Origin of the sequence: Gordonia terrae, assembly GCF_001698225.1 — a bacterium.
In the GTDB taxonomy this organism is placed as follows: Bacteria; Actinomycetota; Actinomycetes; order Mycobacteriales; family Mycobacteriaceae; genus Gordonia; species Gordonia terrae.
On the sequence record NZ_CP016594.1, the window covers coordinates 632843 to 747567 of the forward strand.

General features: G+C 68.1%; 107 protein-coding genes, 1 tRNA gene and 1 riboswitch (2 of these 109 running past the window's edge). Of the genes, 57 read left to right on the forward strand and 51 right to left on the reverse strand.

Annotated elements, in window-relative coordinates; translation table 11 throughout:
* The 3 genes from BCM27_RS02935 to acs all read right to left on the reverse strand — a co-directional run.
* Positions 1-683 carry the 5' portion of an alpha/beta fold hydrolase gene (locus tag BCM27_RS02935; protein ID WP_004022096.1) on the reverse strand. 382 nt of this gene lie to the left of the window's left edge, so the window shows 683 of its 1065 coding nt (coding positions 1-683); its start codon is at positions 681-683; the stop codon falls past the left edge of the window.
* 3 nt (positions 684-686) lie between these two features.
* Positions 687-1193 (reverse strand): phage holin family protein, encoded by a 507-nt coding sequence (locus BCM27_RS02940; RefSeq protein WP_004022097.1) that lies wholly within the window; start codon positions 1191-1193, stop codon positions 687-689.
* A 178-nt stretch (positions 1194-1371) separates the two neighbouring features.
* Complete coding sequence (gene acs, locus BCM27_RS02945) at positions 1372-3312, reverse strand: acetate--CoA ligase (protein ID WP_004022098.1); 1941 nt, start codon at positions 3310-3312, stop codon at positions 1372-1374.
* A 401-nt stretch (positions 3313-3713) separates the two neighbouring features.
* Here acs and BCM27_RS02950 point away from each other — a divergent pair, with 401 nt between their 5' ends.
* From BCM27_RS02950 to BCM27_RS02990, 9 genes are all read left to right on the forward strand, one after another.
* Complete coding sequence (locus BCM27_RS02950; protein WP_004022099.1) at positions 3714-4469, forward strand: hypothetical protein; 756 nt, start codon at positions 3714-3716, stop codon at positions 4467-4469.
* A 953-nt stretch (positions 4470-5422) separates the two neighbouring features.
* Positions 5423-6484, forward strand: a complete 1062-nt coding sequence (gene ssd / locus BCM27_RS02955; RefSeq protein WP_004022100.1) for a septum site-determining protein Ssd — start codon at positions 5423-5425, stop codon at positions 6482-6484.
* Complete coding sequence (locus BCM27_RS02960) at positions 6481-7689, forward strand: TadA family conjugal transfer-associated ATPase (protein ID WP_004022101.1); 1209 nt, start codon at positions 6481-6483, stop codon at positions 7687-7689. The genes ssd and BCM27_RS02960 overlap by 4 nt, the downstream gene beginning before the upstream one ends.
* Positions 7689-8528 carry a type II secretion system F family protein gene (locus BCM27_RS02965; protein ID WP_004022102.1) on the forward strand — a complete coding sequence of 280 codons (840 nt, stop codon included), beginning with the start codon at positions 7689-7691 and terminating at the stop codon, positions 8526-8528. Before BCM27_RS02960 ends, BCM27_RS02965 begins: the two co-directional genes overlap by 1 nt.
* A gap of 11 nt (positions 8529-8539) precedes the next feature.
* The gene (locus tag BCM27_RS02970) at positions 8540-9148 is read left to right on the forward strand and encodes a type II secretion system F family protein (protein WP_033204595.1); all 609 of its coding nucleotides are present in this window, start codon (positions 8540-8542) and stop codon (positions 9146-9148) included.
* 33 nt (positions 9149-9181) lie between these two features.
* Positions 9182-9556 carry a VOC family protein gene (locus tag BCM27_RS02975; protein WP_004022104.1) on the forward strand — a complete coding sequence of 125 codons (375 nt, stop codon included), beginning with the start codon at positions 9182-9184 and terminating at the stop codon, positions 9554-9556.
* A gap of 147 nt (positions 9557-9703) precedes the next feature.
* The gene (locus tag BCM27_RS26025) at positions 9704-9955 is read left to right on the forward strand and encodes a DUF4244 domain-containing protein (RefSeq protein ID WP_033204594.1); all 252 of its coding nucleotides are present in this window, start codon (positions 9704-9706) and stop codon (positions 9953-9955) included.
* 47 nt (positions 9956-10002) lie between these two features.
* Entirely contained in the window at positions 10003-10347 is a 345-nt protein-coding gene (locus BCM27_RS02985; protein WP_172622080.1) for a TadE family type IV pilus minor pilin, read from the forward strand.
* On the forward strand, positions 10344-10715 hold the full coding sequence (locus BCM27_RS02990; RefSeq protein WP_004022107.1) for an Rv3654c family TadE-like protein: 372 nt from the start codon (positions 10344-10346) through the stop codon (positions 10713-10715). Before BCM27_RS02985 ends, BCM27_RS02990 begins: the two co-directional genes overlap by 4 nt.
* Positions 10716-10732: 17 nt before the next feature.
* On the opposite strand, the gene BCM27_RS02995 is transcribed toward BCM27_RS02990, so the two are convergent.
* Complete coding sequence (locus tag BCM27_RS02995) at positions 10733-11284, reverse strand: hypothetical protein (RefSeq protein ID WP_004022108.1); 552 nt, start codon at positions 11282-11284, stop codon at positions 10733-10735.
* Positions 11277-13604, reverse strand: coding sequence for a DEAD/DEAH box helicase (locus tag BCM27_RS03000; protein WP_004022109.1), 2328 nt, complete (start codon positions 13602-13604; stop codon positions 11277-11279). Before BCM27_RS03000 ends, BCM27_RS02995 begins: the two co-directional genes overlap by 8 nt.
* 338 nt (positions 13605-13942) lie before the next feature.
* Here BCM27_RS03000 and BCM27_RS03005 point away from each other — a divergent pair, with 338 nt between their 5' ends.
* The 3 genes from BCM27_RS03005 to topA all read left to right on the forward strand — a co-directional run bounded on the left by BCM27_RS03005 (position 13943) and on the right by topA (position 18204).
* On the forward strand, positions 13943-14146 hold the full coding sequence (locus BCM27_RS03005) for a cold-shock protein (RefSeq protein WP_004022110.1): 204 nt from the start codon (positions 13943-13945) through the stop codon (positions 14144-14146).
* 204 nt (positions 14147-14350) lie between these two features.
* The gene (locus BCM27_RS03010; protein WP_004022111.1) at positions 14351-14935 is read left to right on the forward strand and encodes a hypothetical protein; all 585 of its coding nucleotides are present in this window, start codon (positions 14351-14353) and stop codon (positions 14933-14935) included.
* Positions 14936-15120: 185 nt separating this feature from the next.
* A complete protein-coding gene (topA, locus tag BCM27_RS03015) occupies positions 15121-18204 on the forward strand; it encodes a type I DNA topoisomerase (protein WP_004022112.1) in 3084 nt (1027 codons plus the stop codon).
* Positions 18205-18219: 15 nt separating this feature from the next.
* Here topA and BCM27_RS03020 read toward each other — a convergent pair whose 3' ends face one another.
* On the reverse strand, positions 18220-19680 hold the full coding sequence (locus tag BCM27_RS03020; RefSeq protein ID WP_004022113.1) for an adenylate/guanylate cyclase domain-containing protein: 1461 nt from the start codon (positions 19678-19680) through the stop codon (positions 18220-18222).
* A gap of 172 nt (positions 19681-19852) precedes the next feature.
* On the opposite strand from BCM27_RS03020, the gene BCM27_RS03025 reads away from it, so the two are divergent.
* The 4 genes from BCM27_RS03025 to BCM27_RS03040 all read left to right on the forward strand — a co-directional run bounded on the left by BCM27_RS03025 (position 19853) and on the right by BCM27_RS03040 (position 22390).
* Positions 19853-21139 (forward strand): DNA polymerase III subunit delta', encoded by a 1287-nt coding sequence (locus BCM27_RS03025; RefSeq protein ID WP_004022114.1) that lies wholly within the window; start codon positions 19853-19855, stop codon positions 21137-21139.
* Positions 21140-21179: 40 nt separating this feature from the next.
* Positions 21180-21590, forward strand: coding sequence for an ArsR/SmtB family transcription factor (locus tag BCM27_RS03030; RefSeq protein ID WP_004022115.1), 411 nt, complete (start codon positions 21180-21182; stop codon positions 21588-21590).
* The gene (locus tag BCM27_RS03035; RefSeq protein WP_004022116.1) at positions 21587-22111 is read left to right on the forward strand and encodes an SRPBCC family protein; all 525 of its coding nucleotides are present in this window, start codon (positions 21587-21589) and stop codon (positions 22109-22111) included. The genes BCM27_RS03030 and BCM27_RS03035 overlap by 4 nt, the downstream gene beginning before the upstream one ends.
* A 99-nt stretch (positions 22112-22210) precedes the next feature.
* Positions 22211-22390, forward strand: coding sequence for a hypothetical protein (locus BCM27_RS03040; protein ID WP_033204590.1), 180 nt, complete (start codon positions 22211-22213; stop codon positions 22388-22390).
* 94 nt (positions 22391-22484) lie between these two features.
* On the opposite strand, the gene BCM27_RS03045 is transcribed toward BCM27_RS03040, so the two are convergent.
* Entirely contained in the window at positions 22485-23327 is an 843-nt protein-coding gene (locus BCM27_RS03045) for an alpha/beta fold hydrolase (protein WP_004022118.1), read from the reverse strand.
* Between the two features lie 152 nt (positions 23328-23479).
* Here BCM27_RS03045 and BCM27_RS03050 point away from each other — a divergent pair, with 152 nt between their 5' ends.
* Both BCM27_RS03050 and BCM27_RS03055 read left to right on the forward strand, forming a co-directional pair.
* Positions 23480-24040 (forward strand): TetR/AcrR family transcriptional regulator, encoded by a 561-nt coding sequence (locus tag BCM27_RS03050; protein WP_004022119.1) that lies wholly within the window; start codon positions 23480-23482, stop codon positions 24038-24040.
* Positions 24041-24185: 145 nt separating this feature from the next.
* On the forward strand, positions 24186-24914 hold the full coding sequence (locus BCM27_RS03055; protein WP_004022120.1) for a phytanoyl-CoA dioxygenase family protein: 729 nt from the start codon (positions 24186-24188) through the stop codon (positions 24912-24914).
* 14 nt (positions 24915-24928) lie between these two features.
* Here BCM27_RS03055 and BCM27_RS03060 read toward each other — a convergent pair whose 3' ends face one another.
* From BCM27_RS03060 to BCM27_RS03075, 4 genes are all read right to left on the reverse strand, one after another.
* Entirely contained in the window at positions 24929-26098 is a 1170-nt protein-coding gene (locus BCM27_RS03060) for a superantigen-like protein SSL4 (RefSeq protein ID WP_004022121.1), read from the reverse strand.
* 155 nt (positions 26099-26253) lie between these two features.
* A tRNA-Thr gene (locus BCM27_RS03065) sits at positions 26254-26329 on the reverse strand.
* Between the two features lie 101 nt (positions 26330-26430).
* The gene (locus BCM27_RS03070) at positions 26431-27282 is read right to left on the reverse strand and encodes an esterase/lipase family protein (protein WP_004022122.1); all 852 of its coding nucleotides are present in this window, start codon (positions 27280-27282) and stop codon (positions 26431-26433) included.
* 47 nt (positions 27283-27329) lie between these two features.
* Positions 27330-27911, reverse strand: a complete 582-nt coding sequence (locus BCM27_RS03075) for a hypothetical protein (protein ID WP_033204505.1) — start codon at positions 27909-27911, stop codon at positions 27330-27332.
* Positions 27912-28131: 220 nt separating this feature from the next.
* Here BCM27_RS03075 and BCM27_RS03080 point away from each other — a divergent pair, with 220 nt between their 5' ends.
* From BCM27_RS03080 to BCM27_RS03090, 5 genes are all read left to right on the forward strand, one after another.
* A complete protein-coding gene (locus BCM27_RS03080) occupies positions 28132-29010 on the forward strand; it encodes a DUF8176 domain-containing protein (RefSeq protein ID WP_239450650.1) in 879 nt (292 codons plus the stop codon).
* 44 nt (positions 29011-29054) lie between these two features.
* Positions 29055-30260, forward strand: coding sequence for a hypothetical protein (locus BCM27_RS25315; protein WP_373278294.1), 1206 nt, complete (start codon positions 29055-29057; stop codon positions 30258-30260).
* Positions 30261-30906: 646 nt separating this feature from the next.
* The gene (locus BCM27_RS25320) at positions 30907-31392 is read left to right on the forward strand and encodes a hypothetical protein (protein WP_004022128.1); all 486 of its coding nucleotides are present in this window, start codon (positions 30907-30909) and stop codon (positions 31390-31392) included.
* Between the two features lie 6 nt (positions 31393-31398).
* Positions 31399-32106 (forward strand): hypothetical protein, encoded by a 708-nt coding sequence (locus BCM27_RS03085; RefSeq protein ID WP_004022129.1) that lies wholly within the window; start codon positions 31399-31401, stop codon positions 32104-32106.
* A 50-nt stretch (positions 32107-32156) separates the two neighbouring features.
* Positions 32157-32828 (forward strand): VOC family protein, encoded by a 672-nt coding sequence (locus tag BCM27_RS03090; protein WP_033204500.1) that lies wholly within the window; start codon positions 32157-32159, stop codon positions 32826-32828.
* A gap of 15 nt (positions 32829-32843) precedes the next feature.
* Here the strand turns inward: BCM27_RS03090 and BCM27_RS03095 are convergent, their stop codons facing one another.
* A complete protein-coding gene (locus BCM27_RS03095) occupies positions 32844-34040 on the reverse strand; it encodes an NAD(P)-dependent malic enzyme (protein WP_033204498.1) in 1197 nt (398 codons plus the stop codon).
* A gap of 268 nt (positions 34041-34308) precedes the next feature.
* Between BCM27_RS03095 and BCM27_RS03100 the strand changes: the two genes are divergently transcribed.
* The 4 genes from BCM27_RS03100 to BCM27_RS03115 all read left to right on the forward strand — a co-directional run bounded on the left by BCM27_RS03100 (position 34309) and on the right by BCM27_RS03115 (position 39690).
* Positions 34309-34974 (forward strand): GntR family transcriptional regulator, encoded by a 666-nt coding sequence (locus tag BCM27_RS03100; protein ID WP_033204496.1) that lies wholly within the window; start codon positions 34309-34311, stop codon positions 34972-34974.
* Entirely contained in the window at positions 34971-36233 is a 1263-nt protein-coding gene (locus BCM27_RS03105) for an MFS transporter (RefSeq protein ID WP_004022133.1), read from the forward strand. Before BCM27_RS03100 ends, BCM27_RS03105 begins: the two co-directional genes overlap by 4 nt.
* A gap of 117 nt (positions 36234-36350) precedes the next feature.
* On the forward strand, positions 36351-38429 hold the full coding sequence (locus BCM27_RS03110) for a DUF6541 family protein (RefSeq protein ID WP_004022134.1): 2079 nt from the start codon (positions 36351-36353) through the stop codon (positions 38427-38429).
* A 424-nt stretch (positions 38430-38853) separates the two neighbouring features.
* Positions 38854-39690, forward strand: a complete 837-nt coding sequence (locus tag BCM27_RS03115) for an MBL fold metallo-hydrolase (RefSeq protein ID WP_004022135.1) — start codon at positions 38854-38856, stop codon at positions 39688-39690.
* A 19-nt stretch (positions 39691-39709) separates the two neighbouring features.
* Here the strand turns inward: BCM27_RS03115 and galE are convergent, their stop codons facing one another.
* Positions 39710-40729: a UDP-glucose 4-epimerase GalE gene (galE, locus tag BCM27_RS03120; RefSeq protein ID WP_004022136.1), complete on the reverse strand. Its 1020-nt coding sequence runs from the start codon at positions 40727-40729 to the stop codon at positions 39710-39712.
* Positions 40730-40777: 48 nt separating this feature from the next.
* A complete protein-coding gene (gene rfbB / locus BCM27_RS03125) occupies positions 40778-41782 on the reverse strand; it encodes a dTDP-glucose 4,6-dehydratase (protein ID WP_068884358.1) in 1005 nt (334 codons plus the stop codon).
* A gap of 132 nt (positions 41783-41914) precedes the next feature.
* Here rfbB and rfbA point away from each other — a divergent pair, with 132 nt between their 5' ends.
* Both rfbA and BCM27_RS03135 read left to right on the forward strand, forming a co-directional pair.
* The gene (gene rfbA, locus BCM27_RS03130) at positions 41915-42790 is read left to right on the forward strand and encodes a glucose-1-phosphate thymidylyltransferase RfbA (protein ID WP_039866409.1); all 876 of its coding nucleotides are present in this window, start codon (positions 41915-41917) and stop codon (positions 42788-42790) included.
* 15 nt (positions 42791-42805) lie between these two features.
* Positions 42806-43423: a dTDP-4-dehydrorhamnose 3,5-epimerase family protein gene (locus BCM27_RS03135; RefSeq protein ID WP_004023614.1), complete on the forward strand. Its 618-nt coding sequence runs from the start codon at positions 42806-42808 to the stop codon at positions 43421-43423.
* Between the two features lie 59 nt (positions 43424-43482).
* On the opposite strand, the gene BCM27_RS03140 is transcribed toward BCM27_RS03135, so the two are convergent.
* From BCM27_RS03140 to BCM27_RS03150, 3 genes are all read right to left on the reverse strand, one after another.
* Positions 43483-44277: an ABC transporter permease gene (locus BCM27_RS03140; protein ID WP_004023613.1), complete on the reverse strand. Its 795-nt coding sequence runs from the start codon at positions 44275-44277 to the stop codon at positions 43483-43485.
* Between the two features lie 9 nt (positions 44278-44286).
* On the reverse strand, positions 44287-45222 hold the full coding sequence (locus BCM27_RS03145; RefSeq protein WP_004023612.1) for an ABC transporter ATP-binding protein: 936 nt from the start codon (positions 45220-45222) through the stop codon (positions 44287-44289).
* A gap of 235 nt (positions 45223-45457) precedes the next feature.
* Positions 45458-46000 (reverse strand): EXLDI protein, encoded by a 543-nt coding sequence (locus BCM27_RS03150; protein WP_004023611.1) that lies wholly within the window; start codon positions 45998-46000, stop codon positions 45458-45460.
* A 125-nt stretch (positions 46001-46125) separates the two neighbouring features.
* On the opposite strand from BCM27_RS03150, the gene BCM27_RS03155 reads away from it, so the two are divergent.
* Positions 46126-46857 carry a hypothetical protein gene (locus BCM27_RS03155; protein ID WP_033206648.1) on the forward strand — a complete coding sequence of 244 codons (732 nt, stop codon included), beginning with the start codon at positions 46126-46128 and terminating at the stop codon, positions 46855-46857.
* On the opposite strand, the gene BCM27_RS03160 is transcribed toward BCM27_RS03155, so the two are convergent.
* Both BCM27_RS03160 and BCM27_RS03165 read right to left on the reverse strand, forming a co-directional pair.
* Positions 46854-47207 (reverse strand): DUF2304 domain-containing protein, encoded by a 354-nt coding sequence (locus BCM27_RS03160; RefSeq protein ID WP_004023609.1) that lies wholly within the window; start codon positions 47205-47207, stop codon positions 46854-46856. The genes BCM27_RS03155 and BCM27_RS03160 overlap by 4 nt on opposite strands.
* Before the next feature lie 7 nt (positions 47208-47214).
* The gene (locus BCM27_RS03165) at positions 47215-47916 is read right to left on the reverse strand and encodes a glycosyltransferase family 2 protein (protein ID WP_004023608.1); all 702 of its coding nucleotides are present in this window, start codon (positions 47914-47916) and stop codon (positions 47215-47217) included.
* 91 nt (positions 47917-48007) lie between these two features.
* Between BCM27_RS03165 and BCM27_RS03170 the strand changes: the two genes are divergently transcribed.
* Positions 48008-48862, forward strand: coding sequence for a glycosyltransferase family 2 protein (locus tag BCM27_RS03170; RefSeq protein WP_004023607.1), 855 nt, complete (start codon positions 48008-48010; stop codon positions 48860-48862).
* A 374-nt stretch (positions 48863-49236) separates the two neighbouring features.
* The gene (locus BCM27_RS03175) at positions 49237-50454 is read left to right on the forward strand and encodes an IS110 family RNA-guided transposase (protein WP_068884355.1); all 1218 of its coding nucleotides are present in this window, start codon (positions 49237-49239) and stop codon (positions 50452-50454) included.
* A 151-nt stretch (positions 50455-50605) separates the two neighbouring features.
* Here BCM27_RS03175 and BCM27_RS03180 read toward each other — a convergent pair whose 3' ends face one another.
* Entirely contained in the window at positions 50606-51883 is a 1278-nt protein-coding gene (locus tag BCM27_RS03180) for a lipopolysaccharide biosynthesis protein (protein WP_004019706.1), read from the reverse strand.
* A gap of 7 nt (positions 51884-51890) precedes the next feature.
* Positions 51891-53258, reverse strand: coding sequence for a M1 family metallopeptidase (locus BCM27_RS03185; protein WP_004019707.1), 1368 nt, complete (start codon positions 53256-53258; stop codon positions 51891-51893).
* A gap of 220 nt (positions 53259-53478) precedes the next feature.
* Between BCM27_RS03185 and BCM27_RS03195 the strand changes: the two genes are divergently transcribed.
* A complete protein-coding gene (locus BCM27_RS03195) occupies positions 53479-53904 on the forward strand; it encodes a DoxX family protein (protein WP_004019708.1) in 426 nt (141 codons plus the stop codon).
* A gap of 4 nt (positions 53905-53908) precedes the next feature.
* Here BCM27_RS03195 and BCM27_RS03200 read toward each other — a convergent pair whose 3' ends face one another.
* Entirely contained in the window at positions 53909-54481 is a 573-nt protein-coding gene (locus BCM27_RS03200) for a hypothetical protein (protein WP_033206190.1), read from the reverse strand.
* Positions 54482-54613: 132 nt separating this feature from the next.
* Between BCM27_RS03200 and BCM27_RS03205 the strand changes: the two genes are divergently transcribed.
* Positions 54614-55111 (forward strand): DUF5709 domain-containing protein, encoded by a 498-nt coding sequence (locus tag BCM27_RS03205; RefSeq protein ID WP_004019710.1) that lies wholly within the window; start codon positions 54614-54616, stop codon positions 55109-55111.
* Positions 55112-55149: 38 nt separating this feature from the next.
* On the opposite strand, the gene BCM27_RS03210 is transcribed toward BCM27_RS03205, so the two are convergent.
* The 3 genes from BCM27_RS03210 to BCM27_RS03220 are packed head-to-tail and all read right to left on the reverse strand — an operon-like array spanning position 55150 to position 57876.
* Positions 55150-56121: an alpha/beta hydrolase gene (locus tag BCM27_RS03210; RefSeq protein ID WP_051987040.1), complete on the reverse strand. Its 972-nt coding sequence runs from the start codon at positions 56119-56121 to the stop codon at positions 55150-55152.
* Positions 56118-56528, reverse strand: a complete 411-nt coding sequence (locus BCM27_RS03215; RefSeq protein ID WP_004019712.1) for an ester cyclase — start codon at positions 56526-56528, stop codon at positions 56118-56120. The genes BCM27_RS03210 and BCM27_RS03215 overlap by 4 nt, the downstream gene beginning before the upstream one ends.
* A 1-nt stretch (position 56529) precedes the next feature.
* Positions 56530-57876: a glycosyltransferase gene (locus BCM27_RS03220; RefSeq protein WP_004019713.1), complete on the reverse strand. Its 1347-nt coding sequence runs from the start codon at positions 57874-57876 to the stop codon at positions 56530-56532.
* A 194-nt stretch (positions 57877-58070) separates the two neighbouring features.
* On the opposite strand from BCM27_RS03220, the gene BCM27_RS03225 reads away from it, so the two are divergent.
* Entirely contained in the window at positions 58071-58694 is a 624-nt protein-coding gene (locus BCM27_RS03225; protein ID WP_004019714.1) for a TetR/AcrR family transcriptional regulator, read from the forward strand.
* 143 nt (positions 58695-58837) lie between these two features.
* On the opposite strand, the gene BCM27_RS03230 is transcribed toward BCM27_RS03225, so the two are convergent.
* Both BCM27_RS03230 and BCM27_RS03235 read right to left on the reverse strand, forming a co-directional pair.
* Complete coding sequence (locus tag BCM27_RS03230; RefSeq protein WP_004019715.1) at positions 58838-59185, reverse strand: cupin domain-containing protein; 348 nt, start codon at positions 59183-59185, stop codon at positions 58838-58840.
* 123 nt (positions 59186-59308) lie between these two features.
* Positions 59309-60061: a Clp protease N-terminal domain-containing protein gene (locus tag BCM27_RS03235; protein WP_004019716.1), complete on the reverse strand. Its 753-nt coding sequence runs from the start codon at positions 60059-60061 to the stop codon at positions 59309-59311.
* 169 nt (positions 60062-60230) lie between these two features.
* On the opposite strand from BCM27_RS03235, the gene egtB reads away from it, so the two are divergent.
* Together egtB and egtD are read left to right on the forward strand one after the other, a co-directional pair.
* Positions 60231-61553, forward strand: coding sequence for an ergothioneine biosynthesis protein EgtB (gene egtB, locus BCM27_RS03240; protein ID WP_004019717.1), 1323 nt, complete (start codon positions 60231-60233; stop codon positions 61551-61553).
* Positions 61550-62530: an L-histidine N(alpha)-methyltransferase gene (gene egtD, locus BCM27_RS03245; protein ID WP_004019718.1), complete on the forward strand. Its 981-nt coding sequence runs from the start codon at positions 61550-61552 to the stop codon at positions 62528-62530. The genes egtB and egtD overlap by 4 nt, the downstream gene beginning before the upstream one ends.
* Here the strand turns inward: egtD and BCM27_RS03250 are convergent.
* Positions 62511-63572: an LLM class flavin-dependent oxidoreductase gene (locus tag BCM27_RS03250; protein ID WP_004019719.1), complete on the reverse strand. Its 1062-nt coding sequence runs from the start codon at positions 63570-63572 to the stop codon at positions 62511-62513. The genes egtD and BCM27_RS03250 overlap by 20 nt on opposite strands.
* 191 nt (positions 63573-63763) lie before the next feature.
* Here BCM27_RS03250 and BCM27_RS03255 point away from each other — a divergent pair, with 191 nt between their 5' ends.
* The 5 genes from BCM27_RS03255 to BCM27_RS03275 are packed head-to-tail and all read left to right on the forward strand — an operon-like array spanning position 63764 to position 69975.
* Positions 63764-64153 (forward strand): SHOCT domain-containing protein, encoded by a 390-nt coding sequence (locus BCM27_RS03255; RefSeq protein ID WP_004019720.1) that lies wholly within the window; start codon positions 63764-63766, stop codon positions 64151-64153.
* A 15-nt stretch (positions 64154-64168) separates the two neighbouring features.
* The gene (locus tag BCM27_RS03260; RefSeq protein WP_004019721.1) at positions 64169-65152 is read left to right on the forward strand and encodes an ABC transporter permease; all 984 of its coding nucleotides are present in this window, start codon (positions 64169-64171) and stop codon (positions 65150-65152) included.
* Position 65153: 1 nt separating this feature from the next.
* The gene (locus BCM27_RS03265; RefSeq protein ID WP_033206185.1) at positions 65154-66179 is read left to right on the forward strand and encodes an ABC transporter permease; all 1026 of its coding nucleotides are present in this window, start codon (positions 65154-65156) and stop codon (positions 66177-66179) included.
* Complete coding sequence (locus BCM27_RS03270; RefSeq protein ID WP_004019723.1) at positions 66176-68326, forward strand: dipeptide ABC transporter ATP-binding protein; 2151 nt, start codon at positions 66176-66178, stop codon at positions 68324-68326. The genes BCM27_RS03265 and BCM27_RS03270 overlap by 4 nt, the downstream gene beginning before the upstream one ends.
* Positions 68323-69975, forward strand: coding sequence for an ABC transporter family substrate-binding protein (locus BCM27_RS03275; protein WP_004019724.1), 1653 nt, complete (start codon positions 68323-68325; stop codon positions 69973-69975). Before BCM27_RS03270 ends, BCM27_RS03275 begins: the two co-directional genes overlap by 4 nt.
* 21 nt (positions 69976-69996) lie before the next feature.
* Here the strand turns inward: BCM27_RS03275 and thiD are convergent, their stop codons facing one another.
* The gene (gene thiD / locus BCM27_RS03280) at positions 69997-70914 is read right to left on the reverse strand and encodes a bifunctional hydroxymethylpyrimidine kinase/phosphomethylpyrimidine kinase (protein ID WP_004019725.1); all 918 of its coding nucleotides are present in this window, start codon (positions 70912-70914) and stop codon (positions 69997-69999) included.
* A 77-nt stretch (positions 70915-70991) separates the two neighbouring features.
* Positions 70992-71106: riboswitch (TPP riboswitch) on the reverse strand.
* Positions 71107-71315: 209 nt separating this feature from the next.
* Between thiD and BCM27_RS03285 the strand changes: the two genes are divergently transcribed.
* On the forward strand, positions 71316-71663 hold the full coding sequence (locus tag BCM27_RS03285; RefSeq protein ID WP_004019726.1) for a GNAT family N-acetyltransferase: 348 nt from the start codon (positions 71316-71318) through the stop codon (positions 71661-71663).
* Between the two features lie 13 nt (positions 71664-71676).
* Here BCM27_RS03285 and BCM27_RS03290 read toward each other — a convergent pair whose 3' ends face one another.
* Entirely contained in the window at positions 71677-73335 is a 1659-nt protein-coding gene (locus BCM27_RS03290) for a (2,3-dihydroxybenzoyl)adenylate synthase (protein WP_004019727.1), read from the reverse strand.
* Between the two features lie 156 nt (positions 73336-73491).
* On the opposite strand from BCM27_RS03290, the gene BCM27_RS03295 reads away from it, so the two are divergent.
* From BCM27_RS03295 to BCM27_RS03320, 6 genes are all read left to right on the forward strand, one after another.
* Positions 73492-74832 (forward strand): salicylate synthase, encoded by a 1341-nt coding sequence (locus tag BCM27_RS03295; RefSeq protein ID WP_004019728.1) that lies wholly within the window; start codon positions 73492-73494, stop codon positions 74830-74832.
* Positions 74833-74877: 45 nt separating this feature from the next.
* The gene (locus tag BCM27_RS03300; protein ID WP_004019729.1) at positions 74878-75126 is read left to right on the forward strand and encodes an acyl carrier protein; all 249 of its coding nucleotides are present in this window, start codon (positions 74878-74880) and stop codon (positions 75124-75126) included.
* Between the two features lie 14 nt (positions 75127-75140).
* Positions 75141-76322, forward strand: coding sequence for an acyl-CoA dehydrogenase family protein (locus BCM27_RS03305; RefSeq protein WP_004019730.1), 1182 nt, complete (start codon positions 75141-75143; stop codon positions 76320-76322).
* A gap of 40 nt (positions 76323-76362) precedes the next feature.
* Positions 76363-77670, forward strand: a complete 1308-nt coding sequence (locus BCM27_RS03310) for a wax ester/triacylglycerol synthase domain-containing protein (protein WP_004019731.1) — start codon at positions 76363-76365, stop codon at positions 77668-77670.
* Between the two features lie 107 nt (positions 77671-77777).
* On the forward strand, positions 77778-78626 hold the full coding sequence (locus BCM27_RS03315) for an MTB12 C-terminal domain-containing protein (protein WP_004019732.1): 849 nt from the start codon (positions 77778-77780) through the stop codon (positions 78624-78626).
* A 64-nt stretch (positions 78627-78690) separates the two neighbouring features.
* Complete coding sequence (locus tag BCM27_RS03320) at positions 78691-79665, forward strand: ABC transporter substrate-binding protein (RefSeq protein ID WP_004019733.1); 975 nt, start codon at positions 78691-78693, stop codon at positions 79663-79665.
* A gap of 314 nt (positions 79666-79979) precedes the next feature.
* Here the strand turns inward: BCM27_RS03320 and BCM27_RS03325 are convergent, their stop codons facing one another.
* From BCM27_RS03325 to BCM27_RS03355, 7 genes are read right to left on the reverse strand one after another with little or no spacing between them, the layout of a single operon-like run.
* On the reverse strand, positions 79980-81299 hold the full coding sequence (locus tag BCM27_RS03325) for a lysine N(6)-hydroxylase/L-ornithine N(5)-oxygenase family protein (protein WP_033206180.1): 1320 nt from the start codon (positions 81297-81299) through the stop codon (positions 79980-79982).
* The gene (locus tag BCM27_RS03330) at positions 81296-82840 is read right to left on the reverse strand and encodes a pyridoxal phosphate-dependent decarboxylase family protein (RefSeq protein WP_004019735.1); all 1545 of its coding nucleotides are present in this window, start codon (positions 82838-82840) and stop codon (positions 81296-81298) included. Before BCM27_RS03330 ends, BCM27_RS03325 begins: the two co-directional genes overlap by 4 nt.
* A 50-nt stretch (positions 82841-82890) precedes the next feature.
* Positions 82891-84393: a condensation domain-containing protein gene (locus BCM27_RS03335; RefSeq protein WP_004019736.1), complete on the reverse strand. Its 1503-nt coding sequence runs from the start codon at positions 84391-84393 to the stop codon at positions 82891-82893.
* Positions 84381-86726, reverse strand: a complete 2346-nt coding sequence (locus BCM27_RS03340; protein WP_004019738.1) for a penicillin acylase family protein — start codon at positions 86724-86726, stop codon at positions 84381-84383. The genes BCM27_RS03335 and BCM27_RS03340 overlap by 13 nt, the downstream gene beginning before the upstream one ends.
* Positions 86726-88540, reverse strand: coding sequence for an IucA/IucC family protein (locus tag BCM27_RS03345; RefSeq protein WP_004019739.1), 1815 nt, complete (start codon positions 88538-88540; stop codon positions 86726-86728). The genes BCM27_RS03340 and BCM27_RS03345 overlap by 1 nt, the downstream gene beginning before the upstream one ends.
* Positions 88541-88544: 4 nt before the next feature.
* The gene (locus tag BCM27_RS03350) at positions 88545-89153 is read right to left on the reverse strand and encodes a GNAT family N-acetyltransferase (protein ID WP_004019740.1); all 609 of its coding nucleotides are present in this window, start codon (positions 89151-89153) and stop codon (positions 88545-88547) included.
* A gap of 58 nt (positions 89154-89211) precedes the next feature.
* Positions 89212-92898: a non-ribosomal peptide synthetase gene (locus tag BCM27_RS03355; protein WP_068884361.1), complete on the reverse strand. Its 3687-nt coding sequence runs from the start codon at positions 92896-92898 to the stop codon at positions 89212-89214.
* 376 nt (positions 92899-93274) lie between these two features.
* On the opposite strand from BCM27_RS03355, the gene mbtM reads away from it, so the two are divergent.
* Together mbtM and BCM27_RS03365 are read left to right on the forward strand one after the other, a co-directional pair.
* Positions 93275-94924: a long-chain-fatty acid--ACP ligase MbtM gene (mbtM, locus tag BCM27_RS03360; protein ID WP_004022807.1), complete on the forward strand. Its 1650-nt coding sequence runs from the start codon at positions 93275-93277 to the stop codon at positions 94922-94924.
* A 104-nt stretch (positions 94925-95028) separates the two neighbouring features.
* On the forward strand, positions 95029-95775 hold the full coding sequence (locus tag BCM27_RS03365) for a siderophore-interacting protein (protein WP_004022808.1): 747 nt from the start codon (positions 95029-95031) through the stop codon (positions 95773-95775).
* Between the two features lie 207 nt (positions 95776-95982).
* On the opposite strand, the gene BCM27_RS03370 is transcribed toward BCM27_RS03365, so the two are convergent.
* Genes BCM27_RS03370 through BCM27_RS03385 form a run of 4 tightly spaced genes read right to left on the reverse strand, consistent with a single transcriptional unit; the run spans position 95983 to position 99267 of the window.
* Positions 95983-96771 (reverse strand): exodeoxyribonuclease III, encoded by a 789-nt coding sequence (locus tag BCM27_RS03370; RefSeq protein ID WP_004022809.1) that lies wholly within the window; start codon positions 96769-96771, stop codon positions 95983-95985.
* A complete protein-coding gene (locus tag BCM27_RS03375; RefSeq protein ID WP_033206172.1) occupies positions 96768-97778 on the reverse strand; it encodes an N-acetylglutamate synthase, CG3035 family in 1011 nt (336 codons plus the stop codon). Before BCM27_RS03375 ends, BCM27_RS03370 begins: the two co-directional genes overlap by 4 nt.
* A 14-nt stretch (positions 97779-97792) precedes the next feature.
* Positions 97793-98395 carry a peptide deformylase gene (locus BCM27_RS03380; protein WP_004022811.1) on the reverse strand — a complete coding sequence of 201 codons (603 nt, stop codon included), beginning with the start codon at positions 98393-98395 and terminating at the stop codon, positions 97793-97795.
* A 20-nt stretch (positions 98396-98415) separates the two neighbouring features.
* The gene (locus tag BCM27_RS03385; protein WP_004022812.1) at positions 98416-99267 is read right to left on the reverse strand and encodes an esterase/lipase family protein; all 852 of its coding nucleotides are present in this window, start codon (positions 99265-99267) and stop codon (positions 98416-98418) included.
* 260 nt (positions 99268-99527) lie between these two features.
* Between BCM27_RS03385 and BCM27_RS03390 the strand changes: the two genes are divergently transcribed.
* The 4 genes from BCM27_RS03390 to BCM27_RS03405 all read left to right on the forward strand — a co-directional run bounded on the left by BCM27_RS03390 (position 99528) and on the right by BCM27_RS03405 (position 102392).
* The gene (locus BCM27_RS03390; protein ID WP_004022813.1) at positions 99528-99899 is read left to right on the forward strand and encodes a DUF3263 domain-containing protein; all 372 of its coding nucleotides are present in this window, start codon (positions 99528-99530) and stop codon (positions 99897-99899) included.
* Positions 99900-99946: 47 nt separating this feature from the next.
* Positions 99947-100432, forward strand: a complete 486-nt coding sequence (locus BCM27_RS03395) for a LytR C-terminal domain-containing protein (protein WP_004022814.1) — start codon at positions 99947-99949, stop codon at positions 100430-100432.
* Positions 100433-100551: 119 nt separating this feature from the next.
* Positions 100552-101232 carry a superoxide dismutase family protein gene (locus BCM27_RS03400; protein ID WP_004022815.1) on the forward strand — a complete coding sequence of 227 codons (681 nt, stop codon included), beginning with the start codon at positions 100552-100554 and terminating at the stop codon, positions 101230-101232.
* A 32-nt stretch (positions 101233-101264) separates the two neighbouring features.
* Entirely contained in the window at positions 101265-102392 is a 1128-nt protein-coding gene (locus tag BCM27_RS03405) for a glutamate--cysteine ligase (RefSeq protein ID WP_004022816.1), read from the forward strand.
* Positions 102393-102426: 34 nt separating this feature from the next.
* Here BCM27_RS03405 and BCM27_RS03410 read toward each other — a convergent pair whose 3' ends face one another.
* A complete protein-coding gene (locus BCM27_RS03410; RefSeq protein ID WP_004022817.1) occupies positions 102427-102816 on the reverse strand; it encodes a DUF1304 domain-containing protein in 390 nt (129 codons plus the stop codon).
* 97 nt (positions 102817-102913) lie between these two features.
* Here BCM27_RS03410 and BCM27_RS03415 point away from each other — a divergent pair, with 97 nt between their 5' ends.
* Complete coding sequence (locus tag BCM27_RS03415; protein ID WP_004022818.1) at positions 102914-103528, forward strand: TetR/AcrR family transcriptional regulator; 615 nt, start codon at positions 102914-102916, stop codon at positions 103526-103528.
* On the opposite strand, the gene mnhG is transcribed toward BCM27_RS03415, so the two are convergent.
* Genes mnhG through BCM27_RS03445 form a run of 6 tightly spaced genes read right to left on the reverse strand, consistent with a single transcriptional unit; the run spans position 103511 to position 110336 of the window.
* A complete protein-coding gene (gene mnhG / locus BCM27_RS03420) occupies positions 103511-103843 on the reverse strand; it encodes a monovalent cation/H(+) antiporter subunit G (protein WP_004022819.1) in 333 nt (110 codons plus the stop codon). The genes BCM27_RS03415 and mnhG overlap by 18 nt on opposite strands.
* Entirely contained in the window at positions 103840-104103 is a 264-nt protein-coding gene (locus BCM27_RS03425) for a monovalent cation/H+ antiporter complex subunit F (protein ID WP_004022820.1), read from the reverse strand. Before BCM27_RS03425 ends, mnhG begins: the two co-directional genes overlap by 4 nt.
* On the reverse strand, positions 104100-104963 hold the full coding sequence (locus BCM27_RS03430) for a Na+/H+ antiporter subunit E (RefSeq protein ID WP_004022821.1): 864 nt from the start codon (positions 104961-104963) through the stop codon (positions 104100-104102). The genes BCM27_RS03425 and BCM27_RS03430 overlap by 4 nt, the downstream gene beginning before the upstream one ends.
* The gene (locus BCM27_RS03435) at positions 104960-106576 is read right to left on the reverse strand and encodes a Na+/H+ antiporter subunit D (RefSeq protein WP_004022822.1); all 1617 of its coding nucleotides are present in this window, start codon (positions 106574-106576) and stop codon (positions 104960-104962) included. The genes BCM27_RS03430 and BCM27_RS03435 overlap by 4 nt, the downstream gene beginning before the upstream one ends.
* Positions 106573-107367 (reverse strand): Na(+)/H(+) antiporter subunit C, encoded by a 795-nt coding sequence (locus BCM27_RS03440; protein ID WP_004022823.1) that lies wholly within the window; start codon positions 107365-107367, stop codon positions 106573-106575. The genes BCM27_RS03435 and BCM27_RS03440 overlap by 4 nt, the downstream gene beginning before the upstream one ends.
* On the reverse strand, positions 107364-110336 hold the full coding sequence (locus BCM27_RS03445) for a Na+/H+ antiporter subunit A (protein ID WP_004022824.1): 2973 nt from the start codon (positions 110334-110336) through the stop codon (positions 107364-107366). The genes BCM27_RS03440 and BCM27_RS03445 overlap by 4 nt, the downstream gene beginning before the upstream one ends.
* A 73-nt stretch (positions 110337-110409) precedes the next feature.
* On the opposite strand from BCM27_RS03445, the gene BCM27_RS03450 reads away from it, so the two are divergent.
* On the forward strand, positions 110410-110838 hold the full coding sequence (locus BCM27_RS03450; RefSeq protein ID WP_004022825.1) for a hypothetical protein: 429 nt from the start codon (positions 110410-110412) through the stop codon (positions 110836-110838).
* A 20-nt stretch (positions 110839-110858) separates the two neighbouring features.
* Here the strand turns inward: BCM27_RS03450 and BCM27_RS03455 are convergent, their stop codons facing one another.
* The 3 genes from BCM27_RS03455 to BCM27_RS03465 form a co-directional block, all read right to left on the reverse strand.
* The gene (locus tag BCM27_RS03455) at positions 110859-111692 is read right to left on the reverse strand and encodes a universal stress protein (RefSeq protein WP_004022826.1); all 834 of its coding nucleotides are present in this window, start codon (positions 111690-111692) and stop codon (positions 110859-110861) included.
* Positions 111689-113365: an MDR family MFS transporter gene (locus tag BCM27_RS03460; protein WP_004022827.1), complete on the reverse strand. Its 1677-nt coding sequence runs from the start codon at positions 113363-113365 to the stop codon at positions 111689-111691. Before BCM27_RS03460 ends, BCM27_RS03455 begins: the two co-directional genes overlap by 4 nt.
* Before the next feature lie 193 nt (positions 113366-113558).
* Positions 113559-114725: the 3' portion of an AAA family ATPase gene (locus BCM27_RS03465; protein WP_004022828.1), read on the reverse strand. The gene runs 1128 nt beyond the window's last position; only the last 1167 of its 2295 coding nucleotides appear in the window; its start codon lies off the right edge, out of view — the gene reads right to left on this strand; its stop codon occupies positions 113559-113561.

The following is a 114725-nucleotide window of genomic DNA, read 5'->3' on the forward strand; positions in this document are numbered from 1 at the left end:
CGGTACTCCAGGCTGCAGTGCGCGACGTTGGGGATCAGCATGGCCGAACGATTGAGCTCGACGGTGTGCCCGTAGTCGGGCTCGGCCCGCCAGGGAGCCGACGACCGTTCCGCGAAGTAGTCGGCGACGAAGGCGGCGTCGTCGCGGGTGACCTGACGTTCGCCGAGACGCGGGATCTGATTGCGCAGGAACAGCGGCAGGAACCGGGACCGCTGGGCCTTGTCGCGCAGTACTCGTCGGCGCAGGGCGCGCGGATGGGGGGACGCGATGACGACGATCCGGTCGACGACCCGTGGGTGGAGGGTCGCGGTCGCCCAACAGACCAGTCCGCCGTCGGAATGCCCGATGAGGGTGGCGCGCGAGTGCCCGAGTGCGCGGACGAGGCCGTTGGTGTCGCCGGCCAGGGTCCAGCCGTCGTAGCCGCGCGGCGGCTTGTCGGTGTCGCCGTAGCCGCGCAGGTCGACGGCGACGGCGCGGAATCCGGCGTCGGTGAGTGCGGTCAGTTGATGCCGCCAACTCCACCAGAACTCGCCGAAGCCGTGCAGTAACAACACCAGTGGACGGTCGCCTGCCGGGACGCCCGCGGGCTGGACGGCGTGGAACCGGACTCCGTTGGCGCGGACGTCGAAGTGCTCCCAGTCGCCCGGGAGACGAACGCTCGAGGGGTCGGGCTCCTCGCTCACGGATCAGCCTTCGCGGGCGGGCGGGATTCTCGGGTGGGTGGTCTCGTGTGTCGCATGACGGTTCGGCAGGACGGTCGGCAGTTCGTTGACCGACTCGATCGTCTTCTTGGGGCCGCGCACGCGTTTGAAGAACAGATACCCGACGAACGCGGCGACCACGGTCACCAGGACCAGGATGAGGAACACGATCAGGAAGGCCAGCCAGCGCCAGACCCATTCGTCGAGCAACTCGGCCAGGAAGAAAAAGAAGAAGAAGCTGGAGTACAACGCCATCACGCCGGCGACGATCAGCAGCCCGGTGCCGGTGCCGGCTTTCTTCGCCTCGGTGACGAGCTCTGCCTTGGCGAGCGCGACCTCGGATCGGAACAGGGTGGAGACACTGGTGGTCGCGTCCTTGACCAGGCTTCCGATGGTCGGCTCGCCGTTGTGGCCGGCGTTCGCGTCGGAGAGCGGGATCGACGGGACGGAGTCCCGGCCAGCGTCGGGCAGGCCGTGCTCGTTGGGGCTCACAGAATCCTCCGTTGTTCGGCAGATGCGCCTTATGTTGCCATGCGAGTGCCGCTGAGGTGGCGCCCCACCCTCGGGTGCGTCGGTGAGTTCCCCGGACGTGCGATGCGCCACCGGCGGGAGTCCGCCGGCGGCGCATCGACACAGTAGTGCTCGCGGGGGAGCGGTCGTCCGGGCCCGATCAGGCCTTCTTCGCGCGGATCGCCTCGAACACCGACGGGTCGACGAGCGTCGAGGTGTCGCCCAGTTCGCGACCTTCGGCGACGTCCTTGAGCAGGCGGCGCATGATCTTGCCCGACCGTGTCTTGGGCAGTTCGGGCACGACGTTGATCTCGCGGGGCTTGGCGATCGGTGAGATCTCCACCGACACCTGCTGGCGCAGTTCGGCGATCAGCTGATCACCGGTGTTCTCCACACCCTCGCGCAGGATGACGAAGGCGACGATGCCCTGGCCGGTGGTCTCGTCGGCGGCGCCGATGACCGCGGCTTCGGCGACACCGGAATGGCCGACGAGGGCGGACTCGACCTCGGCGGTCGAGATGCGGTGGCCGGAGACATTCATGACGTCGTCGACACGTCCGAGGACCCAGAGGGCGTGGTCCTCGTCGTAGCGGGCGCCGTCACCGGCGAAGTACCAGCCCTGCTCGGCGAAGCGGGACCAGTAGGTTTCGCGGAATCGCTCGTCGTCGCCCCAGATGCCGCGCAGCATCGACGGCCACGGCTGGTCGAGCACGAGGTAGCCCTGCTCGCCCGCACCGACGGGGTTGCCCTGGTCGTCGACGATGTTGGCGCTGATGCCGGGCAGGGGCTTCATCGCCGATCCCGGCTTGGTCGCGGTGACGCCGGGCAGCGGCGAGATCATGATGGCGCCGGTCTCGGTCTGCCACCAGGTGTCGACGATGGGCGCGGAGTTTCCGCCGATGACCTCGCGGTACCACTTCCAGGCCTCGGGGTTGATCGGTTCGCCGACGCTGCCGAGCAGCCGGATGGTGGACAGGTCGTGGGCGTCGGGGATCTCGCGGCCCCACTTCATGAAGGTGCGGATCAGCGTCGGCGCGATGTAGTAGATGGTGACGCCGTACTTCTCGATGATCTCGAAGTGGCGGTGCTCGTTGGGGGAGTTGGGGGTTCCCTCGTAGACGACTTCGGTCGCGCCGTTGGAGAGCGGGCCGTACACGAGGTAGGAGTGGCCGGTCACCCAGCCGATGTCGGCACCGCACCAGAAGACGTCGCGGCCTTCTTTGTGGTCGAACACGTAGTGGAACGAGTAGCTGACCTGGGTGAGGTAGCCGCCCGAGGAGTGGACGATCCCCTTGGGCTTGCCGGTGGTCCCCGAGGTGTAGAGCAGGAACAGCGGGTGCTCGGCGTCGAACGCCTCGGCCTCGTGGGTGTCGGACTGCTCGTCGACGGTGTCTTCCCACCACACGTCGCGTCCTTCGACCCAGTTGAGGTCGGGGTCGTGGTTGGTGCGACGCACGACCAGGACCTTCTCGACCGACTTCGCGGCGTCGGCGCCGGTGCCGAGCGCCTCGTCGACCTGGGTCTTCAGCGGTGCCGGCTGGCCACGGCGGTACTGGCCGTCGGTGGTGATGACGAGTTTGGCCTCGGCGTCGTCGACGCGTGAGCGCAGTGCGCCGGAGGAGAAGCCGGCGAAGACCACGGAGTGGGTGAGGCCGAGGCGGGCGCAGGCGAGCATCGAGATCAGGGCCTCGGGGACCATCGGCATGTAGATGGCGACGCGGTCGCCGGCGACCAGTCCGATGGAGGCGAAGTAGTTGGCCGCCTTGCTGACCTCGGCGAGCAGCTGGCTGTAGGTGAGATCACGGGTGTCGCCGGGTTCGCCGACCCAGTGGATGGCGACCCGGTCGCCCTTTCCTGCGGCGACGTGGCGGTCCACGCAGTTGACGGCCACGTTCAGCTTGCCGCCGACGAACCACTTGGCGAAGGGTGCGTCGGACCAGTCGAGGGTGGTGGTGAAATCGGTGGCCCACTCCAGCCGCCGGGCCTGCTCGGCCCAGAACTCGAGGCGATCGGCATCGGCATGGTCGTACATCTCGGCGGTGCCGTTGGCCTGGGCGGCGAACTCGTCGGAGGGTGGGAATGCCTGGACGGTGGAGGACATCGGTGACAAGGGCCTTTCGCTGTCGACGGCGGTCACTCAACAGTAAGGTGACCCGACGTCAGTACGGGGAAACAGTGTGAGCGTAGTCACGTAGGAGTCGAGCCAGGAACCGCCCCGTATGCGAACGCGACCGATACGCGATGAACGGCAGGTGAGCGACGACGAACGGTCGTACGCCCATCCGGGTGCGGTACGACGACCCACGCCGACGTTTCAATCAGAGTTCTGACATATCCCGCAAACAATTGACTACACGGATTTCCTGAAACGACGACTAACAATGGATCGTCGGAGTTTCCAATTCGCCGAAAGGTGTAACTCTCGATGCGGGGGGTGGCCATCCGATCGTCCAACCCGGGGCGTCCTGGCCGGGGTGTCGACGACGCAACTATCGTCGGTTCGTGACCACCGACCCGCTGCTGCCCCTGCTGGAACTCCCCGGCGTCGCCGACGCTGCCGACCGCGCGCGCGATGCCCTGTCTGCGGTCCACCGGCACCCCGCCAACCTGCGAGGATGGGACAAGACGGCCACCGAGGCCTCGTGGCGCGCGGGTCGGTCCTCGGCCGCGATCGACGGCGGAAGCGTCGAACTCCGGCGCGACGGCGACTTCGACGATCCGATCCTGGCGGGCGCGATGCGGGTGTCGCAGGCGCTCGACGGCGACTCCCTCGTCACGCTGACCGCCGTGATCCGGCGGGCGCCTGCGCAGGCTCTGGCGCGGCTGCACACCCTGGCCGCGGCGGACCTCGTCGGGGACCCCGAGGAGCTGGGACGGCCACGGAGTGGGACGGATGCGGGTGAACGTCTCAACCTGTTGGGGCAGTTGACAACCGGTGCTACGTCGGTCCCGGCGCCGGTGCTCGTCGCGGTGGTCCACGGCGAGCTGCTCGCCGTGGATGCCTTCCCGACCGCCAATGGCGTCGTCGCCCGAGCCGCGTCCCGCCTCGTCAGTGCTGCGACCGGTCTGGACCCGCACTGTCTCGGCGTGCCGGAGGTGACCTGGTTCAAACGGGTCGGCGAGTACCGCACCTTGGCGGCGAACTTCGGGGCGGGTACCGAATCGGGCCTGCGGGATTGGATCGTCTTCTGCTGCGAGGCCCTGGAAGCCGGTGCGGCGGAGGCGAAATCGATCGCCGACGCGGCGCGGGCGGGCTAGCGTCCCGGGGTCGGCGCCGGCCCCGGACAGCACTGCGGGCGGCCGCCGGCGTCGTAAACGACGCGGTTGCCGCCCGCGTAGCACGGACCCAAGTTACCAAGCGTGCTTGGTGGGCTGTGGTTACCGCCTCGGCGATTGACCACGAGTCGGGATTGCGGACCGTCCACGTGCTGCCAGCTGTGGGCCATTCCTCCCGGGCCTGGCGCCTCATGAGAGGAAGGCGGTGGCGCATCGAGTGGTGGCGGTCGGTCGTCCTGACTGTGATGTCGCAGGCGCACAACACTTTTGCCATATGCGGCGTGCTCCGCGTGGGTGCTTGCCGCCCGTGCTGGGAAGTGCTCGGCGTGGGGGTCCGTTCCTTCTCTTCCGGATCGAACTTGGCCTTCCGAGTTTCCGTAACCACTGTTCTACACCGTGATGCCGATCACATCAAGCGTTCGGCGCCGGAATGTTGGACCAGTTGCCGAATTCGGTGAGATCGACTGGGGCGCAGGCGAACCGAACGCCCATCGAGGTGTCGGGGGCCCGAGGCGGCATGTGGCGAGCCCGCTGGGCGCACTGAGAAGACGTTGCAATGACGTTGCGAAGATTCGCGCGTCCTAAAGGCGTTTCCTCGATAGCGGACAGGGGGCGCGTGTATTTCGCAGAACTTGTTACCGAGGAGTAGAACGGACATTCGCGAATGCGATTGTTGTGCTTGCAAAGAATCCGAAACCGTGTGTATAGTCATCGGTACCCGGTTCTCATACCGTCACGTTTCAGCCCGACCCCCCGGGGCTGAAACGTGACGACCCCGGCCTCCTCCCCCCCTGGCCGGGGTTGTCCTCTTTCTGGGGTCTTTTCTACCGCGGAAATTCGGCGGTCGCGCCCGGTTGTCCACAGGCCCGGACTCCATCCCCAGGCGGCGGTGTTCCGGCCGGTCGGCGTCCTCCGCCTGCCGCATGATCGTCCGCATGCCCGACGAACTGCTGGTTCTCGTAGACCCTGACCTCCGCGACGACGTCGCGCGCTGCGCCGCGGCAGCCGGTTACCTCGTGCACGTCGGGTCTGCCGACGACTGCCGACGCGAGTGGCTGACGGCCCGGGCCGTGGTCGCGGACCCGCCTGCGGTCGCGGTCCTGTCCCGCATACGCCCGCCCCGTCGCCCTGGACTCGTGCTGGTCAGTGCTGCCGAGCCGGGGGCACACACCTGGCGGATGGCGATGGACCTGGGTGCCGAGGACGCGTCGACCCTGCCGGCCGAGGAGGGGCGCCTGGTCCGCGTGCTGACCGAGTGTCGGGTACCTCGACGCCGCCCGGCCGGCGTCGTCGCGGTCATCGGTGCACACGGCGGCGCCGGAGCATCGACGCTGGCTGCCGCGGTGGCGCTGACGTCGGCCGACGCCGGCTCGCCCACGCTTCTCCTCGACCTCGACGACATGGGCGCAGGTGCCGACCTTCTGCTCGGCATCGAGCGTCGCCCAGGGCTGCGTTGGCAGGATCTCGCGCTCGACGGTGGGGTCGTCGGCGGTACGGCCCTCCACCAGGCGCTGCCGAGTGCGCATGACGGTCTCGCGGTGCTGACCTCCCAGCGACTGCCCGCCGCCGGGTTGAGCGTGGAGGCCGTCACCGCGGTCATCGATGCGGGACAGACGCACGGCGATCTCGTCGTGCTCGACCTGCCGCGCTCCGACAACCCCGTGGTGCGCGCGGCAATCGCATCCACCGACGTCGTGGTGGTGGTGACCACTCCCACCGTCGGCGGATGCGCCGCCGCTCGACGAATCGTCGACCGTGTCGTCGGCGACGAGGTGGCCGTCGAGCTCGTCGTGCGGGGACCCTCGCCCGGCGGGCTACGGCCACAGCAGGTCGCCGACGCGATCGGACTCCCACTGCTCGCCGCCTTTCGCCCGGACCCGCGTCTGGCCGTGCGGCTGGAAGGTGGCCCGTTGCGACTGCGACCTCGCAGCCCACTCGGGCGCGCGGCCGCGACGGTGCACTCGCGGGTCGCCGAGCGACGGCGGCTCGCATCATGACGCGGGCACGAACGGACGGGCAGGCCGACGAAGCGCTGTTGGACCGGGTGCGCTCGCGTCTGGCCGCCGACGCGGCCGACCCGAGTCCGGCCGTCATCGCCGACGCGATCCGGGCAGAGGCCGGGGGAGTGCTCGGCGACACCGACCTGCTCGCCGCGCTCCGATTCCTGCAGACCGAACTGACCGGGGCGGGCAAGCTCGAGCAACTCCTCGCCGAACCCGACATCGCCGACATCCTGGTGGCGGGTCCGGACGAGGTGTGGGTGGATCGGGGTTCCGGGCTCGAGTCGACGCCGATCCGATTTCCGGACGAGGGGTCGGTGCGTCGACTGGCGGGCCGGCTCGCGCTCGGGGCCGGACGACGCCTCGACGACGCCCAGCCCTGGGTCGACGGGCAGTTGTCGAACGTCGGACGCCGCGGGTACACCGTGCGGCTCCACGCGATCATTCCGCCACTCGCTGCGGACGGGACGTGCATCTCACTGCGGGTTCTGCGTTCGGCGTCCAAGGACCTGCCGAGCCTGATCGACAACGGCGCGATCCCGTCCGAGGTGGTGCCGGTCATCACCGACATCCTGCGCCACCGGCTCGCCTTCCTGGTGATCGGCGGCACCGGCTCGGGGAAGACGACCCTGCTGAATGCGCTGATCGGCGCCATGGATCCGCGCGAGCGGGTGGTGTGTGTGGAGGACGCCCTCGAGCTCGCCCCGCGCCACCCGCAGGTGGTACGGCTGGTCGCGCGGGCATCGAATGTCGAGGGCGTGGGTGAGGTCCCGGTGCGGGCCCTCGTCCGGCAGGCGCTTCGGATGAGACCCGACCGGATCATCGTCGGCGAAGTTCGAGGCAGTGAGGTCATCGACCTGCTCACGGCGCTGAACACCGGTCACGACGGGAGTGCCGGTACGGTGCACGCGAACTCGACCTCGGAGGTGCCGGCGCGGATGGAAGCGCTTGCCGCGCTGGGAGGTATGGGACGTGATGCCCTCCACAGTCAGCTGGGTGCCGCGTTGCAGGTGGTCCTCGGGGTGGCACGGAATGCGGGTGGAGCACGGGGTCTCGTCGAGATCGGGATCGTCCGACGGGACGACTCCGGGCGGGTGATGATCGTGCCGATCTGGTTGCGCCACAATGGTTTCACCACGGAGCGTCAGCAGTTCGACGCGCTGGTCGCCGGCCGGGGGACGGCTACCGGGGAGTGCCGGTGATGTCGACTCCGGTCGCCGTCGCGCTGGTGTCGGCCGCTGCGGGTGTCGCGGTACTGATGACTTCTCCGCCACGGGTGACGTACCGAATCCTGGCTGGCTGCGGCGGCGAGGATCCCAGCCGGTCATCCACCCCGGTCGTGCTGGCTCCGATGGCGGTGCCCTTCGGTGTCTCCCTGGTGGGCGGATTGCCTGCCGCCATCGCGGCCGCGATCATCGTGACGGTCGTGCTCTGGGTGCGCCGCCGCCGACTGGCCGAGAAGTCGCGCGATCGTCGGTCGGACGACCTGCTCCTCGCGCTGTCGCTGATGATCGCCGAACTGTCGGTCGGCGCGCCACCGGTGCGGGCCTGCGAGGTCGCGGTCGCCGAACTCCGCCGTCGTGATCCCGGTGACGGGGGTTCGGGATCAGCGATCGCCGACGGCCTGGAGGCGATGGCCTGCCGTGCCGCCCTGGGTGGTTCGGTGCTCGATTCGACGTCCGGGGACGACGCCGCGGCGGGTGGCGAGTCGTGGCGTCGTATCGGTGTGGCGTGGCAGATCGCCGACGACCGCGGTCTGCCGATGGGCGACCTCCTCGGCGCGGTGCGCTCGGACCTGCAGGCACGGCGGGGTTTCGCGGATCGAACACGGGCCGGACTGTCGGGGCCACGCGCGACGGCAGCGGTTCTGGCCGGTCTGCCGCTGCTCGGGATCGCGCTGGGGCAGGCGACGGGTGCGGGACCGATCCAGGTCCTCCTCGGTGGCGGTCTGGGCGGCGTTCTGCTGGTGGTCGGGTGTGGCCTGGTGGCCGCTGGGATCGGCTGGTCGGAGCGCATCACCGGGAAGGTGCTGGCGCGGTGATGCCCGGCGGGATGGCGGGCGCCGCCTGGTCCGCGGCCCTGTTGGCCGTGGCGTTGTGGCTCTGGCCGGCGCCGCGGTGGTTGCTGTGCCGGGTGACCGGGCCGCCCCCGCCCCCGGATCGCACGCCACGGTGGCTGGGTGCCGGACCTGCTCCCGACGACCCGTTCGCGGTCGCGTCGGCATTCGATCTGTTCGCCGTGTGCCTACGTGCCGGACTCCCGGTGGGGACCGCGGCGTCGGTGGTCGCCGAGCGCGCACCGGCGTCGATGGCCGGGCCCCTCGCCCACGTCGCCGACCTGCTGCAGCTCGGTGCCGATCCGGACGCGGCGTGGTCGGCGTTGATCGACGGGTCGAACGGCGCGGCCTCCGACGACCACCTCGACGCGCTCGCCGCGATGGCTCGTCGCTCGGCGCGGGCCGGCTCGTCGCTCGCGGGCGGGCTCGCCGAACTCGCCGAGGACGTGCGGCGCCGGGCCCACGACGACGCCCTCGCCGCCGCCGAGCGGGCCGGTGTCGCCATCAGCGGCCCGCTCGGATTGTGCTTCCTACCCGCATTCATCTGCCTCGGTATCGTTCCGGTCGTCGTCGGCCTCGCCTCGACGGTTCTGGGTTCGGTCTGACGCGCTGTCGGTGCGAGGACGCACAATGGACCCATGACCGACTCAGGTTCCCGACACCACGCAATCGACTACATCGAACTCACCGTCACCGACTCCGCCGCGGCACAGGCGTTCTATTCGTCGGCGTTCGGCTGGCAGTTCAACGACTACGGGCCCGCGTACGCGGGGATCGTGAACCCGGGCGGTCCCGACCTGCCCGAGGTCGGTGGCCTCGCGACGAGCGAGACGGCTGCGGTGCGCGGTGGCCCGCTCGTGCTGCTCTACTCCGACGACCTGGACGCCACGGCGGAACAGGTTCGCGCCGCCGGCGGCGAGATCGTCAACGGACCCTACGCTTTTCCCGGCGGCCGACGGTTCCATTTCACGGATCCGAGCGGCAACGAACTCGGGGTGTGGTCGACCTCGTAGGCAGTCGTCGTCCGGGTCCGGCCAGGGCTCGGCATGGTCTCGAAATCCGAGGGATCCGAATCGGCGCCCGGCGCGTCCAAGTACCTGCAACACCGCAAGTGCTCGGACCAGATCGGCCCGCGGTTCCATCGACTCTCAGGAGAGATCATGTCACGCACCATTTTCCGGACTCACGACGCTCCCGCCGCGCACGACCCCGGCGCCGTGACCGAACGTCTCGGCGCGCACCTGACCCGGCTCATGACCGACGAGGAAGGGATGTCGACCGCGGAGTACGCAATCGGGACCATTGCCGCGGCCGCGTTCGGTGCGATCCTCTACACGGTCGTCACCGGTGACAACATCGTGAGCGCGTTGACCGGCATCATCGGGAAGGCGCTCAACACCTCGGTCGGCTGATGATCGGGTCACAACGATTGCGACGCTTGGCCGTCGACGAATCGGGGATGGTGACCGTCGAGGCCGCGTACGCGATCGCCGCGATTGTCGTCACGGTGCTGATCGCGGTCGGCGCCATCGCCGCGGTGACCACGCAGATCCGATGTACCGATGCGGCACGAGAGGTGGCGCGACTGTCCGCCGCGGGGGATTCCTCGGCGCGGGAGGCCGCCCGGCGGCTCGTCGGTGACGCTGTACGCGTGTCGATCTCGGCCTCGGACGAGAATGTCGTCGTCGAGGTCAGGTCGGAGGTGGCGATGCTGCCGGGTCTGACGATGTCGGCACGGGCGGTGGCGGCGAAGGAGCCGACGGGTGCGGATCAGGTGATGTTCGCGCCGGGGGTCGGACCATGACGGCCGGCCGGGGACTGGTCGTGGACGATGACGGTCACGCGACCGTACTGGGTGCATTCGCGATCGCGGCATTCGCCGCCGTCCTCGTGATGGTGATCTACGTCGGGGGCGCGGTGCTCGCCCGGCACCGGGCGCAGTCGGCGGCCGATCTGTCGGCACTGGCCGCGGCGATCGATCACGTCGCCGGCGAGGTGAATCCGTGTGCGGCCGCGCACGACCTGGCCGGCCGTCAACGACCCCGCGCAGAACTGGTCGGGTGTCGTGTCGACGGCGATGACGTGGTGGTGACGGTACGGGTGCCGGTCGAACTCGGAAGCCTCGGGACGAATCACGCCACCGCACAGGCCCGGGCGGGGCCGATCGACTGACGCCGCCCGGGCACGGCTCACCCGAGCCCGTCCGAGTCGACGGCGATCTGCTTCGGGTACACGCGGATGGATTGCATGGGGGCAAACCACAATTGGTGAAAGTGAACCTCGGTGTCACCGCGGTACGCGAGTTCGAATCCGTCGGTGCCGGTGTTCAAGGGAATCCACGACCGGGCAGCCCGAACGAACGACGACCAGTGGATGAGCTCGCCCTCGGTGAGGAAACCTCCTGCTGCTGCCCAGATCTCGCCGGATTGGGCATCGGAGGAAGCCAGATAGACCTCGCCGAGCGACGCGGTCACCCGTGGCCCGACCATCGCCGTCTGGAGGTACCACTGCGCCGTCGTCACGACATCGGTGAACCCGCCGGACCGGGCAGCGCACCAGGCGTAGTGGAGGTCGAGGGCGTCGAGTGCCTCCTCTTCGGAGAAGAACACGTCGCGTTCGCCGATGGAGGACGGCAACTGGTCGGTGTTCTGCGTCGGCCGGGCGAGCAGGAAGAAGGCACGGGAGGGGCGGGTGACCTGACGGTACGTGTGGGTTCCCCGGTCGGATGCCTCGTCATGCATGGGCCAAGTATTCCCGACGGAGAAGATCCAGGACGGCCACTGCGCCATTCTTGTCCAGCGGGTCGTTGCCGTTGCCGCACTTGGGGCTCTGGACGCAGGACGGGCAGCCGCTCTCGCACCCGCAGCCGGCCACCGCGTCCCGGGTGGCGTCGATCCAGGTCAGGAAGGCCGAGTGCCCCCGTTCGGCGAAGCCGGCACCGCCCATGTACCCGTCGTAGACGAAGACCGTCGGCAGCCCGGTGTCCGGGTGGAGGTCGGTGGAGAGTCCACCGATGTCCCAGCGGTCGCAGGTGGCCACCAGGGGAAGGAGGCCGATGGCCGCATGCTCGGCGGCGTGGAGAGAGCCGGGGAGCCGGGTCTCGTCGATGCCGGCGTCGGCGAGCGACTCCGGTGTGAGGGTGTACATCACCGCGCGGGTACTGAGTGTCTGTTCGGGCATGTCGAGTTCGACGGCGTCGAGCACCTCGCCGGTCCGCAACGTGCGCAGATACCCCACGACCTGGTGCGTGACGTCGACCTCCACGAACGCGACCGTCAGCGGACCGAACCGTCGGCTCGCGAGGGTCACGGTCACGGTGACGTCGGTCGTCTCTCGCGCCGACGTCGTCCAGTCCGGGTCCTCGGGGTGTGTCAGCGCGAGACCGTCGTCGAGGTCGAGCTCGTCGACGAGATAGCTTTCGCCCTGGTGGATGTGGACGGCGCCGGGGTGCACCGTGGACATGGCCCGGCCGGTGTCGACCGTGCCGAGCAGTTGCGACGTCGTGGTGTCGACGATGAGGACCTGACCACCGATGCCGCCGCGGATGTCGACGTCGGCGTGGGGTTCGGTCCCGGCGGTGACGTACCAGCCCGACTTGCGTTTGCGGAGCAGACCCTCGGCGGCGAGGTCATGTGCCACGTCGTGTGCATTCCAGGCGTCGATCTCTGTGTCCGACAGCGGCTTCTCCATGGCAGCGCACAACAGGTGCGGGCCCAGGATGTACGGATTGGCCGGGTCGGTGACCGTGGCCTCGACGGGCTTGCCGAGCAGCGACTCGGGGTGGTGCACGAGGTAGGTGTCGAGTGGGTCATCGCGCGCGACGAGCACGACGAGCGAATCGCCGGACTCGCGCTGGCGTCCCGCCCGTCCGGCCTGCTGCCAGAACGAGGCGACCGTGCCGGGATATCCACTGACGATCACGGCGTCGAGTCCGCTGATGTCGACGCCGAGTTCGAGCGCGTTGGTGGTGGCCACGCCGAGCAGTTCGCCGTCGGAGATGGCCTTCTCGAGACGGCGGCGGTCGTCGGCCAGATAACCGGCGCGGTAGGCCCCGATCCGGGACTCGAGCTCGGGGGCGCTCTGCGACAACAGGTGTCGCGCACTGAGCGCGGTGAGCTCCACGCCTCGTCGGCTGCGCGCGAAGCACAGTGTGCGAGCCCCCTCCACCACGAAATCGGCCAGCAGTCGCGCGGATTCGGCCCCGGCCGAGCGGCGCACCGGTGCGCCGTTCTCCCCGGTGACCACCGGCAGGAAGTTGGGCTCCCAGAGGGCGACGGTCCGCTCACCGCGGGGAGACCCGTCCTCGGTCACCGCCACCGCGGGCTCGCCGATCAGCCTTCCCAGCGCCTCCGCCGGCTCGGCGACCGTCGCACTCGCCCCGATGACGATCGGGTCGGCGCCTGCGGCCCGCGCGATGCGCAGCAACCGCCGCATCACCAGCGCGGTGTGCGAGCCGAACACCCCACGGTAGTGGTGACATTCGTCGACGACGATGAATCGAAGATGTCGGAAGAACTGTCGCCACCGGTGATGGTGGGACAGGATGCCGATGTGCAGCATGTCGGGGTTGGTGAAGATCCAGCGCGAATGCGCACGCGCCCATTGCCGGATCTCGGGGTCGGTGTCGCCGTCGTATGCGCACGGCTGCAGGTGCCCGAACTCCGGTCGTCCGGCGATGATCGACGACACCGCCCGGATCTGGTCGGCGCCGAGTGCTTTTGTCGGCGCGAGGTATAGCGCCGTCGCATTCTTTTCGTTCAGCAAAGCAGTGAGAATGGGCATTTGATACGACAGGGATTTGCCCGATGCGGTACCCGTGCAAATAGCGACATGATTTCCGTGGAATGCGGCGTCGGCCGCGCTCGCCTGATGAGTCCACACCTTCTCGATGCCGTTGTCGGCGTAGGCGTCGATCAGCGGTTGCGGCACCCATCCCGGCCACTCGACGAAAGATGCTGAGCGCGACGGGATTACCGACAGGTGGGTGAGGGGGGAGGGGTCGGCGTCGGAACCCGCGAGGGTCCGGGCCAGTAGTCCTGTCCCGAATGTGGAGTACTGCATCTTCTGGTGACAACTCTTCGAAATAGTGTCGCGGCTACAGGTCTCCTGACCTGCGGCGATGTTACCGGCTGATGTCGTTGCTCTGAAGTTTGACGAGGTTTTGACTCACTTTGGTTCGTGTGACTATCGCTGGGGGGCCGAACATGATTGACTGGTTCCGGCCGCAGCTTTCGCGACCCACCGCCCGGTGGGCGACAAGCATGTTGCAGCCGTGGTACTGAGGTTAGTTTGGCGGATCGATGCAGATCTTCGCGGGGCTCTTTGAGGTATGGCGGTCGACCGGCCACGACACGATGACCCATCGTGTCGCGACAGTTGATATGTAAAGGATTGCAAGAATGGCACAGGGAACTGTGAAGTGGTTCAACGCGGAAAAGGGCTTCGGCTTCATCGCGCCTGATGAGGGTTCCGACGACGTGTTCGTCCACTATTCCGAGATCCAGGGATCCGGTTTCCGCACCCTCGAGGAGAACCAGCGGGTCGAGTTCGAGGTCGGACAGGGCACCAAGGGGCCGCAGGCCACCGGCGTCCGCGCCGTCTGAGAACACCCGTGTGTGACTGCACCACGCAGTCGGGGCGAACCACCGCTCCCGTTTCGATTCGTCGAGGCGGGAGCGGTTTGTTGTCCGTGCCCCACAATGCGCCTCTGTCCGCGCTCCCATACCTCCTTCTTCGTCGTGCCGATCACCGATCGCTCCCTGGGAAACCTCCCACCGGTTTCCGAGGCACACCACTAGTCTCGACTCGTGGGCCAGTTGTCGTTTTTCTCTGCCGAGACCGAACAGCCCGCGTACGCCGATCTCGCGGGGTTGCTCGCGGCGCACGGACAGTCCGTCCGCTCCGAAACCGGTACGCGGGTCTCGATCGTGGTGGCCGACCGCTGGCGGGCCGAACAGATCGTCGTAGAGATGCGTGCGGCCGGACTCGACGCCGAGTCGACGGCGTCGGACGAGGGCACTCCACTGGCACGCACCGCCTCCTGTCATGAACTGGACCCGCTGCACAAGGCATGGTCGGCGGGAGCGGTGAAGGCGATGCCGTCCGGCTGGGTTCCGAGTTACCGGGCACTGCGTCTGTGGGTGATCGCCGCAGGCCACCTGGACGACGGTCGCTACCAACTCGGTTTGGATCCGCACGCCCCGGAGTCGCACGCCGCGCTCGCCACCGCGCTGATGCGTGTCGGCATCGCGCCCACCCTGGTCGGTACGCGTGGGCATTCGCCGGCACTGCGGATCGCCGGCCATCGGCGACTGTCGCGCCTGCACGAGTACGTCGGAGTGCCGCCCTGCGCCGAGGCCGTCGCGGACTGGCCGCCGGTGGACGAGCATTAGCCATCCCACACTCGAGGCTCTGAACTGGTAGAACGTGTCAAAGTGCCGGCGGATCCGTCGCTCGCTGGGGTCCGGCGCGGAATTCAGATGTGCAAACGGCGCTATACATAAGGTACAAACCCATCGAACACACCTGAACTGACACGCAGGAACGTTCTCCACCCAGTCAACCAAAGGACGCCCCGGTGGCAGAGACCAGCACCGCATCCCGCTCGAGTGGGGCCACCCGACGCCTCGTGATCGTCGAGTCGCCGACCAAAGCCCGCAAGATCGCCGGCTACCTCGGGTCGAACTATGTGGTGGAGTCCTCCCGCGGGCACATCCGCGACCTCCCGCGTGGCGCCGCCGACGTGCCGGCCAAGTACAAGGGTCAGCCGTGGGCCCGTCTCGGGGTCAACGTCGACGAGAACTTCGAGCCGCTGTACGTGGTGTCGCCCGACAAGAAGTCGACCGTCAGCGAACTCAAGTCCCTGATGAAGGACGTCGACGAGCTCTACCTCGCCACCGACGGTGACCGCGAGGGGGAGGCGATCGCCTGGCATCTCCTCGAGACGCTCAAGCCGAAGATCCCGGTCAAGCGCATGGTGTTCCACGAGATCACCGAACCGGCCATCCGGGCGGCCGCCGAGAATCCGCGTGACCTCGACATCGACCTCGTCGACGCGCAGGAGACCCGACGCATCCTCGACCGCCTGTACGGCTACGAGGTGTCGCCGGTGCTGTGGAAGAAGGTCATGCCGAAGCTGTCGGCAGGCCGCGTGCAATCGGTGGCCACGCGGATCATCGTCGAGCGCGAACGCGAGCGAATGGCGTTCGTGTCGGCCGAGTACTGGGACATCTCGGCGACGATGGATGCCGACGCAGATGCCGGTGTCGGCAACCCCCAGACCTTCAAGGCGCGACTGGTCAACGTCGACGATGCCCGTGTCGCCACCGGCCGAGACTTCGAGTCCACGGGTGCGCTGAAGAAGTCCGACGGGGTGATCGTGCTCGACGCCGACCGCGCCGAGGGGCTGGCAGCCGGTCTGCGGGGCGCGGCGATGACCGTGACGTCGGTCGAGGAGAAGCCCTACACGCGTCGTCCGTATGCGCCGTTCATGACCTCGACGCTGCAGCAGGAGGCCGGCCGGAAGCTGCGCTTCACCTCCGACCGCACGATGCGGATCGCGCAGCGCCTGTACGAGAACGGCTTCATCACCTACATGCGTACCGACTCGACGAGCCTGAGCGAGTCGGCGATCAACGCCGCCCGTGCGCAGGCCCGCGAGCTCTACGGCGACAACTTCGTCCATCCGACGCCCCGGCAGTACACCCGCAAGGTGAAGAACGCTCAGGAGGCGCACGAGGCGATCCGGCCCGCCGGCGAGACCTTCCGTACCCCCGGCCAGGTCGCGGGGCAGCTCGAGGCCGACGAGTTCCGCCTCTACGAGCTGATCTGGCAGCGCACCGTCGCCTCGCAGATGGCCGATGCCAAGGGCACCACGCTGAGCCTGCGCATCGCAGGGACCGCCTCCACCGGAGAGCGCGCGACGTTTGCCGCGTCGGGCCGCACGATCACCTTCCCCGGCTTCCTGTCGGCGTATGTCGAGACCGTGGACGAGCAGAGTGGCGGCCAGGCCGACGACGCCGAGAACCGGCTCCCGCAGCTGACCGAGGGCCAGTCGCTGACGGCGACCGACCTGACCGCGGACGGTCACTCGACCAACCCGCCCGCACGCTTCACCGAGGCCTCGCTGGTGAAGGTGCTCGAGGAACTCGGCATCGGCCGCCCGTCGACCTACGCCTCGATCATCGGCACCATCCAGGACCGCGGCTACGTGGTGAAGAAGGGCAACGCCCTCGTGCCGTCGTGGATCGCCTTCGCGGTCGTCGGTCTGCTCGAGGCGTACTTCCAGAGCCTCGTCGACTACGACTTCACCGCGACCCTGGAGGACGACCTCGACCAGATCGCGACCGGCAACGAGAACCGGACGAAGTGGTTGACGGAGTTCTACTTCGGCGATGACCACCCGGGTGCCGACGGCGAGAACCGTTCCGCCCATTCGGCGATCGCGCAGTACGGCGGACTCAAGAAGCTCGTCGGCGTCAACCTCGAAGAGATCGACGCCCGGCAGGTCAACTCGATCCGCCTGTTCAACGACGAGGAAGGGCGTCCGATCTACGTGCGGGTCGGCCGATTCGGGCCGTACCTGGAGCGCAACGTCGCGACGTCGCCCGACGCCGAGCCGGATCTGCAGCGCGCCAACCTGCCCGCCGACATCACGCCGGACGAGCTGACTCTCGCGATCGCCGAAAAGCTGTTCGCCACACCGCAAGAGGGCCGCTCGCTGGGCACGGACCCGGCGACGGGCCACGAGATCGTCGCCAAGGAAGGCCGGTTCGGTCCGTACGTGACCGAGATCCTGCCGTCGGACGACGATGACGACGACGGCGACACCCCGGCGACCATCCCCGCGGGCCCGACCCCGCGCGATGGCGGGGCCGGCGGTGGCACCGGCGGTTCCGATTCCGCCGACGGCGACGTCGTCCCGCTCGACGCGCCGGGCGGCGGCACGGCGACGAAGACGAAGCCCGCGGCCAAGAAGACCGCGAAGAAGGCTGCGAAGAAGGCCGGTCCCAAGCCGCGCACCGGCTCGCTGTTCAAGACGATGGACATCTCGACGGTCACGCTCGACGATGCGCTGAAGCTCCTGTCGCTGCCGCGTGTCGTCGGCGTCGACCCGGAGTCCGGCGACGAGATCACCGCGCAGAACGGCCGGTACGGTCCCTACCTCAAGAAGGGGTCGGACTCGCGGTCGCTCGGTTCCGAGGAGCAGCTGTTCGAGATCACCCTCGACGAGGCCCTCAAGATCTACTCCGAGCCCAAGCGCCGCGGTCGGCAGGCTGCCGCACCGCCGCTCCGTGAACTCGGCAAGGACGACGAGGTCAGCGGCAAGCCGATGGTCATCAAGGACGGCCGCTTCGGACCGTACGTGACCGACGGCGAGACCAACGCGAGCCTGCGCAAGGGCGACGAGGTCGCCTCGATCACGCCGGAACGCGCGATGGAACTGCTCGCCGATCGGCGCGCGCGCGGCCCCGCCAAGAAGGCCACGAAGAAGGCGGCCAAGAAGGCTCCGGCCAAGAAGGCTCCGGCCAAGAAGGCCGCGGCGAAGAAGACGGCGGCCAAGAAGACGGCGGCCAAGAAGACCACTGCCAAGAAGACGGCAGCGAAGAAGACCACCGCGAAGAAGACAGCTGCGAAGAAGGCGACCCCGGACGCCGAGTGACGCCCGGGGCGTCGCTCAGGCCGACCGGTCCGGCTCGAGTTGCGGGCGCGCGAGAAGCGTCTCGATCCCGCGGCCGCGGAGTTCGACGCCCTCGCCGATCTCCCAGTGCTCGGCTTCTTCGTGGGATGCCAGGAACACGGCGCGCGCCGACCCGAGAACGCGTGTGGGTTCATCTTTCGCGAGTTCGGTCAGGCGGGCCGCCTCGTTGACCGGGTCGCCGATGACGGTGTACTCGAGTCGCTGTTCGGCGCCGATGTGTCCGGCGATGGCCTTGCCGGCCGACACCCCGATGCCGATGTCGGTGTCACCGAGGGACTCGTAGAGCTCGGCCCGCAGCTCGCGCGCGGACGCGAGTGCGCGGCCGGCGAAGTCGTCGAGGTCGAGCGGTGCCCCGAAGATCGCGAGCGCCGCGTCGCCCTGGAACTTGTTGACGAATCCGCCGTGGCGTCCGACGACGCCGACGACGACCCGGAAGAACTCGTTGAGCAGCTCGACGATCTCGCGCGGTGGCCGATTGACCGCCAGTCGCGTCGAGCCGACGATGTCGACGAACAGGACGCCGACATAGCGCTCCTCGCCGCCCAGCTCGGTGCCGGTCTCGATGGCGCGCCGGGCGACATCCTCGCCGACGTAGCGGCCGAACAGGTTGCGGAGCTGCTGACGTTCCCGCAGATCGGCGACCATGTCGTTGAAGCCGGCCTGCAGCAGGCCGAGGTCGCTGCCGTCGTAGATCTTGACCGCGACATTGAGGTCGTTCTCGCTGACCTTGGCCTGCGCGCGGCGCAGCTGTTTGATCGGATCGTTGATGGCGGCCACGACGCGCACGATCGCGATGACGCTGAACGCCAGTGCGGAGATGGCCATCCACAGGATCGGGCGTTCGAGGCCGGTGGAGTCGGCCTCGATGATCCCGAGCCGGTGGAGCACGATCATCCCGATGATCACGAGCATCGGCGCCACGACGCTGATCACCCAGAAGGCGGTGATGCGGGTGGTGACGCTGGGAGCGATCGCGTTGTCGGGATTGTTGGCCATCGCCGCGACGGTGATCGGCCGCATGACCTTCTCCGCCTGCATGTAGCTCAGCGCACACGTCACCATCGCGCCGATCGTGCTGGCGATGGCCACGATGAAGGCGTTCTTCGACGACACGGTCAGGTTGACCAGTGTGAACAGTGTGCCGCCGACCACCCACAGCGCGGCGTTGACCGCGGTCAGCAGCATCGGCAGAGCGAGTGCGCGGCGTCGCGCGGCCTCGTTGTCGAGCCGGGTGCGGCGCCGATGCCAGATGAGCACCGGTAGGGACAGCTGGATGCTGGCGAAGCCGCCGATCACCATGGCGATCAGCAGGTAGGCCGCGAAGATGACCTGGTTCAGCGCGGTGATCTCGTCGAGGCTGATCGAATCCTGGATCGGCATGCCGAAACGCAGGAACGCGAAGGTGAACAGTGCGCCGACGAGATTCGCCCGCAACATGTCGAGCGCGAGAATCGGCCACGGCGTATGAATCAGCCATCGGGCCAGATGCAGGCCCTTTGACCACCGCGACCGTTGTTGAACCACGGAGACCACGGTAGCTGGCTGCTTGCAATCGTTAAACACGGTTCCGTGTCTCAGGCGTGTCCGAACTGCGGATTAGGGTGTTGCTGTGACAAATGTCTTCGATCGGCTGACCGGGCAAGAGGCCATCGCCGACGATCTGCGGGCGGCCGCGCGCGCCGCACGGGTTCTGGCGGCGAGGCTCGACGCGGGGGCCTCGGCCGACCTATTCCTCGCCGACGATGAGATCCCGGCCGTCGACGCGGGATGGTCGCGGGCATCGATGACCCATTCGTGGTTGTTCACGGGGCCGCCGGGCAGCGGCCGGTCGGTGGCCGCGCAGTGCTTCGCCGCGGCGCTCCAGTGTCAATCGCCCGATGCCGCGAACATCGGCTGCGGCGAGTGCCGCGCCTGCGTCACCGTGATGGCCAAGACCCACGCCGACGTCCGCCATGTGGTGCCGGAAGGGTTGAGTCTCGCCGTGGGGGCCATGCGGGACATCGTCCAGGCCGCCGCCCGCCGGCCGGGGACGGGACGCTGGCAGATCGTCATCGTGGAGGACGCCGACCGACTCACCGAGCAGGCCGCGAATGCGCTGCTGAAGGTCGTCGAGGAACCGCCGTCGCGAACGGTGTTCCTGTTGTGCGCGCCGTCGGTCGACCCGGAGGACATCTCGGTGACGCTGCGGTCCCGCTGTCGGCACGTCGCGCTCGTCACGCCGACGACCGCCGACATCGAGCGGGTTCTCGTCGAGCGGGACGGCCTCGACCCGGAGCAGGCGAGATGGGCGGCGTCGGTGTGCGGCGGTCACATCGGTCGCGCGCGCCGGCTGGCGACCGACCCGGATGCGCGCACGCAACGCGAGAAGGCCCTTGGGCTGGCGCGTGCCGCCTCCCGGGACTCGACCGCGTACGCCGCAGCCGAGGAGCTGGTCCGGTCGGCCGACGAGGCCGCCAAGGCGATCAGTGCCGAACTCGACGTGGCCGAGACCGAGGAGATGAAGACCGCGCTCGGTGCGGGCGGTACCGGCAAGGGCACTGCGCGGATGCCACGCGGTAGTGCCGGCGCGCTCAAAGAACTGGAGAAGCGGCAGAAGTCGCGGGCCACGCGCGTCGGCCGCGACGTCCTCGACCGCGCGCTGGTCGACCTCGCCGCGCTGTTCCGCGACGCACTCGTCGTCGGGGTGGGCGCGCAGGTCACCGCGATGCACCCGGACAAGGCTGACGACCTCGCGAACCCGCTCGCCGATTATGCCGAGCCCGAGCAACTGCTGCAGTGCGTCGAGGCCGTGCTCGCCTGCCGTGAGGCGCTCGACATGAACGTGAAGCCGAAGTTCGCCGTCGACGACATGGTCGCGCGGATCGGGCTGGCGCTCGCGCGTCCGATTCGAACGTAGGCACTTCCCACATTGGTAACTCGTATGTTACCAATGTGGTGTGGACGAGTTCGAGGTGATCGCCGATCCGGTGCGTCGAGCCCTCATCGAGCGGCTCGCTCGAGGCCCCGCGCGTGTCGTCGATCTCGCCGCCGACCACCCGATCAGCCGGCCCGCGATCTCGCGACACCTCCGGGTGCTGGGTGAGGCCGGCATGACGACCGTCGTCGATCAGGGGCGCGAGCGGCACTACGAACTCGTACCTGGTGCGCTTGCCCCGGTTCGGGCGTGGCTCGACGCCGTGGACTCGGAGGTCGTCGAGCCGAGATTCGACGATCGCCATCTCGATGCGCTCGACCTCGAGGTGCGACGCACCGTGCGCGAACGCGGCCAACGTGACGCGGAGGCCGACTCTCTGGATTCCGCTTCCACACAACAAGATTCCGCCAGCCGACACAAGGAGACAGGATGAGCGCCGAACTGACGGCCACGGGCCGTCGAGAGATCAGGGCCGGTGTGCCCCACGTCGTACTGGAGCGAGCCTTCACCGCGCCTGTCGACGCCGTGTGGGCGGCGATCACCGAACCGTCTCGGCTCGAGCGGTGGATCGGCACGTGGGCGGGCGATCCGGCCGACGGTGTCGTCGACTTCCGGATGACCGCCGAGGGGGACGACGTGGAGTCCGAACGGTTCTCGATCCTGGAGTGCGATCCGCCGCGTCGGCTCGTCGTCGAGTCGAAGTCGCCCGGCGGCGACGGTGACGGCGAGGTCTGGCGGCTGGAGCTCGATCTCACCGAAGCCGATGGGACAACCACTCTCACCTTTGCGCAGGGGTTACCGAGACCGGACTCGGCCGAGAACGTCGGTCCCGGGTGGGAGTACTACCTCGATCGTCTGGTCGCAGCCGAGGGGGGCCGCAGTGTCGCCGAGGTCGACTGGGATGCCTACTACCCGGCCTTGGCGTCGTCGTATGAGGCCATGTTCCGGGACTGATCGCGCATCCGGTGCGCAATCGTCGAAGGCGTTGCGGGCCGCGTCCTATCATGAATTCACGGTTGCAAGCGCGACCGGACGATGAGCGAGGAGCAGACGATGTCGGACTTCATCCGCAAGATCAAGGAAGATGCCAAGGCCGTCTCGGCCGCCATCGATCAGGAACTGACGGTGCTCGAGGGTGTGCCGGGTTACGACCCCCTCGCCGACAACAAGGACGCGGACGCGTCCGACGAGACCGCCGAGGGCGCGGCCCACGTCGAGGGCGACGCCCGGTAGGGCTCAGACGCCAAACGGCCGCCGGATGGGAAACCATCCGGCGGCCGTCCTGCTCACCGAGGGTGTGCTCGCTGCTGAACCCACCCCGGGGCGCTCACTTCTGAACGAACCCCAACAGCGCCTCGTTCACCTCAGCGGCGTGAGTCCAGAGCAGGCCATGGGGGGCGTCGGGGATCTCGACGTACTCGGCGTCCGGGACGGCCTGGTGGAACCGCCGTCCGCTGGCATCGATCGGCAGGATGTTGTCCGCGGTGCCGTGCAGGATCAGCGTCGGCTTGCCCGAGTCGCGAACTGCCGCAACATCTTCGCGGAAATCTTCGATCCAGGTGGGGACGACCGCGTAGGCGGCGACCGGTGCGCTGCCGACGGCGGTGTTCCAGTTCGCGTCGACGACCTCCTGGGTGATGCGGGTGCCGAGATTGTCGTCGAGGTTGTAGAAGTCCTTGTAGAACTGGGTGTACCAGGCGTAGCGGTTCTCCTTGGCCGCCGCGGCGATGCCCTCGAAGACGGACCGGTCGACGCCTTCGGGGTTGTCGTCGGTCTTGACCAGGAACGGCTCGAGCGAGGCCAGGAACGCGAACTTCGCGATGCGGTCCGTGCCGTGGTTCTTGGCGTAGCGGGCGAGTTCGCCGGTGCCCATGGAGAATCCGACCAAGATGACGTCGCGGAGGTCGAGCGTGGTCAGCACGGTGTCGAGGTCCGCGGCGAAGGTGTCGTAGTGGTAACCGGTGCCGACCTTGCTGGATTTCCCGAATCCGCGACGGTCGTACGTGATCACGCGGTAGCCGGCGTCGATGAGCTCGCGCGCCTGCAGCTCCCAGCTGTTGCCGTCGAGCGGGTAGCCGTGGATCAGCACGACGGCCTGGCCTGCGCCGTGATCTTCGTAGTACAGCTCGATGTCGGTCGAGTTCTCGGTGCCGACTTTGATGTAGCCCATTGCGATCACTTCTCTCTGCTGAGGCGACCGATCGAGATCGGGATCGGTGCGGCGGGCGGGAGAACGTTCGTTCTCGCCGGTGATTGCTACACTAGAGAACGATCGTTCCCCGCGCAACCCCTGCGTGGGAACAGGTTGAAGAGGAGTTCCGGGTGACCGACACAGTGGACCCGCGAGAGCAGGTGGTCCGTGCCGCTGACCAGCTGTTCAACGCGCACGGCGTCCACGCTGTCGGAATGGACAAGGTCCGCGATGCCGCGGGGGTGTCCCTGAAGCGGATCTATTCGATGTTCCCCTCGAAGGAGGCGCTGATCCTCGCCGTGCTCGAGGACCGCACCCGGCAGTGGAACGCCGGGATCGCCGCATGTGCCGACGGATTGTCGTCGCCGCGAGAGAAATTGCTCGCCGTGTTCGACTTCCTGCTCGAATGGTTCGGAACCGACGAATTCCGCGGATGCGCGTTCATCAACGCCTACGGGGAACTGGGGGCCGAGATGCCCTCGGTCGCTGCGGCGGTTCGTGCGCAGAAAGCTGATTTCCAGCGATACGTCGCCGGGCTGGTGGGCGAACTGGGAGGCCCCGACGGCCTCGGCGCGCAGCTGTCCATCCTCGCCGAGGGGGCCCAGACCACGGCGGCGATCGCCGGCTCGGCGCGTGCCGCCGACGATGCACGAGCCGCCGCCGAAGTCCTGATCGATCAAGCTCTGCGTTGATCGTGCGTCGATTTTCGTCGACTGTGCGTCGTTTCTCGTCGACTGTGCATCGTTCGTCAGTGACGACGACAGCGTTCGCTCATGACGGCCCGGCCGGACGGGAAAACCGCTCGCGCCGGGACGTGATCGATGCGACGCTGCGACGGTGACCGACCCCAACCCGTCCATCGCCGAGACCTTCATCGAGAAGGGCTTCGTCAAGATCGAGCGTCCGTCATTGCGGAGCGCGGCAGACCGTGCGCGGGCGGGTCTGTGGGCGCAACTGGGGTTGTCCGAGGACGACTCCGCGGGCTGGACCGAACCGGTGCGCTGGGCGTCGGACATGGTGGGCGCCGGCCCATTCGGAGTGCTCGCCAACAGTGCGGAATTGACCGAGGCGCTCGACGCGATCTGCGGCGTCGGTGGGTGGACGCCCCGGGGCGCCCTGGGCAACATCCCGGTCCGTTTTCCGCTGCCGCCGACGGTCGATGACCGTGGCTGGCACATCGACGCAAACACGCCGCGCGAGGGCGGGTCATGGGTGGTGAGCCGACGCCCCCATACCGTGCTGATCCTGACCCTGCTGTCCGAGGTCGGGCCGACCGATGCGCCGACCCGCATCCGGATGGGATCGCACCGCGATGCCGTCGACGTCCTCACCGACGACGGGCAGAGTCCGTTCGACGTCGGCCCGTCGGTCGATGCGGCGAGCCGCGACCGCCCGATTGCCTTCGCGACCGGCAACCCGGGTGACGTCTACGTGGTCCATCCGTTCACGGTGCACGCGGCCGACGAACATCGGGGTGCCACACCGCGATTCATGGCCCAGGGGCCGGTGATGCTCGCCTCGCCGTTGTCGGCGGACGGGGCCGGGCCACTCGCGTGCGTGTTCTGAGGCCGACGATGAATCTAGGCGGTGGAATCCGCCGACTCGCTGCCGGAGTTGTCGCCATCGGAGCGGTCACTCGAGTCGGAGTCGTCGTCCGATCCGGAACCGCTGCCGCCCGCCGGATCTCCCGACCCCGGGTCGCCGGACTCACCGGGCCGGCTGTCGTCGACCTGCTCACCCGACTGCGAGTCGGGATCGGGGTCGGCGCCACCGTCCTCGCGCTCGGTCGGCGTGTCCGCACTGCTGTCGACATCGGTGTCGTGCACCGTCTCTCGATCCACCCGCCGTGGTTCCACTTCTTCCCGAGGCGACTCGACATCGGAACCCCCGTCAGAGGAGGTCTCGGTCTCGCGAGTCCCGGTGTTCGGCTCGATGGGCCGGCCGCGGGGCGGTTCCGTGGTGCCCGACTCGCCGCGGGGGTCGGGATCGGTACGTGGCGTCTCGACAGGCGAGTCGGTTCGTGGGGTGCCGCTGTCGCGACCCAGTGACTTCAGGAGCGCGGAGACGAGCGGGATGGTCTCGAGCCAGACCCGGATGCTCCACGGCCCCCGCGGATCCGACACCAGGACGATGACCGGTCCATCGGTGTCGGTCGGAGGTGGAGGCGTCAGGCTGGTGTTGCCGTCGGTCTCGCCCGGGCCGCCGGAGGCCTGGGGGTCGCCGGTGTAGACGACGAACGGGCTGTTCGCGTCCAGTCCGGCGATGACGGTCATCACCGCCAAGTTCTGTTGCACCGCACGCTCTTTGGTCTCGTCGTCGAGCTCCGTCGACAACACGGTGCGGGTCATGGGGCCGCTGGCGATGATCGGACCGACTGACTGCGGGTGGTCGATGACCAGTATCCGAGGCGCGCCGGCGACGGGCAGTTCGCGCGCGATGGCTGCCCCGGGGTCGGTCGGCAGCGATACGGCAGGCGTGTGCGGCGTGGTGTTCACGACGACGGACGGCGGGGCCGGGTTCGGGCCGAGCGGGGTGGTGAGTTGCTGCGCAGCGACTTGGACAGTGGCGGGTGCGGCGAGGGCGTGGACCAGGGTGGTGGCGTTGATCGACGCGACTGCCGTCGGGATCACCGTGAAAAGCGAAAGTGCGGCGAGAGTGAGGGAGGTGCCGGCGACACCCGGGGGTCGTCGAAGAGGACCGCCGCCGTCGTTGTCGACGGCGCGGTGCGTGCCGCGCCGATGTGATGCCACCCCTGGGCCCCCTCTTTTGTCGATCAGATAGTAGACGACGCACGGGGTGGCATGGTGTCGTCTGAATGACGCAAATCGGGACATCTGCGCGATTGTGCTGCCCGAAGGGGGCGAGGAGTGGCTGCGCCATGCGGCGCAACCGGGTCGAGACGAGATGGAGCCGCCCAGGGGAATCGAACCCCTGACCTATTCATTACGAGTGAATTGCTCTACCGACTGAGCTAGGGCGGCGTGCTACGCGAGGCAGCGCAGACGAGTCTAGCGAGGGTCGGAGAACGAGCAAAACCCGGGTCGTCGACGCAGGTGGAGCTTCCGTCGAAGTGGATGCCGGGTCAGCCCGGGAAGTCCGAGCCGCAGACGACGGGCACCCGGTGATCCGGGTCGAGCGCGTTGCGGACCAGCGCCCCGACGGTCGGGGAGTAGGCCATCCCGACATGACCGATCCGCGACGCCGGGCACACATCCTGGACCAGCGTGTTGGTGATGTTGGGCCCGGGCGGCATCAAGGTGACCGGGTACGGCGTCGAGATCTCGTCGTATCGCGTCGCGAGATTGACGTACTCGATCGATGGATGTCTCGGACCCCAATAGCTCTGTCCGGGCGCCCGAGCCGGCAGCCGATCGGTGAGGGAGCCGACGCGCGAGTAGCCGCGGTTGGACGCGGACAGTCCGACGATCGTGCCCACCTGTGCCGCGCGTCCGGGTATCTGGGTGACAAGCTGGGCGATCGCGCCGCCCTGGCTGTGACCGACGAAGTCGATCTGCTTTGCGCCCGTGGCGCTGAGGACCCGCCCGACTAAGTCCGAGACCGTGCGGGCGGACTGCTCCTTGTTCCCCAGCCCGCCGGTGTTGCCACTCCAACTGGTCTGGCCGTAGGTCAGGCTGAACACGCAATATCCCGCGTTCGCCAGCGTGGGCGCGAGGTACGCCCAGTTGGCGCTCTGGTTCATGGCCGTCGCGTGCAGCAGCACGACGGGGTTGCGTCCGTCACGGTCACGGCAGTCGAAGCGATTGGCGCCGGGAGGCGACTCCGACGCCGGGCTCAGATACCGAGAGGCGATGGCGGTCGCCGCGTCGGTCGTGACCGGGAACGGGGCGGCGTGCGCGGTGCCCGCGGCGAGGCACAGAACTGCGGCCACCACCGCGACGAACGCTGACGTGACTCCGGCTCGGATGCGGTCCATGCAGAGGATTGTGGCCGACCGGACGGTAGGGGCACGGCGTTTCGCCTCTACTGGGCGTCGCGACGGCGGAACTCGACGCCACGCGGTGACAATTCGTAACCGACGACGAGGCTGTCGGTCAGTCCTAGCTTCTTGAGCTTGGTGATGTCCTGCTTCAATCCCGCTCTCTCCCGACCGAGTTCGGCCGCGAGGTCGGTCGACACCACCCCTGGGCGGCGGGCGATGACGTCGAGCACTTCGCGCGTCCACGGTCCGCGCGTGGACCGTGCGTCCATGCGATCGAGGCGGGTTCGGATCTCGTCCACATCGTCGTCGGACAAGTTGTCATCGGCGCGCAGGGCGATCCGCGGGTCCTCGCCGATACACCGCAATCCGATTCGGTACGTCGGGTTCTGGACGTTGACGCACAGGGCGGTCCGGACGGCGTCGGCAGCGTCGTATCCCGCGCGACGTGCTTCGTCGTCCGTGATCCGCTCGGGGTCGACGCGCTGCATCGACGTCACCTCGATCACGTGCGTCAGCGCGATGAAGCTCGAGCCCGGATGTATGCGCGGATCGCCCCATCGCCGGAAGGCGAGGTCGACTGTTCCATCGGCGACCCCGCGAGCAACTCCGGCCGTCAGAAGCACAGTCGCGACCCTAGCGAGCGGGGCGTTTCGGTGCAGGACCCGTGGTCAGGCGCCCGTGTCACCCCTGTGGATGACAGCTGAGAGGTCCCTGAGAGCTGTTGTAGGGTGACCCGAGGTCAGCGACGGCACTGCCGACGTATTCGGGGGACCCCCTGCGTCGTGCTGTCGTTGAGCGCAACTTCACGACGACACGATCACCGGCCGGGGGGAGGGATCTTTGGTGCCGCCGCGCGCTCCTGCTCTGTGGTTTCCCGACGTCCCGCCGTGGCCTGCCATCGATGCGACACCCGCCGCCGATCTGGCCGCTCACCTGGCCCGACACCGTTCCGTCGGCCCAGCTCACGCAGCTGCGCAGTCGTCCGGGGTGGCCGTCCTCGAGCGGCCGATGGAGGTTGTCGCGCCGCCGAGCAGGCCGGTGGTCGCCGGACCGGAAGTCATCACGCCACGCGTCCCCTCGGAGCTCGACGTGTTCCTGGCCGAGGCCGAGAAGTCGGTGCGAGCCAAGCGGAAGACCGGATCGGCTGGGCGCGACGAGAAGTCCCCACGTGTCGGTTCGCCACTGCGAATCGCCGGTGCGGCAGCAGCGATTCTTGTGATTGTGGCCACAGTGTTGGGTGTAGTACTGACCCGCGGTGACGGACCCGAGGCGACGACGGCATCGACGTCGAGCAGCGATGCCACGTCTGCGGGGTTGGCAGCGTCCACATCGCCCGTGGTCCGGGAGCCCGCGTGTACCCAGCGCCCGGTGGGTGCCGGAACCACGGTGTCCGACGGTGACGACGCCGGCAATCAGGAGTCGGGCGCCGGGGCGATCCGTGCCTTCAACCACGCGTATTACGTCCTGCGTTCGGCGAGGGCGGCACGCGCGGTCGCAGCTCCGGGCGCGGTGGCCTCTGAGTACGTCATGCAGCAGTACATCAACCAGCGACCGCTCGGGACCCGGCACTGCTTGACAGTCTCCGACCGCGGACCCGGCGAGTACTCGGTGGTGCTGACCGAACTGCAGCCCGACGCGGCGCCCATCACCTACCGGCAGGTCATCCGCACCACGACCACCGGCGGCAAGTCCTACATCCAGTCCATTCGATCCGTTGAGTGAGTTTCTGCCCGCCACCGCGGGCGTACCAGAGAGGTAGTCGAGTAATGAGTCATGGTCGGGGTCGGCATCGGAAGCGTCGTGTGCCGAGTGGTCCATTGCTGTCGGTGACGTCGGCAGTGGTCGCGGTGTCGATCACCGCAGGCGCCGGGGCAGCGTTCGCGGTGCCGGAGCAGGGTGGGACCAGTCCGGGTGATTCGGCTCCCGGTCAAGGCGGCACGAGTCCGGGGGATGTGTCCCCGGATGGTGGTGCCGGTGCCGAGGCGACTGTCGAGCCGATCGTGGTTCCGGGGCCGGGCAGTATTCCGGGTCCGCCGGTGGAGGCGCCGTATCAGGCGTACACCGCGCCTGGGTCTTATTCGTATGACGAGCCGTATACCCCGTTGATCAACAATCGGGTGGCTCCGCGGGTTGCTCCGCCGGTTCGGCCGATTGCGCCGCCGCCGGAGAAGATTCGTGTGGGCAACTTCGTCACCGACATCCCGCAGGGCATGTCGAAGCGGGATGTGAACTCGATCAATGCGTGGTCGGCGTATGGCGAGGCCAAGATTGCGCAGGGTCTGATCTCTGCTGGCGTGCCGGAGGATGAGGCGACTCGTCGTGCTGCTGCGACGATCATCGGTGTGATGGCCGGCGGTACCGCGGGTGCTGTCGCACTGGGTATTCCGTCGGCGGTTGTGGGGGCGGGGGTTGGGGCCCCGGTCGGTGCGGGCGTAGGTGCGATCGTGGGCTGGGTCACCACGGGCGGTCTTACCTCAGGTGTCAATGCGCTTGCCGGAGCAGGAATCGGTGCCGCGGTGGGCGGGGCAGGAGCTGGGGTAGCGGGGGCGGCAGTCGGGGCCGCCATAGGCGGTACTGCCGGCGGATTGCTCGCGTACTCACTGGGAGCCGGAGACCCGGGCGCTGATCCGGATGAGCCATGGCGTCAGAACGGTCCGCGTCATGCGCTGCCGGAGTCTGGACCGAACCAGTTCGAGTTTTATCTGTCGGCAGATCACGCACGCCGCTCAGGACTGCCTGCGGTGGACTACGTGGTGAACCACCGTGGCGACGTTGACGCAAAGATCGGAGCCTCGACTTTCAAATGGTCTGGTGTGCAGGCTCGATCGCCGTACGCGGTATTCGGTCCGCACGCTGAGAAGTCGGTTCGTGCCTGGACCCGTTCTCAGTCCGACAGTCTGAAGAACGCGATCCCCGGCGGGGACGTGCTGTGGCCTGCGGAAGCGACGGGCGCTGATAGGCCCGGACTCTAGCGGTTCGGAAATATTCGCTGTCTTGTGGTTATAAAAGGAGAGTATCGATGAGACGATTGATTGTCGTTTGTTTGGCTGCGCTGATCGCTTCTGCAGCCACCTTTGCAGGGACTGGAAGTTCACAGTCTGCACCACTCCCACTTCAGTTCGCGGTGCTGGGTGACAACTTTGGGACGATCGGGAACCACTCATTTTGCCGGGGAGCTATAAACGTCCGGCTTTCGGTTCCGAAAGGCGAGAAAGGTGTAGTCCGCGTGACTGCAACTTCCCATGGATTCACTGGAGACGGGCCTGGGTGGAGAAGAAATCCAGTGTGCCGCATGGTCCTTGGCACCGAGTTCATTAGCGCACGTGGGTATCTCGTGCCGAAGTACTCCAACGCCGCATTCGGACCAAAACCCGGAACCAGAGTGGTGCAAGACGTGCACACGGGCTCGGGCCCAGTGGCAATTGAGACTCGGACGTATGCGCCCAATAGCGGATTCCGTCAGATCTACTCGCGAGGGGTCAGTTACTACGTTCTCGTTCCCTGAAATCGAGCGTTACAGCCAAAGGTCCTGGGCGAGTTGCATGCCCTTCGACGGGCGCTGCTTGCTGCGAGGCGCGCAATTCCGACGAGAAGCAGAATAGTCCTAGCGACGGAGAGTTGGACGTGAAGAAACTGGCTATTGTGGTTTTGCTGGCCGCATTCGCGGCGGCGATGGTGTCTGGTGTCGGTCAGGCGACTGCTGCGCCGATTCCGAACATCGCGCTCTACGGCAACAACTTGGGCACGATGGGCGACCATTCCTACTGCCGCGGGAACGTCAACGTGACGATCCATACACCGCAGAACAAGGGTGGCGTTGTCCGGGTCACTGCACGGTCCGCTGGTTTTGGTGGAGAAGGTGCGAGCTGGAAGCGGAATCCGAAGTGTCGAGTTCTCTTCCAAACTCGGTACACCAGCCTTCGTGGCTACGCCCTCGACAAATGGACAACTGCGGCCTTCGGGCCGCGTCGGGGTGAGACAAAGGTGTGGGACGTTCCGACGGGACCGGGTCCGGCAACGATTGGAGTCACGACGTCTGCGATCAACAACCCAGTCCGGACTCCGACGGGCGCTCTACTTGTGTTCCACATGCTCGTTCCCTGACCCCAGATGACCGCACCAACCACCCCACGCGACGGCGACCCGCAGGCCTGGGCCGAGCGGGCCGTCGTCGTGTGCGGGACAGCCGGTGGCGTTGGGACGTCGGTTGTTTCGGCGCTGCTTGCCGAGCATCGGGCGTCGTCGACGCTCGGGTTGCTCTCATGGTGGGTGGACGCCTCGGGCAACGATTGCGACATCGAGCTGCGATTGCGTGGTTCGGGGAATCAGGAACTGCTCCGCACGGCGTCGGGGACTGGCCTGTGGCTTCCGCCCGATGATGCGACGGCCACCGATGCCGTCGTCGAAACGTGGCGGCAGGGCGCGGTTCCCGTTGTCGACGCGGGTGCCCATCCGCTCACGTTGCTGCCCGAGCTCGCCGAAGACGACCTCCCGAACCTCACCCCGGTGCTTGTCATCGCGGCGCGACCCGACCTGCTCAACCGCGCCCGCGTCGTCTTCGCCGAGTGGGACCGGGCAGGCGTACTCGAGAAGACGATCGTCGTCATCTCCTCGCAAATGCCGACCACCCACGACGACGGACTCGCCGACATGCTGGTCAATGTGGTGTCCGGGGCAGTCGGCGGCGTGATCGGCCTCGACTACGACCCCGTCATCGGCGCGGGTACCGCCCTCGACCAAGACGCGCGTCGCGGCTTCCTCCCGGCGACGCACCAAGCGATCGCAACACTCGCCGCGGCGACCACCAATCGAGGCTGAACCGCGCGCACCCTTTCGTAAAGCCGATGAAGCGGGCAGCATGGGGCGGTATGACCGGCTCAACCCGCTCACCGCTCACCACCGCCCAGGCTGCCGAGATGGTGGCCGATCCCTGGCGCGTCATCGCCGACAGGCTGGCCGCCGCCTACAACACCGGCTCGATGGTGCGCGGCGGTGAGTTCGTCGCGAAGATCATCGACGCCGCCGAGGAAGCGAACCACCACCCCGACATCGATCTGCGTTACGGGACAGTGCATCTCGTGCTCACCACGCACAGTGCGCATCAGCTCACCGAAGCCGATGTCGCACTGGCGAACCGGATCACCGGCATCGCCGCCGACCTCGGCCTCGAACCGGCCTCCGCACCCGTCACGCAGTTCAACCTGGCCATCGACGCCCTTGACATCCCGGCCATCCGGCCGTTTTGGAAAGCAGTGCTGGGCTACGGCGACGCCACCGAGCGCGAACCCGTAGACCTCGTCGACCCGGGAGGCCGACTGCCCAGCGTTTGGTTCCAGCAGATGGACGAGCCGCGCCCGCAACGCAACCGCATGCACGTCGACCTGTGGATTCCGACCGACGAACTCCACGAGCGTCTGCAAGCAGCGATCACCGCCGGCGGACAACTGCTCACCGACGAGTACGCCCCGGCCTTCTGGGTGCTCGCCGACGCGGAAGGCAACGAGGTGTGTCTGTGCACCTGGCAGGATCAGAACTATTGAGCCCCTTCCGAGCGACTACGAGCAGTGCCCCTCCGCGCGGGCGACCTCGGCGACAGCAGCCGCGACGGCCGGGGCGACCCGGTCGTCGAGCGGGCTGGGCACGATGCGATCGGCGCGCAGGTCGTCGGCGACGACCGAGAAGATCGCCTCTGCCGCAGCGATCTTCATACCCTCGCTGATGCGGCGTGCGCCCGCGTCGAGGGCACCCTTGAAGACGCCGGGGAACGCGAGCACGTTGTTGATCTGGTTCGGGAAGTCGCTGCGGCCGGTCGCGACGATCGCGGCGTACTTGGCCGCGGCCTCCGGATGGATCTCCGGGTCGGGGTTCGACAGCGCGAAGACGATCGAATCGTCGTTCATCGACGCGATGAGCTCTTCGGGGATGAGTCCCGCTGAGACACCGATGAAGACGTCGGCGCCGGCAAGGGCCTCGACCGCGCCGCCGGTCAGTCCGCGCGGGTTGGTGCGGGAGGCCAGTTCGCTCTTCGACTCGTTCAGTCCGTCCCGTCCCTGCGACACGATGCCCTTGGAGTCCAGCACCACGACGTCGGAGATGCCCACCGCGAGAAGGATGTTCGCGCAGGCGACGCCCGCGGCGCCGGCGCCCGAGATCACGACCTTCAAGCCCGCGAGATCGCGGCCAAGGTGGGTCGTCGCACCCTTGAGGGCGGCTAGGACGACGATCGCGGTGCCGTGCTGGTCGTCGTGCATGACCGGGCAGTCGAGGGCCTCGATGACTCGACGCTCGATCTCGAAGCATCGGGGCGCGGAGATGTCCTCGAGGTTCACGGCGCCGAAGCTCGGACGCAGCCGGATGAGGGTCTCGACGATCTCGTCGGGGTCCTGGGTGTCGAGGACGATCGGGATCGAGTTGAGTCCGGCGAAGCTGCGGAAGAGTGCGGACTTGCCCTCCATGACCGGCAGCGAAGCGCGCGGTCCGATGTCGCCGAGTCCCAGAACTGCCGATCCGTCGCTGACGACGGCCACCAGCCGGTCGGTCCACGTGTACTTGTTCACCAGGGTGGCGTCGGTGTCGATCGCGCGCGACACCTGGGCCACGCCCGGGGTGTAGGCGATCGACAGGTCGCGCTGCGTGTCGATGGGGGCGCGCAACTCCACCGAGAGCTTGCCGCCGACGTGCGCCAAGAAGATCTCTTCATCGGTGATGGGGTGATCGGCGATCGTGGGTTCGGTGTAGGGGGTCTCACCCATACGTGTGTCCTCCGTGCTTGTCACGGGTCCTCCTGGAATGCCGCGAAATATGCGGGTTGCATCGTCTCGCCGGCCACGCTGCCCGCGAGCTAGAAGTGATCCGCATCAACGCGAGCGGGTGGACTCAGCGGACGCGGGTCGGGCTCGTGTGAGCGGGGTGACGCTCGTTACGGCCGGATTAAGTGTCTCACCGTCTGGGATTGTGCCGATAGGTGGGTCGGGCCAGGTAAACCACACAATGGTCATTGGTAAGGTACAACTTGTGTCTATGTTGCATGCGACCACCGAATCTGCTGCTGAGCGGGTATACGCCGAGGTCAAAGAGCAAATACTCACAAACGAGATCGCCGGCGGTGAGCTGATCAGCGAGGGCGAGATCGCTGCGAGGTGCTCTGTGAGCCGCACTCCGGTGCGCGAGGCATTCCTGCGTCTGGAGACAGAGGGCTGGATGCGTCTCTACCCCAAGCGCGGGGCGCTCGTGGTGCCGATCGGCGAGCGCGAGATCCGGGACGTCGTCGACGCTCGGCTCCTCCTCGAACGGCACGCGGTCCGGTCGGTGGTCGCGCGCCCGGCCGCGACCGCCGCACTCGTGCGGAGTCTGCGCGACAACCTGACCGCGCATCGCAGAGCAGACGCCGCTGACATCCGGGAGTTCGCGCGGATCGACGCCGAGTTCCATCAGCTGATCGCCGCAGCCGGTGACAATCCGTTGCTCTCCGACTTCTACACGACGCTGGGGGAGCGGCATCGTCGGATGACGACGGCCTCGGTCCACCGGGACGCCGCCGTCGCCGCCCGAATCCTCGACGACCACCTCGCGCTCCTCGACGCCGTCGAGTCCGCCGACGCCGACCGCTTCGACGAGCTTCTCGCCGGCCACCTCGTCGCGGTCCACGATCTACCCGGACACGACCTCCCCGGGGCACGGGCGTGAGCGCCGGCCGCGCGCGCTTCGGATGGCCCGCCGTCGCGCTCGCCGTCTTCACCACTGCGTGGGGCGGCAACGAGTTCACGCCGTTGCTGGTCATGTACCGCCAGATCTCCGACCTGTCGCCGGTGGTCGTCGACGCCCTGCTGTTCGCCTACGTCCTGGGCATCGTGCCCGCTCTGCTGATCGGTGGACCACTGTCGGACCGGCTGGGTCGACGACCGCTCATGCTCCCCGCCCCGCTGTTCGCGGCCCTCGGTTCGGGATTGCTGGCCGCGGGATCGGAGTCGGTGGCGCTCCTCACCGCCGGGCGCGTGTGCAGCGGCATCGCGCTGGGTCTCTCGATGGCTGTCGGCGGTAGCTGGATCAAGGAACTCTCCGACCGTGACGGCGCACGAACCGGTGCCGGTGCCGGCCGCGCGGCGATGAGCCTCACCGCAGGCTTCGGCGTCGGCGCGGGGGTGGCCGGTGCTCTCGCACAGTGGGGCCCCTGGCCGCACGTCCTGCCGTATCTGATCAACATCGCCGTCGCGGTCGTGGCGGCGAACCTGATCGTGCTCGTACCGGAAACGCGTCACAGGCAGGCCTCGCCGGGTCGTCTGCGTGACGATCTACGCATCCCGTCGGCGGCCCACCGTCGTTTCCTGTTCGTCGTGATGCCGCTCGCACCCTGGGTTTTCGGTGCCGCGGCGTCGGGCTATGCGGTCGTCCCGGCCCTGATGTCCGCTCGTACCGCGGGAGCGCCGATCGCGTTCGCCGGCCTGTGCTGCGTCCTCGGCCTGACCGCCGGTTTCGGCATCCAGTCGCTGGGGCGGCGGATCGACCGGCCGGGGACTGTCCGCGGAGTCGTCGTCGCCCTGGTGGTGCTCGTGGCCGGAATGGTCCTGGCGGCGGTGGCCGCCCACGTGCTGACCGTCTGGGTTGCGCTCCTGGCGTCGACGGTGCTCGGCTGTGGCTACGGCATGGCGATGATCGCCGGTCTCCTGGAGGTGCAGCGCATCGCCGGCCCCGACGACCTCGCCGGACTCACGGCGGTCTATTACGGCGTGACCTACCTGGGCTTCGCCGTGCCTGCGGTGCTGGCGTGGATCTCGGAGACGTGGGTGGGGATCTCGTATCCGATGATGTTCGGGTTCGGGGCCGTCGCCGCCGTCGTGTGTCTGGCGGTGACACTCGTCGGGCATCGACGCCACGGGCCGGACGCCGCGGTCGACCCGCATGCCCCGCACGCGACCGCAGACCTCGGGGCCGCCCGGGCGCGGTGACCCGGCACCGCCGCACAACCACCCGGTACCCTGCTGGGAGTTTGGTCGGCCACCGCAGGCGGTGTGGTCGACGGTGCGACGGGGAGTGCAGCGGGTGAGTGTGGAAAGGCGCGGGCGATGATGCTTGGGGCATGGGTCGTCGTGGTGTCGGCGCTCGTGCTGATCGTGCCGGGCGCGCTCGTCGGCCGGCGGATGAACCTCCCGTGGCCGGTCGCGCTGGCCGCCGGCCCGCCCATCACCTTCGCTCTTGTCTCGATCCTGACGGTGCTGTACTCGATCGTCGGTTTCGAGTGGAACGGGGTGTCGGCGCTCGTCGGCCTGGTCTTCGCGGTCGCCGGCGCCTGGATCTATTCGGCGCTGCTGCTCACGCGCCGGGGTAGACGGCTGGCGCCGCCATCCGAGGACACCGGTGAAGACCGGGTGGGCCGCACGGCGGTGCTGCGGGTCGCCGCGGGCCTCGCACTCGGGGGCATCGTCATCGCCGTCACCTGTATCCGGCCGATCGTGAACACCGCGTTCGCGGGTCTCGGCAACATCTCGCAGGTGTGGGACTCGTTGTGGCACGCCAGTTCTCTGCGCTGGATCCACGAGACGGGCATCGGCTCGGCCATGCGTATGGGCGAGCTGATGAACTACGACACCCAGGGCTTCAACTACTACCCCAACACCTGGCATGCGCTGGGCGCCCTGCTGTTTCCGCTGACCGGCGCCGACCCGGTGGAGCTCTACAACACCTATTCGCCTGCGGTGCTTGCGGTAACCGTGCCGCTCGGCGTCGCGTCGCTGGCCTACTGGTTCGCGCGGCACCGCTACGACGTCGACTCGGCCGCCTTCATCGCCGGCACGGCGGGAGTGCTGAGCGCGCTGTTCCCGTCGCTGCCGTACGTCGAGATCCAGCTGACCTCCGTGCCCAATGCGGTGGGCGTCAGCCTGGCGCCGGTGGCCGCCGTGCTCGTGATGAGCGTCGTCTCGGACCGCTCCCGTGTGTTGCCCGCCGCGCTTGCCGTTGCCGGTGTGACCGCCACGCACCCGTCCGGTCTCATCGTCGTCGGCGTGATCGTCGGCCTCTGGTGGCTGTGCGAGGGTCTGTGGCGTCCGGTTGCCGGGCGCCTGCGTGACCTCGCGGCCCTGGCGGTGACGGCCGTGCTGACACTGGTCCTCATCGCGCCGGTGGTGCTGGGCACCATCCGGGTCGCCGACACCAACGAGCTCCCGTTCTTCGACTTCCGCGAGGACACGATCGGCGTCCTCGACGGACTTGTCAAAGGTGCGTTCAACGGGACGATCCCGCTCGAACTCGACCACTTCCCGGTGTGGCCGCTGATCGCCGTCACCCTGCTGGGCCTGATCGCGCTGGCCTGGTCGCGGTGCTGGGCCGGGCTCGCCGCGTGGTTCGTGTTCGCGCTGGTCACCGCCAACGCCATGGTGTCTCTCGGCCCGCTGTCGGCGCCCCTCGGGGTGATCGGTGGGTACTTCTACAACTCGCCGCATCGCCTCACGTTCGTCGTCGCGATCATCTCGGCGGCGGCCGCCGGTGTGGCGATCGGCGCTCTCGCGCTGGGCGTGGCCGACTTCGTCCGTCGCCGCGCGGTGTCCGGTCAGGCCGAGGGCCGGGAACCGGGCGAGACTACGTCGGGGAAGGCGGGCTGGGTGGTGGCCGCGACGTATGTGGTGCTGCTGGCGCTGATCGCCGGCGCCGCCGTCGTCCGCTATCCGCCGAATGCGCAGATCGCGTTGAAGGAGCGTGGCGGCAAGTACGTCGGCCCCGACGACCTCGCCGCCTACGCATGGCTGGCGTCGCAACCCGATGCCCAGGACGTGCTCGTCCTGAACAACCTCGACCAGGGGACCGGCTGGCTCTACCCGGTCACCGGGGTCACACCCATGTTCCCGTTCTATCGAGCCAACGAGTTCTCGGAGCGGCAGCGCGACGTGTTCTGGGGTGTGTCGAAGATCGGCGCCGACCCGGCGATCGACCAGATCGTGCGAGACATGAACGTGCACTACGTCATCGACTCGCCGCCAAGCTACTGGGAATTCCAGCGCGGTATGCCCGATCCGGCACGCGGACACCAGGGCGACCCGTTCCTGTCGCTACGGCAGAACGGTGCGCCCGGACTGACCGAGGTGTTCCGCCGCGGCGACGCGGTGATCTACCGCGTCAACGACCTGGTCTATCCGCCGCCCGCGCCCTGATCGCCCTGCTCGCTGCTCCTCGAACCCGAAAGAAGCGACCCTCCTCTGCTTCCTGCTCCCCTAACCCGAAAGAAGCGACCCCCCTCTGCTCCCTGCTCCCCTAACCCGAAAGAAGCGACCCCCCTCTGCTCCCTGAGGTGCGAGGAGCGCAAGCGACGAGCCTCGAAGGGCCGGCGAGGCACGTCACCACGCCCTTCGTGGCTCGCTTCGCTCGCACCTCAGGGAGCAGGGGGACGCCGCTGGCACCTCACAGGGAGCAGGGGGACGCCGCTGGCACCTCACAGGGAGCAGAGGGACGCCGCTGGCACCTCACAGAAAGCAGAGGGGACGCCGCTGGCACCTCACAGGGAGCAGAGGGGATGCCGCTGCACCTCAGGGAGCGGAAGGGGGCTCAGTGGTCACGAGCAGGGGCTAGCGTCGGGACATGCGGCCCTGGATGTGTGTCTTCTGCGCCAACGAGTTCCCGCCGGGCGAGACCCCGCCCGCGATGTGCCCGATCTGCGACGACGACCGGCAGTGGCTCCCGGAGAGCGGACCGGGTTTCATGCCGTTGGACGAGTCCGCCGACAACGCACTGACCACCGACGAGGTGGAAAGCGGCCTGACCGCGCTGACGGTGCGTCCGTCGGTCGGGATCGGGCAGCGCGGCTTCGTGATCGCCACGTCCGACGGGAACATCCTGTGGGAGCCACCGGGGTTCATCGGGCCCGCGCTGGTCGAGTGGCTCGAACGGCACGGCGGGCTCGCCGCCGTCGCCGCCAGCCACCCGCACCTCGTCGGCGCGAGTGTGTCGCTCAGTCATCGATTCGGTCGGGTCCCCGTGTACTACAACGACTTCGACCGACGCTGGGTGACCCGTCCGGACCCGGTGATCGAATTCTGGACCGACACGGCTGATCTTCCCGGCGGGGTGCGACTCGTCCGGTGCGGTGGGCACTTTCCCGGGAGCGCGGTCCTCCACCTACCCGACGCCGCGAACGGGCGGGGCGCGATCCTGACCGGCGACACCGTCAAGGGCGTGATGCAACCGGGCATGGTCACCTTCATGCGCAGCTACCCGAACATGATTCCGCTGTCGCCGCGGCTCGTCCGCCAGATCGTCGACCGAATCGGTGAACTCCGGTTCGACCGGCTCTACGACGCGTTCGGCGTCGTGATCGACCACGACGCCCGCGGCGTCGTCGAAACCTCCGCCCGGCGCTACATCGGCTGGGCGACAGACGAGATCGTCGACCCCGACGACCCGCACACGCCCGCCTGAGCGGGGGCCGGGGACCGCCTCAGGCGTCCGGGTACCCCTTCGGATTGCCCGACTGCCACCGCCAGGTGTCCGCGCACATGTCGTCGATGGTCTTGTCGGCGTGCCAGCCCAGGTCGGCGTTCGCCCGAGTCGGGTCGGCGTAGGACGCGGCGATGTCACCGGCACGACGGGGAGCGACCTCGTAGGGGATGGGTCGGCCGCTGGCCCGCTCGAACGCGTGCACGACCTCGAGGACCGAGACACCCTGGCCCGTACCGAGATTCCACGTCGACATGCCGGCCCCTCCGGTGCTGATCCGGTCGAGCGCGGCGACGTGACCCGCGGCCAGGTCGTCGACGTGGATGTAGTCGCGGACACCGGTTCCGTCCGGGGTGTCGTAGTCGTCGCCGAACACCGACAACTTCTCGCGCCGGCCGACCGCGACCTGCGCGACGAACGGCATGAGGTTGTTGGGGATGCCCGACGGGTCCTCGCCGATCGTCCCGCTCGGGTGAGCGCCCACGGGGTTGAAGTAGCGCAGCGCCGCGATACGCCACAGATCCGAACTCGCGGCGACGTCCCGCAGGATCTGCTCGATCATCACCTTGGTCCAGCCGTACGGGTTGGTCGCCGACGTGGGCAGATCCTCGGTCATCGGCAGTTCGGGCTCGGCCCCGTAAACCGTCGCCGAGGACGAGAACACCAGCGTGTGCACGTCGTGGCGCTCCATCGCGCGGAGCAGCGCGAAGGTCGTGCCGAGGTTGTTCTGGTAGTAGTCGAGCGGTTTGGCCACCGACTCGCCGACCGCCTTGTACCCCGCGAAGTGGATGACCGCGTCGATGTCCTCGTGGGCGAAGAAGTGTTCGGTCTTGTCGACGTCGGCGAGGTCGAAGGCGTGCACCGGGATGGAACGCTCGGTCAGCGCCTCGAGCCGACCGACGACAGTCGGTTTGGCATTGCTGAAATCGTCGACGATGACCACGTCGTGTCCGGCGGAGACCAATTGGACGACGGTGTGCGAGCCGATGTAGCCCGCGCCGCCGCTCACGAGTACGCGCATGACCACCACCGTATGCGGCGACCCTGAGAACCGGCCACGCGTGTCGTGTCAGCCGGTGACGCGTTCGGTGGCGGCGTATTTCTGTTCGACTGATTCTTTGGTGGGTTGCCACCAGGCGGCGTGGTCGCGGTACCAGTCGATGGTGGCGGCCAGGCCGGTGCGGAAGTCGAGGTAGGAGGGGGTCCAGCCGAGTTCGGTGCGCAGGCGGGTGGAGTCGATGGCGTAGCGACGGTCGTGGCCGGGGCGGTCGGTGACGAAGTCGAAGGCGTCGGTGGGCTGGTCGAGGAGTTCGAGGATGGTTTCCACGACGGTGCGGTTGTCGACTTCGCCGTCGGCGCCGATGAGGTAGGTCTCACCGATCCGGCCGCGGTCGATGATGGTCCAGACGGCGTCGTTGTGGTCGTCGACGTGGATCCAGTCACGGATGTTGCGGCCGTCGCCGTAGAGCTTGGGGCGCACGCCGGAGAGCACGTTGGTGATCTGGCGGGGGATGAACTTCTCGATGTGCTGGTAGGGGCCGTAGTTGTTGGAGCAGTTGGAGATGGTCGCGGCGACGCCGAAGGAGCGGACCCAGGCGCGGACGAGGAGGTCGCTGCCGGCCTTGGTCGAGGAGTAGGGGCTCGACGGGTTGTAGGCGGTGGTCTCGGTGAAGCGGGCGGGGTCGTCGAGGTCGAGGTCGCCGTAGACCTCGTCGGTGCTGATGTGGTGGTAGCGCACCTGGTGGGTGCGGACGGCTTCGAGCAGGGTGTAGGTGCCCACGAGGTTGGTGGTGACGAAGGCCGACGGGTCGGCCAGGGAGTTGTCGTTGTGGGATTCGGCGGCGAAGTGCACGACGAGGTCGGCCTCGGCGACCAGGCGGTCGACGAGGGCGGCGTCGGTGATGTCGCCCTCGACGAGTTCGACGCGGTCGGCGACCGGGGCGAGGGTGTCGGGGTTGGCGGCGTAGGTGAGTTTGTCCAGGACCCGGATCGAGGTGTCGGGGCGGGTGGCCAGCGTGCGCAGCACGAAGTTGGCGCCGATGAACCCGGCACCCCCGGTCACGAGAACACGCACGTGCGACGCCTTTCGTCGAGGTCGGTGGACGCCGTCACTCTACCGAGCAGCCGGTGCGGGCGTCCCGGGTGAACGCATGGTGGCACGACGCACCTGGCGTCGCGAAGGGTGTCGGGCATTACCCTGATCGCCATGAAAGGGATCATCCTGGCCGGCGGTACGGGCACCCGGCTTCACCCCATCACGCAGGGGGTGAGCAAACAGCTCGTCCCGGTCTACGACAAACCGATGATCTACTACCCGCTCTCGACGCTCATGCTGGCCGGCATCCGCGACATCCTGATCATCACCACCCCGCACGACGCCCCGGCCTTCGAGAACCTGCTCGGCAACGGGGACCAGTTCGGCATCAACCTGACCTACAAGACCCAGCCCTCGCCCGACGGTCTCGCCCAGGCCTTCGTCCTCGGCGCCGAGCACATCGGGACCGAGTCGGTCGCACTCGTGCTCGGCGACAACATCTTCTACGGCCCCGGTCTCGGCAGCCGGCTTCAGGGTTTCGAGAACGTCGACGGCGGTGCGGTCTTCGCCTACTGGGTGGCCAACCCGGAGGCCTACGGCGTCGTCGACTTCGACGCCGACGGCACCGCCATCTCGCTGGAAGAGAAGCCCGCCGACCCGAAGTCGAACTTCGTGGTGCCCGGTCTGTACTTCTACGACAACGACGTCGTCGACATCGCCCGCGACCTGAAGCCCAGCGCCCGCGGCGAATACGAGATCACCGACGTCAACGCGCACTACCTCGACCGCGGCAAGCTGTCGGTCACCGTGCTGCCCCGCGGGACGGCCTGGCTCGACACCGGAACGTTCGACAGCCTGCTCGACGCCGGCAACTTCGTGCGCACCGTCGAACAACGGCAAGGCCTGAAAATCGCTGTCCCGGAAGAGATCGCCTGGCGCCAGGGTTATCTGGACGACGATGAGCTGCGGGCTCGGGCCGACACATTGCGCAAGTCCGGTTACGGTGACTACCTGCTGGAGCTCCTTCAGCGTGGCAAGGGTTTCTGACGCGAAAGGCTTCTCATGAAGGTCCGCCCACTCGCCATCGAGGGTGCCTGGGAGTTCACGCCGGTCCAGCACGGCGACGCCCGGGGGTTGTTCGCGGAGGCGTTCAAGGCCGATGTGCTGGCCGAGGCCATCGGGCACCGCTTCGACCTCGCGCAGGTGAATCTCTCGGTGTCGGCCGCCGGCGTGCTCCGCGGTGTCCACTTCGCCGACGTCCCGCCGGGACAGGCCAAGTACGTCACCTGCCCCAGCGGTGCGATCCTCGATGTCATCGTCGACATCCGGGTCGGCTCACCCACTTTCGGTGCGTACGACACCGTCCTGCTCGACGATGTCGACCGCCGGGCGGTCTACCTCGCGGAGGGACTCGGACACGCGTTCTGTGCGCTCGCCGACAACTCGACCGTGACCTACCTCTGCTCCACCGGTTACAACCCGACCGGTGAACACGGCATCAATCCGCTCGATCCCGAGCTCGCCATCGACTGGCCGACGCGGGCACGCGACGGTTCACCCCTGGAATTCGAACTCTCCCCGAAGGACACCGCTGCGCCGGGGCTTTCCGAGGCACGTGAGTCGGGCCTGCTCCCGGTTTACGACGAGGTGGCCGAGTTCCTGCGGGCCCGACGTAGCTGAGGCGTCCGAACGCCGAAACGTGTACGGCGTGGCCGTACACGTGCCGGGGCGGGCGGAAGTCAGCCGTTGGTCGACCGCCGGAAGGCGGTGACCGCCCAGAAGTAACCGACGACCAGGAACACCACACACCAGCCCAGCGCCCACGGCCAGCGATCGCTGATGTCGAGACCCATGAGGAGTCCGCGAAGCGTGTCGGCGATCGGACTGAACGGCTGGTACTCGGCGAACTGGCGGACGCCGTTCGGCATGCTGTCGGTCGGGACCAGCCCACTGCCCAGGTAGGGCAGGAACAGCAACGGCAAGGGCATGTTGCTGGCACTCTCGGGGTTCGGCGCGACGACGCCCATGGCAACCGCGATCCACACCAGGCCCGCGGTCAGCAGCAGGAGTAGACCGCCGGCCGCGAACCAGTCGAAAAGGCTTGCGTCGGCGCGGAATCCGAGTGCGAAGGCCACCGCCAACAGGAAGCAGACCGCGACGACACCCTGGATCAGGGCGCCGACGAAGTGTCCTGCCAGGATCGCCGTCGGCGGAGTGGCCAGCGATCGCAACCGGTTGATGATGCCCTCGGTGACGTCCTGGTTGACCGAGACAGCCACCGCCACCGTCAGGAACGACGGCACGAAGAGGAGCAGGCCGGGCAGCAGATAGTTGATGTACTTTCCGTCGATCGGGCCGTCCGCGGACAGTGCGCTCTCGATGGCACCGCCGAAGAAGTAGGTCATCATCAGCAGGATCACCACCGGCATGGCGATCGTCGAGAACATCATGGTGGGATAACGCCGCAACCGGATCAGATTGCGTCGCACCATCACAGCGGAGTCCGACAGGGTGTGGTCGAGCGTGGTGGTCATGGCTTCTCCTTAGTTGGTGGCGGCGGCGCGGCCGGTGATCGTGAGGAAGACGTCGTCGAGATCCGGTGTGTGCACCGAGATCCCGGAGGCGTCGATGTTCGCTTCGTCGAGGGTGGACAGGACGTCCCGGACCGCGCCGATGCCGGCACCCCCCGGCACGGCGAGGGTGTTCTCGCCCGGGGTGTCCACCGCCGACGGGAAGCGGACCCGCGCCCGTTCGAGGTCGTCGGCGTCGGTGAAGTCGATCCGGATGTACCCGCCGGGGACGAGCCGTTTCAGTTCGGCGGCCGTGCCCTCGGCCACGACCCGGCCCCGGTCGAGCACGGCAATGCGGTCGGCGAGATGGTCGGCCTCCTCCAGGTACTGCGTGGTGAGGAAGATGGTCGTGCCGCCGGCGACAAGGCCGCGGACGGTGTCCCACACTGTGCGACGAGACCGTGGGTCGAGCCCGGTCGTCGGCTCGTCGAGAAAGATGATCGACGGTTCGCCCACCAGCGTCATGGCCAGGTCGAGGCGTCTGGTCATGCCGCCGGAGTACTCGGCGACCCGACGGTCGGCGGCCTCGGTGAGGTCGAAGTCGGCGAGCAGTCGGTCGACCCGTTCACGGGCCGCCGTCCTCGACAGGTGCCGCAACCGGGCAACCATGGTGAGGTTCTCTCGTCCGGTCAGCAGTGTGTCGACCGCGGCGAATTGACCGGTCAGACCGATCTGTGCGCAGATCTCCGTGCGGTCGGTGCGCGGATCGAGGCCGGCGATCTCCACCTCCCCGTCGTCCGGGTGCGACAGCGTGGACAGGATCTTGACCGTGGTCGTTTTGCCCGATCCGTTGGGACCGAGCAGCGCAAAGACGCTGCCTGCGGGTACCTCGAGATCGATACCGTCGAGGACGGTGTGATCGCCGAAAGACTTCGTGAGTCCGGTGGCGCGGATGGCGGTCGTTGTCATGATCGTGCTCCCTACGGTGGATGGAAAGATGAATAAACACATGCGCATATATGCATAGGTGGGCAGACGACCATCCCTGATGGACGTCGTCGGAAGTGCTCGGTTGTGCTGGCGGGTCGGTCGGGTGGAACTACCCTCTGCTCCTTGAGGAGCGGAGGTGGCGCACCCCCTTGCTCCCTGAGGAGCGAAGCGTCACGAAGGGTCTTCGACTGTCACACGTCCAGGTCTTCGACTGTCACACGTCCAGGTCTTCGACCTCGGGTCGGAGGGCGGCTGCGGTGCGCGCGTAGAACCGCTCGGGGACAAGAGGTTTGAGCTGCTCGGCGGTGTCGACGATGTCGACGCGGTAGTCGCCCCAGTCGGGGAGGTCGGCGGTGAACAGACTGCGGACGCTGGGCAGGCCGGTCAAGTCCTTCAGCCAGTTGCCCGTCTTCTGCCGATGTGTCACCCCGTAGTTCATCCAGTCGACGTGGTGGACCGCGAGGACGATCTTGCCCGTGCGACCCTCGTAGGAGCTCAATTTCGTCGCGTTGCCGGTGGCCTCGTCGTACTCGGTCTCCTCGGCCAGGAGTCGACCGAAGAATCGCTTGCGTCGGACGCCGTCGGGTCCGTCCCGCAGAACCACCTCCTCGTAGCCCGCGTCGCGGTAATCGGCCGCCCGGACGTAGGCGCGCAACGCTTCGACGACCGCGCCGGAGAGGTTGCCCCCCGACACCTGTTGAGCGCGTTCGAGGACCTTGATGTCCTCGTCGGAGACGTAGATGGTCTTGTTGGGCATGCGCCAACTATAAGTAGATGTATACGTAGACGCAAGGGTGAATGCGAAGTTTCTCGGGCGACCCGTCCGCCGGCCCCGGGTCTCCGAATCGTTCAGTAGGCTGAGTGTTGGGAGGTGGCGAGCGGATGCTCTCGGAACTGTTGGGAAATTCGGCGATCATGGCCGCGATAGGGCTGGGGATGATCGCATTGACCGCGTGTGCGCTCCACCTGAGGCGATCGTGCGGGGCGGTGACCTGGCTCGTGGTCCTCCTCGGGGTTGCGCTGACGTTCGACAATGTCGCGGTCGCGGTCGGACGCATGGTCGGATTCGGCGACGTGCTCCACGCGATCAATTTGCCGCGCTTCTGGATTCACGGTCTGATGACCCCGCTGATCGTGGTGGCCGCGGCGATCCTGGCCTGGCGTCTGGGAGTTCGGTGGCGCCGCTCGGTCGTCGTTGTCGGGGCCCTCCTGGTCGCCGCGCTCGTGGTCGTCGGGATCGTCGAACTGTTCGTGGCGCTGGATCTGACGCCGGAGACTGACGGTGACGCGCTGCGGTACGCAAACGCGGCGGCTGCCGGCCCGCCGATCCCGGCGTTGGGCACCGTGCTGCTGCTCATCGCGATCGGTGTGTCCGCCTGGCGTCAGGCCCGATCGTGCTGGCTGCTCATCGGGTCGGTCACGATGCTGGTCACTGCGGCGGCCGGTATGTCGGTTCTCTGGCTCGGCAACTTCGGCGAGCTCGTTCTGTACGCCTCCATCGTCGCCAGCATGTTTCAGGTGGCCACGACCGTAAGGCGTTCTGCCGTCGATGATGACAACGAACAACCCGAGTTGGCGGGTGCAACTGCTCAGCAGGTGACGGTCGGACGCTAGTCGCCTGGTCCGCCGCGGTGCTCCCGCTCGGCGTCCTGCAGCGCGATGGCGCGGGCCAGTCGCGCGTATTTGACCTCGAGATCGCGGAACCGCAGATACGTCGACACCGTGGTGAACGCGAAGGCGATGACCAACAGGAACAGCACCAGGTCGAGGCCGCGCTGGATGCCGATCTTGTTGGCGACCCAGGTGACATCGTCCTGACGCAACATCGCGTAGAGGCCGAATCCGATGAACGCGACGAACAGCAGCTTGACACCCGCTGATGCGCGAGCCGTTCCGCGGTTCACCACGAAGAAACCGACGAGCGCGACCAGACCGAGGATCGCGAGGATCTGGAACCAGATCATCGAGGCCTCACTTCCTCATCCGGGTGTGAAAGAGTCCGTCGGCGACGATGTTGACCCCGTTGATCAGCGACTGACCCTTCGCGCGCGAATAGTCGGTGTAGAGGATCGTCACCGGTTGTTCGGCCACCCGCCACCGGTGGTGATCGATCAGCGCGATGAACTCCGACGCGTGGCTCATCCCGCTCATGAGGAGATCGAGCTCATCGGCCACGGTCTTGTTGAAAGCGCGAAGCCCGTTGTGCGCGTCGGACAATCCGAGGCGACGGGTGCGCGGGCTCAGGAACACGATGGTGCGCAACGCCATTCGGCGCAGCAACGGAACCGACTCGCTTCGGCCGTCGGCGAAGCGGGTTCCGACGATGATGTCGACCGGCTCGCGTCGCAACCGCTCGATCATCGCCGAGACGTCGTCGACCTGATGCTGGCCGTCGGCATCGAACGTCACGAAGAACCGGGCCCCCGGCCGGCGACGCGCATATTCGACGCCGGTCTGGATGGCGGCGCCCTGACCGAGGTTCACGGGGTGGCGCACCAGATGCACGCCTGCGGCCCGGATCTCCTCGGCCGAGTTGTCCGAACTGCCGTCGTCGACGCAGACGATGTTGGGAAACGTCTCGCGGGCCTTGGCTGCCACCTCGCGGATGACCTGGCCCTCGTTGAACACGGGTACCACCAGCCACACGTCGGCGTTGGTACTGGGGTCGGCCATGGTCACCAACCCTAACCCGCTCCCACGTGGTGCCTGTCGTCCGGCACGCCTGCTGCGCGGCAGCGGGTTCGGACCTGGTTAGTCTTGTCCGGTGACGATCGACGTGATGATGCCGTTCTACGGCGACGTCGCCCGATTCCAGCAGGCCGTGACCAGCGTTCTCGAGCAGAGCGACCCGGAGTTGCGCCTGGTGGTCGTCGACGACTGTTACCCGGATCCGACGCCCCGACGGTGGCTGGAGTCGCTCGGCGATGCCCGGGTCCACTACCTGCGCAACGAGACCAATCTCGGCGTGAACGGGAACTTCCGACGCTGCGTCGACCTGGTGACCGCCGACTGGTTCGTCGTCATGGGATGCGACGACCTCATGCACCGGGACTACCTGAGCACCGTCCGCACGCTGGCCGGCCACCACCCCGATGCCGCGGTCATCGCGCCCGGTGTCGACGTCATCGACGAGAACGGTCAGGCCGTCACGCCGCTGGGTGACCGGATCAAGTCGATCCTCGCGCCGCCGCGCGCGACCGTGCTGGAAGGGGAGCGGCTCGCGACGACGCTCTACCACGGCAACTGGACATATTTCCCGTCCCTGCTGTGGCGAACCGCCGCCGTGCGTGAGGTCGGGTTCCGTCCGGGACTCGAGATCGTCCTCGACCTGGCGCTTCTCGTCGATCTCGCGAGCGCCGACGGCTCACTGGTCTACGACCCTGAGGTGGTCTTCTCCTACCGCAGACACAGCGCGTCGGTGAGTTCGATCCAGGCGGTCGACGGCCGGCGGTTCGCCGAGGAGAACCGCTTCTTCGCGGAGGAAGCGCAGCGATGCGCCGCGCGCGGTTGGCCGAAGGCGGCGCGCGCCGCGAGGTGGCACGCGACGTCGAGGCTGAACCACCTCTCAGCTCGCGTCGGGGCGGGCATCGGCCGATTGCGGGCTTCGTCCGGGAGCTAGGAGCGCCTCTGCTCCCTGGGGGTTGCCGAAGCGACCCCGACCCCTGCTCCCTGAGGTGCGAGCGAAGCGAGCCACGAAGGGCCTCGCAAGGTCTCTCACCAGGCCCTAATGGGGGTGGATCGGCTTCCTTTTGGGGGATGCTGGTCGTGTGAGCCTTCCCGGTCGGTGACCACTGCCAGGCCCTGAAACGGTGTCGGATTTCTACACGAAGACCGTGGCCCGGCCGGGCGAGGATCACCCGCTAGAACGCTTCTGGGATGTCGTGCCCCCTTGAACGTGTGGGTGAGCACTGATCCATTAGGCCGCGTCAGGGTGATCACCCAAAGGTTCACACCAGATCGTCGAGACGACCGAAGACGAGGTGAACGAGTGTCATGATCTTTGTGGGCAACGACTGGGCATCAGATCATCACGATGTGTGCGTGATGGATGAACACGGCACCACCCTGGCCACCCGCCGAATACCCGAGAACGCTGCCGGCGCCACCACCATGCATGAACTGATCGCCCGGTATGCCCAAGAGCCTGGCGAGGTAGTGATCGGGATCGAAACCGATCACGGCATGTGGGTCACCGCCCTGGTCGCCGCGGGCTATCAGGTGTACGCGATCAACCCGTTGTCGGTATCGCGGTACCGCGACCGCCACCATGTCGGGGGCACCAAATCCGATAAGGCTGACGCGAAAACGCTGGCTGACCTGGTGCGTACCGACCGGCACAACCATCGGCTCGTCGCCGCCGATACCGTCGCCGCGGACGCGATCACGGTGATGGCCCGCACGCACCAGAACCTGGTGTGGGCGCGTTCAGCGCAACAGAATGTGTTGCGCTCCCAACTGGGCGCCTACTACCCGGCCGCGGTCGATGCCTTCGGCGGCGACCTCGCCCACAAAGACTGTCTGGCGGTGTTGCGTCGCGCTCCCACCCCACGACAGGGTGCGGCACTATCGGTCGCGGCGATCCGCTCGGCCCTGAAAAAGGGTGGCCGACAACGCAATACCGATACCCGTGCCCGCGACATCCAGCACGCCCTACGCGGTGGCGGCCATCTGGGCGCACCCGAGGCACTCACCGCCGCCTACGCGGCGACCGTGACAGCGACCGTGGAAATGCTGGCCGCTCTCAACACCCAGATCATCCAACTGGAAACCACTATGGCCCAGTCTTTTAGAGCGCATCCGGACGCCGAGATCTACCTGTCCATGCCCGGAGTCGGTGACATCACCGGCGCCCGGATGCTCGGCGAGTTCGGGGATGACCCCGAACGCTATGCCACCGCCAAGTCTCGCAGAAACTATGCCGGCACCTCACCACGCACCATCGCCTCAGGCAAAGGGCACGTCGTGTTGGCCCGCCACATCCGCAACACCCGACTCAACGCCGCCGCACTGTGCATGGCGCAAAGCGCTCTGACCGGTAGCCCCGGCGCCCGCGTCTACTACGACAGCCTCCGCGATCAGAAGAAGTCCCACACCCAAGCACTACGCGCGGTCGCCAACCGGCTCATCGGCATCCTCCACGGCTGCCTCACCCACCGCACCCACTACAACGAACACACCGCATGGAACCACCGCACACACCTCGCCGCTTGACACCTTGGACCCCTGGGATGTCTTCGTGGCTCGTCGCTATCGCTCCTCACACCTCAGGGACCAGTGGGTGTGGTTCTTTCGGATCAGGGAGCACGTTGTCTACAGCCTCGCACCCAGTTTTGCGGCCTGGCAGGGCCGGACCAACGAACGGTCAGGCCCGCAGGACCCCGACGAGATGCGCGCCGATCCCGATCAGCGGACCGACGACGAGGGCGACGCAGGTCCGGGTCGCGACGTCGAACGGCAGCAGGAGCATCGCAACTGCCACGAGGGTCGCCACCCACCAACCGGCCGCATACCAGCGGTGGGCGCCCGCGGCGATCGCGGCGGCGCCGGTCACCGTCAGCAGCGCCAGGCAGGTCGCGCCGAGTGTCAGGGCGGCCACGACCAGCCCGTCGAGATCGAAATCAGCCCCGAACACCGACCTCAGCAACCACGGACCGAGCAGCCACGCGGCGAGGACCCCCACCCCGCCGACCGCGGCGACGATCCCGAGTGGGACACCGAGCGAGGCGAGCCGACGGTCCCGGCCATCGACGAATCGCGAGATCAGAACGCCCTGAAAGCTGTTGAGCGGCACCAGCAGCGGCGCGCGCGTCAGGGTGACGGCGAGGATCAGTGCACCGATCGTCCGGGTGTCGTCGGCGTCGGACCCGCCGCGCAGGTCGGTGGTGAGGTTGATGAGGACCGGGAACCCCATGACGAGGACGGCACTCGCCGCTGCGGCGGCCATCGCGGTCAGCGTGTTGACCGTCAGGCTCCGGGGCGGGATGTCGCCGGCAACGCCGATCGCGCGGCGGGCCGTTGCCGAGACCGCCAGGACCACGCACCACGACAGGGAACCGATGACGGTGACGACGAGGAACGCGGTGGTGCCCCAGCCGGCTGCCACCACGATCCCGGCACCGGCGAGCCGGATCAGCGCGTCGATCGACAACAACATCGCGAACGACGACCAGTTCAGTCGTCCCGACAACGCGCCACACAGGTGGGCGTAGACCGCGAAGCTCGCCACGCCCACGGCGAGCAGCAGCACCGACAGTCCGCGGTCCGCGGTGAACACCCGGCCGCTCCACAGCGGTGACGACACCAGGACGAGAACGGCAAGGCCCACACCGATGCCCGTGTTCACCAGCAGCGGCCGCGACCGGGCGAGGCCCTCCGACGCCGCGGTTCGCACCGTTCGGGTGGTCTCCTGCAGCTGTCCGTTCTGCGCGCCGGTCACCAGCCCATACGCGGCCCAGAACACAGCGAACACGCCATAACCGACGGCGCCGAGATGGCGGGCCGCCAAGAGCAGGACGGCATATCCCGACGCAGCCGCGACAACCGTCGCGATCGTGACCCGACCCAGCGAACGGGCGGACATGTCACCGGACGGGACCGCCGCACTCGGGTCGGGACCCGGCGTCGTCGGATCGGTCGTCATCGAACGGTCAGGAGGGACCAGGGAACGGCGGCAGTTCGGGCGTGAACAGCCAGTCGTCCCAGAGTTGCTTGAGTGGCGTCGACGACTGGGTCGCGGCGAGCGCCATGAAGTCCTCGGTGGTCACCGAGCCGTAGCGGTGCTTGTCGGTCCATCGCTGCAAGAGTGCGAAGAAGTCCCCGTCGCCGAGGGTCAGCCGCAGTGCGTGCAGGGTGAGTGCGCCGCGCTTGTAGATCCAGTCGTCGAACATCTTGCGAGGGCCGGGATCGGCGAGTGGCACACGCACCGGGGACGATTCGAGTTTCGCGTAGTAGTGACGCGCCCACTCGTCGGCGCTCCGGCCACCCGAGTGCTGACTCCACAGCCACTCGGCGTAACAGGCGAAACCCTCGTGGAGCCAGATGTCGCGCCACCGGGCCGCGGTCACCGAGTTGCCGAACCACTGGTGTGCGAGTTCGTGGGCGATCAACCGCTCGGCATGCCGGCTGCCATCACAGTGGTTCGCGCCGAAGGTGGAGAAACTCTGTGCCTCGATGGGGATCTCGAGCTCGTCATCGGTCACCACGACGGTGTACAGCGGGAAGGGATAGGGCCCGAACATCTCGATGAACGCCGAGACCATCTCGGTCTGCTTGCCGAAGTCGATGCCGAAGTTCTCCTCGAGGCGCGCGGGAACCAGACCCGAGACCGGAATCGGCTTGGACGCCAACGAGATCTGTTTGTACTGGCCGATCTGGATCGACGCCAGGTAGGTGGGCATCGGCTCCACCTGCTCGTACACCCAGGTGGTGTGCGCGGCGCGGACACGTTTGGACTCCAGCACGCCGTTCGCCAGCGCGTGGTACGGGCTGTCGGTGGTGATCGAGATCCGGTACGGCGCCTTGGCGCTCGGGTGGTCATCGCACGGGAACCACGATGCCGCCCCGTTGGGTTGGTTCGCGCAGAGCGCACCGTCGGTCAGTTCCTCCCAGCCGACCTCGCCCCACGGGCCGCGGATCGGGTGGGGGCTGCCGTGGTACCGGACCGTGACGGTCATGGCTCCACCCGGGGGGAGCGGAGTGTCCGGCGTGATGGTCAGCTTGTGGTTCCGGTGCGAGTAGCGGGCGCGCTTGTCGTTCACCGACACCCGGTGCACCGAGAGCGAACTCGCCAGGTCGAGGGTGAAGCGTTTGAGCTCGGCGTACGACGTCGCGGTCAGGATCGCGGTGCCCTCGAGTCGGTTGCTGGCGACCTTGTATTCGAGCTCCAGGTCGTATCGGGAGATCCGATACCCCAGATTGCCGTTGTCGGGCAGGTAAGGATCGAGGACGTCGGCGGGTGCTCCCAACACTGGTTGCCCGGAATTGCCCCGTGAACCCAGCCCAAACTTTCCCGGCACTCTCGACTCCTACTCCGTTCTGCCCGGCGGGCTGACGTGCGGTCACGCGCTTCGACGAGTCGCGTCGGCGACGCGCTGCGACCGGTCACGAAGCGGTTGCGGTTGGGTGGTGATGTCTCGATTCTGCAGTTCACCCGCGACGGGGCGATGCTGTCCCGGACACTGAGAGAGTACCTGGCGGCGGCGCAACCGGCCCGCCCGATCGATCGAGGAGTGCGGAATGAGCGGATTCGGTAGTGTGGCGCAGTTTCTCGCGCGCCTGATACTCGGCATCATCTTCATCGCCCACGGTTGGCAGAAGCTGTTCACGCAGGGTATGGATGCCACCAAGGTGGCCTTCGGGCCCGGCGGGATGGACGTGCCCTACCCGGAGCTGGCGGCCTATTACGCCACCTGGGTCGAGCTGATCGGCGGCATCCTGCTGATCCTCGGACTGCTGCTGCCGATCGTCGCGACCCTGCTGATCGCGGACATGATCGGTGCGATCGTCTTCGTGCACTGGGACGCCGGGTTCTGGAACATGGACGGCGGTTACGAGTGGCCGCTCGCGCTGATCGCGGGCCTGCTGGCGGTCGGGTACACGTCGGCGGGCCGGATGGGCGCCGACAGCTACATCATGCGGCGACGACGCCGAGACGTCGTCTGACGGATCAGGCGAAGGCCAGACCATCGATGGTGGCAGTGCTCGTCGACACCGCGCCGGTGTCGGCGAGGGCGGCCACGAGTCGTGCGATCGTCTCGCGTTCCTCCTCCGCGTGACGGAGGCCGACGCCGTCGATGAGACCGGGCGAGAGCAGGGCGAGGGGATCGGTGTCGTGCCGGTGGATGACCGCCGCGCCGAGGAGGCGTTGCGCCTGGCCCGGATCGGATTCCCAGAGCGCGTCGGCGGTGAGCAGGTACAAGCGGACGGCCGGTGGGTACTCGTGGAGGTGCACGAGCGCCCAGGCCCAGTGCTTCGCGACATCCACCGTGTCGGCCTCGGCCCGCCCGTGCGTGCGCACGTACTTGCCGTGCAACTCACGACACAGATGACTGGCGTCGGACCACAGCATGAGATGCGACATGCACCGGACGCAGTCGTGCACATTGGACAGGTACATCACCGAATAGGGGCCCTCACGGCGCGACCTGATCTCGCGGAGCACGGAGAACTCGGCCAGCGCGTGGTCGTATTCACCGGCCGAGAGCAGCGCCTGGGCCTCGGCCTGCATTTCCTCGATCACCTTTGTGATTGTCGCCGATACCGCGATCCACCATGGCTCGTTTCGCCGAACCGGCCGGCGGTCGCGGCACACAAAGGACCCACGCACCTGCGCGCCTGGCGGAGCAACCGACGGGCTGGCATCGTGGCAAGGATGAAGGACGACATCGGTAGTACCCCGGAGGGCTCGGACGGCGAGTACAGCCTCGACGAGGACGATCAGCTCCAGCCCGAGGACACCCTCGACGACCGCGGGGTCGACGACGTCCTCGACGAGGGGTACTCACCGCCCGACTACGAGCCCAAGGGCGCGGTGCACGGGCTGACCTCCCGCGAGCAGGCCGAGGGGGAGACGCTCGACGAGAGGCTCGCCGAGGAGGAACCCGACGTCGGGGCGGTGGACCCGCTGGATGAGATCACCGCCGAGGAACGTTCTCGGACCGATTGGCGCGCACATGATTCCGACCGCGACGAAGAGTTCGAAGAGGACGACGAGGTCGGGGATACCCGAGCGGGTCGGCTGATCGCCCCGGATGCGGGCTCCGGCATCGACACCGAGGCCGAGGCGGTCGCCGAGGACGCCGGGATCGACGGTGCCGGGGCCTCCGCGGAAGAGGCTGCTGTGCACTACATCTCGGACGCCTCCGAGTAGGGGCGCCGACGGTCGGAGACCGAGCCCGCGCGGGGCGGTCAGAGGCCCGGCGAGAGTGCGGAATACAGGACGGGGATGTCGCGGGCCCAGTATGGCCAGGCGTGGGTGCCGACGGGTCGGAAGTGCGTGGCGGGGCGCAGTCCGGCGGCGCGCATCCGGGCGACGAAGTCCCGCGAGCATGTGTTCACCAGGCTCTCGAGTACCGCGCCGGTGGTGATCTTCTCGAGGCGGGAACGTCCCGGATCGAGCCTGGTCAGCCGGTCGAGGGGGCCGGGGGTGCCGGTCCCGGCGGCGATGAAGATGTGTTTGCCCTGCAGGGCGGACAGTCGACGCGCCGGGTCGTGGTCGGCCCACCCCGGCCCGTTCCAGGGGCCCCACATGTTCGTGGGGTCGCCACCGTCTCTGATGACGGCGGCGCGGATCTGCGACTCGTTGACCGGACCGGTGGTGGGAGGACAGCCGCTGATCGAACCGACGCCGGTGTAGAGCGCGGGGCGACGGGTCGCGAGTGTGAAGGCCGCTTGGCCGCCGGCGGACAGCCCGGCGATCGCGTTTCTGCCGGTGCCGTGGAAGAGGCGGTCGACGAGTGGGGGGAGTTCGCGCGTCAGGAAGGTCTCCCACTGCGGGCGGCCGAACCTCGGGTCCGCGCGGTTCCAGTTCGTATAGAAGGCGCCCTGACCGCTCGGCATGACCACGTTGACCGTTTTGTTGCGGAAGTGGCGATCGGCGTGGGCTTCGGTGATCCAGTCGCTGACCGTTCCCTTGTGGCCGCCGCCGTCGAGGAGATAGAGCGTGCCGCGAGGGCCGCCGTGGGCCGGGTGCAGCACGGTGACCGGTACGTCTCGGCCCATGGCGGGGGAACGGATGAGCAGGTCGTGGCGATGCTCGTCGACCGCAACACTTCTCACCAGTGTCGCGGTCGGGGCCCCGGAGGCGACGCCCGGTGTGCACAGTGCCAGTGCCGCTGCGATGAGGGTGGCTGACAGGAGTCGCAGTCCTCCGGGTCTCATCCCGGCAGCAGACCCAGCTGGCCGAGGAAGTCGAGCTGGTCGAAGTAGAGGTGCTCGGACACGAGTTCTGAACCTCGCACGCGGTAGGTTGCGCTCCACCGGAACGTCACGGACCTCCCGGTGGGGTCGACTGCGCCCTGCGGGCTCTGCAACACGCCGTCGTGGACCCCGGCGAAGACTCCCTCGACCGAGGCGTGTTCGGCGTCGACGACGTAGGAGTGAACGGTGAGCCGGCCGTCGGGGAACGCGTCCTGGAAGACCGACAGGAACCCGAGTACCTGGTCCCTCCCGGCGAATGATCCACCCGGCGCGATCAATTCGGCGTCGGACGACCACGGCTCGTCGTCGGGGGTGCGGGTGTTGAACGCGTCGATGTGCGCGTCGATCACTGTTCGTGCATCGGTCATGTCAGTGCTCCTCCTGGGTGTTGCCGCTCCGGGGTGTCGCCGGTCGGGTGGTTCTGTTCGCGGTGGTCAGGTCGGCGAGTTGGGTGGACACGACGCGTGCCGGGTCGTAGTCGGCGATGGCGCGCGCCATGCGGGCGCATCTGCCGGTCAACTCGTCGTCGGCGAGGACGCTGGCGACCGCATCGGAGATCTGCCGGGGCGACGGTCGCCGGGTTCCGAGATCCACTCCGACTCCGAAATGCCGTACACGGGCGGCGACTTCGGGTTTGTCCTCCCCGCCCGGCGCGACGACGACGGGCACCGAGTGGCTCAGCGCGTGCAGCACGCCGCCGTAACCGCCGTTGGTGATCATGACCGAGGTCCGCGGTAGGAGCGCGTCGTAGTCGAGGTATCGCGAGACGGTCGCGTTGCCGGTCGGGATCACCGACCGGGGATCTGCGCCGCCGGTGCTGACGACGACCCGGACGTCCATGTCGGCCAACCCCGTCAGCGTCGGTTCGACGAGTTGGGAGAAGTCGTGGTTGTCGAGCGTGCCCTGCGTGACATGCACGATCGGGCGGTCGTCGTCGAGCAACTCCGACCACCATGGTGGCATCGTCCGGGCGTCGTCCGGGGGCTGTGCACGTCGGTCGAGCACCGGCCCGGCGAACACGGTGTCGGCGGGCAGATCGGGCCGCGGGTACTCGAACTCGGCGGGACCCAGCTGGACGAATCTGTCGAATGCGCGGGAGAGGTCCAGGATGAAGTGGTCGAGCGAACCGCCGGCACCCCGGGCCAACTCTCGTGCACGTCGCTGTGTCGAGGCGAACAGGACGCGTCGGACCACAAGGTGTGCGAGTCGATTTCGCATTCTCCCGGCCGGGCCGTTCATGGGTCTGAGGCCGCTGTTGAACGGTGCCACATGGGGGCTCGTCTGCGCGAGCGGGATGGTGCCGAGACCGAGCACGGGCGGCCGCCGACTCGCGGGGCGCGACAACAACGGGATGATCCCGGCGAACGTGCCGTCGCACAGCACCGCACCGACGTCGTGATCGCGGAGGGCGGAGTCCACCGCGCGGGCCTGGTCTGCGAGTGGGTCGATGAACGTGCACTGCACCTGGTATCGGGACAGGGTCAGCCCACGGTAGCGATCACGATCGGGGGTGAAGCTGTCGGGATCGCGTTCGTCCAGGTCGGCCGTGCCGTCGAGCGGGTGAGGGATCATGCCCGCGGCGGCGACCTGGTCTGTGAAACGCGAACCGGTCACCACGATCACCGTGTGTCCCCGGTCGACCAGCGTGCGTCCGACGGCGATGACCGGTCCGACATGACCCGCCAGGGGCGTACTGCACATCAGGTAGGTCGACATCCAGCCTCCGTATATTCGATAGAGTCAGACTCTATCGAATAAGTGTTGGGGTTGCTGGGGAACGAGTGTTTGCGGGGTATCGTCACTGATCAGGCGCTATACCCGATGAGTGCCGCCCATCGCTCCCGCGGGGACGTTTGTCCACGCCGCGCTAGAATCGATGGAATTCGACACCAACCGTAGCGGAGGCCGGCATGAGCAGACGCCCGTACACTCCGCGTAAACGTGCGATCAGCGCGGCGCACACGCGCTCGAGAATCCTGGATGCCGCCCAAGAGCTGTTCGTCGCCCAGGGGTATTCGCGGACCACGCTGCAGCAGGTCGCCGACCGGGCGGGTGTCGCCGTGGGCACCGTCCACCAGGCGGGTTCGAAGGCGTCGCTGATGATGGCGGTGCTCGAGCGGGGATTCACCGGCGACGAGAAGTTCGTCTCGCTACTCGAGCGGCCGGAGTTCATCGCGATCATGGAGGAGGCCGACACGGCCCGGGCCATCGACCGCTACCTCGACCACATACTTGCCGCGAACAGCCGGATCGCAGATCTGTGGCACGCCGCGACGCTCGCCGCGGATTCCGATCCGGCCATCGGGGAGCAGCTCGAACGGTCCGAACTCCGCCGGCTCGACGACGTGCACACCGGTTGTCACTGGTTCGCCCACCGCAGCCTCATCGAGGACACCGAGGTCGACGAGTTCGCGGACATCCTCAGCCATCTCACCAGCCCGGCCACGTATCGCTACTTCACCGTCGAACGGGGATGGACCCCCGCACGACTCAAGAAATGGATGATCGTCAGTATCGAGGCCGCGATGCGGTGACGACGCGTTCGTGGGTCGTCCGGTGTGGCTCGAACCATGCCGGCCCGTCAGTTCGGCCCTCCCCGGGGCGCCTCACTCCTGGATGGCTCGAGCAGGAATGCGGGGGTGCAGGGTCAGAGCGGATCTGTCGGCGGGTTGGCTCCTCAGCGCTGTTCGGCGCAGACGGCGATGACGGTCAGCCCGTCGGGTCCGGCGCGTAGGCGACGGCGGGTCTGCAGATCGACGGAGATGAACTGGCCTGGCGCGATCGGCGTCGGTTCGTCGTCGACGACGACCCAGCCGCTGCCCGCGATGACGGCGTAGACGTCATCGTTGCGATCGTCGATGTGATCGTGGTCGACCGTTTCGGCGCCCGGTGGGAGCTCCACCTGGTAGACCTCGAAAGCCGTGACGTCGAGGGCCTCGCTGATGCGCCGGTCGAACGGGCTGGCTGCCGGATGCGGGCCGTGGCCGGCAGGCACCGAGGATGCGTGGACGATGACGTGACCCATGAACGCATGCTAATTGCCGGACGCTCACTTGGTCTCGCCGAGAACTCCACCACCCGTCGGACCCCGAAGCGATTCGACGGAAAGCATTGCGGCGCAAGCGTTCCCGCGGAACTGAACCGTGCGCTAATCGGACGGCGGCGTCTGCTCCATGACCTGAGCGAGCGCCTCGACGATCTTCCCCCGAACCGCTTCGGGGGTCAGGCCCAGTCCGCCGAGTGCGCCGGCCAGGCCGTCATCGGCGAACATGCCGAGAAGCAGGTGTTCGGTGCCGATGTAGTTGTGGCCCAGCTCGACCGCGACGCCCACGGTCGACTCGAGTACCGCCTTGGCCGCCTCGTCATAGGGCACCACGCTGGTGGCCTCCGCGTCGGGGATGTCCCGCGGACTCGGCACCAGCGGTGTGATCGCGGCCGTCCACGCGGCTGCGTCGACACCGAACTCGGACAACACCACGAAGACGAGAGACGTCGGCTCGGCGGTCAGGGACCGCGCGATATGGGCGGGGGTCACGTGTTCGGCCCGGTCCGCGGCCGCGCCTGCGTTGGCAGCCATGAGAACGTTCGCCGCGCGTGGGGTGAAGCGCGAGAACGGGTTGTCGTCGGCGGGGGCCTCGTCGCTGCTCGCCGTCGACACCCGGTCGACGAACCGCTTCTGGGCGGCCTGTTTGCTCACCCCCATGCTGGCGCCGATCGATGTCCAGGACGCGCCGGAGCGTCGTGCCTGGTCGACGAAATGGCCGATCAGGCTGTCGGCCACGTCGCCGAGATGCTGGGCGGCGAGGACGGCGTCCGACAGCTGATCCAGCGGGTCGTCGTGGACTTTTCGAATCGCGGTGATGAGGTCGTCGAGACGGATGGTGACAGGTGTATCAGGCATACGTCAACCATAGGTTGACGACCGATTCCCGTCAACCCTTGGTTGACGAACCGCGGCGACCGGGGCGTTCGGCCGCGTTCGTTGACAGGATCGGAAACCGTCGTGACGATGGATGCGGAGATCGGCGAAGACGTCGCCGGCGACTCCCTTCTTGCCACGGAGGATTCCAGTGAGCATCACCGAACCGTCGATCCGTCCCGAGTCCTCGCATGACGTGCCCGTGAACGGCGCGGCGTCGCCGACCCACAACTCGCGCACCGACGCCGCCCAGCGGTTCGTCGATGTCCGTGCGCTGACCGACACGTTGGCATCGAGGCTGTCACCCGAGGATCAGACGCCGCAGTCGATGACCGAGGCCAGTCCCGCGAAATGGCATCGGGCACATGTGACCTGGTTCTTCGAGGAGTTCATCCTCCGGCAGGATCCCGGATACCGGGTCTACGACGAGTCCTTCCGTTACCTGTTCAACAGCTACTACGAGGCTGTCGGAGAACGACATCCGCGCCCCGATCGAGGCCTGGTCACCAGGCCGGGGGTGCGCGACGTGACCCGCTACCGCGAACACGTCGACGCTGCCATGGTCAGTCGGCTCGAGAGCGGGACTCTGGACGACGCGACCCTCGAGCTCGTCGAGTTGGGGTGCAATCACGAGCAGCAGCACCAGGAGCTTCTGCTCATGGACATCAAGCATCTGTTCTCCACGAACGTGTTCGCCCCGGTGTACGTCGATCGCGAACCGGACGAACCGGGCACGCCGAAACCGCTGGGCTGGCGGCGATTCGACGGCGGCGTCCAGGAGGTCGGTGCTCTGGGCAACGGGTTCTCCTATGACAACGAGGGGCCCCGGCACCGCGTCTACCTGGAGGACTTCGAGATCGCCGACCGCGCCGTGACGAATGCGGACTGGCTGGAGTTCATGGCCGACGACGGCTACCGCCGTGCCGAGTTCTGGTTGTCCGACGGCTGGGCGAGGATCCGCGAGACCGGCTGGGACGCCCCGGGTTACTGGCGGAACGAGGCCGGGGCCGGGTCCACCGGCCGGGACGCGGAGTGGACCACCTACACGCTGTCCGGACGACGCCCCATCGTCCTCGACGAGCCCGTGCTGCATGTCTCGTTCTACGAGGCCGACGCATACGCGCGATGGGCGGGCGCACGATTGCCCACCGAGTTCGAGTGGGAGATCGCCGCGGCGTCGCTGGGCGACGAACGCGGAATGCTCCTCGATCCGCAGCGGTGTCACCCCGGTCGCGCGGGTGCGGCGATGGTCGGCGACGTCTGGGAGTGGACCGCGAGCGCCTACCTCCCGTACCCGGGTTTCGTGCCGGCCAACGGAGCGGTGGGGGAGTACAACGGCAAGTTCATGTCCGATCAGCACGTGCTGCGCGGTGCCGGTGCGGTGACCCCGGTCGGCCACGAGCGCATCACCTACCGGAACTTCTTCCCGGCACAGTCGCGCTGGGTCTTCTCGGGGCTGCGACTCGCCCGATGACCCTCGACAGCGACGCGAGCGTCGATTCTGGGACCACCACCGGCGGTCTTGCCGCCGACGCATTGTCCGGCCTGTGGCAGAACCCGCCGACCCTGCCGACCAAGTGGCTCTACGACAAGCGCGGCAGCAAGCTGTTCGACGAGATCACGCGGCTGGACGAGTACTACCCGACGCGCCGCGAGACCGCCATCCTCCGCGCACGATCCGCGGAGATCGCGGCGACGACCGGGGCGGCGGTCATCGTCGAACTCGGATCGGGCACCTCGACGAAGACGCGCCTGTTGCTCGACGCGTTCGACGCCGCGATGGGCGCCGAGCAGCGCCTGACCTACGTTCCGGTCGACGTGAGCACCGAGATGCTCACCACCACTGCGAAAGTGCTCTCGGCCGACTATCCCGAGATCGACGTCGTGCCGGTCGTCGCCGATTTCACCGAACCGGATCTCGAGCTGCCCGCGGCCGACGGGCCTCGGCTCGCGGTGTTCCTCGGGGGCACCATCGGGAACTTCGTACCCGACGACCGCGCCGGGTTCTACCGACGGCTCGCGGCGTCACTCGCGCCCGGTGACTACTTCCTGCTCGGCACCGACCTCATCAAGGACACCGGGCGTCTGGTTGCCGCGTACGACGACCGGGCGGGTGTCACAGCGGATTTCAACCGCAACATGATCGAGGTGCTGCGCACCGGGCTCGATGCGCGCGGGCTCTACGTCGACGACTTCGAGCACATCGCGCGCTGGAATCCCGACGAGCACCGCATCGAGATGTGGTTGCGCGCCCGACGTGACGTCGATGCCTACTTCGGAGCGCTCGGCCGGTCATGGCGGGTGCCCGCGGGGACGGAGATCCACACCGAGATCAGCACCAAGTTCGAACCCGGTGCGCTGCAGAGCGAACTCGAGGCGTCCGGCCTGACCGTCGAGGCGACCTGGACCGACCCGGCCGGGGATTTTCAGCTCACCCTGACTCGGCGCTGAGCAGTTCCCGCACGCGCGGGATGACCTGCGTCCCGTACAACTCGATGCTCCGCATCAGTTCGGCATGGCCGAGTGTCCCGTGCGAGTACTTCAGATCGAAGCGGCTCACACCCAGTGCGCGGACGGTGGATGCGATCTTGCGCGCGACCGTCTCGGGTGACCCGACGTAGAGCGAGCCCCCCGGTCCGGTCGAGCGTTCGAACTCGATGTGCGTGGGCGGCGGCCACCCGCGCTCGCGGCCGATGCGACCGACGTATTCGCGGTAGTGCGGCCACAACTCGTCGCGTGCCTGGGCGTCGGTCTCGGCGACATGGCCCGGCGAATGCACGCCGACGGGCAACGGGGACTTGTCCATCTCGCGCAGGGCGCGGTGGTAGAGGTCGACGTACGGCTGGAACCGAAGCGGGTCGCCGCCGATGATCGCGAGCATGAGGGGCAGCCCGTACGACGCGGCGCGCACCACCGATTCGGGGCTGCCGCCGACGGCGATCCACGTCGGCAGGGGTGGGTTCTCGAGTTCGGGGTAGACCTCCTGCGCCTGCAGCGGTCCGCGCGTCGAACCCGACCACGACACGGGTCGGCCGGTGCGCAGTTCGGCGAACAGGGCGAGTTTGTCGCTGAACAACTCCTCGTAGTCGGAGAGGTCGAATCCGAACAGCGGGAACGACTCGGTGAACGATCCGCGACCGAGAATCACCTCCGCTCGTCCCGACGACAGGGCGTCGACCGTCGCGAATCGCTGGAAGACGCGGATCGGATCATCGGAGCTGAGCACGGTCACCGCTGAACCCAGGCGCATCCGGGTGGTGCGCGCCGCGATCGCGCCGAGCACGACCTCGGGTGCCGACACCGCGTAGTCGTCCCGGTGATGCTCACCGACACCGAGGAAGTCGACGCCCACCTCGTCGGCGAGTACGGCCTGCTCGAGCAGATCGCGGAGCGTCTGGGCGCCGGAACGCCGGGTGCCGTCGGCGTCGGCGGTGATGTCCCCGAACGTGTCGAGCCCGAGTTCGACGCCGGAGACCGCGGTGTGAGAGTTCATGTCGCCCTTCGCGGGTTGATGATCGAATGGGCGCGTGGTCGGAGGAGTCGCGCCCGCACTGTCCTCCCACACGATTTCACGGACATCTTTCCAGTTCGTCAAGGTGTCCGGCCCGGTGCTGTGCAATGCTCATATCGGTTCATGTGCTCGGCGAGAACACTCCGATTCTTCTAGACAAGGGAGACACTCCGATGTGGGATTCATTCTGGGACTTCATCTGGTACACGATCGTCATCTTCGCGTTCGTCGCCTACTTGATCGTCCTGTGGCACATCATCAGCGACCTGTTCCGGGACAAGGCCGCCTCGGGCTGGCAGAAGGCGGCGTGGGTGATCTTCCTGATCGTCTTCCCATACCTCACCGCCATCGTGTACCTGCTGGCCAAGGGCAAGGGGATGGCCGAGCGTCAGCGTGAGGCCTACAGCCAGGCGAAGCAGGCCTCCGACGAGTACATCAAGTCCGTCGCCGGTACCTCGCCGACCCAGCAGATCACCGAGGCCAAGTCGCTCCTCGATTCGGGAGCCATCACGCCTCAGGAGTACGAACACCTGAAGAACAAGGCTCTCAGCGGCGCTGCCTGACCGCCGGGGGCGGGAGTGATCGGATACCTGTGCAGGCGCATCGCCACGTGGGCCGCACTGGTGTTCGTCGCGACCAATCTGACCTACTTTCTCGCGACGTGGTTTCTCGATCCGCGGTCGAACTACGCTCTCCGGCGACCGCCGTTGCCGGAGAGCGTGGTCGACGCCTCGCTCGAGACCTACAACCTGAACGACAAGACACCTCTCGTGGAGAGATGGTGGAACTGGCTGTCCGGGATTCTGCTCCACTGGAACTGGGGCTCCACCCCCGTCGGTGAGAGTGTCAACTCCGAGATCGGTTTCCGGCTGGTCTCGTCCGTGCAACTCCTCGCAGCGGCCACCGTGCTCTCGACGATCGCCGGAATCGCCCTGGGCGTGTACACCGCCCTCCGGCAGTACAAGGTGTCCGACCGGGTGTGGCAGTTCATCTCGATCGCGGCCATCAACCTGCCGGTCCCCGTGGTGGGCCTGGGGATCGTGCTGGCCGCGATCTCACTCAATCAGGGTGTCGGACACACGGTCGTCTACGTCTCGGGCGCGTCGAGCATCGACATCGACGGCTTCTTCCCGGTGCTCTTCGACCGCCTCCAGCACCTCATCTTGCCGACCATCACGCTCGTGATCGTGCAGTACGCCGGCCTGCACCTGCTGCAGCGATCCCTGGTGCTCGACACCGTGAACGCCGATTACGTCCGGACCGCGCGCGCCAAGGGGCTCACCCGCGGCGCCGCCGTCCGTCGGCATGCCCTGCGCACGGCCATCATCCCCGTCGCGGTCGGTGTCGCCTTCGCCATCCCGGCGGTGTTCACCGGTGCCGTACTCACCGAGACCATCTTCGGGTGGGAGGGCATGGGACGCTACTTCGTGACATCGATCAACACCAACGACGTCCACGGCGTCGTGGCCGTGGCCGCCTTCGGTGCCCTCGCGACGGCCGTCGGCGCCATTCTGGCGGACCTGGCAGTCGTCTATCTGGATCCGAGGGTGCGGGTGAACTGACATGACGATGCTGCCTCCTGAACCGCGCGGTCGGAGTTCGGGACACCAGGACGCCACCGTGCCGATCATGGGCGAGGCCGGGGGCCTGCTGGCCGAATCCGACGCCACGTCGGTGCCGGTGGCGCGGCGCCGGGCGGGGCGGACGAAGATCATCGCGACGCGCTACCGGCGAAACCGCTCCGCGATGCTCGGGCTGTTCATCTTCGGGTTGTTGGTGCTGTTCGCACTGTTCGGCGGGTTGCTCACGGCTTACTCCTACACCGACACCGACTTCCTCGCGATCGGGTTCCCGCCGACCTTCTCGGGATCCGAAGGCGCGCACTGGTTCGGCACGAACGACGCGGGCAACGACCTGTACGCCCAGGTGGTCCACGGGCTCCGGCGGTCGCTGACGATCGCGCTGTCGGTGGCGATCGGGACCACCGCGATCGCAGCTGTGCTGGGCGGGTCGGCCGCGTATTTCGGCGGATGGGTGCAGCGGATCGTCCTGGGTGCGGTCTACCTGCTGCTCGTCGTGCCGACGTTCCTGATCCTCGCGCTGGTCTCGAACAGCACCGGGGGCGACTGGCGCTGGTTGATCGTCGTGCTCATCGCGTTCGGATGGATGATGCTGGCCCGGGTCATCCATTCGCTCGCCACGACCGTGCGCGAACGCGACTACGTCACCGCCGCACACTATCTCGGGGTGTCGCCGGTGACGATCATCGGACGACACATCCTGCCCAACATCGCCTCGCTCCTCGTCGTCAACTTCGCGCTCGGCGTGGTGGCCACCGTCTTGGCCGAGACCGGTCTGTCCTTCCTCGGTTTCGGCGTCGAGATCCCCGACGTGACCCTGGGGTCGTTGCTGCAGGCCGGGGCGGGAACGCTGGCCGCCTCCCCGTGGCTGTTCTGGTTTCCGGCAGGGGTGTTGTCGTTGCTGACGGTGTCGATGGCGCTGATCGCCGACGGGTTGCGCGATGCCTTCGACCCGACCTCCCGGGCGTCGACCCGTCGACACCGTCCCACCGATGAGGCCGGGCGATGATCGGCGCGGTCGACTCCGCCGTGCAGCCGGCGGTCATCGAGGTCCGCGATCTGCGGGTGGACTTCGACACCGAGGCCGGCGCACTGAACGCGGTCCGCGGCCTCGACCTCGATCTCCGATCCGGTCGGACGACGGCGCTCGTGGGCGAATCGGGTTCGGGAAAGTCGGTGTCGGCGTTGGCCGTTCTCGGATTACTGCCCGATGCCGCGCGGGTCTCGGGTTCGGTGACCCTGCGCGGCCGGGAACTGGTGGGCCTGCCGGATCGGGATTTCTCGGCGATCCGGGGTTCGGAGATCGCCATGGTGTTCCAGGACCCGCTGTCATCGCTCACGCCGGTGTTCACCGTCGGCGCCCAGATCTCCGAGGCCCTGCGCGCTCACCGGCAGCTCTCCGGCAAGCAGGCGTGGGCACGAGCGGTCGAGTTGCTCGATCTCGTGGGCATCCCGGATCCGGCGCGGCGTGCCCGGTCCTTTCCGCACGAATTGTCCGGCGGGATGAGGCAACGGGTGATGATCGCGATGGCCATCGCCAACGATCCCGCCGTGATCATCGCCGACGAACCGACCACCGCACTCGACGTCACGATCCAGGCGCAGATCCTCGAGGTCCTGCGCACCGCGCAGCGGGAGACCGGTGCCGCCATGCTGCTGATCACCCACGATCTGGGGGTGGTCGCCGGCACCGCCGACGACGTCGTGGTGATGTACGCCGGTCGGGCGGTCGAAACCGCGGATGTCGAACCGATATTCGTCCGTCCGCGGATGCCGTACACGATCGGTCTGCTGGGCGCGGTTCCGCGGGTCGACCGCCGAACCGACACGCTCACCCCGATCCCGGGTGCGCCACCGGCTCTCATCGATCTCGACGACGCCTGCCCGTTCGCACCGAGATGTCCACTCGCGGTCGACGACTGTCTGCGCGCCGAACCGGAACTGCGACCACTCGTGGGGGGCGGCGAGGGTGTCGAGGACGACATGGCTCCCGTGCACAGCGCCGCCTGCATCCGTGCCGACGAGATCGGAGCGGACGGGCGGCTCGGCGGAACCCCGGTGTTCGACGGACCGGTGTTCGACACGCCGGGGTTCGGTGCGCCGGCCCCTCGAGGCGACGAAGATCGTTCGTCAGCAACAGTTCTCGAGGTCGAACGGATGGTCAAGGTCTTTCCGCTCACCAGCGGCCTGCTTCGGCGCCGCGTCGGTTCGGTCCGCGCGGTCGACGGCATCTCCTTCGATGTACGACGCGGTGAGTCGTTGGCGATCGTCGGCGAATCGGGAAGCGGGAAGTCCACGACCCTGCTCGAGATCATGAACTTCGCCCAGCCGGCCGGCGTGATCCGCATCGGCGGCGTCGACCCGGCATCGGTCCGCTCGCGTGCCGCACGAGCGCTCCGCCAGAAGGTGTCGATCGTCTTCCAAGACCCCTCGGACGCTCTCGATCCGCGCTTCACCGCCTTCGACATCGTCGCCGAACCACTCCGAGCGCTCGGCCACCCGAAGGCCGAGACCGAGCGCGCCGTCACCGATCTCATGCTTCGGGTGGGCCTCGACCCCGTCCACGCCGACCGGTTCCCGGCCGCGTTCTCGGGCGGGCAGAAACAGCGACTGGCCATCGCCCGGGCCCTGGCCACCGATCCGGAACTGATCATCCTCGACGAACCGCTGTCCGCGCTGGACGTCTCCGTGCAGGCCGACATCGTCAACCTCATCCGGCGGTTGCAGTCCGACGGTGACGTCGCCTACCTCGTCGTCGCGCACGACCTGTCGGTGGTGCGCCAGCTAGCGGACCGGATCGCGGTGATGTATCTCGGGGCGATCGCCGAAGAGGGGCCGACCGAACGCGTCTTCACCCGGCCGTTGCACCCCTACACACGGGCCCTGCTGTCGGCGGTCCCGATCCCCGACCCGCGAATCGAACGCGAGCGTCGGCCGATCGTGCTGAGGGGCGAACAACCCAGTCCCACCGAGGACATCGTCGGGTGCAGCTTCGCCGCCCGCTGCCCGTTGCACCGGGACCTCGACGACGCGCGACGCGAACGCTGCCGCTCGGTCGTCCCCCGATTGCGGACGACCGAGCAGGATCCGCACACCGATCACCGAGCGGCCTGCCACTTCGTGGAGCTCGACCCCGGCCCGGGGGGATCGACGTGAGACACTTCTGGATCCTGCTGTCGGTGGTGGTGATCGCGGTCGGGTCCGTCGCGGGATGCGGTGCCGCGCTCGACACGTCAGCGGTGACCACCGACGGCGCGTCGCTGAATCCGCAGCCGCGCGAGAACCTCCGCGACGGGGGCAGTCTCACGACCGCCATCACCGAGGTGTCCGCCCAGTGGAACACCTTCCACGCCGACGCTTCGGCCTACACCCTGGCGCTGTGGCGGTGGTACAACCCGAATCTGGCCTACTTCTCACCGGACGGCGAGTATTCGCCCAACCCCGACTACCTCACCGATGTCCGCACCGAGACCGTCGACGGCGACACCGTGGTCACCTACACCATCAATCCGCGGGCGTTCTTCAACGACGGGACGCCCATCGACTATCGGGCCTTCGTCGAGACCTGGCGGACCAGTAGGGGAATCGACGACCGATACATCGTGAGTTCGACCGACGGGTACAGCCAGATCGGCTCGGTCACCCGGGGGATCGACGACCGGCAGGCGGTCGTGCGGTTCGACGGCGTGTATGCGTGGCCGGACGGTCTGTTCAATCTGGTGCTTCATCCGAAGGCGACTTCCCCGGACACCTACAACAAGGGATACGTCACGAACCCGCACCCCGAATGGGGAGCCGGGCCGTACACGATCGCGTCCTACGATCCGAACGCGGGAACGGTTGTGTTCGAGCGCAATCCGAAATGGTGGGGCAAGCCGGGCAAACTCGACCGGCGGGTGTTCCGGCAGCTCGAGTCGCAGGCCGCACTCAACGCCTTCCAGAACGGTGAGATCGACGTCGCCGGAGTGGCGGCGAAGGATGCCCGTGCCCGCGTGCTGACCATGAACGGCATCGACATCCGGACGGCTGCCTCGCCTCAGCAGGCCCTGCTCGCGCTCAACCTGGACGCCCCGATCCTCGCCGATCGGACCGTGCGCGAGGCGGTGATGACGGCGATCGACCGAGAAACACTGGCGCGCATCCGGTTCACCGGTCTCAACTACACCGAGGAACTTCCCGGATCGCTGTCGCTGTATCCGTTCCAACCCGGCTATCGGGACAACCTGGCCGGTGTGGTCTCCTACGACCCGGATCGCGCCTCGGGTCTGCTCGACCAGGCGGGGTGGCGCATCGGGGACGACGGCATCCGGACCCAGGACGGAGCGCGGCTGTCACTGACACTGCCGAATGTCGGCGACGACACCACCAGCGCCAACCTGTCACGCGCCCTGCAGGCGATCCTGGGCAAGGTCGGCATCGACCTCGTCGTGACCCAACGACCGTCATCGGACTTCTCGAAGGTCGTGGTGAACAAGGAGTTCGACCTGTTCATGATGGGCTTCTCCTCGAGCGATCCGTTCGGGATGGCCTATTTCTGTCAGGTCTGGTGCAGCGACTCGCAGTTCAACCCCGCGGGCGCGGGGACACCCGAGCTGGACGCGCAGATCGAGGCCATGTCGCAGATCGGGGACCCGACAGCACAGATAGCCGCCGGGAACCGGGTCGAACACGAGGCGTTCCAGCAGTTCTCGAACCTGCCACTGTTCAACGGTCCCGCCATGGTGGCGGTGAAGGAAGGGCTGGCGAACTACGGGGCGGGTCAGTTCTACATCGGCCCGATCGAGGACATCGGCTGGGAGAAATGACGGGAGCGACCGGACGGTCGGCTAGTCCGCGGGCCCCGCGCTCAGTCGCCACAACGGATTGACCGGGCCGTGGCCGGCACCCAGCGGATAGGCGGCGGCCAGGCAGCGCGTGACCCAACCCTTTCCGAAGCCGACCGCCTCGGGGACCGGGTAGCCGTGTGCGAGGGCGCTCGCGATCGCCGCGGCGAGGGTGTCGCCCGCGCCGTGGTCATGCGGGGTGTCGATCCGCTCATGACTGAGTTCGATGAACTGGTCACCGTCGTAGAGCAGGTCCGGGGACCGATCCGACGTCCGCAGGTGCCCGCCCTTGACCAGGGCCCACCGCGGCCCGAGATCGAGCAGTGCCCTGGCGGCATCGCGCTGCGAATCGGCGTCGGTGACCTCGATCCCGGTGATCAAGCGGACCTCGTCCAGATTGGGTGTCACGACCGTGGCGAGGGGGAACAGCTTGTGACGCAACGTGTCGAGCGCGGAGTCGGCGAGCAGCTGGTTTCCGTGCATCGATGCGCACACCGGGTCGACCACCAGCGGGACGGATGCATCGCGGCCGATGCCGCTCGCGCCGCACTGCTCGACGATGGCCTCGATGATCGGTGCCGACGCGAGCATGCCGGTCTTCGCCGCGGCGACACCGATGTCACCGGCGACGGAGTCGATCTGCGCCGCCACGGTCTGCGGGGAGATCTCTTCGAAACCGCTGACACCCAGCGAGTTCTGGACGGTCACCGCAGTCACCGCGACACACCCGTGCACCCCGAGCAGGGCGAAGGTGCGCATGTCGGCCTGGATTCCCGCACCACCGCCCGAATCCGATCCGGCGATGGTCAGGACCCGAACGGGAGCAGAACCGGGCTGTGCAACAGGGAGTTCCACGAAACCCTCGTCGAGCGTGCGTCGATGTCCGTCGACTGTGCGTTGTTCTGCGTCGACTGTGCGCATCACTTCTCGCCAACCGTCTCGAGGGACAGGGATCCGGAATCGGCGGGTGCGCTGCTGTCGTATGTGGCGGATACAGGTGTACCCATGGCTCAACTCCCTACGCCGGCATTACCCGGACAGGTTCGAGCGGTCGGCGACCGCCCGTCGCCATCTCAGCCCTCGGTCATCGTGAGAGCCCCCGCGGTGTGTAGTTGTCGTGCGTCCGCAACCCTACATCGCCCGACGAGACGGGCGGGCAGGGTGCGGCGAACCGTATCGATATGCGACAAACGAGCCATGGGGTCGGCAGTTACGGTTCCGTAAGGTACCGTGTGACCCGGATCACAGGCGGGTGTCATGTCGAGTCAGGGCGGCGCGCGCCGGTGGTCCGATGTCCGTGATCACGAGGTGAGGAGGGTCGGGTGCTCCGCAAGCATCGTCAGCGACCACCACAGTCGGCGAAGTCGATTCTGCAACAGATCTCGCAGGTGGTACACAACCCCGACCGCGACCGATTCGAACTCTGGGTGGCCGGCGATCTGGTCGGCGTTCTCGGCTACACGACCGAGACGGCCGACGGTCAGACGACCATCACCGTGCTGCACACCGTGCTCTACGACGAGTACAGCGGACACGGTCTCGCCACCCGGCTCACCCGCACCGTCGTGCACTACACCCGCGAACAGGGCGCCCGGCTGCGTCCGGTGTGCACGTTCACCAAGCGCTACCTCGACAGCCATCCCGGGATCGTCACCCTCGCTCCGGTGTGAGGGGTGCGCCGGCTCAGTCGGCGAGCAGGGTCTCGCGCAGCACCTTCTTGTCGATCTTGCCGACCGCGGTCACCGGGAGGGTGGTCACGATCCGCACCGCGTCGGGCAGTTTGAACGAGGCGAGTCCGCGCTCGGCGAGGAACGTGCGGATGGTCGCGAGCTCCAGCGGCTGGGCCGGGGGGTGCTCATGCGAGAGCACCACGGCGGCGCAGATCTTCTCCCCGAGTGCGTCGTCGGGTAGGCCGACCACCGCCACCTGTCGGACCGAGTCGTGGGCGAGGAGGTTCTCCTCGACGTCGTCGGCAGCGACGTTCTCGCCGGCTCGGACGATGGTGTCCTTGATGCGGCCGGTCACCGCGAGGTGGCCCGACGGCAGCCTCGTCACCTTGTCGCCGGAGCGATAGAAACCGTCCGGCGTGAAGGACTTCTCGTTGTGGGCTGCGGCCCGGTAGTAACCGCGGATCGTGTACGGCCCACGCACCAGGAGTTCACCTTCCGTGCCATCGGGGACGTCGTCGCCGTCCTCGTCGACCACGCGCACCTCGTCGAGCTCCGACATCGGCGAACCCTGCACCTGGTGAACAAGCTCGCGCGGTTCATCGAGACGGGTGTAGCAGATCAGACCCTCGGCCATCCCGAACACCTGCTGCGCGACGGGGCCGAGTGCGGCGTCGAGGGCGACGGCGTCGGGCTGGGCCAACTTGGCGCCGCCGACCTGCAGCAGGCGCAGCGAGCTGATGTCGGCGGGTTCCCACTCGGTCGCCGCGCACCAGAGTTGCGCGAGGGCGGGGACGAGCGAGGTCACCGTGATGCGGTGTCGCTCGATCAGGTCGAAGGTGTTGTCCGGGCTGGGGTTGTCGGCGAAGACGATGTGCCCGCCGACGCCGACCACGCCGAGGATGCCCGGGCAGCTCAACGGGAAGTTGTGTGCTGCGGGCAGCGCGACGAGGTAGGTGTCGTCGGCGGTTAGGCCGGCGATGCCCGCCGACAGTCGCGCGTTGAGGTCATAGTCGTCGTGGGTGCGGGCGATCAGTTTCGGCAGGCCGGTGGTTCCCCCCGAGACCAGGAACAGCGCAGGCAGGCCGGGGTCGGGGCCGTCGGGGAGCGCGGTCGCGGCGGGGTCGGCGTCGGGCAGCGCCGCGAACCGGCCGGGATCGCCGGAGATGAAGACCTGCGCGACGTCGGGCACCCGCGACTGCAGTTCGGCCGCGAGGTCGCGGAAGTCGAACCCCCGGCGGTCGTCCTCACCGATGTAGGCGACCGCCCCCGAGCCGGTCGCGAGATGGGCGATCTCGGTGATCCGATGCGCCGGCAGTGTCATCACCGGCACGACACCCGCGCGTAGGAGGCCGAACAGGGTCACGGCGAAGTCGAGGGAGTTGTTGAGCTGCAGGACGACCCGTTGGGCGGGCCGCAGACCGGCGTCGACGAAACCGGCGGCCCGGCGCAGGGTGGCGGCGCGGAACTCGGCGTAGGTGAGCGTTCGCGGACCGTCGGCGGAGGCGTCGGTCACCGCCGGCGCATCGGGGGAGCGCTCGGCCGCGACGTCGAGGGCCGCGAACAGCGGGCGGCCGAGGAACACACCCGCGTCCCGGTATCGCTGGGCCTGTGCATCGGTGTGGGGGGAGAAACCGTCGAGCAGATCGGTCACGTGGTCGAGGTGCGTCGGCATGAGTTCATTCAAACACAGCCAGGATAGGGTAACCTTACCGGTCGATGCGGGACGGTGGGCCCGCTCTCGACCGTGGGGGGTTGTTTGATTAGGCTGCCCTAAGCTTCCCTATGATCATCGGTGCTTGAGTGCATCACGACCGGAGGAACGAAGGACATGTCGCTGACAACCGAATCGCACGCCGCGCAGTTCGTCGACCTGCTCGCGCCCGCCTCGCCGCTGGGTGAGTCCGATGCTGCGCGGATCACGGCCGCCTGGGCGGGTTCCGGCGAGTTCGGCGATCATGTCGTCTACGAGCGCGACCGGCGATGGACCTTCGCGGCCGGGGTGCGTGCTCGTGTGGTCGTGACGCGGAGCGAGGTCATCGTCGACGATCAGGGTGACCGGACGACGACGCCGTGGCGCGGCGACCCCGCCGACGCGCTCGCTGCCGCGACCGCTTCGTTGTCGATCCCGGACTGGCGCGTCTACGGCTGGGTCGGCTTCGACTTCTGCGCGCCCTATCACGGCATCCTCGACCGCGTCCCGGAGGACACCGTCCTGGCGCACCTCATCGTCCCCGAGTTCGAGGTGACCGTCGATGCCGAGGGCGTCGACACCGGCGCCGTCGACGCCGATCGTGCCCGTCGTCTTCTCGAGATCGCCTCGCAGGCAACTGTTTCGGCAGAGTCGCGACCGGTGGATGTCCAGGCGGACCCCGACGACTACCGGGGGCGGGTGGCGACTGCGGTCGCCGAGATCGAAGCCGGCCGGTATCAGAAGGTGATCCTCTCCCGCGCCGTCGACATCCCGTTCGACGTGGACATCCCCGCGACCTACGCGCGCGGCCGGGCCGACAACAATCCCGCCCGCAGCTATCTGCTCTCGCTCGGCGACCTCCAGGCCGCCGGATTCAGCCCCGAGCTCGTCGTCGCGGTGCATGACGACCGGACGGTGGTCACCGAACCGCTCGCCGGGACAAGGGCTTTCGGTATCTCGGCGGATCAGGACGCGGCGGCGCGCGCCGACCTCCTCTCCGATGCGAAGGAGATCGCCGAGCACGCCATGTCGGTGCGGGCATGCTTCGACGAGATCTCGTCGATCGCAGCGGACGACACCACCGCGGTGAGCGAGTTCATGGAGGTCCGCGAACGAGGCAGCGTCCAGCACCTGGCCTCGACCGTCCGCGGCACCCTCGCTGCTCACGAATCACCCTGGCGTGCACTCGAAGTCGTCTTCCCGTCGATCACCGCGTCGGGGATCCCCAAGACCCCGGCGGTGGAGGCGATCGACCGCCTCGAGCCGCGGCGTCGTGGCCTGTACTCCGGCGCCATCCTCACCGCGGCATCGACGGGCGAACTCGAGGCCACCCTTGCGCTGCGCACCATCTTCTCCTCCGGAGACGGCGCGTGGCTGCGTGCCGGCGCCGGGATCGTCGCGCAGTCCACGCCGGAGCGCGAGTTCACCGAGACCTGCGAAAAACTCGGCAGCGTCGCCCCGTACGTGGTCCCGCGCTGATCACCCGATACTTTCGACCGAACACCCCATCTCAGGAGTCACCACATGTCCGACCACATCACCGAAGCCCTGCGCGGCATCCTCGAAGAAGACCTCGACCTCTCGCTGGGAGACGTCAGCCGCGACGCGAAGCTGATCGACGACCTGGGACTGGATTCGGTGGCGTTCGCCATCGGTGTGGTGGCGATCGAGGAGCGGCTCGGCGTGAAGCTGTCCGAGCGGGAGCTCTTCGAGTCCAAGACCGTCGGTGACCTCGAAGACCTCATCCGGTCGAAGGCCGGCACCCCGGCCTGAGACGGAGAGTCGACATGAGTGTGGACACACCGGTGCAGACGTACGCCGAATTGCTCGACGCCGCGTTCGACGAGCGGGTGACGTCGTGGACGGCGCAGGCCGAACAGGATCACCGGTTCCCGCGGCCCCTTCTCGAGCACCTCGGCTCCGAAGGTGTCTTCGTCCGTAAGTGGGAGGACCGCAAGTTCACCGACCTCCACGATCATTTCGCGCTCGGCGCCCACCTCGGCGCGCTCGGCTCCGCGGCGATCGGGGTGGGGGTGAGCCTGCACGACTCGGCGATCGCCATCCTCCGCCGCTTCGGCCGCAACGACTACCTCAAGGACCTCGCCCAGCGTGCGCTGACCGCCGAGACCGTGCTCTGCATCGGGGCCTCCGAAGAGCAGGGCGGCTCGGATCTGCAGAACTCCGAGACCCGGATCTTCCCGGAGAACGACGGCTTCCGCGTCGTCGGACACAAGAAGTTCGTGTCGCTCTCGCCGATCGCGGATCACGTGTTCGTGGTCTGCCGTGGCGTCGACGACGGTCCTGATCTGGGCGGCAACGTGGCCCTCGCCGCGGTGCCGATCGAGTCGGTCACGGTGGGTGAGCCGTACCAGAAGCTGGGCGCCGGGCCGCTCGACACCGCCCCGGTCACGATCGATGCCTGGATCCCGGAAGAGGCGCTGATCGCGCGGCCGGGGACCGGCCTGGCCATCATCAGCTGGGGGCTGGCGCACGAGCGGTACTCGGTGGCCGCCCAGATCGCCGCCGCCTGCGAGGTCATGATCGGGGTGACGCTCGCCCGGATGATGGAGCGCACCCAGTTCGGCAAGAAGCTCTACGACCACCAGGCGCTGCGCCTGCGCGTGGCGGACCTGCAGGCCAGGGTCGACGTTCTGCGGTACGCACTCGCCGGCGTCGCCGCCGAGGGCAAGATCAACCTGCGCACCGCCGCGGCGCTGAAGGCGACGGCCGCCAATCTCGGTGAGGAGGTCGCGTCGGAGTGCCTGCACATCTTCGGCGGGATCGGTTACCTCGAGACCGAGACCCCGATCGGCCGGTGGTGGCGGGACATGAAGCTGGCCCGCGTCGGGGGCGGCACCGATGAGGTGCTGTGGGAACTCGTCGCGGCAGCGATGAAGCCCGACACCGAGCGTTACCAGGCCATGTTCATCGATTCGGAGCTACACCGGCCGGGCTCGTCCGCGTCCTGAGAAGCATCCGAACATCCACTCCCACCCAGGCGGTCCTCCCATGAACAGCCCAGCCGGCCAGGCCCCGGTCGACGCACGCGTCACCGAACTCGCGCCTCCCGACCACACCTACCTGCACATGGACAAGGCCGGTGCGCCGATGCACTGGTCGATGATCCTGCAGCTCGAGGGCGGCGGCGACGTGCTCGGCCTCGATGCGGTGCGGGAGCGGGTCCGCGAACGATCCGGGCTGTTCGAGATCTTTCGGCTGGGAATCCGTAACGGGCGCTGGCGCAAGCCCGAGGTGGTGCTCGCCGACGACAGCTGGGACGCCGGCGAGCACGTGACCGAACTGGGGTTCACCGACCGGGCGCACCTGCAACGTCGGGTGGCGAAGCTCCTCGAGTCGCCACTGCCTCGCCCGCGCCCGTTCTGGGACATCACGCTGTTCACTCCGTCGGCCGGCGCCGAGGGCGTCGGGCAGTGGGTCCTGCTGCGGGTACACCACAGCGTTTCCGACGGCATCGCGGGCGCGGCGTTCGCCGCACTCCTCGCCGACGGCGAACCCGAGGACCTGGCCGAGTTCGAGCGGTTCGCGACCAGCCCTCGATTCCGGATCAGCGGCATCGATCCCGAGGAACTCGCCGAGGCGAAGGCCGCCTACGGTGATCAGCACGCGGCCGGCGGTGGCAAGAAGCGGGCCTGGCCGGCGCTCACCAAGTCGGGCGAGCGGGAGTACGCACTCGTCGATGCCTCGACCCGAGACCTGCGCAAGGCGGCCAAACGCAACGATGCGACGGTCCACGAGTTCCTGCTCGCCGCCATCGGACGGGCGATCAGCCTCAACCCGCCGACGAGTCCACAGGCGGACGTCGTCCGCGTGACCCTGCCCGTGACCCTCGACGACGGATTCCGCCACACCGGTAACGCGGTGTCCGTGGCGCTCCTCAACCTGCTTGGCAACGAGCCCGATCTCACACGCCAGATCGACCGCGCGCGAAGCGAACTCGAGACGATCGCGAGACGGAAGCCGGAGCTGTACCTGGCCGCGGCCGACGACCTGCCGCGCGCACCGCTGTGGGGTCTGCAGCGCGCGATCGTGAACGCGTCGATGTCCCACATGCACCCCGACATCCACATCGGCATCAACCCCGGCTTCTCCCGGGTGCGGTCGGTGCTGGGGCAGTCGATCGTCACCCTGACGCCGCTGTCGCCGCTCGCGGGCTACTCGCTGTCGGTGACGACGTTGATCCTCGGACACACCACGACGTTCGGCGTCGTGACCGATGCGCAGGCACTGCCCGGTTACGCCGACCGCTTCGTGGCGACGCTCGGTGAAGTACTGCGGGAGGCCCTCCCGTCGACCTGACGGGGGTGCAAGCTTAGGCTTGCCTTGTCATCCGATGTCCGAGGGCTGCAAGATACAGGTGGCCGTCGGCTCGGCGGGGGCGAAGACATACACGGAGAAAGATCAACATGAGCAACGACGTCAACTACCAGGACCCGTCGGCGGTCGACTACCAATCCGGGGTCGATTACCGCGAACCGGATGCGGGTTCGTCGCGTCGGTCGGGCGGGGTCAGCATCCCGACCGTGCTGGCGTCGGCAGGCGTCGCCGCCATCATCTCCGCGATCGTCGTGACGATCGGCGTGGTGGGCATCGTGGTGAGCGAGCGTAACGATTCCGCCACCGCCGCCCAGCCGACCGTCGTCAACCTCGGTGCCGCGCAGACGGCGCTGCCCCAGCAGGGCATCGCGGGCCAGCAGCCGGGCGCGGTCCCGGGCCAGCCCGCACCCGCCGGGGCGCCGGCCGCCGGAGCGCCCGCAGCGGCCCCGACGGAGAACGTGCCCGAAGGCGGCGGCGCGATCGGCGGACCGGTCGGCCCTCCCGGTGAGGGAGCTGGTCAGGCCCCGGCACCGGCGCCGGCACCGGGCACCACGGCCGCGCCGCAGCAGACCGTGGCCGCCGGGCCCACTGCGCTGACCCCGGGACAGCTCAACACCAAGGTCCGGATCGTCATGAACTCCAACGGCAGCCGCGCCGCCCGGGCCGCCGAACTCGAAGGCGGTGAGCGTGCGCTCCGCCAGATCGACCTCGTCGCCCGTGCGATCACGACCTACGGCAACGTCGGGCTGAGTTACCAGATGGTCGGGCCGGTCCAGGTCAGTGGCAACACGCTGACCGCGCCGCTGCAGATCAGCGTGGTCGGCCGCGGAAGCCAGAACCGGTCGATGACGTTCGTGTGGAGCGGCAACAAGTGGAAGCTGTCCAACCGAAGCGTCTGCACCATAGCGGGATTCGTCCTGCTGCCCTGCTCGCTCTGACGGCCGGGCACACACTCTGTCCGGTCCGCCGGACGACATCGACACTCCATTGGGGGATCTTCACGTGACTTCACGACATCGCCTGGGCGCTCTCGTCGCGAGCGCACTCCTGTTCGCGGGCCTGCTGGCCGGTTGCTCGAGCTCGGATGACGAATCCGCGGGCGGCTCCGTCCAACTCAATCTCCCGGACGGCAGGCAGGTCACCATCCCGGACACCCCGGAGCGGATCGTCACACTGGGTGACCAGTGGACCGACGTCGTGTTGTCGTTCGGTGAGACGCCGGTCGGTTACTACGACTACTCGAAGTCGGCGACCGGCGAGATGCAGCCCTGGTACGGCCAGAAGCTGGCCGATGCCACGTTCGTCGACCCCACCAAGGGTGACGACGCGACGACCATCGCCACACTGAACCCCGATCTGATCTTCGCACCGGGTTTCGCGTCGGACAGCCCGGAGTTCGAACAGATCTCGAAGCTGGCGCCGACGGTGAACGCCATCAGCGACCAGGAAATCGACCCCTGGCAGGACATGGTCACCGTGATGGGCACGGTGCTGCACGATCCGGAGAAGGCGAAGTCGATCATCGACGACACCAACGGCAAGATCGCGGCGGTGTCCGAGGAGTACCCGGGTCTGAAGGGCAAGACCTACGCGTTCGCCTTCATGTACGGCCCCGATCAGCTGTCGGTTCTCGGTGACGAGAACGACGGTGCCGGAAAGCTGTTCACCCAGCTCGGCATGAAGATGGCCCCCAAGCTGGTCGCCGAGTACCAGCGGACCGGGCAGCCGCGGTTCGGTCTGAGCACCGAGAACATCCCGATGCTCGACGCCGACGTGCTCGTCGTGGCCACCGCCACCCCCGAGCAGGCGGAGACCCTGCGGTCGCTTCCCGGATACAAGAACCTGAAGGCGGTCAAGGACAACGCCGTCACGTTCATGACCCAGTCGCAGATCACCGGCCTCAACGCGCCGACGCCGAACTCGATCCCCTACGTCCTCGATCTGCTCAAGCCGTCCTTCGCCGCGGCGTCCAACTGATCTCCGTCTGACGAACTCGCCCTCCGCGGAAAGCGGAGGGCGAGTTCGTTTCCGGGGCACCGGCCCCTTCGAGGCTCGTCGCTATCGCTCCTCGCACCTCAGGGAGCAGAGGGGGGCTCGTCGACCTCGACGCGCTCCTTCGTCGCTCACTCGGCCCGGCGGCTAACGCTCCTCGCACCTCAGGGAGCAGAGGGTGCCCCCTGCTGGTTGAGCAGGCGACGAGCGCAGCGAGGAGCCGTGTCGAAGCCACTTCGCAACCCCATGAACGACAACGGCCCGACCCGCGAGGCGGATCGGGCCGTGGGCAGGGTCGACTAGGGAGCGACGATGTCGTCGTCGTCCGCGGCGCCGAAGCTGGTGAACGCGGTGTGCTTGGGCAACCGGTAGGCCTCTCGGCCCAGAACCGTGTTGAGGATGCGCGCGTTGCGGACGGCGCCGATGTCGAGGTTCGGGGCCGAGACGCCGTGCGCGTGCTCCTCGGCGTTGGCGACGAAGATCCGGTTGGTCAGGGCGTCGTCGGTCTCGATCTCGTGGTTGGCGCCGATGACGAGCCGTCCACGGGAATCGCGATGCAGCGCAGACTCGATCGGAGCGAGGAAGTCCGCCTTGCGCGCCTGGTATCCGGTGCTGGCGATGACCATGTCGGTGGTGTGGGCCAGTTCGGAACCGGTGTCGAGGTGGCGGCCGCGCACCCGGAGCTTGCCGTCGGCGAGGGTGTCGACGCCGTCGACCTCGACCGAGATCCGCAGCTGCACCGGGTTGAGCTTGTCCTGCAACTGACGCCGGTACAGCAGGTCGTGGAGCCGCTCGAGCGAGTCGGTGGAGATTCCCTTGTGGAACTGCCAGTGCTGCGGGCGGACCCGGTCACGTGCGGCCTCGGGAAGACTGTGGAAGTAGTCCATGTAGGCCGGCGTGGTCATCTCCAGCGACAGCTTCGTGAAGTCCAGGGGTGCGAACCATGGTGTGCGCGTCCACCATCGCACGGCGGGGCCGCCGCGCAGGTTGGCCTCGAGCAGATCGATGACGATCTCGGCACCCGACTGGCCGGATCCGACGACCGTGACGGTGTCGGCGGCCAGCGCCTTCTCCTGGTTGAACAGGTAGTCGGAACTGTGGACCACGGCCGGCGACTCCGACGAGAGTGCTTGCGGGATGAAGGGTTCGGTGCCGATCCCGACCACCACGTGACGCGCGATCACCGTCGAGGAGCTCGTCGGTGTGTGCATGGTCACCCGGAAGGCATCGGCCTCGGCGTCCCATGTCACCTCGTCGACGGTGGTGCTCCACCGGAGTGAGTCGAGCCGGGACACGCACCAGAGGAGGTAGGCCTCGTACTCGATGCGCGTCGGAAAGAAGTCCTCGCGCACCAGGAATCGGTACATGCGATCGACGTCGGCCATGTAGTTCAGGAACGACAGCGGGTGGGTCGGATCGACGAGCGTCACCAGATCGGACAGGAAGCTCACCTGCAGGGTGGCATCGTCGAACATCAGGCCCGGGTGCCACCGGAACTCGTCGCGTGAGTCGACGACGAGGAGGTTCACGTCGTCGAGCGTCGAGGCGAGCGCGGCGAGGCCCAGATTGAACGGGCCGCAACCGATCGCCAATACGTCTACGTTCTCAACAGAGTTCATTCGGACACTCTCACCATTTCTTCACTGTATGTTCCCGCGCCGGGTGCGGCGGTGCCTTCGGACTCCACCTCGAGGGCGACGCGGAGGAGTTCGTCGAACAGTTCGTCGATGTCGCTCTCCGAGGTCTCCGGGTTGAGGAGGGTCAGCTTCAGGCAGGTCTGTGGCTCGTCCTCGCCCGGGATCCGGACCTGGGTACGGCCGATGAGGGCCTTGCCGTCGGCGATGAGGCGGCGCCGCAGTTCACCGTTGACCGCGTCGAGATCGGTGCACCGGTAGCGGAACACGACGGTCGTCAGCGTGACCGGCGCGATGAGTTCGAGCTGCAGTTCGGTGGCGACACGCTGTTCGGCGTACAGCGCGAGGTCGTTGCACTTGTCGAGCATCTCCCCGAGGGTGCTGCGCCCGTAGGCGAGCAGGGTGGTCGCGACCTTGAGGACGTCCGGACGCCGGGTCGTCTGGAGGGTCTGACCGAGGAGTCCGCTGTATCCGGCCTCCACGTCGTCGTCGGGATTGAGGTATGCCACCGAGCGATTCAGGGACACGAAGCGATCGGCGTCGGACAGGAGCATGAGGCTCGCAGCGGCGGGCTGCCAGCCGACCTTGTGCAGGTCCAGGGTGACCGAGTCGGCGCGTTCGACGCCGGCGAGCAACCCGGCGAGGCGGTCGGAGAACAGCGAACCGAAACCGTATGCGGCATCGACGTGCATCCAGATCTCATGACGCTCGGCGATGTCGGCGATCTCCCCGAGCGGGTCGACGGTGCCGAAGTCGGTGGTGCCCGCGGTGGCGACGATCGCCAGTGGGGTGGCGGTGCCGGAGTCCCGGATCGCTGCCTCGAGGGCCTCCGGGATCATCCGGTGGTGTGAATCGACGTCGACCGGGATGACCGCGGACTCGCCCAGACCCAGTGCCGCGCAGGCACGATGGACCGAGAAGTGGGCGACCCGCGAACAGAAGACGACGGGGCGATGCAGTGCGCCGACGCCGTGATGACGCACGTCCACACCGTGACGCGCGGCGGTGTGATCGCGGGCGATCATGAGCGCCAGCAGGTTCGAGATCGATCCGCCGGGACTGAAGACACCGCCGGCATGCTCGCCGAAGCCGGCCATGCGGGCCAGTGACTGCACGGTCCAGGTCTCGAGCGCGAGCGTGGCCGGACCCGAATCGTAGGTGTCGAGTGAGGCATTGGTCGCCGATGCGAGGGCGTCCGCGGCAACCGCCACCGACAGCGGAGCGGGCTGCAGATGTGCCGCGGCCATGGGGTGGGTGAGGTCGAGACCGAACTCGGCCACCAGGCGAGCGAGCCGGGTCAGTGCCTCCGATTCGCCGATGCCGGTCTCGGGAATCCCGTGCGGACCGAGCAGTGCCGTCACGCCGCCGAGTACAGCCACGGGGTCGCCGCTCGGCAGCGGGGCGCCGTGGTGATCGTCGCTGACCGCGGCGGCGACCTCGGTCAGGCCTCGGCCGACGTCGGCCCAACCGTGACCGGGACGGGCGAATCGCGAGGCACCCCAGACGGACTGGTGGTCTTCGGACACTGAGTTCCCCCTTGTTGACTCTGGCGCGCGATGGCGCGGCGGCAGGCCGGTCATCCGGCGGTGCCCTTCTGCGGAACGCGCTCGGCGAGGATTTCGAGGAGCGCGGAGACGGAGTGGTGCAACGACGTCGGGATCAGGTCGACGAGCGTGGTGAGCACGGCGGTGGCTCGGTCGGCCATCTCGTCGGGGACGATTCCCGGCTGGTGATCGACCTCGACGTGGGTGCTGTCGTCGTCGGCCTCGAAGGCGATCGAGAGCGGATAGTTCGCGATCCCGTTGAAGACCGACCGGCAGGTGACCGGCGCGTCGGCGGGTTGCGGGATACCGCGCAGCGGCGCGGGTCGGACCGACGCCATGATCTCGATGACGGGGAACCGTCCACCCTGCTGTCGCAACGCGGTGAGAACCGGCCCGAAGTCGGTGCCGGAGTGTTCCATCGACCGGTAGATGACCGAACCCGCTTCGCGGAGGGCCTGTTCGACGGTGGCGTCGGGGTCGACGCGGAACCGCATCGGGATGATGTTGCCGCAGTAGCCGACGTCCTGCGGTGCCTGCTCGCGCCGACGATTGTCCGCCGGCACCACCAGGACGTGGTCCGCGGCGCCGGTCAGTGCGTACGACGCCAGCGAGCAGACCCCGATCAGAAGTGCGTTGGGCGTTGCCCCGACGGTCTGGGCCACCCGCCCGAAGGCGGACAGCGAGTCGGCCGCCACCGGGGCGGCGGCCTTGATCCCGTCGCGGTCGTCCATCGGTGACAGCCAGCTGTCGGCGGCGCTCTCCGTGGGCAGCTCGCCGGTGAGCGGGTAGCGGACATCGTCGGCAGCCCAGGTCGCGATCGCATGCCGCACCGCGCTGTTCGCTGCTTCCGCGGCCGCCGCGGGGTCGGGCGTCTCCGGTCGGGCGTCCGCGGTGACGTCTCCCGGCCACGAACCCGACACCAGGGTGCCCAGGAGCAGGGGCCATGACGTGTCGTCGACCGCGAGGTGGTGGACCACCAGGATCATCGTGACGTTCCCGTCCGACCCCGAGACACGCATGCGCAGTGGGACTTCCGAGTGGAGATCGAACGGTGTCCGGGTGAGCGCGGTGGCTGTGGCGTCGACATCGTCACCGGCGTCGCTCACAGCCGAGTCCGTCGGTCCCCAGGTCCACACCGATCGCGAGGCGTCCCACGAGCCCGCGCGCGGCACCTCGCGGCGGCTCGGCGTGCCCGCATCGTCGACCTCGACCACCGAGCGCACCACCCGGAACCGGTCGACGAGCAGCTCGGCGGCGGCGACGACCGAACCGAGCGTCCGGCGTCCGCCGAACTCCAGCACGAGTCCGATGTTGTGCGACAACGATTCCGGGTCCAGTTCATAGATCCGCCACATCCGGCGTTCGGCGATGCCGAACTCGCCGAACGGCACAGTCGCCTCGGGTCGAGTGTCACCGGCGCCGGGAGCGGAGCGAGCGGGCCGAAGGTCACCGGCGCCGGGAGCGGGCCGAATGTCACCGGCCTGCGCGAGCCGACGACGCAGGAGCGTGAGGCGCGCTTCGGTCAACGCGGGCATGGTTCCCTCTCGGTCGATGTGGCGGCGGTCGGCGTCGACGCAGCCGCGGCCATGGCGTGCAGGGTGTCCCAGTCGCGGACGACCTCGACCAGCTCGCCCGTCGCCCACTGGGCAGCCTGGTCCTGGAAGTGTTCGGATCGGGGATCGCCGCTCACGCCCAGCGGGACGATCCAGCGACTTGCGCTGCGATCGGCGAGATCCCACACATAGCGTGCCGCGGCACCGGTGATGCACAGGTGTGTGCCGACCGCCGCGGCGTTGGCGAAGACGCTCTCGGCGTCGCCGGCCAGGGGCAGCGGTGTCGGACGCAGCGTGGCGAACAGGTCCGGGTACTGCGGCGATGCGCCGACCAGGTCGAACCCGTGGATGGGGGCGAGGCGGTGGACGCTGCCCCAGGTGGGTGTCGAACCGAAGCCGGCGACGCGGGCCACCACGGCGTCGAGTGCCGCCACCGCGACGGCCTCGATGTCGATGCCGATCCCCGCCGTGTTGGCGACCACGGACGTCAGTGCGGTGGCCAGCCGGGGTTCGGGCACGAACCAGGGCTGGAACACCGCCGGGAATCCGTGCGGCCCGCGGAGCGGGGCGAGGATGTCGGTGTTCGCCACCCCCAGGACGAGTTGGGTACGGAACTCGGCGTACAGATACGCATCGGTGCTGTCGGCGGCCATCGAACGGTCCCACGCCACCAGCCGCTGCCGGACATCCTCGGCCGCGGCGTTGTCGGCGCGTACGCGGGACAGCAACTCCTGGACGACGGTCGCCTGCTCGAGGCGCACGTCGGAGTGGATGTCGGCACAGTCGGCCGGACTCACCGAATCGAGATCGTCGAGCCGCGCGGCGATACGGTCGGCGCGGAACGGTTCGACGCACTCGCTCGTGAGCGGTTGCAGCGCAGGCACGTCCGACATCCGCTGGTTGGCGGTGACGGTGATGCCCGTGGAACGGAGTGTCGCGTCGAAGTCCGGATCGCCGAGCGAGCCGCGTTCGTATCCGCGCCACTGGTAGCGCTCGTCCCAGCCGGGCACCGGCAACCAGTAGTTCTCGGGCGCACGGACCGGTACTCGGCCGGCCACATGGGTGGCGACGGTGCCGTCGGCGTGGGCGATCACCGCGCGGTTGACCGGCTCGACCCAGTTGACGAGCGCGGCCTCGACGTCGGCGACCGTGCTCGCGAACAGCAGATCCAGCGGCGCGTCGAAGGAGACGTCTTCCGAGAGCAGGGGTGACCGGATGCTCATCGCGAACGAGTCCTCGGGGCCGCCGAACACGACAGCACCGTTCGGGGTGGTGATCACCTGTGTCGCCACGGGTTCGGCACCCCGGACCAGGATGGTCTCGGTGCTGACCCGGGCCGGCACCCGGCTACCCCCCGGCACCTCGACCAGCAGTGTGCCCGTCTCGTCGCGCGTCAACCGCTCGAGGAAGAGATCCTGATAGTCGCCCATGGCGTTGGTGATGCCCCAGGCGATGTCGTCGCCCTGGCAGAAGTGGGGGACCCCGGGTACGCCCGCGAAGGCGAACCCGGCCATGTCGAATGCGTCGAGGGGTCCGGTGGAGGCGAGATGGAACTGCTGATAGATGCCCGGCAGCTCGAGGAAGCGATGGGGGTCACCGGCGACGATCGGCGCGCCGGTCGAGCTCCGCTCCGCGGAGACGCCCCATGCGTTGCTGCCCGACATCGGATCACCGAGGTCGACTGCGGGGGAGGGCTGTTCGGGGGACACCGGCCGGGTGATCGCCAGGATCTCGTCGAGGAACGCCTCGTCGGGCATCGCGGGCATCGTGGGGTCGGTCTCTCGTGTCTCGAAGTCCCAGAATCGCAACGCGTCCAGACCGAGCGTGCGGCAGGCGTGCAGCCGGAACAGTTTCGTCGTGAACCGTCCGAACAGCACGTGGTGCATGATGAACACCGAGATCGGTGTCCACGGGCGCCACGGTTGCGGACGATGCGCGAGCGCCTCGAGTTCCGGTGCCGCAGCAGAGGTGTCGGGGTCGTCGAGGGTGCTGTTCACCCCGGCCGCATAGGCGGCGACGAGATCTCGGGTCCGGGCGGAGGATGCGTCGAAGATCCGTCTGGCCGCGGCATCGAGCTGTGCCCGGCGGGCGAAGGTGTCCCACTCCACGCACGAGGCCCCGAAGACCTCGGCGGTGCGTCCTTCGGCGCGCAACCGCATGAACTCGATCTGCCAGCGCCGGTCCTCACCGCATGCCCGACCCTGTCCGTACAGGACGGCCGCCGGGTCGGCCCCGCGGACGTGCGGGATGCCGTGGCCGTCGCGCAGGATCTCCACGTCCGGTCCCGCGCCACTGTGGGTGGCGGTCATGTCCATCACCGGCCCCTCTGCGACGCAATCGGATTGGCGAGCCGGTGACCGGCATCGATCAGTGATGCGTAGGAGTCCTCGATGTCGACCATGCGTTTGTTGTTGCGCAGCTGCAGGCCGTTCATGTGCACCGCGCCGAACTCCGGCGCGAACAGATCCCAGCGGGTGAACCGGTCCTCGAGTTCGGGATGGGCGGCCACGAACTCGTGCAGGCTCTCACCGACCAGCGACCAGAACTCGCCGTCGTCGACGATGCCGTGTGTGTGCAGGACCGCGGCGAGGGGGCGCAGGAAGTCGTCGAAGACATCCGACAGCACGCCCAGGTTGCGGATCTCGTCCGGCTCGGTCGTCCGGACCCGTGCGCAGCTCTCGGGGAGGCCCTGGGCCTCCCCGAACACCGACACCTCCTCGCCGATGTCCTTGAGGATGGCGCGCACCGGGATGCCGTCGGCGAGTACCAGGATGAGGTTCTCGCCGTGCGGGGAGAACTTCAGCTCATATCGGTAGAGCAGATAGGCGATGGGATGGAGATAGGTCCGCAGGTAGCGGCGGATCCACTCCGTCGCCGGGACACCCGATCGCTCGATGAACGCGCCGACGAGTGGTTCACCCAGGTGATCGACGTGGAGCAGCGCGGCCATGGTCGACAACTGCTCATCGGCGGCCGTCAGCGGCACCGGGCTCTGTCGCCACAGCGCCGACAGGATCTTGCGGTACTCCGATCCCGGCTGGGTGATCGGCGTGAAAGTCGGGCTGCGGTAACCGATCGCCGCGACCTCGAAGATCATCTCGAACCCGATCGCCGCGAGGTACTGGTCGTCGGCCACGAGTCCGCGGACCCAGTTGTTGATCAGCGGTGTCGTACGCATGTAGTCGGCGGACATCCCGCGCGTGAAGCCCATGTTCACGATCGACAGCGCGACCTTCACGTAATTGCGGGTCGGCGTGGTCGAGTTGAACACCGTGCGGATCGACTGCTGGGCCTGGTAGAGGTCGGGACTCGTGCCGACCTCGACGATGCGACGGCCCGCGATGTCGGCGGAGTACAGCTTCCGTACCTTCTCGACCCACTGCCAGGGGTGTACCGGCAGATAGCGGTAATCAGCGGGGTCACAACCGGCTTCGCGCAGCGCCGAGTCGAACCCCGCCACCGTCTCGGCACCGAGCTCGTCGACGAGCAGTGTGTCGTAGTCGATGTCGCTCACGGTGGCGACATCGCAATCCTCGCGACGAGCAGCCAGCCAGACGAGCCGGAAATGGTTGCCGACCTCGGGAGCGTAACGCTCGATGTCCTCGGAACTGAAGCCCAGTCGGCCCGCGTTGGCCACGATGCACGGATGGCCCTCGGTCATCGTCGCCTCGATGGTCTGGAAGTCGGCGTGCGCGAGATCGGTTGCCGGAATGCGGCGTTCGTCCGGACGGTCGGCGCTGATCGCCAGGGTGTTGATGAACTCCTCGAGGTATTCCGGCAGGGCCTGGGGCCCGATCCCCAGGAACGGGGCGAGGTCGACGATCATCGCGACCGCGTCGATCGGGAGTTCGTCGCCACCCCGCACACGACGCAACGACGACTCGTCGATCGCCCAGCTGTCCAGGGCGAGCCGGTCGGCGCGGAAGTGGTAGTCGGTGAGACCGTCGGCGGAGGAGACGACGTAACCGTCGCCGCTCGCGACCGGGTGGAGGGCCCGCTCGTGCGAGAACTCGGCGAGGATCTTCGTCGCGATCCTGGTGTGATACGTCTGGCGATGGCTTCGCGCACCCGACCCCCCGGCCGTGCGCGTCGCGAATTCCTGAATGGTCCCGATGTCCTGGAGAGTCAACGATCTACGCCCCCAGGTCCGTGACCTCGACCGGTCCGACGGACTTGCCGTTGTCGGTCACCGCGAGGAAATCGGCGCGGGTGCAGTAACTCAGGTGAGCGGTCTTGTTCCCGACGGGATAGTCGCCGTCGACGCGGAAGCCGACACTCGCGTTGAGACGGTGCACGGCTTTGTTGCGGACATCGGGCTCTACGACGACGCGCGCGGCGCCGACCTCCAGGATCGCGGTACGCATGATGTGCAGCATCACCGCGCCGGTGAAACCGGGCAGTGCCTGTTCGGCGTGCGCGACCAGGAGATGCATGCCGATGTCACCGTCGGCGGGCACGTAACCGCTGGCCGGGTCGGCGAGTTCACTGGCGGCCGGGTCGTAGAGCTCGAACAGGAACTGCGGACGCCCGTCGTGGTAGCCCAGGCGCATCCCGTACGGGGTACCGGCCGTCGCCTCGGCCGAATCGCGAATCATCTTCTCCACATCGGTGACCGAGCTGTCGAGCATGTCCCAGTACTTGGCCTTGGGGTGGGTCAGCCATTCGTGCACGGTCGCGGCGTGCGACACGTCGTCGAGGTCGACCGAGTTCAGGTCGTAGGTCGGTGCGGAGGAAATGGTCATGATGCCTTTGCTCTGGGTGGTGGTCTGCTGTTGTGGCCGGAGGAGGTGCCGGATGCGGTCAGCTGCGCGCGATCTCGGCCTCCACCTGTTCGTCGGTGAGGTGTATGACGTCGAGGAAGGTCTGCGCCACGAAGGATGCGCGTTCCCCGCCGAGCTCGGTGAGCCGTCCGGCGAGACCCGCGATGGTCCGCTGGGTGAAGATGTCCGCGACCGAGAGGCCGGGTGCGTCGAGCCACTGGCGCACCAGCGCGACCACCCGGGTGGCCTGGACGGAATCCCCGCCGAGAGAGATGAAGTCCTCGGTGACGCTCGCCGGCGGGGCGGGCAGGACCTCGCCGAAGATCACCGCGAGGGCTTCTTCCACCGGGCCGCGAGGTGTGACGGCCTCGAGCGGGTCGTCGTCGGTGTCGGTGCCGGCGGCGATGGCCTTGCGGTCGTGTTTGCCGTTCGGCGTCAGCGGGAACCGGTCCAGGACCGCGACGGAACGCGGGACCATGTGTGGCGGCAGGGTTTCGGTCAACCGGGCGCGCAGGCCGGCGTCGTCGTCGGTCGCCCCGGCAGTGAGCACGACCGCCGCGCGTAGGTCCCGGCCGTCGGACCACGCGACCGCCGAGCCCACCCCGTTCAGGCCCAGGAGGCCGGCCTCGACCTCACCGAGTTCGACGCGATATCCACGGATTTTGACCATGTGGTCGGCGCGACCGAGGAAGTCCAGGAAGCCGCCGGGTAGGTAGCGCGCGAGATCACCGGTGCGGTACCAGCGTTGACCCTCGTGCTCGACGAAGCGGTCGGCGGTGCGTTCCGGATCGCCCCGGTACCCGTCGGCCACCCCGGCCCCGCCGATCCACAGTTCGCCCGGTACGAGGTCGGGCCGGTCGCGACCGGCGTCGTCGACGATTCGGCAGCGGACGCCGCGCAACGGTATTCCGTACGGTACGAACGCCATTCCGGCCGGGACGGCATCGGCTTCGCAGATGGTGGAGTGGATGGCCGTCTCGGTGGTCCCGCCGAGACCGGCGACGCGACAATCCGGCAGTTGCGCCGCGACACGGTCGAGCAGTGACACATCGACCTTGTCGCCGCCCATGATGATCATCCGCAGCGACGAGGGCAGGGGCGCGAGGTCGAGGAGCATGCCGAGGATCGACGGCACGCAGTTGAGCACACTGACCGACTGTTCGCCGAGCAGTCGCACCCAGTCGTCGACCTTGGTCTGCTCGTCGTCGCCCGGCACGACGACGGCGCCGCCCACGGTCAGCAATCCGAAGATGTCGAAGACGGAGAGATCGAATTCCAGCGACGACACCTGCAGGCTGCGGTCGCCTGCCCCGATCGCGTACCGGTCGACGAGGTCGGTGATGGTCGCCACCGCGGCGCGATGCGGAACCTGCACGCCCTTGGGCAGGCCGGTCGAGCCGGAGGTGAACAGTACGTAGGCGAGGTCGTCGGTGGCCACCGCGATCGGCTCGGTCGGCTCGGCGAGCCGGGCGTCGTCGAGCGTGAGCACGGTGCCGGCGGTGGGTTCCCAGGCCGCGGGATCGGTGGTGAGAACAGCGGCGGGAGTGGCGACGTCGAGGATGCGCTCGCGGCGTGCCCGGGGCTGTGTGGGGGCGATCGGGACGTAGGCGGCGCCGGCGGCGAGGACTCCCAGCGCCGCGACGACCTGGTCGCCGCCCTTGGGTAGATGGACGATCACCGTGTCGCCGGACGCGACACCAGCCGCGACAAGTGCGCCGGCGACGCGCCGGGCTTCCTCGGCCAACTCGGCGTGGGTCCAGGTACGTGCATCGGACACGACGGCCGGCGCGTCGTCGTGCTCGGCGGCCCGGGCGAAGAAGGTTCCGTGCAGGGTCCCGTCGAAGGTGTCGGTGACCGGCAGTGGGCCTTCCACCGAGAGTCGCTGTGCGCGAACCTCCGCGCTGATCGGCGACGGTGCGGGCGCATCCCATTCGCCGTCGACGAGGAGTCCGAGAAGCCGGACGTAGTGGTCGAACATCGAACGCGCAGTGGAGAGTCGGAGATCAGAGGCGCGGACGTCCCAGTTGAGGAGGAGGCCACCGGCCACCTCGGTCACCTGGGCGTCGAGAAGGACCTGCGGGCCCTGCGACACGATCCAGGACGGATCTCCCAGCACGTCGGTCGCCTGCTGGGAGAAGAGGTCTCCCAGTCCCAGTGCGCTGGTGAACACGATCGGCGAGACAACGGGCTCGCCACGGTGGCGGCTCAGTTCGCGCAGCACGTCCAGGCCGCTCATCGAACCGTGCGCGGCGGCCTCGTGCATCGACGACCGCATCGACCGTGCTCGCTCGGCGAGTGTGGCCGGCGCGCTCAGGTCGACACCCACGAGGATCGACGAGGTGAAGTCGCCGACCACGCGCTCGACGTCCGGGTGCACCTGGGGTCGGTCGAACAGCGGCACGGTGATCAGGAAACACGGTGTGGCCGAATGTGTTCCGACTGCCTCGGCGAACACCGCGGCGACCGCCGCCGCCGGGGTGACCCCGCGTCGGTGTGCGTGCTCCTCGAGCCGTTTCCAGTCCGAGGCGGACACCGAATGGTGCAGGCGGACACTGTGCGGCTCGACCTCACCGCGCGCCGCGCGCTCGTCGAGCGGGAGCTCGGGCGGTCCGGGGAGCGTGGGAATGCGTTCGCGCCACCAGGTCACGTCGTCGTCGAGGATCTCGCGGGACGTGCGATCCGCGGTGATCGTCGCGAAGGTCACGCCGAGCTCGGGCAGGGTCTCACCGCGGTATAGGCGAGCGAAGTCGTCGACGAGTACCCGGTAGCTCATCGCGTCCGCGGCGATCATGTCGACGTCGAGGTGGACACGGGCCGAGTTCGCCGGCAGCAGACTCAGTTCGGCGCGGATGACCGCTCCTTCGTCGACCGGCAGCGTGCGGTGTGTGCCGTCGGCGCGCTTCGCGGCCAGGATCTGCTCGACCATCTCTGCCGAATGGGACCGGAGATCATGCACGGCAATGGCTTCCGGGTGCGCCGGGCCGATCTCCTGGGTGCCGTCGGGGAGCACGCGGACGCGCAGCATCGGGTGGCGCTCCATCAGCGCGGACATGGCCGCGGCGAAGCGTTCGGGATCGACGTCGGAACCGTCGAACTCGATGTAGAGGTGTGCCGCGACGTTGCCGAAGGCGTGACTGTCCGATCGCCCGATCCAGTAGGCGTGCTGCATCGGGGCGAGGGGGAACGGTCCGGTGGTCGCTTCGGACACCGGTGACGAGGAGTCGTCGTCGGCGATCGGTGCCGATGCGCCGCCCAGCAGTGCTGCCCAGGCGGTGATGGTCGGTTGTGCGGCGAGGCGGGCGAAGTCGATGTCGATGCCGCGTTTGCGCCAGGTGCCGGCGAGTCGCATCATCCGCAGGGAATCGAGTCCCTGGGCGATGAGGTCCTGGTCTGGGTCGAGCGACTCGGGAGAGACGCCCAGCGCGGTGCCCACCTCGGCGCGGATGTCCGGTGTGGTCGTGTCCACCTCGGCGTCACCGGTGGCAGCGAGAAGGAGTGGTGCCCAGGCGGTGATGGTCGGTTGTGCGGCGAGGCGGGCGAAGTCGATGTCGATGCCGCGTTTGCGCCAGGTGCCGGCGAGTCGCATCATCCGCAGGGAATCGAGTCCCTGGGCGATGAGATCCTGCTCCGGGTCGATCGACTCGGGCGTCAGGCCGAGGGCCCCGGCCACCTCGGCGACGATGTCGGCCATGGTGGCAAGGTCCGTGGTCTGGGAATTCGTGGCCATCAGCCGGCGTGCCTCTCGCAGTTCGGTGACATGGTTACTCAGGCTGGGGAACCCGCATTTAGGGTAGGTTATACTAACTAACCGCTCTGCCCAATCCCTGGGCATGCCGGCGAGAGAGCCCCACGAGCCGACGCGAATTAGGTTAGCCTAAGTTGGCTCCGAACGTCCCATCGGATGATGTGAATCACGCTGCGCCACCGACAGGATCTGGGTCTTGTGTCCTAGAAAGATTAGGCTACCCTACCCAAATGACGCGAACGTTCATGTTCGCCGGACCGGCGGTCGAGACGACACGCGGGACGACCCCTCGGTCGCCGACACGACCGAAGGCTTTGACACGACCGACGCCACATGCTGGCGAGAACGGGAAACGAGAATGTCGCAGAACAGCGTGATCCTGGAGGAATCGGGCTCGACCAATGCGTTGGCGGCCACCGTTCGTGAGGCGATGCTGGCGGGAGACACGAGCCTCTCCGTCCTGGACTCCGATACCGGCGAGTGGGTGACGGCACCATGGCGCGAGGTCCACGCCCGCGCCGAGCAGATCGCCGTCCAACTGCTCGCCGACAGCGAACTGCACGAGCCGCAGGCCCTCGGCCTGATCGGGGACCCCACGGTGGATCTGATCGCCGCCATCCAGGGCGCGTGGCTCGCCGGCGTTCCGGTCACCATCCTGCCGGGTCCGATCCGAGGGGCGGACGAGGAGCGGTGGGCGCAGAACACCTACCAGCGGTACGTCTCGATCGGCGTCGGCACCGTCCTCGGCAGCGGCACCCAGCTCGACCTGCTGACCAAGGTCGAGGGACGGCTGCACATCGCCCGCGTGGCCGAATACGGCCTGGGCGCAGACACCACCGACTTCGTCGCGCGCAATGTCAACGGCAACACCATCGCCGTCCTCCAGGGAACCGCCGGTTCGACCGGCGACCCGAAGACCGTCGCCCTCACGGCGTCGGCCGTCTACTCGAACGCCATCGAACTGGTCAGCCGGCTCGGCCTCCACCGCACCCGCGACACCGGATTCAGTTGGTTGCCGCTCTATCACGACATGGGTCTGATGTTCCTGCTCGCCGGAATGACCACCGGCATCCCGGCCTACATCGTGCCCAACACCGCCTTCGCCGCGGCGCCCTTCAAGTGGATGCAGTGGCTCACCGAGACCAAGACGACCGTCACTGCTGCGCCGAACTTCGCCTACGACATCCTCGGGCGCTACGGCAAGCTGCTGCGCGACATCGACCTGTCGAATCTGCGCGTCGCGATCAGTGGCGGAGAGCCGATCGACGCCGACGCGTTCGACAAGTTCCTCGAGGCGACCGCGCCGTTCGGCTTCGATCGGTCCGCCGCCGCACCCGCCTACGGAATGGCTGAATCCGCGTGCGCGGTGACGATGCCCGCGGTCGGCGAGGGCGTGCACTACGACGAGGTCACCGTGACCCCGCCCGGCGGTGGCGAGCCCATTCGCCGCCGGTACGCGATCCTCGGTAAACCGCTGGGCGGCATGCAGGTTCGCATCGTCGAGCCGAATGTCGACGTCCCGGTGATCGACGGGCGCAACGTCGGGCACGTGGAGATCCGCGGTGCGTCGATGATGCGCGGCTACCTCGGCGACGCGGATCTCGGTGCGGGTGAATGGTTCTCGACCGGCGACCTCGGTTACCTGGTCGACGACCGGCTGGTGATCTGTGGACGGGCCAAGGAGGTCATCATCGTCGCCGGCCGCAACCTGTTCCCGATCGAGATCGAACGTGCAGCCGCCGAGGTGGCCGGGGTGCGTCGTGGTGGCGTCGTGGCGATGGCCCGAGGTGAGGGATCGTCCCGTCCGGGCCTCGTGATCCTCGCCGAGTACAAGGGTTCCGATCCGGACACCGCGCGCGCCGAGGTCAACTCCGAAGTCGCATCGGCGTGCGGGATCATGCCCGCCGAGGTGATCTTCGTCGCGCCGGATTCGGTGCCCCGCACCACATCCGGAAAGATCCGCCGGCTCGAGACCCGTCAGATGGTCGAGAACGGCACCTTCGAGTAGATCCGATTTTCCGTGGGGCGTCGTGTCATCCCGGCGGCCACGAGAATGACAGTGTCTCTCCGGCCCGTCACCGGGCCGGGGAGGCGCTGTAGAGAGGTTCAGGTATGAGCGAGGTATCGACCAAGGGTCGTGGCTGGCAGGGCGCGGTCATGAAGATCCTGGGTGGCGATGACTTCACCTTCACCGTCACCGCGAAGGAGTCGGTGACCGACCACTATCTGCGACTTCATTTCGATGGTGGCGGGCTCCTCGCCGACTCCACGGTCCACCCCACCATGTGGGTTCGACTGTGGTTCGCCGACGGCGGCAAGATGCATCAGCGCGGATACACGCTGGTCGATCCCGACCCGTCGACGGACACCTTCGACATCGAGTTCGCCATCCACGACGGCACCGCGGCGCGGTGGGCCCGGGACGCGCAGGCGGGGGACACCATCGGTGCCACCCTGATGGGCTCGAAGTTCGCGATCCCCGAGCCCGCCCCGGTGGGCTGGCTCATCGCCGGCGACACCGCTTCGCTTCCCGCGATCAACTCCTTGCTGGACACGCTCGGGAACTCCGGTGCTGGAGCGACCATCTGGTTCGAGTACCAGCACGAGAGCGACAAGTCATTGCCGCTGCGACTCCGCGATCACGACACGGTCCACTGGATCGCGCGCGGGGCGGACGGTGGCGCTCTCGTCGACGCGGTTCGGTCCGCCGCCTTCGATGCCACGGACCATTTCGGTTGGGTGGCCCTCGATTCGGTGAGCACGCGCGCAGTCGCTGGATCGTTCAAGGCCGACTTCGGGCTTCCCAAGAAGTCGGTGAAGTCCCAGGCGTATTGGATCGTCGGGAAGTCGTTCGCCTGAGTCGACCATCTCATGCTCCCTGAGGTGCGAGCGAAGCGAGCCCCATTGCTCCCTGAGGTGCGAGCGAAGCGAGCCACGAAGGGGCTCGCAACGCATCTCGCTGCGCCCTTCGTGGCTCGTCGCTATCGCTCCTCGCACCTCAGGGAGCATGGGGAGGCTCGCACCTCAGGGGGCAGCGGGAGCTCGCACCTCGGGATGGGCTGAGTTTCACTCCGCGACCTCGAAGACCACCGGGGCGTGATCGCTGGCGCCCTTCGCCTTTCGCGCGTCGCGCCCGATGTGGGCGCCCATGATGCGGGTGTCGAGGGCGGGTGAGCAGAACGCGTAGTCGATGCGCATGCCCTCGTTGCGGGGGAAGCGCAGCTGGGTGTAGTCCCAGAAGGTGAACCCGGGCGCGTACGGGAGGGCCGAGTCGACGAGGCCGGCGTCCAGAAATCCCTGTACGGCTGCCCGTTCGGGCGGGGTGACGTGTGTGCGACCGTCGAAGTACTCGCGATCCCACACGTCGTCGTCGGTCTGCGCGACGTTCCAGTCGCCCGCGAGCATCAGTTCGGCGGCCGGGTCGTGCGCCAGCCGCAGGGTGATGTGGTTGCGCAGCGCGTCGAGCCACGCGAGCTTGTAGCTGTAGTGCGGGTCATCGGGGGTCCGGCCGTTGGGCACGTACAGGCTCCAGACGCGAACGCCGTTGCAGCGCGCGGAGATCGAGCGAGCCTCCCGGATCGGCTGGCCGTCGACCGGATGCGTCGGCACGCCGTCGAAGGCGATCTCGACCTCGTCGAGCCCGACCCGCGAGGCGATCGCGACGCCGTTGTAGGCGCCCTGTCCGACATGCGCGACGTCGTACCCGGCGGCGAGGAAGCTCATCAGCGGGAACGCGTCGTCGTGGCACTTGGTCTCCTGCAAGGCCAGTACATCCACGTCGGCGCCCTCCGCCCAGGCGACGACGGACTCCGACCGGGCGCGGATCGAATTCACGTTCCAGGTGGCGATTCTCATCGGCCGCCCCCCGGCGCGACCGGCAGGTCCGGCGTGACATACCGATAGGTGTGGTGCAATCCGAATCCGAGGCGGCGGTACCAGGACCCGGCCGACCGGTTGTCGGACTCGACCTGCAGGTAGACCGCCTCGGCGCCGCGGTTCACCCCCCAGGCCGTCAGTGCCGCAACCACATCGGAGGCCAGTCCGCCTCCTCGCCGGCTCGGCTCGGTCCACAGTGCGGTCAATCCCAGCCATCGGCGCCCGTCCGGTGCCTCGGTCACCGAGCCCCGCCCGATCGCTGCCGTGTCGCCGATGGTCGCGAAGGTCAGCGGGCCGTCCCCGGCGGTCACGACATCGGCGGCCGCATCGGGCTGCCGAGACGCACGCCCGGTGGCGTACGCGCCCAGCCATCCGGCGTCCGGCGCGTTCTCGAGTCGGACAGGGCGCGAGGCGTTCTCGCCGATGCGCGCGTGCAGGGCGGCGAGGTCGGCCGTCAACATCTGCACCTCGACCCCGGGATTCCCGACCCCGGGATTCTCGGCGACGGCGGTCGGCGGGATGAGCCGGTCCGGCAGGGCGAGCAGCGCGGGGAGGTCGCGATCGGCGTACCACGCGCCGATGCGTCGCAGGGTCGATGCGTCCGGACGAGCGTGTCGCTCGAGGGGCACCGCCGAGTTCGCGCGCCTGCTGAATCCGTGCCCGGCCCGCAGGAACCAACCGTCGACCCACTCGCTGTCGACGCCGGGCCAGGCGGCGGCGGCAGCCCACTCGAGGTTCCGGATCTCGTTGTTGCGCACGGGTTTCGCCGACAGCAGGCGCACCGACGTGATGGCCGCGAACGGGATCGACAACTCTTCGTCGTCGCGTCGTATCCGCACGGGGTCGGCGTCGTCGAGCAGGACGCCGGTCACGTCGGACCGGGCCGCCGCGGGATCGCCCCGCCAGTCGGCGGGGGTGGAATCGCCCAGCCGGTACCGGACGACCACGCGGTCACCGATGACCGCACCCGACAATGAGACCTCCACGCGCGAAAGCGAGATCAGTCGTCGTCGTGGCCGAACGGGTCGGCGACCTCGCCGGGCGTCCAGGTCAACCCCGGCACGCCCCAGTTGTTCCGCTTGATCGCCTTCTTCGCGGCACGGGCGTTGCGCCCCACCAGGACGTCGACGTAGAGGAAGCCGTCGAGGTGGCCGACCTCGTGCTGGAGCATGCGGGCGAAGAACCCCTCGCCCTCGATGACGACCTCGGCGCCGGTCCGGTCGACCCCGGTGACGCGCGCCCAGTCGGCGCGGCCGGTGGGGAACTGCTCGCCCGGTACCGACAGGCAGCCCTCGTCGTTGTCGTCGGGATCCGGCATGGTCTCGGGGATCTCGGACGTCTCGAGGACCGGGTTGATGACCTCGCCGCGCCGGCGAGCCGACGACCGGTCGCCGTCGGGGCAGTCGTAGACGAACATGCGGGAGCCGACGCCCACCTGGTTGGCGGCGAGGCCCACGCCGTGGGCGGCGTCCATGGTCTCGTACATGTCGTCGAGGAGACCGACGACCTCGTCGGACGGACGGCCGTCCGCGTCGAGGGGGACCGGAGTGGTCGGCTGGTGCAGGACCGGCTCGCCCACGATGCAGATCGGGAGAATCGCCATGGCGCTCACCTTAGCGCTGCTCAGGGCGCAGGAACGACGCCGGGTACGGCGTCGCGGATGGCGTCACCGGCGGGGCCGGGAATGCCGGGGAAGAGCGTCGACTGCCAGTCGAAGCTGTCGACCGGCTCGGTCACCACGGCGCCGGCGCACGACCCGCGCAGGGAGGCCCGCACATCGGCGATGATCGCCGGGTCACGCATCTCGATGGTGTGGTCGAAGCCGGTGTTCGCGAGGGGGACCGGTGAATAGGCGCGGCACTGTGCGGTCCCGTCGAGGCGGCCGTCGGTCCATTCGCCGTCGCTCTGCACCACCGAGTAGCGAGTGGGGCCGGGGGCGTCGGGACCACGGTTGAGGGCGGTGACCGCGTCGGCGTACATGCAGGTGTCGTACCCGCCGTCGCGCGGCTGAGCGCACCCGCCGGGTGAGCCGTACTGGGCCGTGCCGATCGCCACGTACTCGTCGACGACGGCGGACCCGCCGAGGAACTTCAGGTAGTGCCGGGCGCCGAGCCCGCCTGCGCTGTGGGCGACGATGCCGATGGACGACGCCTTGCCGACGAAGGGCTCGACCGTCCGTTGGATGAGCTTCGCATCCGATGCGACGTCGCGACCCCCGGCGTGCGCGTACACCACGGTGTTCCCGTCGGCGCGGATCGCGTCGGCGAGCGGACGGAACGTCTCCTCGTTCTGTGCATCGCCCGCGTAGAGCTGCTGACCGGGCACGATGACGACGACCCGATCGGCGGGCGCCGCGCCGGCGGCCGCGGGGAGTGCGGTTGCCGCCGAAGCGATCGCGATCGCCGACGCCAGGGCGACGAGAGCGCCGCCGAGTGGTCGACGGGGCCGTGCGGTCCCGGATACAACTGTCGTCATCTCTGTGCCCCCGATCGATGGCATCCCCGGTCGGGAGATGTGTAAGGGGAGCCTAACAGTGGGCGCCGTCACCCGGATCGTGCGGAGTGCGGGCCGTGGCGAGTCACAGCGCGATCGGACCGGTCCGCCGTGGTTAGATTGTCTGCGAACCACACCGCTGTCATTCGTCGTCGTGAGGCGACGTCCGCATCCGCATCGCCCAGCGAATCGGTGCACGTCAGCGGAGGTGTGAGGTCGTTGACTGTATCTGAGGGAGTGAGATGGACAGCGCAGCTGCGCGTAGCCAGAAACAGGGCGATCAACCCACCCCCGACACGAACGCCGGAATCGGGGCGGACGGGACCGCCGCGCCGCTCGATCCGCACGAAGTCGGCGCGGACGGACTGACCCGTCGCGAACACGACATCCTCGCGTTCGAGCGGCAGTGGTGGAAGTACGCCGGTGCCAAAGAAGAAGCGATCAAAGAGCTGTTCGGGTTGTCGGCGACGCGGTACTACCAGGTGCTCAACGCGCTGGTCGACCGTCCCGAGGCGCTCGCAGCCGATCCGATGCTCGTCAAACGGCTGCGCCGTCTGCGGGCAACACGACAGAAAGCCCGCGCGGCGCGTCGTCTGGGCTTCGAGATCACCTGACACGCTGAACCCGGTCGCCGTCCCACGGTGCGTTAAGGTCGTCGGTGATGAATGCAGACCGTGAGCCCAATCGCCTTCCGCTGCGCGCGGGGGCGATGATGCTCTTCGCAGTCGCCGTCGTCTTCATCGGCCTCGGCTGGCATTCCGCGGCGACCGCGGGGAACGACTCGCCGACGACCGAGGCCGCGACGACCGTGTCATCGACGCCCACCTCGACGTCGCCGTCCACCAGTGCGGTATCGACCGGCAAGCGGCTGTGCGTGATCAATGCCGGTCAGGTCGCGGGCCTGGCCTCGGACGTGACCGAGCTGCTCCAGGCCAAGGGTTATCAGATGGCCGAACCCGGCAACTACACCGCGGGCGGGTTCAGCGAGAACACGATCTTCCACGAGGACGACACGGACAAGGCCCAGGCCGACGAGGTGGCGGAGGCGCTGGGCGGGACGGTCGCCGTCGAGGAGCGTCCGACGTCGTTCACGCGCTGCCGGGGCGGTATCCCCGTCGTCGTGGTGACCGCGGTCAGCGGCGCGTGAGCGGTCGTGAGATGACACCGCGTACGTGACGCCGATGCCGAAGCATCCCTGGCCCCGAGAACCCGCCCGACCGACAACGCTTGATCCTGAAAATCATTGTCCGCCAAACAAGGAGTGACATGTCCGGACGTTCCAAACTCGCCGCGCCCCGCGCCCTCGCCGCGCTGGTCTCCGCGGGACTGATCGGCGTGGCACTGGCCGGGTGTAGTCCCGACCAGGAGCCCACGGATGTCCCGGGCACGACGCCGCCTGTCGTCAGCGACGCGCCCCTTCCGCCCGGCGCCGAAGACGACGTGGACAGCGAGCCCAGCGGTCAGATCGCCGTCGCCGAGATCAAGGACACCTCCGGCGACGTCGTCGGCCAGGCCACCATCACCGCGGCCTCCGAGACCGCCGAGCCGGTCACCATCAACGTCCGCGTCACCGCGGGTGACCTGCCCGCCGGGTTCCACGGCATGCACATCCACGAGAACGGCACCTGCGACGCGGGCGCCGGCGGTTCGCAGGCGTTCACGTCCGCGGGCGGGCACCTGCAGGTCGACGGCAACACCAGCCACCCCTCCAGCGGCGACCTGATCTCGATCAACATCCTCGAGGATCACACCGGCCGGACGGTCACGACGACCGACGCCGTGAACCTCCAGCAGCTGATCGGCAAGTCGATCATGATCCACGAGAAGCCGGACAATTTCGGCAACATCCCGGCCGACAAGTACCCGGGCGGCGCGAACCCCGACACCCTGAAGACCGGCGACGCCGGCGCCCGTATCGCGTGCGGTGTCATCGAAGAGCAGAGCTAGGCGTCCTGGCACCGTCCGAGGCCGCCACGCACATGGCACCGATCGAGTTCGACGGGTCACCGACCCCCACCCTCGGGGTCGAATGGGAATTCGCCCTGACCGACAAGGTGACCGGCGACCTGTCGAACTCGGCCGCGGCGCTCTTCGCCGCCGTCGGTGACCACCACCCCGACTTCGCGGGCAAGATCCACAAGGAACTGCTGCGCAACACCGTCGAGCTGGTGACCGGGATCTGCCGGACCACGGGTGAGGCGATCGCCGACCTCACCGGCACGCTGGGGGTGGTACGCGGGCTGACCGAGGAACTCGGCGTCGATCTGTACGGCGCGGGTACGCATCCGTTCGCGGAGTATTCGACCCAGCTGCTCACCGAGGGGCACCGATACGCGGAGCTGATCGAACGCACCCAGTGGTGGGGTCGGCAGATGCTGATCTGGGGCGTGCACGTCCACGTCGGGATCAGCCACCGCGACAAGGTGTTACCCATCCTCGACGCGCTCCTGAACTACTATCCGCACCTGCTCGCGCTCTCGTCATCGTCGCCGATGTGGGCCGGCCAGGACACCGGATACGCGAGCAACCGCGCGATGATGTTCCAGCAACTCCCGACAGCGGGGTTGCCGTTCCAGTTCCGGACGTGGGAGCAGTTCGAGAACTTCGTCGCCGATCAGAAGACGACCGGCATCATCGACCACCTCAACGAGATCCGTTGGGACATCCGGCCTTCGCCGCATCTCGGCACCATCGAGGTGCGAGTCTGCGACGGCATGACCAACCTCGGTGAGCTGTCGGCGATCGTCGCGCTCATCCACTGCCTCGTCGTCGACCTCGACCGTCGGTTCTCGGCGGGGGATACGCTGCCGACGATGGCTCCCTGGCTCGTCCAGGAGAACAAGTGGCGGGCGGCTCGATACGGACTCGATGCCATCGTCATCCTCGACGCGGACTGCACCGAGGAACTGGTGACCGACGATCTCGCCGCGCTCCTCGAGCGTCTCGAACCCATTGCGCGCGAACTCGATTGCGTCGACGAGCTCGCCGGCGTCGAGCGCATCATGGCGCAGGGGGCCAGCTACCAGCGCCAGCGCGCGGTGCATCGTCGGACCGCGTCCCTGCGCGAGGTGGTCGCGTCGGTGGTCGGCGAACTCGACGCTCCCTGACCCGGTCGGATCGAGGTCGTCCCGGGACTCGAGGTCAGAGGGCCAGGCCGATGGCGAGTACGAGGATCGCAAGGGCCGGAACGACTCCCTGCTTGAGTGCGGCCGCGATCTTGTCGGGGCTCGACACGGCGAGCACGAGTGCGGCGGCCGCCATCGACGCCGTGCCGGTGATGACGAGCGTCGCGCCGATCGCGGTGGACCCGCCGATGACGAAGGCGATCCCGACGAACACGGCGATCGCGAGGAACAGGTTGTAGAACCCCTGGTTGAACGCGAGTTCTTGCTGCGCACTCGCCTGTTCCACCGTTCCGGTGCCGAATGTCGCGCGTGCACGCTTGCTCGTCCACGCGATGGACTCCAGATAGAAGATGACGACGTGGACGAGCGCCGCGATCGCGGCGAGCACCAGACCTGCGATGACCATTTCTGTACTCCTCGTTGTCGACGGCCGGCCGGAGCCATAGTGTTCCGACCGGTCTAAAATACCGAAGGGCGACGAGAGAGAGGCGGGTGGGCCGCGGATGGGACGGATCCAGGAGTTCGACACCACGGAGGTCGTCCGGGCCGCCCGCGGGATCTTCTGGCAGCGGGGATACGAGAGCGCGTCCCTGCCCGACCTGGAACGGGCGACCGGAATCGGGCGATCGAGTCTCTATCACGCCTTCGGGTCGAAGCGAGGTCTCTTCGATGCGGCCGTACAGAGCTACCTCGACGAGGTGGTCCGCCCCCGGTTGCGTCCGCTGACCGGCAGCACCATCACGCCGGACGCCGTCGAGGACTACCTGAACGGGCTGCGATCGTCGCTGACCGACGACACGTCCCCGGCTCGTGAGGGTTGCCTGCTCATCAACACCGCAGGCGCCCCCATCGGGCGCGACGCCGACGTGGCCCGGACCATCGCCGGGTATCGCGAGGAGTTGCGGGGTGCCGTGGGGGCCGGTGTGCGGGCGAGCGCACCCGCGCTGAGCGACGCCCGACAGGCTGCACTCGCCGACGCCGTGTCGGCGCTGGTCATCGCCGCGCTCGCACTCGTGCGGGTCGTTCCCGAGGAAGCGGCCCGGGGCCTCGACACCGCCGTCGCGCTGGTCCGTGAGGGGCGTCGGACGGCCGGTTCGCAGTCAGTCGCGGTCCGGTGACTCCATGTCCCGCTGATCGATGAGGCCATCACGCGCCCGCTGTTCCTGATACGCCAGCCGGCCGATCCGATGCGCCACGACGGGTGCGGTGATCAGGGCGAAGAGCCCGGCGAGAACGAGCATCCCGCTGTCGACGTTGTCGCCGAGCCGCAGGACCGCACCGAGCAGGATGAGCAGAAGGCCGAAGGTCTGCGGTTTGGTGGCCGCATGCATGCGGCTCAGGGTGTCCGGGAAGCGGACGAGACCGATCGCGGCGGTGACCGCCATCAGGCAGCCGGTGAGGAGCAGCGTCGCGCTGATGATGTCGATGATCATGTCTGGTCGTCCCGTACTCGGAATCGCGCGATCGCGACCGATCCGACGAAGCTGAGCAGAGCCAGGGCCACGATCGCCGGGACGACCGTCGAATCGCGGCTGAACGCGGCCCACGTCCCCAGACCGCACATGCACAGCGCGATGAGCACGTCGAGCGCCACGAGCCGGTCCAGCGTGGTCGGACCGCGCAGGATCCGGACCATCGTCAGCACCGTGGCGACGAGCAGCATGGCTGCCGCGATCGTCCACACGTAGCTCATGAGTCCCCCCGTTCCGTCTCGGCTGGTCGGTGGTCCGGCTCGGGCGCATCGGCGGAGTCCGTGGTCGAGGACGCCGTGTCGACCGAGCGGTCCACCGAGCGGACGTGGTGGAAGTCCTCGTCGATGCCGTGGAACGGACTCGGGTGCCATTCGCTGTCGCGCTCGAACGCCTTGATGAACATGCGCTCGACGTAGGCGACCTGATCGTAGAAGGCGCGGACCTTCTTCTCCGATCGGACATCGAAGACGTGAACGTAGAGCATCCGGCGGCGGTGGTCGATCTCCAGGACCATGGTGCCCGGCACCAGGTTCAGGTAGTCGACGGCCAGCGTCAGCACCATGTCGGACTTGATCGCGACGCGCACCCGGACGACCGCACCGAGCGGTGGGCGGCCCGGACGGATGGCCATCCACCCGATCTGCACACTCGACACGAAGAAGTCGACGATCAGGCGGAACACGAGCTGCAGCACCGACAGCGGATGGATGCGGCCCTCGACCGGGACCCGCGGCAACGGCAACACCGTCAGCACCAGCGTCGCCAGCACCACGCCACCGATCACATTGGCCCAGGAGAGCGTGCCCCACAACAGAACCCAGACGAAGGTCAACCACGCGATGGTCCACAACCGGACCGCGACCTCACGACCGTCGCCACCCAGCCACCTCGGCAGGCGGGTGTGCGTCCGCAGCCAGACCAGCGCGCCGACGAAGTGCCAGAAGACGAACAGCAGCGACACCCGCCACACGTTGATGACGAGGGACAGGACCGGCCCCTTGGTCGAGACCACCGGTGAGCGGCGCCTCGGCGAGTCGCCCGATCCCCGGTCGCGTTCGCTCGCGCGTTCCTCGGCGCTCATCGGGAACCACCTTCGCCCAGCACCGCGTCGACGTAGACGGCACGGTCGACGACGTCGGTCGCCGCATGGTCGGTGAAGTCGAAGATCGGTCCCGCCCACAGCGTCAGGACGAGTCCCGCCGCCACCATCGCCATCGTCGGCAGCACCATCATCACGGGCATGCGGCCGACGTCCTCGCGGTCGGAGAAGGCGGCGTCGTCGGCGCTCTCGTCGATGAGTGCGGAGGGGCCCTTGTCGGCGAGCTCGCCTTCGGGGGCGTCGGCGCGCGGCCGCCAGAAGCCCTTGGTCCAGATGCGGGCCATGACGTAGAGCGTGAGGAGGCTGGTGACCACCGAGCCGGCGACGAGAATCCAGGCCAGCACGGACCCGTCCTGGGTGCCGGCCTCGAGGAGTGCGACCTTGCCGATGAAGCCGGAGAACGGCGGGATGCCGCCGAGGTTCAGCGCGGGCACCAGGAACAGCACGGCCAGCAGTGGACTGGCGATGAGTCCGCCGAGTCGGCGGAGCGACGCCGAGCCGGCTTGCCGTTCGATCAGTCCGACGACCAGGAAGAGGGTCGTCTGCACGAGGATGTGGTGGGCGACGTAGTAGATCGCCGCCGACATCCCGAGGTCGGAGGACAGCGCGATGCCGAAGATCATGTAGCCGATGTGGCTGACGAGGGTGAAGGACAGCAGCCGTTTGATGTCGGCCTGGGCGATCGCGCCGAAGATGCCCACGAGCATCGTCAACAGTCCGGCGACCAGCATCACCGTGTCCATCGAGCCGCCGGGGAACAGCAGTGAGTGCGCGCGCACGATCGCGTAGACGCCGACCTTGGTGAGCAGACCGGCGAACACGGCGGTGACCGGTGCCGGAGCGGTGGGGTAGGAGTCGGGCAGCCAGGTCGACAGCGGGAACACCGCGGCCTTGATGCCGAACGCGACGAGCAACACCGCGAACAGCGCGTTGCGGGTCCCGTCGGGGACGTCGTCGAGGCGGACGGCCATCTCGGCGAGGTTCAGGGTGCCGGTGGTGGCGTAGGCGAACGCGATGCCCGCCAGGAAGATCAGCGACGACACCATCGAGACCATCACGTACGAGGCGCCCGCACGGACGCGCTCGGCACTGGCACCCAGGGTGAGTAGCACGTAACTCGCGGTCAGCAGGATCTCGAACGAGACGTACAGGTTGAACAGATCGCCGGCGAGGAACGCGTTGCACACGCCGGCGGTCAGGATCAGATAGGTCGGCAGGAAGATCGACGTCGGCTGCTGCGCCGTGCCGTCCCGGATACCCTGACCGATCGCGTAGACGATGACGCACAGCAGCACGATCGTCGACACGACGAGCATGAGCGCCGCGAGCTGATCGACGACCAGCGTGATGCCGAGTGGTCCATTGGGTTTGCCCTTGTCGCCCCACCCGCCGATCGCGACCGCGAAGGTGCCGTGGCGATCGGTGAGGTAGAGCATGATGCACGACGCCACGAAAGCGACCGTGATGGCGACGATCGACACGAATCGCTGGATCTTGGGACTGCGTCCGAGCAACAGCGAGATGGCGGCGGCGCCCAGCGGCACGAGGGTGGGCAGGGTGATCAGGACCGGAATCCACGACTCTTGCGGGGTCATCGGTCACCCCCGTCCTCGTCGGCATGCTTCTTCTTGTCCGGCCCGACCACGTCGCGGTCCGGCATCTCGTGCTGGTCGATGACGGCGGGGTCGGCGTCGTCCTCGCCGGACCCGTCGGGAGGTGCGGTGGCAGCCTTTTGTCCCACCTCATCCGGACCGAGTTCGCCTGGTCCGTACACATCCGGCCCCGCCTCGCGGGCGGCGCTCTGCTCGGTGGTCTCGGGGTCCGGTTCTTCCTCCGCGCCGCCGATCTCGTCGACGACGTCGGAGTCGGTCGGCATGATGTCGGTCTCGTACAGCGCGGCCTGGCGGGCGGCGGCCTGCTCCGGGGTCAGGGGATTGCCCTTGTCGTCGAAGTAGTCGCCGGTGGGCGTGTCCGAGTGGGTCAGCGGATCGTCGCTGCGGTCGCGGTCGGGCGCCGTGCCCAGTGAGCCGCTGAGGATCTTGACGTCCTCCTCGTCGTCCTCGACGTCGTCGTCGTCGCGGTTGATCACGAACAACCGGTAGACCAGTGCGAGCACGAAGGCGGCGACGCCCATCATGATGACGATCGCCGTCAGGACCATGCCCTGGGCGAGTGGATCGGCGTCGGACGCGCGGTTCTCCGACGAGCGGCCCATGATCGGCGGATTCCCCATGCCGCCGGACACGACGATGATCATCAGGTTGAGCGCGTTGCCGACGAGCAGGAGTCCGAACAGCATCCGGACCAGGCTGCGTTCCATCAGCAGGTACACCCCGCACGCCGCCATCGCGCCGACGACCAGCATCAGCGGGAGATTGGTGGTCATCGGCTCACCTGCCCGCCGGCCGCGTTCGCTGCCTCGCCGGTGGTGTCACCGGTGGCGGCGCCGCTGCTCGAGGTGCCACCGTCGGAGTCACTGATCCGCGCCGCGGTGCGGGCGATGGTGGTCTCCACGTCGAGCCGCGCGCCGAGACTGCGCAGCACGTCGAGCACGAGACCGACCACGATCAGGTAGATGCCGAGATCGAAGAACAGAGCGGTGACGAACTTGATGTCGCCGAGGACGGGCACGGTGACCTCGAAGACCGCCGACGACAGCGCGGGCGCACCGAGGAACATCGAGACGATCGCAGTCGTCGCGGAGACGGCGAGGCCGGCACCCAGGATGCGGCCGGGTTCGATCGGCAGGGCTTCCCCGAGTTCGTAGCGTCCGCCCGCGAGGTAGCGCAGCACGAGCGCGAGACCCATGGTCAGGCCACCCGCGAAACCGCCGCCCGGCGCATTGTGACCGGCGTAGAAGAAGTAGATCGACAGCACCACCATCGTCGGGAACAGCAGGCGGGTCGTGGCCTCCAGCACCATCGACCGGTGGCGCGGGTCGCGCAACCCGGAACCGAGCAGCCACGTGGTGCGGTCCGGTGGGACATGATCGTCGTCGTCCCCGTTGTCGCCGGCCTGCAACCGGGCGGCATCGGCCACGCGCGGCGCGGCCCCGAACCGGCGGTTGCGGAAGACCATCGATGCCACGCCCGTGGCGGCCGCGATGAGCACCGAGACCTCGCCGAGGGTGTCCCAGGCGCGGATGTCGACGAGCAGGACGTTGACCGCGTTGGCGCCGTGGCCGAAGTCGTAGGCGGCCTCCGGGAGATCGACGTGAAGCGGTTCGGTCGAACGTGCCGACGCCGCGAACAGGCCGATGAGCACCAGCATGGCGCCGAAGGCGAGCCCGATCAGGGCGCGCAGCGGCTTGAACCCGGTGGCGTGACGCTTCTCCGGTTCGGCGGGCAGCTTGCGCAGCACGAGCACGAAGATGACCAGGGTCAGTGTCTCCACCAGGAACTGGGTGAGTGCGAGGTCCGGTGCGCCGTACAGCGCGAAGAGCATCGCGCAGCCGTAACCGGTGATGCCGACGACGAGCGTGGCCGCCAGGCGGTTGCGGAGGAGGACGGCGGACAGCGACGCGGCGACGATGCAGCCGCCGATCACCCATTGGACCGGGGTGGCGGTGTAGTCGATGCTCAACCGATCGCGAGCACCGGCGAACAGGACGATCGTCGGCAGCAGGATCGCGGTGCACAGGATGACGCCCTGTGTGACCGGCAGCGAACCGCGCTGGGTGTTGCGGGTCAGCAGCAGCGACAAGGTGTCGGCGCCGCGCAGCGTCGCGTCGTAGATGCGGTCGGCGTTCACCAGCGGGCGGAAGCCGAAGACCCGGTCACGAACACGCCGGACGCCGAGGAACAGCGCAGCTCCGCCGACGATGACGATGATCGAGAAGACGACGGGCAGGCCGAACCCGTGCCACAGCGCGAGATGCTCGAGTTCGTGCCCGTAACCGTTGAGGGTCTCCGCATACGGTTCGAAGAGGCCGCCGAGCTGGGGACTGAACACGCCTGCCGCCACACCGGCAGCGGCGAGGGCGACCGGCGAGAAGTAGAACGGCCACGTCGGCGGGTGCATCTTGGCGACCGCCGGACTCGGGGTGTTGCGTACCTTGCGGCCGAACGCGCCCCACAGGAAGCGGAGCGTGTAGGCGCAGGTGATGATCGAGCCGACCAGCAGGACGATGTCGACGGCATGCGCCTGCCAGGAGACGAATGCACCGGTCTCCCACACCGACGCGAAGGCCGTCTCCTTGCCGACGAATCCGAGGGTGATCGGGATGCCGGCCATACTCGCCCCGGCCACGGCGGCCGTGACGGCCAGTCCCGGGAGTCGATGACCGAGGCGGGCGAGCTTGCGGACATCGCGGGTACCCGTCGAGTGGTCGATGATGCCGACGACCATGAACAGCGACGCCTTGAACAGAGCGTGTGCGACCAGCATGGCGATGCCGGCCATGGCGACGTTCGCGTCGCCGATGCCGACGAGCACCGCCATGAAACCGAGTTGCGACACGGTGCCGAACGCCAGGATGAGTTTGAGGTCGAGTTCACGCAACGAACGCCACCCGCCGAGCACCATCGTCACCAGGCCGAGTCCGACCACGGCGACCTGCCAGCTGATCGTCACCGAGAACGCGGGGGCCAACCGGGCGATGAGGTAGATGCCCGCCTTGACCATCGCCGCCGCGTGCAGGTAGGCGCTGACCGGGGTGGGCGCGGCCATCGCGCCGGGCAGCCAGAAGTGGAACGGGACGATGGCCGACTTGGTGAGGGCGCCGATGAGCAGGAGCACGACCGCGATGTCGACGTAGACGCCGGTGGGCGGGGCCGAGATGATCTCGGACAGCAGGTAGGTGCCCGACCGCTCGCCGAGCATGATGATGCCGACGAGCATCGCCAGACCGCCGAAGGTGGTGACCAGCAGGGCCTGCGTGGCGGATCGTCGAGCCGTCGCGCGCACCCCGTAGAAGCCGACGAGCATGAACGAGAGCACGGTGGTGAGCTCCCAGAACACGTAGAGCACGAGCATGTTGTCGGAGATGACTAGGCCGAACATGGCCGCGGCGAAGGCGACCATCTCGCCGCCGAACACCGCGACCCGGGGGCGGGCGTCGTCGAAGTAGTGGGCGCAGTAGCAGAGCACGAGCGCGCCGACCCCGAGGATGAGTACCGACAGGATCGCCGTCAGGGTGTCGAATCGGGTGACGATGTCCATCTGGAGCGATGGAACCCAGCTGACCGTCTCGACCCGGGCGGCGGCCGCGTCGGCCGGCGGCCAGTTGGCGATCACCCAGATCAGACCACCGAGCGGCGCGAGCGCGAGGACGTAGAAACCGCGGGTGCCCATCCAGTGGATGACTGCGGGCGCGACGAGTGCGCACACTGCCAACGCAGCCAACACAGTGATCAAAAGGGCACTCCGTCTTTCTCCCGGCGGGGTGTCACGGGCGAACACCCGCGGTCGCTACTTTACCGTTGCCCGTATGTTCCGGTTCGACTGGCTCCGGCGTACCGCCGTCATCACCGCTGCTGTCCTGCTGGTATTCGGCCTCGTCGCGGGGTGCGCGGACGAGGAACAGGCCGGTCCGGACGGCGTCCCGCTGCCGTCGGACTTCCCGGTCACCCAGGTGCCGCTCATCGACGGCCACGTGCTCTCCGCCGGGGGCAGCCGCTCCGACGGCTGGGAGGTCACGGTGCAGGGTCCGGTGAATGCCGGCAACCAGCTCGAGGCCGCGACCGACACACTGGCCGAGGCGGGCTTCGCCGAGTCGCACCGCTCGACCGAGGGCGGCCAGTCGGTGGTCGTGATGTCGGCGACCAAGGAGGGTGCAACCTACTGGGTCCAGATCGGCGCGTCCCCACAGGCCGCGGGCGGCGGCTCGTCGGTCTTCTATCTGGTCAACGTGGAGTAGCGCGCACCGCGGGGGTGCCATCACGACGTTCGGCTGTGGTCCACGATCGCTATCGGGCAGCGCGTGCGATGCTGCGCCGCGCGTGCGACCGATCCCGCCCAGGCGGCGAAGGCGCTCCCTGCGCGTGGTCGGGTGACGACGAGCAACGACGCCTGCGGAACCGCCTCCCCGACGGCCCGGGACGGGTTGCCGTTGACCAGTTGCAGCGTCGTGGCGCAACCGGGGAAGCGCCGACGCCACGGTTCGAGCAGCGCGTCGGCCCGCGCGTACACGGACTCGATCTGGGCAGGGGGAGCCGCGTCGGGTATCGCACACACCACCGCCACCGCGTTGCCCGTGCCACCGGCGTACTCGAACGCGGTCGACAGGGCGAGGTCGGAAGGGGCGTCGACGTCGAGCGCGGCGACGACCGGACCGCCGGTTGCGAGGTTGCCGTACGGGACGGTCACGACGGTGCAGTGCGAGCGCCCCGAGAGCGCGGAGCTGATGCTTCCGGTGGTGAGACGCTCGATCAGTCCGGGCCGGTGATGACCCACGACCATCAGATCGACCTGGCTCGACAAGCGCGTGAGGAGCGGGATCGCGAAGTCGTGCTCGACGACGGTGTCGATGCGCAGGCCGGGATGGTGTGCGCCGAGGCGGCTGGCCACCGCGGACAGGTGGTCGACCGCTGCCCGCCGCGTGGCGGTCACGTCGAAGTCGAGCTCGAACTCGCTGAGAGGTTGCAGCGCCCCGGCGGCCGCGAATCCGTGGATCAACACCAAGCGGTCCCCGATGCGGGCCGAGGCGGCCGCCCAGCGGGCGGCCGCCTCGGATTCGGGACTCAGGTCCACCCCGACGGCGATGGTGTTCATCGCGTGCGGGTGGGGTCGCCCGTTCGCGTGTCGGCGACGGACCCGGTGACGTCTTCCTGCGGTCCCTCGGCGGGGGCGAAAGCCTGCGGCGCCGATGCGGCGATGGCTGCCTCCTCCGCGCGCCGTTCCTCGTCGCTGCTCATCGTCTTGAGGGCGACCTCCTTGATGAGCGTGATGGCGATGAAGCTCAGCGCCGCCATGACTGCCGCGACCAGGAAGATCCGGGCCGTTCCGTCGCCGTACGCACCGCGGACGATGGCCGCGATCGGAGCCGGCAGCTCGTTCAGATTGGCCAGGCCGGCCGCGCCGCCACCGGTCTGTCCGGACCCGATGCCCAGGGCCCCGAGACCCTTGGCGATGAGATCGGTGACGTGGTTGGACAGGATCGCACCGAGCACCGACACACCTGCGGCGCCGCCGAGTGAGCGGAAGAAGGTGACCGTCGAGGTCGCCGCGCCGAGGTTGTCCGGGCTGACGTTGTTCTGCACCGCGAGAACCAGGTTCTGCATCGTCATGCCCATGCCGCAGCCGAGAACGAACAGGAATGCACCGACCAGGACCATGTCCGTGTGCGCGTCGATCGTCGCGAGCAGGCCGAAGCCGATCGTCATCATCGCGGCACCGGCGACGAGGAATCGCTTCCACCGTCCGTACCGGGTGATCAGGTTGCCGGAGACGGTCGCCGACAGCATCGAACCGATGACCATCGGGAGGGTCAGCAGGCCGGCCGCGGTGGGCGAGTACCCGCGGGCGATCTGGAAGTACTGGCCGAGGAAGACCGCGCCGCCGAAGAGAGCGACACCGACGCCGATGCTGGCGAGGGTCGCCAGGGCGGTGGTGCGATCCCGGAAGATGTGCAGCGGGATGATCGGGCTGGACACCTTCGACTCGACGACGACCGCGGCGACGAGCAGCGCCACACCGAGCGCGACGAGCCCGTACGAGGTCAGCGACGCCCAGTCGAAGTTCTTACCGGCCAGCGTGACCCAGATCAGCAGGGTGCTGACACCGGAGGCGATGAGCGCGGCGCCGAGGTAGTCGATGCTGACCTTCTTGCGCACGACCGGAACATTCAGCGTGCGCTGGATGACGACGAGGGCGAGGACGGCGAGCGGGACGCAGACGTAGAACGTCCAGCGCCAGCCGAGCCAACTGGTGTCGACGACGACGCCGCCGATGAGCGGACCGGCAACGGTCGCAACCGACATCACCGCGGCCATCGGGCCCTGGTACCGGCCGCGTTCGCGCGGGCTGAACATCGTCGCGACGACGATGACGACCAGCGCCTGCAGACCGCCGAGGCCCAGACCCTGGATGACGCGGAAGCCGATCAGCATGTCGACCGAGGTGGAGAGTCCGGCGAGGACCGAACCCAGGGTGAACAGGAACAGGGCGCCCTGCACCAGCAGCTTCTTGCTGACCAGGTCGGCGAACTTGCCCCAGATGGGCGTGGTCGCGGTCGACGCGAGCAGTGTCGCGGTGATGACCCAGGTGTACTGGTCCTGGGTGCCGTGCAGATCGGTGATGATCGTCGGCAGGGCGTTGGACACCACGGTCGAGGACAGGAACGCGACGAACATGCCGAGCAGGAGGCCGATGAGGGCCTCGATCTTCTGGCGATGGGTCATCGGCACGTCTTCGACCGGCGCCACCGCGGATGCGGGTGCACTCATAGAACAAACCTCCGAGAAAGAAAGCTGCCCGCGACGAGGAGACGAGCGGGCTGCGAATCGGCGCGCACGGCGGCGCACCCGATTGGTTGATTGATGCAACTATAAAGCGTGATGGTTGCAACCAACAACTATCGGAGGTTATTCCGGGTGTGTTCCGGGACTCACCCGGCAGCCGAGGGGACTTCGGCAGTGGTCACTCGAGCCGACGCTCGGCGTAGGCCTTGAGGTCGGCGACCTGCGCGGGATCGAGCGACGGCCGAACCCGCTTGCGGGCCTCCTCGACGTCGGCCACGGTCACCGCGGCGGCGTCGATGTCCCGGCGCATCGCCGACAGGGCGGCCTCGCGCAGCAGGGCCGAACAGTCGGCCGCCGAGTAGCCGTCGAGGTCGCCGGCCAGCTCATCGAGGTCGACGCCGTCGAGCGGGACGTCGCGCCCGGTGGCGCGCAGGATGTCCCCGCGGGCGTCGGCGTCCGGCGGCGGCACGAAGACGAGCCGTTCCAGCCGCCCGGGCCGCAGCAGCGCCGGGTCGATGAGGTCGGGTCGGTTCGTCGCACCGAGCACGACCACGTCCTGGAGCGGTTCGACGCCGTCCAGTTCGGTGAGCAGCGCGGCGACCACCCGATCGCCGACACCGGAGTCGGTGGACTGACCGCGGCGCGGTGCCAGCGCGTCGACCTCGTCGAGGAAGATCAGCGAGGGCGCCGACTCGCGGGCACGGGCGAACAGATCCCGCACCGCCTTCTCCGACGACCCGACCCACTTGTCCATCAGCTCGGCGCCCTTGACCGTGTGCACCGACAGCTGACCCGACGCCGCGAGCGCGCGGACGACGAACGTCTTGCCGCAGCCCGGCGGGCCGAACAGCAGCACCCCACGCGGCGGGTCGACGCCGAGCCGGGCGAAGGTGTCGGGGTGTTGCAGCGGCCACAGGACCGCTTCGGTCAGAGCCTGTTTCGTCTCGACCATGTCGCCGACGTCGGCGAGGGTGATCGAGCCAAGCGCGACTTCGGGGGAATCCGAGCGGGACACCGGCCGGATGACGTCGAGGGCGCCGACGAGATCCTCGGTGCGCAGCGACGGCGCGGACTTCTCGGCACTCGCACGCGTCGCGGCGCGCAGCGCGGCCTCGCGGGCCAGCGCGGCGAGATCCCCGGCGACGAAACCGGGGGTGCGCGAGGCGACCGACGTGAGGTCGAGGTCACCGTCGGTCGGGACGTTCGACAGGATCGCCGAGAGCAACCGCGCCCGGGTCGCGGCGTCAGGGAGGCCGATGACCAGTTCCCGGTCGCAGAGCGACGGGTCGCGCAACCGGGCGTCGAGGCGTACCGGTTCGGCGGTGGTCGCGATGAGTGCGATGCG

Coding starts and splice junctions, on each gene's coding strand:
- BCM27_RS26025 (WP_033204594.1), top strand. CDS start 9,704: ATGTCACGCACCATTTTCCGGACTCACGACGCTCCCGCCGCGCACGAC.
- mbtM (WP_004022807.1), top strand. CDS start 93,275: ATGTCGCAGAACAGCGTGATCCTGGAGGAATCGGGCTCGACCAATGCG.
- BCM27_RS03410 (WP_004022817.1), bottom strand. CDS start 102,816: ATGGTCATCGCAGGTCTGGTGCTCGCCGCGATCGCGGCGCTCGTCCAC.
- BCM27_RS03110 (WP_004022134.1), top strand. CDS start 36,351: ATGATGCTTGGGGCATGGGTCGTCGTGGTGTCGGCGCTCGTGCTGATC.
- BCM27_RS03070 (WP_004022122.1), bottom strand. CDS start 27,282: ATGGACCGCATCCGAGCCGGAGTCACGTCAGCGTTCGTCGCGGTGGTG.
- BCM27_RS03460 (WP_004022827.1), bottom strand. CDS start 113,365: ATGAGTGCACCCGCATCCGCGGTGGCGCCGGTCGAAGACGTGCCGATG.
- BCM27_RS03165 (WP_004023608.1), bottom strand. CDS start 47,916: ATGGCCGACCCCAGTACCAACGCCGACGTGTGGCTGGTGGTACCCGTG.
- BCM27_RS03300 (WP_004019729.1), top strand. CDS start 74,878: ATGTCCGACCACATCACCGAAGCCCTGCGCGGCATCCTCGAAGAAGAC.
- BCM27_RS03175 (WP_068884355.1), top strand. CDS start 49,237: ATGATCTTTGTGGGCAACGACTGGGCATCAGATCATCACGATGTGTGC.
- BCM27_RS03020 (WP_004022113.1), bottom strand. CDS start 19,680: ATGTTGCGGGCGAATCTCGTCGGCGCACTGTTCACCTTCGCGTTCCTG.
- BCM27_RS03305 (WP_004019730.1), top strand. CDS start 75,141: ATGAGTGTGGACACACCGGTGCAGACGTACGCCGAATTGCTCGACGCC.
- BCM27_RS03290 (WP_004019727.1), bottom strand. CDS start 73,335: ATGCCGACGCACCTCGACCACGTGACCGATCTGCTCGACGGTTTCTCC.
- BCM27_RS03005 (WP_004022110.1), top strand. CDS start 13,943: ATGGCACAGGGAACTGTGAAGTGGTTCAACGCGGAAAAGGGCTTCGGC.
- BCM27_RS03295 (WP_004019728.1), top strand. CDS start 73,492: ATGTCGCTGACAACCGAATCGCACGCCGCGCAGTTCGTCGACCTGCTC.
- BCM27_RS03040 (WP_033204590.1), top strand. CDS start 22,211: ATGTCGGACTTCATCCGCAAGATCAAGGAAGATGCCAAGGCCGTCTCG.
- BCM27_RS03180 (WP_004019706.1), bottom strand. CDS start 51,883: ATGACGACCGATCCGACGACGCCGGGTCCCGACCCGAGTGCGGCGGTC.
- BCM27_RS03045 (WP_004022118.1), bottom strand. CDS start 23,327: ATGGGCTACATCAAAGTCGGCACCGAGAACTCGACCGACATCGAGCTG.
- BCM27_RS03090 (WP_033204500.1), top strand. CDS start 32,157: ATGACCGGCTCAACCCGCTCACCGCTCACCACCGCCCAGGCTGCCGAG.
- BCM27_RS03035 (WP_004022116.1), top strand. CDS start 21,587: ATGAGCGCCGAACTGACGGCCACGGGCCGTCGAGAGATCAGGGCCGGT.
- BCM27_RS03440 (WP_004022823.1), bottom strand. CDS start 107,367: ATGACCACCAATCTCCCGCTGATGCTGGTCGTCGGCGCGATGGCGGCG.
- BCM27_RS03395 (WP_004022814.1), top strand. CDS start 99,947: ATGAATGCAGACCGTGAGCCCAATCGCCTTCCGCTGCGCGCGGGGGCG.
- BCM27_RS02975 (WP_004022104.1), top strand. CDS start 9,182: ATGACCGACTCAGGTTCCCGACACCACGCAATCGACTACATCGAACTC.
- BCM27_RS03250 (WP_004019719.1), bottom strand. CDS start 63,572: ATGAACTCTCACACCGCGGTCTCCGGCGTCGAACTCGGGCTCGACACG.
- rfbA (WP_039866409.1), top strand. CDS start 41,915: ATGAAAGGGATCATCCTGGCCGGCGGTACGGGCACCCGGCTTCACCCC.
- BCM27_RS03325 (WP_033206180.1), bottom strand. CDS start 81,299: ATGAACTCTGTTGAGAACGTAGACGTATTGGCGATCGGTTGCGGCCCG.
- BCM27_RS03195 (WP_004019708.1), top strand. CDS start 53,479: ATGAGCGGATTCGGTAGTGTGGCGCAGTTTCTCGCGCGCCTGATACTC.
- BCM27_RS03310 (WP_004019731.1), top strand. CDS start 76,363: ATGAACAGCCCAGCCGGCCAGGCCCCGGTCGACGCACGCGTCACCGAA.
- BCM27_RS03160 (WP_004023609.1), bottom strand. CDS start 47,207: ATGATCTGGTTCCAGATCCTCGCGATCCTCGGTCTGGTCGCGCTCGTC.
- BCM27_RS03370 (WP_004022809.1), bottom strand. CDS start 96,771: ATGAGAATCGCCACCTGGAACGTGAATTCGATCCGCGCCCGGTCGGAG.
- BCM27_RS03425 (WP_004022820.1), bottom strand. CDS start 104,103: ATGAGCTACGTGTGGACGATCGCGGCAGCCATGCTGCTCGTCGCCACG.
- egtD (WP_004019718.1), top strand. CDS start 61,550: ATGACCCTCGACAGCGACGCGAGCGTCGATTCTGGGACCACCACCGGC.
- BCM27_RS03100 (WP_033204496.1), top strand. CDS start 34,309: ATGTTGCATGCGACCACCGAATCTGCTGCTGAGCGGGTATACGCCGAG.
- ssd (WP_004022100.1), top strand. CDS start 5,423: ATGCCCGACGAACTGCTGGTTCTCGTAGACCCTGACCTCCGCGACGAC.
- BCM27_RS03150 (WP_004023611.1), bottom strand. CDS start 46,000: ATGCCCAACAAGACCATCTACGTCTCCGACGAGGACATCAAGGTCCTC.
- BCM27_RS03205 (WP_004019710.1), top strand. CDS start 54,614: ATGAAGGACGACATCGGTAGTACCCCGGAGGGCTCGGACGGCGAGTAC.
- BCM27_RS03365 (WP_004022808.1), top strand. CDS start 95,029: ATGAGCGAGGTATCGACCAAGGGTCGTGGCTGGCAGGGCGCGGTCATG.
- galE (WP_004022136.1), bottom strand. CDS start 40,729: ATGCGCGTACTCGTGAGCGGCGGCGCGGGCTACATCGGCTCGCACACC.
- BCM27_RS03380 (WP_004022811.1), bottom strand. CDS start 98,395: ATGGCGATTCTCCCGATCTGCATCGTGGGCGAGCCGGTCCTGCACCAG.
- BCM27_RS02970 (WP_033204595.1), top strand. CDS start 8,540: ATGGCGGGCGCCGCCTGGTCCGCGGCCCTGTTGGCCGTGGCGTTGTGG.
- BCM27_RS03230 (WP_004019715.1), bottom strand. CDS start 59,185: ATGGGTCACGTCATCGTCCACGCATCCTCGGTGCCTGCCGGCCACGGC.
- BCM27_RS03140 (WP_004023613.1), bottom strand. CDS start 44,277: ATGACCACCACGCTCGACCACACCCTGTCGGACTCCGCTGTGATGGTG.
- BCM27_RS02995 (WP_004022108.1), bottom strand. CDS start 11,284: ATGCATGACGAGGCATCCGACCGGGGAACCCACACGTACCGTCAGGTC.
- BCM27_RS03085 (WP_004022129.1), top strand. CDS start 31,399: ATGACCGCACCAACCACCCCACGCGACGGCGACCCGCAGGCCTGGGCC.
- BCM27_RS03355 (WP_068884361.1), bottom strand. CDS start 92,898: ATGGCCACGAATTCCCAGACCACGGACCTTGCCACCATGGCCGACATC.
- thiD (WP_004019725.1), bottom strand. CDS start 70,914: ATGCGCACAGTCGACGCAGAACAACGCACAGTCGACGGACATCGACGC.
- BCM27_RS02960 (WP_004022101.1), top strand. CDS start 6,481: ATGACGCGGGCACGAACGGACGGGCAGGCCGACGAAGCGCTGTTGGAC.
- BCM27_RS03155 (WP_033206648.1), top strand. CDS start 46,126: ATGCTCTCGGAACTGTTGGGAAATTCGGCGATCATGGCCGCGATAGGG.
- BCM27_RS03340 (WP_004019738.1), bottom strand. CDS start 86,726: ATGGACATGACCGCCACCCACAGTGGCGCGGGACCGGACGTGGAGATC.
- BCM27_RS03335 (WP_004019736.1), bottom strand. CDS start 84,393: ATGCCCGCGTTGACCGAAGCGCGCCTCACGCTCCTGCGTCGTCGGCTC.
- BCM27_RS03220 (WP_004019713.1), bottom strand. CDS start 57,876: ATGTCGACCTACCTGATGTGCAGTACGCCCCTGGCGGGTCATGTCGGA.
- BCM27_RS03415 (WP_004022818.1), top strand. CDS start 102,914: ATGGGACGGATCCAGGAGTTCGACACCACGGAGGTCGTCCGGGCCGCC.
- BCM27_RS03400 (WP_004022815.1), top strand. CDS start 100,552: ATGTCCGGACGTTCCAAACTCGCCGCGCCCCGCGCCCTCGCCGCGCTG.
- mnhG (WP_004022819.1), bottom strand. CDS start 103,843: ATGATCATCGACATCATCAGCGCGACGCTGCTCCTCACCGGCTGCCTG.
- BCM27_RS03135 (WP_004023614.1), top strand. CDS start 42,806: ATGAAGGTCCGCCCACTCGCCATCGAGGGTGCCTGGGAGTTCACGCCG.
- BCM27_RS03455 (WP_004022826.1), bottom strand. CDS start 111,692: ATGAACACCATCGCCGTCGGGGTGGACCTGAGTCCCGAATCCGAGGCG.
- BCM27_RS03385 (WP_004022812.1), bottom strand. CDS start 99,267: ATGACGACAGTTGTATCCGGGACCGCACGGCCCCGTCGACCACTCGGC.
- BCM27_RS03255 (WP_004019720.1), top strand. CDS start 63,764: ATGTGGGATTCATTCTGGGACTTCATCTGGTACACGATCGTCATCTTC.
- BCM27_RS03350 (WP_004019740.1), bottom strand. CDS start 89,153: ATGACCATTTCCTCCGCACCGACCTACGACCTGAACTCGGTCGACCTC.
- BCM27_RS03115 (WP_004022135.1), top strand. CDS start 38,854: ATGCGGCCCTGGATGTGTGTCTTCTGCGCCAACGAGTTCCCGCCGGGC.
- BCM27_RS03145 (WP_004023612.1), bottom strand. CDS start 45,222: ATGACAACGACCGCCATCCGCGCCACCGGACTCACGAAGTCTTTCGGC.
- BCM27_RS02985 (WP_172622080.1), top strand. CDS start 10,003: ATGGTGACCGTCGAGGCCGCGTACGCGATCGCCGCGATTGTCGTCACG.
- BCM27_RS03390 (WP_004022813.1), top strand. CDS start 99,528: ATGGACAGCGCAGCTGCGCGTAGCCAGAAACAGGGCGATCAACCCACC.
- acs (WP_004022098.1), bottom strand. CDS start 3,312: ATGTCCTCCACCGTCCAGGCATTCCCACCCTCCGACGAGTTCGCCGCC.
- BCM27_RS02990 (WP_004022107.1), top strand. CDS start 10,344: ATGACGGCCGGCCGGGGACTGGTCGTGGACGATGACGGTCACGCGACC.
- BCM27_RS03095 (WP_033204498.1), bottom strand. CDS start 34,040: ATGGGTGAGACCCCCTACACCGAACCCACGATCGCCGATCACCCCATC.
- BCM27_RS03210 (WP_051987040.1), bottom strand. CDS start 56,121: ATGAGACCCGGAGGACTGCGACTCCTGTCAGCCACCCTCATCGCAGCG.
- BCM27_RS03265 (WP_033206185.1), top strand. CDS start 65,154: ATGACGATGCTGCCTCCTGAACCGCGCGGTCGGAGTTCGGGACACCAG.
- BCM27_RS03225 (WP_004019714.1), top strand. CDS start 58,071: ATGAGCAGACGCCCGTACACTCCGCGTAAACGTGCGATCAGCGCGGCG.
- BCM27_RS02965 (WP_004022102.1), top strand. CDS start 7,689: ATGTCGACTCCGGTCGCCGTCGCGCTGGTGTCGGCCGCTGCGGGTGTC.
- BCM27_RS25315 (WP_373278294.1), top strand. CDS start 29,055: ATGAGTCATGGTCGGGGTCGGCATCGGAAGCGTCGTGTGCCGAGTGGT.
- BCM27_RS03215 (WP_004019712.1), bottom strand. CDS start 56,528: ATGACCGATGCACGAACAGTGATCGACGCGCACATCGACGCGTTCAAC.
- BCM27_RS03000 (WP_004022109.1), bottom strand. CDS start 13,604: ATGCAGTACTCCACATTCGGGACAGGACTACTGGCCCGGACCCTCGCG.
- BCM27_RS03235 (WP_004019716.1), bottom strand. CDS start 60,061: ATGCCTGATACACCTGTCACCATCCGTCTCGACGACCTCATCACCGCG.
- BCM27_RS03430 (WP_004022821.1), bottom strand. CDS start 104,963: ATGAGCGCCGAGGAACGCGCGAGCGAACGCGACCGGGGATCGGGCGAC.
- BCM27_RS03315 (WP_004019732.1), top strand. CDS start 77,778: ATGAGCAACGACGTCAACTACCAGGACCCGTCGGCGGTCGACTACCAA.
- BCM27_RS03405 (WP_004022816.1), top strand. CDS start 101,265: ATGGCACCGATCGAGTTCGACGGGTCACCGACCCCCACCCTCGGGGTC.
- BCM27_RS03270 (WP_004019723.1), top strand. CDS start 66,176: ATGATCGGCGCGGTCGACTCCGCCGTGCAGCCGGCGGTCATCGAGGTC.
- BCM27_RS03450 (WP_004022825.1), top strand. CDS start 110,410: ATGTTCCGGTTCGACTGGCTCCGGCGTACCGCCGTCATCACCGCTGCT.
- BCM27_RS03435 (WP_004022822.1), bottom strand. CDS start 106,576: ATGACCCCGCAAGAGTCGTGGATTCCGGTCCTGATCACCCTGCCCACC.